Annotated in this window: 103 protein-coding genes, 4 pseudogenes and 1 riboswitch (1 of these 108 only partly in view); of the genes and pseudogenes, 69 read left to right on the top strand and 38 right to left on the bottom strand. The window is 47.4% G+C overall.

Translation table 11 applies throughout. From position 1 onward, the window contains the following. The 4 genes and pseudogenes from BN1044_RS16580 to BN1044_RS16565 form a co-directional block, all read left to right on the top strand. Positions 1-303 (top strand): annotated as a pseudogene (locus tag BN1044_RS16580) (S-type pyocin domain-containing protein); the annotation flags it as partial. Then, a complete protein-coding gene (locus BN1044_RS16575; protein WP_061554489.1) occupies positions 300-767 on the top strand; it encodes a DUF6392 family protein in 468 nt (155 codons plus the stop codon). The pseudogene BN1044_RS16580 and the gene BN1044_RS16575, both read left to right, overlap by 4 nt. Before the next feature lie 227 nt (positions 768-994). Further along, positions 995-1,461: pseudogene (locus BN1044_RS24220) on the top strand (DUF6392 family protein). 9 nt (positions 1,462-1,470) lie between these two features. Then, complete coding sequence (locus tag BN1044_RS16565) at positions 1,471-1,935, top strand: DUF6392 family protein (protein WP_072309617.1); 465 nt, start codon at positions 1,471-1,473, stop codon at positions 1,933-1,935. A 187-nt stretch (positions 1,936-2,122) separates the two neighbouring features. Here BN1044_RS16565 and BN1044_RS16560 read toward each other — a convergent pair whose 3' ends face one another. Further along, positions 2,123-2,413 carry a hypothetical protein gene (locus BN1044_RS16560; RefSeq protein ID WP_072309616.1) on the bottom strand — a complete coding sequence of 97 codons (291 nt, stop codon included), beginning with the start codon at positions 2,411-2,413 and terminating at the stop codon, positions 2,123-2,125. A gap of 273 nt (positions 2,414-2,686) precedes the next feature. Here BN1044_RS16560 and BN1044_RS16555 point away from each other — a divergent pair, with 273 nt between their 5' ends. From BN1044_RS16555 to BN1044_RS16540, 4 genes are all read left to right on the top strand, one after another. Beyond that, positions 2,687-3,679 carry an MBL fold metallo-hydrolase gene (locus BN1044_RS16555; protein WP_072309615.1) on the top strand — a complete coding sequence of 331 codons (993 nt, stop codon included), beginning with the start codon at positions 2,687-2,689 and terminating at the stop codon, positions 3,677-3,679. Between the two features lie 131 nt (positions 3,680-3,810). Next, the gene (gene rluB / locus BN1044_RS16550) at positions 3,811-4,764 is read left to right on the top strand and encodes a 23S rRNA pseudouridine(2605) synthase RluB (RefSeq protein ID WP_072309614.1); all 954 of its coding nucleotides are present in this window, start codon (positions 3,811-3,813) and stop codon (positions 4,762-4,764) included. A gap of 177 nt (positions 4,765-4,941) precedes the next feature. Then, positions 4,942-5,679, top strand: coding sequence for an adenosylcobinamide-GDP ribazoletransferase (gene cobS / locus BN1044_RS16545; RefSeq protein ID WP_072309613.1), 738 nt, complete (start codon positions 4,942-4,944; stop codon positions 5,677-5,679). A gap of 44 nt (positions 5,680-5,723) precedes the next feature. Continuing rightward, the gene (locus BN1044_RS16540; protein ID WP_072309612.1) at positions 5,724-6,326 is read left to right on the top strand and encodes an adenosylcobalamin/alpha-ribazole phosphatase; all 603 of its coding nucleotides are present in this window, start codon (positions 5,724-5,726) and stop codon (positions 6,324-6,326) included. Between the two features lie 43 nt (positions 6,327-6,369). Here BN1044_RS16540 and cobO read toward each other — a convergent pair whose 3' ends face one another. Together cobO and BN1044_RS16530 are read right to left on the bottom strand one after the other, a co-directional pair. After that, complete coding sequence (gene cobO, locus BN1044_RS16535; RefSeq protein ID WP_072309611.1) at positions 6,370-6,960, bottom strand: cob(I)yrinic acid a,c-diamide adenosyltransferase; 591 nt, start codon at positions 6,958-6,960, stop codon at positions 6,370-6,372. A 69-nt stretch (positions 6,961-7,029) separates the two neighbouring features. Next, positions 7,030-7,791, bottom strand: coding sequence for a YciK family oxidoreductase (locus BN1044_RS16530; RefSeq protein WP_072309610.1), 762 nt, complete (start codon positions 7,789-7,791; stop codon positions 7,030-7,032). Positions 7,792-8,081: 290 nt separating this feature from the next. Here BN1044_RS16530 and sohB point away from each other — a divergent pair, with 290 nt between their 5' ends. After that, complete coding sequence (sohB, locus tag BN1044_RS16525) at positions 8,082-9,128, top strand: protease SohB (RefSeq protein ID WP_072309609.1); 1,047 nt, start codon at positions 8,082-8,084, stop codon at positions 9,126-9,128. A gap of 90 nt (positions 9,129-9,218) precedes the next feature. Here the strand turns inward: sohB and BN1044_RS16520 are convergent, their stop codons facing one another. Next, positions 9,219-9,470, bottom strand: coding sequence for a YciN family protein (locus BN1044_RS16520; RefSeq protein ID WP_072309608.1), 252 nt, complete (start codon positions 9,468-9,470; stop codon positions 9,219-9,221). A 434-nt stretch (positions 9,471-9,904) separates the two neighbouring features. On the opposite strand from BN1044_RS16520, the gene topA reads away from it, so the two are divergent. Next, entirely contained in the window at positions 9,905-12,502 is a 2,598-nt protein-coding gene (topA, locus tag BN1044_RS16515) for a type I DNA topoisomerase (protein WP_025796836.1), read from the top strand. Positions 12,503-12,934: 432 nt separating this feature from the next. After that, positions 12,935-13,909: an HTH-type transcriptional regulator CysB gene (gene cysB, locus BN1044_RS16510; protein ID WP_072309607.1), complete on the top strand. Its 975-nt coding sequence runs from the start codon at positions 12,935-12,937 to the stop codon at positions 13,907-13,909. A gap of 69 nt (positions 13,910-13,978) precedes the next feature. Here the strand turns inward: cysB and pagP are convergent, their stop codons facing one another. Continuing rightward, on the bottom strand, positions 13,979-14,584 hold the full coding sequence (pagP, locus tag BN1044_RS16505; protein WP_081329607.1) for a lipid IV(A) palmitoyltransferase PagP: 606 nt from the start codon (positions 14,582-14,584) through the stop codon (positions 13,979-13,981). Positions 14,585-15,342: 758 nt separating this feature from the next. Between pagP and BN1044_RS16500 the strand changes: the two genes are divergently transcribed. Both BN1044_RS16500 and cspE (BN1044_RS16495) read left to right on the top strand, forming a co-directional pair. After that, entirely contained in the window at positions 15,343-15,459 is a 117-nt protein-coding gene (locus BN1044_RS16500; protein ID WP_071842629.1) for a DUF2627 domain-containing protein, read from the top strand. Positions 15,460-15,500: 41 nt separating this feature from the next. After that, positions 15,501-15,710 (top strand): transcription antiterminator/RNA stability regulator CspE, encoded by a 210-nt coding sequence (gene cspE, locus BN1044_RS16495; protein ID WP_004094893.1) that lies wholly within the window; start codon positions 15,501-15,503, stop codon positions 15,708-15,710. Between the two features lie 67 nt (positions 15,711-15,777). Here cspE (BN1044_RS16495) and BN1044_RS16490 read toward each other — a convergent pair whose 3' ends face one another. Next, entirely contained in the window at positions 15,778-16,485 is a 708-nt protein-coding gene (locus BN1044_RS16490) for a purine nucleoside phosphorylase YfiH/LACC1 family protein (RefSeq protein ID WP_072309606.1), read from the bottom strand. 174 nt (positions 16,486-16,659) lie between these two features. Here BN1044_RS16490 and rlmA point away from each other — a divergent pair, with 174 nt between their 5' ends. Beyond that, positions 16,660-17,472 (top strand): 23S rRNA (guanine(745)-N(1))-methyltransferase, encoded by an 813-nt coding sequence (rlmA, locus tag BN1044_RS16485; RefSeq protein WP_072309605.1) that lies wholly within the window; start codon positions 16,660-16,662, stop codon positions 17,470-17,472. A gap of 57 nt (positions 17,473-17,529) precedes the next feature. On the opposite strand, the gene mntP is transcribed toward rlmA, so the two are convergent. The 5 genes from mntP to manX form a co-directional block, all read right to left on the bottom strand. Next, positions 17,530-18,102, bottom strand: a complete 573-nt coding sequence (gene mntP, locus BN1044_RS16480; protein WP_040045155.1) for a manganese efflux pump MntP — start codon at positions 18,100-18,102, stop codon at positions 17,530-17,532. 7 nt (positions 18,103-18,109) lie between these two features. Continuing rightward, a riboswitch (yybP-ykoY riboswitch) is annotated at positions 18,110-18,326 on the bottom strand. A gap of 179 nt (positions 18,327-18,505) precedes the next feature. Next, positions 18,506-18,964, bottom strand: coding sequence for a DUF986 family protein (locus BN1044_RS16475; protein ID WP_040044853.1), 459 nt, complete (start codon positions 18,962-18,964; stop codon positions 18,506-18,508). Positions 18,965-19,027: 63 nt separating this feature from the next. Further along, positions 19,028-19,891 carry a PTS mannose transporter subunit IID gene (locus BN1044_RS16470; RefSeq protein WP_072309604.1) on the bottom strand — a complete coding sequence of 288 codons (864 nt, stop codon included), beginning with the start codon at positions 19,889-19,891 and terminating at the stop codon, positions 19,028-19,030. Between the two features lie 15 nt (positions 19,892-19,906). Further along, positions 19,907-20,704, bottom strand: coding sequence for a PTS mannose/fructose/sorbose transporter subunit IIC (locus tag BN1044_RS16465; RefSeq protein WP_072309603.1), 798 nt, complete (start codon positions 20,702-20,704; stop codon positions 19,907-19,909). Positions 20,705-20,763: 59 nt separating this feature from the next. Continuing rightward, positions 20,764-21,729, bottom strand: a complete 966-nt coding sequence (gene manX / locus BN1044_RS16460; RefSeq protein WP_072309602.1) for a PTS mannose transporter subunit IIAB — start codon at positions 21,727-21,729, stop codon at positions 20,764-20,766. A 692-nt stretch (positions 21,730-22,421) separates the two neighbouring features. Between manX and BN1044_RS16450 the strand changes: the two genes are divergently transcribed. Next, entirely contained in the window at positions 22,422-23,981 is a 1,560-nt protein-coding gene (locus tag BN1044_RS16450; RefSeq protein ID WP_072309600.1) for a TerC family protein, read from the top strand. Positions 23,982-24,052: 71 nt separating this feature from the next. Here BN1044_RS16450 and BN1044_RS16445 read toward each other — a convergent pair whose 3' ends face one another. From BN1044_RS16445 to celB, 6 genes are all read right to left on the bottom strand, one after another. After that, complete coding sequence (locus tag BN1044_RS16445) at positions 24,053-25,624, bottom strand: EAL domain-containing protein (RefSeq protein ID WP_072309599.1); 1,572 nt, start codon at positions 25,622-25,624, stop codon at positions 24,053-24,055. A gap of 310 nt (positions 25,625-25,934) precedes the next feature. After that, positions 25,935-26,246 (bottom strand): PTS lactose/cellobiose transporter subunit IIA, encoded by a 312-nt coding sequence (locus BN1044_RS16440; protein ID WP_072309598.1) that lies wholly within the window; start codon positions 26,244-26,246, stop codon positions 25,935-25,937. A gap of 2 nt (positions 26,247-26,248) precedes the next feature. Continuing rightward, positions 26,249-26,560: a PTS sugar transporter subunit IIB gene (locus BN1044_RS16435; RefSeq protein ID WP_040044857.1), complete on the bottom strand. Its 312-nt coding sequence runs from the start codon at positions 26,558-26,560 to the stop codon at positions 26,249-26,251. Between the two features lies 1 nt (position 26,561). Further along, positions 26,562-28,043: a M17 family metallopeptidase gene (locus tag BN1044_RS16430; RefSeq protein WP_072309597.1), complete on the bottom strand. Its 1,482-nt coding sequence runs from the start codon at positions 28,041-28,043 to the stop codon at positions 26,562-26,564. Next, a complete protein-coding gene (locus BN1044_RS16425; protein ID WP_072309596.1) occupies positions 28,036-29,001 on the bottom strand; it encodes a glycosylasparaginase in 966 nt (321 codons plus the stop codon). The genes BN1044_RS16430 and BN1044_RS16425 overlap by 8 nt, the downstream gene beginning before the upstream one ends. Before the next feature lie 35 nt (positions 29,002-29,036). Further along, complete coding sequence (gene celB / locus BN1044_RS16420; protein ID WP_040044860.1) at positions 29,037-30,317, bottom strand: PTS cellobiose transporter subunit IIC; 1,281 nt, start codon at positions 30,315-30,317, stop codon at positions 29,037-29,039. Between the two features lie 169 nt (positions 30,318-30,486). Between celB and BN1044_RS16415 the strand changes: the two genes are divergently transcribed. After that, a complete protein-coding gene (locus tag BN1044_RS16415; RefSeq protein WP_072309595.1) occupies positions 30,487-31,362 on the top strand; it encodes a hypothetical protein in 876 nt (291 codons plus the stop codon). Positions 31,363-31,482: 120 nt separating this feature from the next. Here the strand turns inward: BN1044_RS16415 and sdaA are convergent, their stop codons facing one another. From sdaA to pabB, 3 genes are all read right to left on the bottom strand, one after another. Next, positions 31,483-32,847: an L-serine ammonia-lyase gene (gene sdaA, locus BN1044_RS16410; protein WP_025796805.1), complete on the bottom strand. Its 1,365-nt coding sequence runs from the start codon at positions 32,845-32,847 to the stop codon at positions 31,483-31,485. A gap of 785 nt (positions 32,848-33,632) precedes the next feature. After that, complete coding sequence (locus BN1044_RS16405; RefSeq protein WP_072309594.1) at positions 33,633-34,205, bottom strand: CoA pyrophosphatase; 573 nt, start codon at positions 34,203-34,205, stop codon at positions 33,633-33,635. Continuing rightward, positions 34,202-35,596 carry an aminodeoxychorismate synthase component 1 gene (gene pabB / locus BN1044_RS16400; protein ID WP_072309593.1) on the bottom strand — a complete coding sequence of 465 codons (1,395 nt, stop codon included), beginning with the start codon at positions 35,594-35,596 and terminating at the stop codon, positions 34,202-34,204. Before pabB ends, BN1044_RS16405 begins: the two co-directional genes overlap by 4 nt. 188 nt (positions 35,597-35,784) lie before the next feature. Here pabB and BN1044_RS16395 point away from each other — a divergent pair, with 188 nt between their 5' ends. Beyond that, a complete protein-coding gene (locus tag BN1044_RS16395) occupies positions 35,785-35,997 on the top strand; it encodes a YoaH family protein (RefSeq protein WP_072309592.1) in 213 nt (70 codons plus the stop codon). Positions 35,998-36,040: 43 nt separating this feature from the next. Here BN1044_RS16395 and purT read toward each other — a convergent pair whose 3' ends face one another. Continuing rightward, positions 36,041-37,219 carry a formate-dependent phosphoribosylglycinamide formyltransferase gene (gene purT, locus BN1044_RS16390; RefSeq protein ID WP_072309591.1) on the bottom strand — a complete coding sequence of 393 codons (1,179 nt, stop codon included), beginning with the start codon at positions 37,217-37,219 and terminating at the stop codon, positions 36,041-36,043. A 431-nt stretch (positions 37,220-37,650) separates the two neighbouring features. Here purT and cfa point away from each other — a divergent pair, with 431 nt between their 5' ends. From cfa to BN1044_RS16345, 9 genes are all read left to right on the top strand, one after another. Beyond that, positions 37,651-38,802, top strand: a complete 1,152-nt coding sequence (cfa, locus tag BN1044_RS16385; RefSeq protein ID WP_072309590.1) for a cyclopropane fatty acyl phospholipid synthase — start codon at positions 37,651-37,653, stop codon at positions 38,800-38,802. Between the two features lie 563 nt (positions 38,803-39,365). Beyond that, a complete protein-coding gene (gene cspE / locus BN1044_RS16380; RefSeq protein ID WP_004094959.1) occupies positions 39,366-39,575 on the top strand; it encodes a transcription antiterminator/RNA stability regulator CspE in 210 nt (69 codons plus the stop codon). Positions 39,576-39,657: 82 nt separating this feature from the next. After that, positions 39,658-40,167: a GNAT family N-acetyltransferase gene (locus BN1044_RS16375; RefSeq protein WP_072309589.1), complete on the top strand. Its 510-nt coding sequence runs from the start codon at positions 39,658-39,660 to the stop codon at positions 40,165-40,167. A 98-nt stretch (positions 40,168-40,265) separates the two neighbouring features. After that, entirely contained in the window at positions 40,266-40,571 is a 306-nt protein-coding gene (locus tag BN1044_RS16370; RefSeq protein ID WP_072309588.1) for a YebG family protein, read from the top strand. A 39-nt stretch (positions 40,572-40,610) separates the two neighbouring features. Then, a complete protein-coding gene (gene yqfB / locus BN1044_RS16365; RefSeq protein WP_072309587.1) occupies positions 40,611-40,919 on the top strand; it encodes a N(4)-acetylcytidine aminohydrolase in 309 nt (102 codons plus the stop codon). A gap of 102 nt (positions 40,920-41,021) precedes the next feature. Beyond that, positions 41,022-41,381: a protein YebF gene (gene yebF / locus BN1044_RS16360; protein WP_072309586.1), complete on the top strand. Its 360-nt coding sequence runs from the start codon at positions 41,022-41,024 to the stop codon at positions 41,379-41,381. A gap of 627 nt (positions 41,382-42,008) precedes the next feature. Further along, positions 42,009-42,896: an EAL domain-containing protein gene (locus tag BN1044_RS16355; RefSeq protein WP_072309585.1), complete on the top strand. Its 888-nt coding sequence runs from the start codon at positions 42,009-42,011 to the stop codon at positions 42,894-42,896. Between the two features lie 90 nt (positions 42,897-42,986). Beyond that, a complete protein-coding gene (locus tag BN1044_RS16350; RefSeq protein WP_072309584.1) occupies positions 42,987-45,035 on the top strand; it encodes a S9 family peptidase in 2,049 nt (682 codons plus the stop codon). An 87-nt stretch (positions 45,036-45,122) separates the two neighbouring features. Further along, positions 45,123-45,926 (top strand): alpha/beta fold hydrolase, encoded by an 804-nt coding sequence (locus tag BN1044_RS16345; protein WP_072309583.1) that lies wholly within the window; start codon positions 45,123-45,125, stop codon positions 45,924-45,926. A gap of 99 nt (positions 45,927-46,025) precedes the next feature. Here BN1044_RS16345 and BN1044_RS16340 read toward each other — a convergent pair whose 3' ends face one another. Beyond that, positions 46,026-47,276 (bottom strand): NupC/NupG family nucleoside CNT transporter, encoded by a 1,251-nt coding sequence (locus BN1044_RS16340; protein ID WP_072309582.1) that lies wholly within the window; start codon positions 47,274-47,276, stop codon positions 46,026-46,028. Positions 47,277-47,533: 257 nt separating this feature from the next. Then, complete coding sequence (rihB, locus tag BN1044_RS16335; protein ID WP_072309581.1) at positions 47,534-48,466, bottom strand: ribosylpyrimidine nucleosidase; 933 nt, start codon at positions 48,464-48,466, stop codon at positions 47,534-47,536. Positions 48,467-48,602: 136 nt separating this feature from the next. Here rihB and yeiL point away from each other — a divergent pair, with 136 nt between their 5' ends. Beyond that, entirely contained in the window at positions 48,603-49,295 is a 693-nt protein-coding gene (gene yeiL / locus BN1044_RS16330; protein WP_072309580.1) for a transcriptional regulator YeiL, read from the top strand. Positions 49,296-49,375: 80 nt separating this feature from the next. On the opposite strand, the gene ompC is transcribed toward yeiL, so the two are convergent. After that, positions 49,376-50,491, bottom strand: coding sequence for a porin OmpC (ompC, locus tag BN1044_RS16325; RefSeq protein ID WP_072309579.1), 1,116 nt, complete (start codon positions 50,489-50,491; stop codon positions 49,376-49,378). A 1,509-nt stretch (positions 50,492-52,000) separates the two neighbouring features. Between ompC and copC the strand changes: the two genes are divergently transcribed. From copC to BN1044_RS16310, 3 genes are read left to right on the top strand one after another with little or no spacing between them, the layout of a single operon-like run. Further along, the gene (gene copC, locus BN1044_RS16320) at positions 52,001-52,378 is read left to right on the top strand and encodes a copper homeostasis periplasmic binding protein CopC (RefSeq protein WP_072309578.1); all 378 of its coding nucleotides are present in this window, start codon (positions 52,001-52,003) and stop codon (positions 52,376-52,378) included. A gap of 8 nt (positions 52,379-52,386) precedes the next feature. Further along, positions 52,387-53,265 carry a copper homeostasis membrane protein CopD gene (copD, locus tag BN1044_RS16315; RefSeq protein WP_072309577.1) on the top strand — a complete coding sequence of 293 codons (879 nt, stop codon included), beginning with the start codon at positions 52,387-52,389 and terminating at the stop codon, positions 53,263-53,265. 46 nt (positions 53,266-53,311) lie between these two features. After that, positions 53,312-53,665: a YebY family protein gene (locus BN1044_RS16310; protein WP_072309576.1), complete on the top strand. Its 354-nt coding sequence runs from the start codon at positions 53,312-53,314 to the stop codon at positions 53,663-53,665. A gap of 93 nt (positions 53,666-53,758) precedes the next feature. Here the strand turns inward: BN1044_RS16310 and BN1044_RS16305 are convergent, their stop codons facing one another. After that, positions 53,759-54,001 (bottom strand): DUF4060 family protein, encoded by a 243-nt coding sequence (locus BN1044_RS16305; protein WP_008813610.1) that lies wholly within the window; start codon positions 53,999-54,001, stop codon positions 53,759-53,761. 307 nt (positions 54,002-54,308) lie between these two features. Between BN1044_RS16305 and pfkB the strand changes: the two genes are divergently transcribed. Both pfkB and BN1044_RS16290 read left to right on the top strand, forming a co-directional pair. Beyond that, on the top strand, positions 54,309-55,265 hold the full coding sequence (gene pfkB, locus BN1044_RS16300) for a 6-phosphofructokinase II (RefSeq protein WP_072309575.1): 957 nt from the start codon (positions 54,309-54,311) through the stop codon (positions 55,263-55,265). A 1,040-nt stretch (positions 55,266-56,305) separates the two neighbouring features. Then, complete coding sequence (locus BN1044_RS16290; RefSeq protein ID WP_072309573.1) at positions 56,306-56,650, top strand: RNA helicase; 345 nt, start codon at positions 56,306-56,308, stop codon at positions 56,648-56,650. 268 nt (positions 56,651-56,918) lie between these two features. Here the strand turns inward: BN1044_RS16290 and BN1044_RS16280 are convergent, their stop codons facing one another. Further along, entirely contained in the window at positions 56,919-57,314 is a 396-nt protein-coding gene (locus BN1044_RS16280; RefSeq protein WP_072309571.1) for a YidB family protein, read from the bottom strand. 252 nt (positions 57,315-57,566) lie between these two features. Here BN1044_RS16280 and osmE point away from each other — a divergent pair, with 252 nt between their 5' ends. Both osmE and BN1044_RS16270 read left to right on the top strand, forming a co-directional pair. Then, complete coding sequence (gene osmE / locus BN1044_RS16275) at positions 57,567-57,905, top strand: osmotically-inducible lipoprotein OsmE (RefSeq protein WP_072309570.1); 339 nt, start codon at positions 57,567-57,569, stop codon at positions 57,903-57,905. Between the two features lie 266 nt (positions 57,906-58,171). Next, positions 58,172-59,368, top strand: coding sequence for an MFS transporter (locus BN1044_RS16270; RefSeq protein ID WP_072309569.1), 1,197 nt, complete (start codon positions 58,172-58,174; stop codon positions 59,366-59,368). A 139-nt stretch (positions 59,369-59,507) separates the two neighbouring features. On the opposite strand, the gene BN1044_RS16265 is transcribed toward BN1044_RS16270, so the two are convergent. Together BN1044_RS16265 and BN1044_RS16260 are read right to left on the bottom strand one after the other, a co-directional pair. Then, on the bottom strand, positions 59,508-60,491 hold the full coding sequence (locus BN1044_RS16265; protein ID WP_046449251.1) for a phage integrase: 984 nt from the start codon (positions 60,489-60,491) through the stop codon (positions 59,508-59,510). A gap of 99 nt (positions 60,492-60,590) precedes the next feature. After that, a complete protein-coding gene (locus tag BN1044_RS16260) occupies positions 60,591-60,893 on the bottom strand; it encodes a helix-turn-helix domain-containing protein (RefSeq protein ID WP_046449252.1) in 303 nt (100 codons plus the stop codon). A 120-nt stretch (positions 60,894-61,013) separates the two neighbouring features. On the opposite strand from BN1044_RS16260, the gene BN1044_RS16255 reads away from it, so the two are divergent. From BN1044_RS16255 to BN1044_RS16235, 5 genes are all read left to right on the top strand, one after another. Further along, the gene (locus BN1044_RS16255; protein ID WP_046449253.1) at positions 61,014-61,289 is read left to right on the top strand and encodes a Cox family DNA-binding protein; all 276 of its coding nucleotides are present in this window, start codon (positions 61,014-61,016) and stop codon (positions 61,287-61,289) included. 181 nt (positions 61,290-61,470) lie between these two features. Next, entirely contained in the window at positions 61,471-61,971 is a 501-nt protein-coding gene (locus tag BN1044_RS16250) for a hypothetical protein (RefSeq protein WP_025796747.1), read from the top strand. Between the two features lie 70 nt (positions 61,972-62,041). Then, positions 62,042-62,284 (top strand): DUF2732 family protein, encoded by a 243-nt coding sequence (locus BN1044_RS16245; RefSeq protein WP_230793562.1) that lies wholly within the window; start codon positions 62,042-62,044, stop codon positions 62,282-62,284. Next, positions 62,284-62,574 carry a DUF5405 family protein gene (locus BN1044_RS16240; protein ID WP_072309568.1) on the top strand — a complete coding sequence of 97 codons (291 nt, stop codon included), beginning with the start codon at positions 62,284-62,286 and terminating at the stop codon, positions 62,572-62,574. The genes BN1044_RS16245 and BN1044_RS16240 overlap by 1 nt, the downstream gene beginning before the upstream one ends. Before the next feature lie 11 nt (positions 62,575-62,585). Then, entirely contained in the window at positions 62,586-62,864 is a 279-nt protein-coding gene (locus tag BN1044_RS16235; protein WP_247650371.1) for a DUF5405 family protein, read from the top strand. Positions 62,865-63,067: 203 nt separating this feature from the next. Here BN1044_RS16235 and BN1044_RS16225 read toward each other — a convergent pair whose 3' ends face one another. Beyond that, positions 63,068-63,331 (bottom strand): hypothetical protein, encoded by a 264-nt coding sequence (locus BN1044_RS16225; protein ID WP_025802593.1) that lies wholly within the window; start codon positions 63,329-63,331, stop codon positions 63,068-63,070. A 39-nt stretch (positions 63,332-63,370) separates the two neighbouring features. On the opposite strand from BN1044_RS16225, the gene BN1044_RS16220 reads away from it, so the two are divergent. After that, positions 63,371-65,662 (top strand): replication endonuclease, encoded by a 2,292-nt coding sequence (locus BN1044_RS16220; protein WP_072309567.1) that lies wholly within the window; start codon positions 63,371-63,373, stop codon positions 65,660-65,662. A 209-nt stretch (positions 65,663-65,871) separates the two neighbouring features. Here BN1044_RS16220 and BN1044_RS16215 read toward each other — a convergent pair whose 3' ends face one another. The 3 genes from BN1044_RS16215 to BN1044_RS16205 all read right to left on the bottom strand — a co-directional run bounded on the left by BN1044_RS16215 (position 65,872) and on the right by BN1044_RS16205 (position 70,899). Next, a complete protein-coding gene (locus BN1044_RS16215) occupies positions 65,872-67,590 on the bottom strand; it encodes a DUF262 domain-containing protein (protein ID WP_072309566.1) in 1,719 nt (572 codons plus the stop codon). 514 nt (positions 67,591-68,104) lie between these two features. After that, complete coding sequence (locus BN1044_RS16210; RefSeq protein WP_072309565.1) at positions 68,105-69,127, bottom strand: phage portal protein; 1,023 nt, start codon at positions 69,125-69,127, stop codon at positions 68,105-68,107. Further along, on the bottom strand, positions 69,127-70,899 hold the full coding sequence (locus tag BN1044_RS16205; RefSeq protein ID WP_072309564.1) for a terminase ATPase subunit family protein: 1,773 nt from the start codon (positions 70,897-70,899) through the stop codon (positions 69,127-69,129). The genes BN1044_RS16210 and BN1044_RS16205 overlap by 1 nt, the downstream gene beginning before the upstream one ends. A 167-nt stretch (positions 70,900-71,066) precedes the next feature. On the opposite strand from BN1044_RS16205, the gene BN1044_RS16200 reads away from it, so the two are divergent. The 13 genes and pseudogenes from BN1044_RS16200 (at position 71,067) to BN1044_RS16145 (ending at position 78,910) form a co-directional block, all read left to right on the top strand. Next, positions 71,067-71,912 carry a GPO family capsid scaffolding protein gene (locus tag BN1044_RS16200; RefSeq protein ID WP_072309563.1) on the top strand — a complete coding sequence of 282 codons (846 nt, stop codon included), beginning with the start codon at positions 71,067-71,069 and terminating at the stop codon, positions 71,910-71,912. A 64-nt stretch (positions 71,913-71,976) separates the two neighbouring features. Then, a complete protein-coding gene (locus BN1044_RS16195) occupies positions 71,977-73,083 on the top strand; it encodes a phage major capsid protein, P2 family (RefSeq protein ID WP_072309562.1) in 1,107 nt (368 codons plus the stop codon). A gap of 2 nt (positions 73,084-73,085) precedes the next feature. Further along, positions 73,086-73,865, top strand: coding sequence for a phage terminase small subunit (gpM, locus tag BN1044_RS16190; protein ID WP_072309561.1), 780 nt, complete (start codon positions 73,086-73,088; stop codon positions 73,863-73,865). A gap of 93 nt (positions 73,866-73,958) precedes the next feature. Next, entirely contained in the window at positions 73,959-74,465 is a 507-nt protein-coding gene (locus tag BN1044_RS16185) for a head completion/stabilization protein (RefSeq protein ID WP_072309560.1), read from the top strand. Then, a complete protein-coding gene (locus BN1044_RS16180) occupies positions 74,465-74,668 on the top strand; it encodes a tail protein X (RefSeq protein WP_072309559.1) in 204 nt (67 codons plus the stop codon). The genes BN1044_RS16185 and BN1044_RS16180 overlap by 1 nt, the downstream gene beginning before the upstream one ends. A gap of 3 nt (positions 74,669-74,671) precedes the next feature. Next, entirely contained in the window at positions 74,672-74,968 is a 297-nt protein-coding gene (locus BN1044_RS16175) for a phage holin family protein (protein WP_072309558.1), read from the top strand. After that, positions 74,968-75,468 (top strand): glycoside hydrolase family 24 protein, encoded by a 501-nt coding sequence (locus BN1044_RS16170; protein ID WP_072309557.1) that lies wholly within the window; start codon positions 74,968-74,970, stop codon positions 75,466-75,468. Before BN1044_RS16175 ends, BN1044_RS16170 begins: the two co-directional genes overlap by 1 nt. Beyond that, positions 75,465-75,812, top strand: a pseudogene (gene lysB, locus BN1044_RS23940) (Rz-like lysis system protein LysB); the annotation flags it as partial. The gene BN1044_RS16170 and the pseudogene lysB, both read left to right, overlap by 4 nt. Then, positions 75,733-75,999 (top strand): Rz1-like lysis system protein LysC, encoded by a 267-nt coding sequence (lysC, locus tag BN1044_RS23720; RefSeq protein WP_217492953.1) that lies wholly within the window; start codon positions 75,733-75,735, stop codon positions 75,997-75,999. The pseudogene lysB and the gene lysC, both read left to right, overlap by 80 nt. Further along, on the top strand, positions 75,986-76,453 hold the full coding sequence (locus BN1044_RS16160) for a phage tail protein (protein ID WP_072309555.1): 468 nt from the start codon (positions 75,986-75,988) through the stop codon (positions 76,451-76,453). Before lysC ends, BN1044_RS16160 begins: the two co-directional genes overlap by 14 nt. Next, entirely contained in the window at positions 76,446-76,895 is a 450-nt protein-coding gene (locus BN1044_RS16155) for a phage virion morphogenesis protein (protein WP_072309554.1), read from the top strand. Before BN1044_RS16160 ends, BN1044_RS16155 begins: the two co-directional genes overlap by 8 nt. Before the next feature lie 213 nt (positions 76,896-77,108). Further along, positions 77,109-78,278, top strand: coding sequence for an AAA family ATPase (locus BN1044_RS16150; protein WP_072309553.1), 1,170 nt, complete (start codon positions 77,109-77,111; stop codon positions 78,276-78,278). Beyond that, a complete protein-coding gene (locus tag BN1044_RS16145; protein WP_072309552.1) occupies positions 78,275-78,910 on the top strand; it encodes an HNH endonuclease in 636 nt (211 codons plus the stop codon). The genes BN1044_RS16150 and BN1044_RS16145 overlap by 4 nt, the downstream gene beginning before the upstream one ends. A gap of 530 nt (positions 78,911-79,440) precedes the next feature. Here the strand turns inward: BN1044_RS16145 and BN1044_RS16140 are convergent. Both BN1044_RS16140 and BN1044_RS16135 read right to left on the bottom strand, forming a co-directional pair. Continuing rightward, complete coding sequence (locus BN1044_RS16140; protein ID WP_072309551.1) at positions 79,441-79,896, bottom strand: TIR domain-containing protein; 456 nt, start codon at positions 79,894-79,896, stop codon at positions 79,441-79,443. A 5-nt stretch (positions 79,897-79,901) separates the two neighbouring features. Further along, entirely contained in the window at positions 79,902-80,339 is a 438-nt protein-coding gene (locus BN1044_RS16135; RefSeq protein ID WP_072309550.1) for a hypothetical protein, read from the bottom strand. 285 nt (positions 80,340-80,624) lie between these two features. On the opposite strand from BN1044_RS16135, the gene BN1044_RS16130 reads away from it, so the two are divergent. The 16 genes and pseudogenes from BN1044_RS16130 (at position 80,625) to BN1044_RS16055 (ending at position 93,708) form a co-directional block, all read left to right on the top strand. Then, on the top strand, positions 80,625-81,263 hold the full coding sequence (locus tag BN1044_RS16130; RefSeq protein WP_072309549.1) for a phage baseplate assembly protein V: 639 nt from the start codon (positions 80,625-80,627) through the stop codon (positions 81,261-81,263). Then, positions 81,260-81,607, top strand: coding sequence for a GPW/gp25 family protein (locus BN1044_RS16125; protein ID WP_072309548.1), 348 nt, complete (start codon positions 81,260-81,262; stop codon positions 81,605-81,607). The genes BN1044_RS16130 and BN1044_RS16125 overlap by 4 nt, the downstream gene beginning before the upstream one ends. 3 nt (positions 81,608-81,610) lie before the next feature. Further along, a complete protein-coding gene (locus BN1044_RS16120; protein ID WP_072309547.1) occupies positions 81,611-82,519 on the top strand; it encodes a baseplate assembly protein in 909 nt (302 codons plus the stop codon). Next, positions 82,512-83,051, top strand: a complete 540-nt coding sequence (locus BN1044_RS16115) for a phage tail protein I (RefSeq protein ID WP_063587091.1) — start codon at positions 82,512-82,514, stop codon at positions 83,049-83,051. The genes BN1044_RS16120 and BN1044_RS16115 overlap by 8 nt, the downstream gene beginning before the upstream one ends. Before the next feature lie 4 nt (positions 83,052-83,055). Beyond that, positions 83,056-84,789: a tail fiber protein gene (locus BN1044_RS16110; protein ID WP_072309546.1), complete on the top strand. Its 1,734-nt coding sequence runs from the start codon at positions 83,056-83,058 to the stop codon at positions 84,787-84,789. Position 84,790: 1 nt separating this feature from the next. Next, positions 84,791-85,327, top strand: a complete 537-nt coding sequence (locus tag BN1044_RS16105) for a tail fiber assembly protein (RefSeq protein WP_072309545.1) — start codon at positions 84,791-84,793, stop codon at positions 85,325-85,327. Positions 85,328-85,463: 136 nt separating this feature from the next. Further along, positions 85,464-86,651 (top strand): phage tail sheath protein, encoded by a 1,188-nt coding sequence (locus tag BN1044_RS16100; protein ID WP_072309544.1) that lies wholly within the window; start codon positions 85,464-85,466, stop codon positions 86,649-86,651. Positions 86,652-86,664: 13 nt separating this feature from the next. Then, positions 86,665-87,183, top strand: a complete 519-nt coding sequence (locus BN1044_RS16095; RefSeq protein ID WP_072309543.1) for a phage major tail tube protein — start codon at positions 86,665-86,667, stop codon at positions 87,181-87,183. A 60-nt stretch (positions 87,184-87,243) separates the two neighbouring features. Further along, positions 87,244-87,552 (top strand): phage tail assembly protein, encoded by a 309-nt coding sequence (locus BN1044_RS16090; RefSeq protein ID WP_072309542.1) that lies wholly within the window; start codon positions 87,244-87,246, stop codon positions 87,550-87,552. Positions 87,553-87,584: 32 nt separating this feature from the next. Next, entirely contained in the window at positions 87,585-87,707 is a 123-nt protein-coding gene (locus BN1044_RS16085) for a GpE family phage tail protein (RefSeq protein WP_071842598.1), read from the top strand. Continuing rightward, entirely contained in the window at positions 87,697-90,141 is a 2,445-nt protein-coding gene (locus BN1044_RS16080; protein WP_072309541.1) for a phage tail tape measure protein, read from the top strand. The genes BN1044_RS16085 and BN1044_RS16080 overlap by 11 nt, the downstream gene beginning before the upstream one ends. Before the next feature lie 12 nt (positions 90,142-90,153). Next, positions 90,154-90,639, top strand: coding sequence for a phage tail protein (locus tag BN1044_RS16075; RefSeq protein ID WP_072309540.1), 486 nt, complete (start codon positions 90,154-90,156; stop codon positions 90,637-90,639). Continuing rightward, positions 90,636-91,799, top strand: a pseudogene (locus BN1044_RS16070) (phage late control D family protein); the annotation flags it as partial. The gene BN1044_RS16075 and the pseudogene BN1044_RS16070, both read left to right, overlap by 4 nt. 83 nt (positions 91,800-91,882) lie before the next feature. Continuing rightward, the gene (locus tag BN1044_RS16065) at positions 91,883-92,101 is read left to right on the top strand and encodes a DNA-binding transcriptional regulator (protein ID WP_072309539.1); all 219 of its coding nucleotides are present in this window, start codon (positions 91,883-91,885) and stop codon (positions 92,099-92,101) included. Positions 92,102-92,658: 557 nt separating this feature from the next. Further along, positions 92,659-93,096, top strand: coding sequence for a peptidoglycan-binding protein LysM (lysM, locus tag BN1044_RS16060; RefSeq protein WP_072309538.1), 438 nt, complete (start codon positions 92,659-92,661; stop codon positions 93,094-93,096). A 144-nt stretch (positions 93,097-93,240) separates the two neighbouring features. Then, positions 93,241-93,708, top strand: coding sequence for a hypothetical protein (locus tag BN1044_RS16055; RefSeq protein ID WP_072309537.1), 468 nt, complete (start codon positions 93,241-93,243; stop codon positions 93,706-93,708). Positions 93,709-93,781: 73 nt separating this feature from the next. Here the strand turns inward: BN1044_RS16055 and BN1044_RS16050 are convergent, their stop codons facing one another. From BN1044_RS16050 to yebS, 4 genes are all read right to left on the bottom strand, one after another. After that, on the bottom strand, positions 93,782-94,930 hold the full coding sequence (locus BN1044_RS16050) for a porin (protein ID WP_254663936.1): 1,149 nt from the start codon (positions 94,928-94,930) through the stop codon (positions 93,782-93,784). A 1,021-nt stretch (positions 94,931-95,951) separates the two neighbouring features. Further along, a complete protein-coding gene (locus BN1044_RS23410; protein ID WP_072309535.1) occupies positions 95,952-96,233 on the bottom strand; it encodes a hypothetical protein in 282 nt (93 codons plus the stop codon). Between the two features lie 868 nt (positions 96,234-97,101). Continuing rightward, positions 97,102-99,732: a PqiB family protein gene (locus BN1044_RS16040; protein ID WP_072309534.1), complete on the bottom strand. Its 2,631-nt coding sequence runs from the start codon at positions 99,730-99,732 to the stop codon at positions 97,102-97,104. Next, positions 99,701-100,739, bottom strand: partial view of a membrane integrity lipid transport subunit YebS gene (gene yebS / locus BN1044_RS16035; RefSeq protein ID WP_072309533.1) — the 3' portion only. 206 nt of this gene lie beyond the right edge of the window; only the last 1,039 of its 1,245 coding nucleotides appear in the window; its start codon lies beyond the right edge, outside the window — the gene reads right to left on this strand; its stop codon occupies positions 99,701-99,703. The genes BN1044_RS16040 and yebS overlap by 32 nt, the downstream gene beginning before the upstream one ends.

The following is a 100,739-nucleotide window of genomic DNA, read 5'->3' as shown; positions in this document are numbered from 1 at the left end:
GTACGTGCTCATTTCAAACGGTTATATCCTGATGCAGACAGTGAAGATTTAGATGCATATGCTCAAGACGTGGCCTCGATAGTCGTTCCAAAAGAGGTACATCGGAAGCTGAGCGAAACTTATGGAGGCCGAAATACCGATGCACAAATTGAAGTGGACTCACGAGATTTACGTGCGGCGGTGGATCGCAATCTGGAAGCGATAAGATCTGCATTGAAAGAGCATGGCGCAACCGATGCCAAAATAGAAGCGGCAAGGACAAAAATGCACAAACTGAATGACAGAATGGGGCTCTACAAATGACAGTGAACGTCGATGCGTTGATACATAGTTTGGGAAAATCATATAGTGATTTACTTGATGCTGAACTTATTCCCTATAAAACCCCCCCAACGGGATTTTCGGGGGATCCGGATATTAGTTTGGACATGGCGAAAGAGGGCGTTTATCTGTCATTCAGACGTGATGGGCGAATTCTTAAAGAAATCACGTTGAGAATTCAGAATGATAAGGCAACTCATTGGGAGTTTCCTAATGAGTTGCCTTTCGGTCTACGGAAAGTTATGCCTATGGCTTGGGTTCATTCAACTTATGGACAACCATTACGCAGTGTTGAGCCTAAAGTTGTTATGAGGCGTGAAGTTGGTCGGGCTGATTTGTATTCTGTGGAGGGATTCTCCCCACTACTGTATATGCAGATTCGTTACGATATGGCTGACTATGTGCAAAAAATCACGTTTTTCCCGCCATCGGAATTGCGTTGGTAGATTCATTAAAGTGCCCCAGCCGGTGTATAACACTGGGGCGCTTATAGTGCGGGTTGCACTGGGGGGCTGAGGTATTTATGACGATTATCGCGAGATTTACGGAGTGCCTCGGATAGGAATTTTGATGCCGTTAAGCCCGCCTTGAAAGATTACGGTGTCACCGAGACTAAAGTCGAAGAAACCAGAGCTAAAATGCATAAACTGAATAGTGAAATGGGGCTGTACAAATGATCGTAAATATAGAAGCGCTGACACATAGTTTAGGTCAGTCATATAACGACTTACTCAATACGGGGCTGATTACTTATAAGACACCTCCAACAGGATTTTCTGGTGCATCTAATATTAGTCTAGATATGTCTTTGGAAGGTATTTATCTATCGTTTAGACGCGAAGGAAGAGTTCTGCAAGATGTTATATTGAGTATTCAAAGGCCTGAAATTAGTCGTTGGGATTTTCCTAACGCTCTACATTTTGGGCTAGAAAAAAAATGAGTATAGAAAGGGTTCATTCTGTCTTTGGGGAGCCTATTCGCAGTGTCCCACCTAAAGTAATCATGAAGCGAGATATCGGACGTGCTGACTTGTATTCAGTAGATAGATTACATATCCCAGTTAGTATGCAAATCAGATATGACATGGGCGACATGGTAGAGTCAGTCTCATTTTTCCCTACTTCCGAATTACGCTGGTAATTACGTTAAATGACCGTGAATATAGAAGCGCTGATACGTAGCCTTGGGAGTAGTTATCAAGAAATATTTGATTCTGGGCTAATTCCTTATAAAACTAAGCCAACAGGTGCTTCTGGGGATCCTGTTATTTGCCTTGATATGGCGAAAGAAGGTGTTTTCTTGGCATTTGATAGAAATGGTCAAATACTAAAGGAAGTAACTATATATATTCAAAGGGATATTAAAGGATGGTCGTTCCCCAATATCTTGCCTTCGCCGTTACAGAAGAGCATGTCTAGGCAGTGGATGCACGATGTCTATGGCAAACCTGAACGTAGTATTGAGCCTAGAGTTGTTATGAGAAGAACATTTGGGTGGGTTGAGCTGTTTACAGTTGAAGGGTTTCATATTCCTGTAAGTATGCAGGTTAATTATGACTTAATGGAAATGGTGATGGAGGTGGCATTTTTACCAACATCAGAACTACGTTGGTAGATTCATTAAAGTGCCCTAGCCGGTATATAACACCAGAACCTTTTATAGTGCGGATTGTTCTGGGGAATTCTTAGATATTCATGGCACCTAAAAATAAAAAAAGCGGTAATGCATATGCAAAACCGCTAAATTTCATCTACTAGATATTTTTATAACTTCACGCTACATGAAGCAAATTCAATTCAATCTAGATCACCCTCGGCCCCTGCGTGGTGAAAGGGCGCTGGCGTGGGCGGAACAGTGAAACTATTGCGCCAATTAAGGCGACGCTCAGAACCACAAGGTTAAAGAGCACGAAGCCTGCCATCAGCATGGCGACCATCATTACCGCCGATACGATAAGCGTCATCTGGCGCATTTTACCGCTGAGCCCCATTTGGCGAGACTTCAGCGATAGATACATTTTCCAGTATTGCATCTGCCCCTGTAGAGCGCTGCGCATGCGTTGAGTGCGAGTGTATGACTGATTATTTTTCATATGTAATTAACTCCTGATGACTCGCTAACGGGCTAATTTTGTGATCCACCCGTCGTTTGTTTCTTGAAAACGAGACTAAAGAGAATTCTTTTAAAACCCCAGCACCTTTAGCCTACTTTACGTGACTGACAAAAGCTGACATCGAGAATAGTCTGTAGTTATTAAGTAATTCTTAACGTCAAACATCGGTGATAAATGTGTTTGTGGTAGCTAGAATGAAATATGGCAATTTTGGCCAATTTCAAGTGACGTTGTCACCTAAGTGGGCGTCGAGTGAAGAAAAATCCTTATTATGATCCTAATAAAACCCACCACACGCCAGAGGGTTTTACCAATCCTGAGCCTAATGAACATCGTCCTGGTGATTTAAAACGCTGGCAAAACGAACGCAAAAAGAACCGCTTACCGTTAAAGCCTAAGCGGGGGTATCGCGGGCTTGTTGAGCGCTGGTGGCAGCCGGTTGATCTTGCACAGTCACAGGATGGCGTGTGGTGGCTGGGTCACGCTGCGATGTTGGTGAAAATGGGGAGTAAAAACATCCTGATTGATCCCGTGCTTTCCCAGCGAGCTTCGCCACTGAACTTTTACGGGCCAGAGCGAAAAACACCGCCGCCTATCGACGTTGAACAACTGCCAGATATTGATGGGGTTTTGATTTCACATAATCATTACGACCATCTTGATAAACAGACTATTGATGCGCTGTTAAAACGTTTTCCTAAACTGATTTGCATGGTGCCGCTTGGGCTGAAACGATGGTTTATCCGCTGTGGTGCGATACATGTTCACGAACTGGATTGGTGGGAGCAGCGTGTGGTTGGCGATGTGCAGATCCATTTTGTGCCTGCACGACACTGGAGCATGAGAACCCCTTGGGATCGAAATCGTAGCCTGTGGGGCGGGTGGGTTCTCTCGCATTTAACCGATAGCTTTTATTTCTCTGGCGACAGTGGTTATGCGCCACGGCTTAAAGCGATTGGCGAACGATTAGGGCCATTTTCGTTGGCCGCGCTGCCGTTGGGTGCCTATGAGCCGCGCTGGTTTATGCATTCTCAGCATATGGATCCGGCTGATTCGGTACGCCTATTTCGTGAACTCGGCTGTCAGCGAGCTTTTGGCATGCATTGGGGCGTATTTGAGTTAGCCGACGAAGCTTTGGATGCTCCTCCAAGCTGTTTACGTGCAGAAATTCAGCGGCAAGGCATTGATGTGAATCGCTATACCGCCGAGAAAATTGGCGCTTTTATTCCTTTTCCTCGCGGATAAAAAAGTATAGCGCTCGGACATTTTCACGTTTTCGTGTATAATGCCGCGTTAAAATTCAATTAATTGTTTGAATTTCAGATACATCCACAATACCCCACGACGCCTGTGAAGGCGACATTAGAGGTTGCTCAATGAGCGAAAAGTTACAGAAAGTTCTTGCCAATGCTGGTCATGGTTCACGCCGTGAAATTGAAGCCATGATTAAAGAAGGCCGTGTCAGCGTTGATGGTAAATTAGCAACGCTTGGTGACCGTGTTGAGGTTACCCCGGCTATGAAAATTCGTGTTGATGGACGCGTTGTGTCTATCCGCGAATCAACCGAATCTGTTTGTCGCGTTTTGGCTTATTACAAGCCGGAAGGCGAACTATGTACCCGTCGCGATCCTGAAGGTCGTCCAACGGTGTTTGATCGCTTGCCAAAACTGCGTGGTTCTCGTTGGATCGCCGTAGGTCGTTTGGACATCAATACGTCTGGTTTACTGTTGTTCACCACCGATGGCGAACTGGCAAACCGTTTGATGCACCCAAGCCGTGAAGTTGAGCGCGAATATGCGGTACGTGTGTTCGGTCAGGTTGATGATGAAAAAATTCGTCAGTTAAGCCGTGGCGTACAACTGGAAGATGGTCCTGCATCATTTAAAACCATCAGTTTCCAAGGCGGTGAAGGGATTAACCAGTGGTACAACGTGACATTAACCGAAGGGCGTAACCGTGAGGTTCGTCGTTTATGGGAAGCCGTTGGCGTGCAGGTGAGCCGCTTGATCCGTGTTCGTTATGGCGATCTGCCTTTGCCAAAAGGCCTGCCACGCGGCGGCTGGGCAGAGCTCCCACTGAACGACATCAACTATCTGCGCGAACTGGTTGAGCTGAATGCGGAAACCGTTAGCAAGCTGCCGGTTGAGCGCGAACGTCGCCGTATGAAGGCGAATCAGATCCGCCGTGCGGTTAAACGTCATGGTCAAGGTGGCAGTGCGGCAGCGGCAGCGCCAAACCGCCGTTCTGGTTCAGCGAATAAAGGCACGTCTTCTACACGTGGCGCGACTGCGAATAAAGCAGCGACCAGCAAAGGAAACAAACGCGGTTAATCACAGCGCTTTGTTTTTAGTGTGCAAATATAAAGCCGCAGCGTTAATCCGCTGCGGTTTTCTTATATCTGCGATCTGGCGCTAGCGCCAGATGAGCGTCTGGTATTAATATAGAAGGCAATCAGAGAGTTAATTCTCATGCTCTTGCTTACCGACGACATGGACTGACCCGTACCAATGAAACTATTCCTCGCCACATTGCAGTTTATGACCCGCATTCCCGTGCCTGCCCGCTGGACAGATAATCTCGATATGAATGATTACGCTAAAGGCGTGGTCTATTTTCCGTTTGTTGGCCTGATCGTTGGCTTGCTGAGTGCGTTGGCGTTTGCCGTGATATTGCCGGTTTACGGTCCGTTGTTAGCGGCGGTTGCCGCCGTATTGGCCACCACGCTGGTCACGGGCGCGTTTCATTTAGACGGTTTGGCAGATACCTGTGACGGGATTTTTTCGGCTCGCCCACGTGAGCGTATTCTCGAGATCATGCGCGATAGTCGGATTGGTTCTAACGGTGCTCTGGCGCTGATTTTTGTGATTTTGGCTCGGGTGGCGATTATCTATCAGCTGACGCAGACCGGACATAACGTTTACACCTTGCTGGTAGCGGCTCCAGCGCTTAGCCGTGCATTGCTGCCAGTTCTGATGTACCAGCAAAAATATGCGCGTGAAAATGGCATGGGAAATCTATATATCGGAAAAATCGGCGGCCAGCATTACGTGATTGCGCTGATCATCGGTCTGCTCATGACGCTGGGCTTCGCTAGTTGGCATGGCGGACTGGCGGCGATTATCACTTATCTGTTCGCGCTGCTATACCGTGGTTTCATCAACAAACGTATTGGTGGGCAAACCGGTGACACCATCGGCGCGGGCAATGAGTTATTCGGCCTTATCTTCCTGTTTGCTGTGATATAAATCGAATACTTATCGCATAGGCAATCTGAACCCAAGGAACACTGATGGAGTTATATCTGGTACGCCACGGTCAGACTCAGGCCAATCTAGACGGTGTGTATTGTGGCAGCAGCGATCTGCCGCTAACGGCATTAGGCGAACAGCAGGCTGATGCGGTTGCGGCACAGCTCACCGAAATATCATTTGATGTGGTTTATACCAGCGGCTTACAACGCACTCACCAAACGGCTCAGAGAATACTCGGTGCAGATGCTGAATTTGTGCAACATACCGGGTTGGATGAGATGGCATTTGGTGAGTGGGAACTCCGTCATCACAAAGAATTGCAGCAACAGGATGCTGAACACTACGCCGCTTGGTGTGCCGATTGGCAACGAACCGTTCCTCCGGGTGGAGAGGGGTTTCGAGATTTCTCTGCAAGAGTGCGGTTGGCATTAGCCGATATTCAGCAAAAGCACGCCGGACAGCGAGTGTTGATCGTTGCGCATCAGGGCGTTATCTCAATCATCTGCACGCAGCTTCTCAAGCTGGAAGATCGCGCAATGTGGCATTTTCGCATCGAACAGGGAGCGCATAGTCGGATCGATTACCGCGATGGGTTTAGTGTTATTCACTGTTTGAACAACAGTGGGAAAGTGCTTGCCTGATTAAAACGCCGAGGCTTGCAATGGTGGCCTCGGCATTTAACTATCACCAATCGATACCTTTTTGCGCTTTAATACCTGCTTCAAACGCGTGTTTCACCGGGCGAACTTCGCTTACGGTATCCGCCAGCTCTTCCAGTTCACGATGACAGCCTCTGCCGGTAATAATCACGGATTGATGGGCCGGACGCTGTTTCAACGCGGCTAGCACCTCTTCAAGTTCGATATAGCCGTAACTCACCATATAGGTCAGCTCATCCATGACCACAAGATCTAAACTTTCATCGTTCAGCATGCGTTTGCCGTGCTCCCAAACCGCAAGTGCGGCGGCGGTATCCGTTTCTTTATTCTGTGTTTCCCACGTAAAACCGGTTGCCATTACCTGAAATTCGACGCCATGCGGCTCAAGCAGGTTTCGTTCGCCGTTTTCCCACGTGCCTTTGATGAATTGAATCACGCCCGCACGATGCCCATGACCAACAGCGCGCGCCACGGTACCAAACGCTGCCGTACTTTTACCTTTGCCATTGCCGGTGAAAATCATCACGATGCCGCGAGTTTCTTGCGCGGCGGCAATACGGGCATCGACTTTTTCTTTGATACGTTGTTGGCGCTGCTGGTGGCGTTCTTCAGACATGCTTACTCCTAACTTATTTATCTATTGTTATCCGACGGCATAAATAGCGACACCAAAATGATGTGACGTTTATTCCGCAGGGCCGGCTTTTCGCCCCGGTTGGGCATCGAAACTCAATCCTGTTTTTCGGCGGCTGTCGTCACCCATCAAATAAAGATAGAGCGGCATGATATCGGCAGGCGTTTTTAGCTTCTGCGGATCTTCATAAGGGAATGCCGATGCTCGCATTCCGGTGCGGGTTCCGCCTGGATTAATGCAGTTTACCCGCAAATTAGAGTTCTTATATTCGTCGGCCAATACCTGCATCATGCCTTCGGTGGCAAATTTGGAAATAGCATAAGAGCCCCATCCCGCGCGACCGGTTTTGCCCACGCTAGAACTGGTAAAAATCAGGGATGCTGCGGGCGCTTTCAGCAGTAAAGGCAGCAGCGCCTGCGATAACAATAGCGAGGCGTTAACGTTGACCTGCATCACATCACAATACTCTTGGTAGTCTTGCTCCGCTAAAGGGTTAATAGTGCCGAGCAAACCCGCGTTGTTTAATACGCCATCAAGATAAGGGTAGGCTGACGCTAACTCTGCGCCGAGTCGTTGATAGTCGGCTGGCTTTGCCGTTAACAGATCAAATTCGACGATCGCCGCAGGTGACAAACCAAGCTGGCGTATTTGTTCCTGCACGGTCTGAAGCTTACTCAGCGTTCTGCCGAGTAAAATCAGCTGCGCGCCGTGGCGAGCATAGGTGAGGGCCGCTTCACGGCCAATTCCGTCTCCCGCTCCGGTCACAAGAATAATGCGGTTTTGCAAAAGCTCAGGCTGTGGTTGATAGTGCATGCTGTATTTCCTCACGCCGCGTAGCATCAAGGCTTTTCGGCTGGATCGGCAAGTTATGACTAAATTGTTTATTTGCTGTAACTAATAGTCGCCGATCTTGACCTATTGCACGGCTAATGGTCAATGGTATTGTTCCTAGAGCGGACATTATGTGCTGAATTTACAGGGAGTTTACGAATAAGCCCCTTGAAAATGACGCGTCCGCCAGTATGTTACATACTGGCGGACGCGCTACAGTGGATTAGCGCTAATATAAGTAGTATCAGAAAATCTTAAACAAGGCGGTGAATGTGGAGTGGTTATCCTTGTATGGCCTATTTTTGGCGAAGGTGATGACCTTTGTGATCGCAATAGGGGCACTGATTGTGTTGTTTGTCAGCCTGCGACATAAAAAGGGAGCGAGCCGCGGAGAGTTACAGTTAACGGATTTAGGCGAACAGTATCGTGATATGCAGCGCAGTATGCAGGAAGCGCGCATGGATGATAGCGCCTTAAAAGCGTGGTATAAGCAGCAGAAAAAACAGGATAAAGAGAAAGCAAAGCAGCGTAAAACCGAGGTAAAACAGGGGATTGCGGCGAAAGAAAAACCGTGTCTGTATGTTCTCGACTTCAAAGGTAGTATGGATGCCCATGAAGTGAGTTCGCTTCGTGAGGAAATCAGCGCTGTGCTGGCTGCCGCTAAGCAGGGCGATGAAGTTCTGTTGCGCTTGGAAAGTCCGGGCGGCGTGGTGCATGGCTATGGTTTAGCCGCTTCACAGTTGCAGCGTTTACGTCAGGCAGGTGTGCGATTAACCGTTGCGGTAGACAAAGTCGCCGCCAGCGGTGGCTATATGATGGCCTGTGTCGCAGACCGAATCGTCGCAGCACCCTTTGCGATTATTGGCTCAATCGGCGTTGTCGCACAGATCCCTAACTTCAACCGCTGGCTGAAGAAGAACGATATCGACGTTGAGCTGCATACTGCCGGGGAGTTCAAACGTACTCTCACGCTGTTAGGCGAGAACACCGAGCAAGGCCGGGAGAAATTCCGCGAAGAGCTGAATGAAACCCATGAGCTGTTTAAAGAGTTTGTCAGCCAGCAGCGGCCGTCATTGGACATTGATTCCGTCGCAACCGGTGAACACTGGTATGGCATTCAAGCGAAAGATAAAGGCTTGGTCGACTCCGTTGGTACCAGCGACGATCTGTTGATTGCTGAAATGGAAAATCATGACGTGATCGGTGTGCGTTATACCCGCCGTAAACGCATGATGGATCGCTTTACCAATAGCGCGGCGAACAGCGCCGATCGCTTGATGTTACGTTGGTGGCAGCGTAGCCAGCGTTACGATATATAAAATAAGTTTGTTAATGTTGAGTAACATTAATGAAATTAAAATGCCCCTTTCAAGGGGCATTTTTTTAGCGATTAAATTCAGAATGATGAATTAATCTTCTAAATGATATTTTTCAGATAATACATGAGCTAGATGTTTAAACATATTAAACACGGCGGTGGTTTTGCGGGTTGGAATTCCATCTTCGTCGAGGAAAAACTCACCGCGGAATACTAATACGTCGCCTTTTTGCTCGACTTCGGTCGCTTCCATACCCTGCATATAATCGTCGTGTTCTTTAATGATTTGGTTGGCTTCCGCCAGCAGAGCTTCACGTTTGATTGGGGTTGTTTCACCGAACATTTTTCGTTCTCCAACAAATGGCGTTGTCTATTAATAACACTGCCTAATATAGTACTGCGTACGCTAGGGGTATCGCAAACTATCGCGGTATTTTGATCTAAGTTTTGGCCGATAATTGGTAAAAATCTCCATTCCGTGCTAATTAAGTTGCGTGATGTTCTCAATCCGGTAGAGTGATGGGTTTTCTGACCTTTGGCGGAACGAAAGATTGTCGTTTTGAATAAAAGTTCCGCATGTCATAAGGTTGCGAGTGCGTTGCTCCTGTTTTTGGTGTCGCATTTTGCAGTTGTGTTGAGCAGTTGAAAGCGATTTATAAAAAAATGGCTTGATCTCAGCGCGGTCTGCCGCAATATAAAAAAGAATTTTTCAATCGCTATGATAATGGCGAACAAAGGCTTCTGGAGACAGAAGGATTCATTCAGGTAAAGGTAATTATGGGTAAAGCTCTCGTAATAGTTGAGTCCCCGGCAAAAGCTAAAACGATAAATAAGTATCTGGGTAATGACTACGTGGTTAAGTCCAGCGTCGGTCATATCCGCGATTTGCCGACCAGTGGTTCAGCCAGTAAAAAGGGCGCAGCCTCCGCTGAAGATAAAGCGAAGCCTAAAGTCAAAAAGAATGAGCGTGAAGCGCTGGTTAATCGTATGGGCGTTGATCCTTATCACGGCTGGAAAGCGCAATATGAAATACTCCCAGGTAAAGAAAAGGTTGTTGCAGAGTTAAAAACATTAGCTGAAAAAGCTGACCACATTTATCTCGCAACCGACCTTGACCGCGAAGGGGAAGCCATCGCGTGGCATTTACGTGAGGTGATTGGCGGCGACGAAAGTCGTTATAGCCGCGTGGTGTTTAACGAAATCACTAAGAACGCTATCCAGCAGGCATTTAATAAACCCGGCGAATTAAATATCGACCGCGTTAACGCACAACAGGCGCGTCGTTTTATGGACCGCGTTGTGGGTTACATGGTTTCTCCGCTGCTGTGGAAGAAAATTGCCCGTGGTTTATCTGCCGGTCGTGTTCAGTCGGTTGCTGTGCGTTTGGTTGTCGATCGCGAACGCGAAATCAAAGCGTTTGTTCCTGAAGAATATTGGGAATTACGTGCCGATCTGAACGACAAGAATGCAGTTGCTCTGCAAATGCAGGTTACGCATCACAAAGACAAACCTTTCAAACCGGTTAATGGCGATCAAACTCAGACCGCCGTTAAGGCGCTAGAGAACGCGCATTACACGGTTTTAGATCGTGAAGATAAGCCGACCAGCAGCAAGCCTTCAGCGCCGTTTATTACTTCCACGTTGCAGCAGGCCGCAAGCACGCGTCTTGGCTTTGGCGTGAAGAAAACCATGATGATGGCCCAGCGTCTGTATGAAGCCGGTCATATTACCTATATGCGTACTGACTCCACTAACCTGAGTCAGGATGCGGTTAGCATGGTGCGTGAGTATATCGGTGAAAACTTCGGCGAGCAGTATATGCCGAAAGAACCAAATACCTACGCCAGCAAAGACAATTCACAGGAAGCGCATGAAGCGATTCGTCCTTCTGATGTGAACGTGTTGTCTGAACAGCTAAAAGACATGGAAGCAGACGCCCAGAAGCTGTATCAGCTGATCTGGCGCCAGTTTGTTTCTTGTCAGATGACGCCGGCTAAATACGACTCAACAACGATTTCCGTGAAAGCGGGCGATTATACGTTGAAAGCGAAAGGCCGTACTTTGCGCTTTGATGGTTGGACTAAAGTTCTGCCTCAGCTGCGTAAGGGCGATGAAGATCGCACATTGCCATTTGTGGAAATTGGTAGTGAATTGACGTTGCAGCAGCTTTTACCAAGCCAACACTTCACCAAGCCACCGGCTCGCTTTAGCGAAGCATCGTTGGTTAAAGAGTTGGAAAAACGGGGTATTGGTCGTCCTTCTACCTATGCGGCCATCATTTCAACCATTCAGGATCGTGGCTATGTGCGTGTGGACAACCGCCGTTTCTACGCTGAAAAAATGGGTGAGATTGTCACCGACCGCTTGGAAGAAAATTTCCGTGAGCTGATGAATTATGATTTCACCGCGCACATGGAAAACGGCCTTGATCAGGTTGCTAATGCCAAAGAAGACTGGAAAAACGTGCTTGATGGCTTCTTCCAAGACTTCAGCAAACAGCTTTCGGTCGCTGAAAAAGATCCAGAAGAAGGCGGTATGCGTCCGAACCAAATGGTTCTGACCAGTATCGCCTGCCCAACCTGTGAACGTCAGATGGGTATTCGTACCGCCAGCACCGGCGTTTTCCTTGGCTGTTCTGGCTACGCACTGCCGCCGAAAGAGCGTTGCAAGACCACGATCAATCTGGTGCCGGAAGCCGAAGTGCTTAACGTGCTGGAAGGCGATGATGCTGAAACCAACGCATTGCGTGCTAAACGCCGTTGTGCCAAGTGCGGCACGGCGATGGATAGCTACCTGATCGATAATCAGCGTAAGCTGCATGTGTGTGGTAACAACCCAGCGTGTGACGGTTACGAGATCGAAGAGGGTGAGTTCCGCATCAAGGGCTATGACGGCCCGATCGTTGAGTGCGAAAAATGTGGTTCTGAAATGCACCTGAAAATGGGGCGTTTCGGCAAATACATGGCATGTACCAATGAAGAGTGTAAGAACACTCGTAAGATCCTGCGTAACGGCGACGTAGCGCCACCGAAAGAAGATCCGGTTCCACTGCCTGAGCTGCCGTGCGAAAAGTCAGATGCTTACTTCGTGCTGCGCGATGGCGCTGCAGGCGTGTTCTTAGCGGCCAATACTTTCCCTAAATCGCGTGAAACACGCGCGCCGCTGGTGGAAGAATTAGCTCGTTTCAAAGATCGCTTGCCTGAGAAGTTGAGCTATCTGGCTGATGCGCCGCAGAAAGACCCTGAAGGTAACAAGACGATGGTGCGTTTCAGTCGTAAGACCAAACAGCAATATGTCTCTTCAGAAAAAGACGGCAAAGCGACAGGTTGGACCGCATTCTTCGTTGACGGAAAATGGGTCGAAACTAAGAAATAAACTAACGCTTTTTTGCTAAAAAGTGGTTAAAACCGGTCAGGATTTCTGACCGGTTTTTTCATGTAAAAATCAAAATCAGCAACGCGAGATAGGGTGCATGAAATTGCATAACTATTCATCGTTGTATCAAGGCAAGCGGCCGTGGCTTTTGATTCAAAGTCTAAATAAGTATGCTATCGAGACTTTTATTAATTCCATAAATAATTCGTTATGATCTTGTTACCAGAGCTATACAGATCGGCTCAAAATGATATAGTGGTTATATAAAAGCAATTTAAATGATTGTTGAGTTATTAACATTGCGGTCAATGTAGGGCAAAACGAGTTTTAATCGGCACAGAAAGCCCAAGGCTGGAGTGTAAGCCTATTGCCAAGGGGTGCTCCTATCCAGACTGCCATCGCGTCAAGTTTCAACCTAGGATGGTATTAGCTATGAAATTGCAGCAGCTTCGTTACATTGTGGAAGTGGTGAACCACAATTTAAATGTGTCATCGACCGCAGAAGGCCTGTACACCTCTCAGCCAGGCATTAGTAAGCAAGTACGAATGCTAGAGGATGAATTAGGTATCCAGATCTTTTCCCGCAGTGGAAAACATCTGACACAGGTAACGCCAGCAGGGCAGGAAATTATCCGCATTGCGCGTGAAGTTTTATCCAAGGTTGATGCCATCAAAGCTGTTGCAGGGGAACATACCTATCCAGACAAAGGCTCACTGTATGTGGCTACGACGCATACGCAGGCGCGTTATGCGCTGCCTCCCGTGATTAAAGGCTTTATCGAACGCTATCCACGCGTGTCTCTGCATATGCATCAAGGCTCTCCAACGCAGATTGCGGAAGCGGTTTCTAAAGGAAACGCGGATTTTGCTATCGCGACTGAAGCTCTGCATCTTTATGATGATTTGATTATGTTGCCTTGTTACCACTGGAATCGCGCCGTGGTGGTGAAACCCGACCATCCGCTGGCAGGGAAAACCTCGATCACCATTGAAGAGCTGGCCGAATATCCCATTGTTACCTATACCTTTGGTTTCACGGGGCGTTCAGAGCTGGATACGGCCTTCAATCGTGCGGGTTTGACACCCAAGATTGTCTTTACTGCCACAGACGCCGACGTGATCAAAACCTACGTGCGTTTGGGCTTAGGGGTGGGGGTTATCGCGAATATGGCGGTCGATCCTGCTCAGGATCCTGATTTGGTTACGGTGGATACCAGCGATATCTTTACCTTTAGCACTACAAAAATCGGCTTCCGCCGCAGTACGTTCCTGCGTAGCTATATGTATGATTTCATCCAACGTTTTGCACCGCATTTGACGCGAGATGTTGTTGATACCGCTGTTGCATTGCGTTCAAATGAAGAAATTGAGGCAATGTTTAAAGATATAAAACTGCCGATCAAATAAGAATATTCTTTAACAAAAAAGGAGCCAGCGGCTCCTTTTTTATTGGCTTAATTTTTCAAAGGATATTAATTAAAATTTCCAACGCATCCATGTAAATAAGACATTTCCGTTATTGTAGGTTCCTGGAATATACGTTGTTTGAATAGATAAACGATTGTACTCAATCGATACTAAAGGCAACACTAGCGGAATAGGAATGTAGGAGTAATCATCACGAGCGGTGATACTGGCCGTATACCCTGCACCAAAACGCCAACCATCGCGGTCTCCAGGGATCCACATCCATTCAAAACCATAGCCGATAATAGGCTCAATTTTATTGTGAGAGTCTTTAAACGCCATCGCATACAGTGAGTGCCAATTATCGTTTTCATCGTAACGATAGACGCCAAACCCCGCGCCCCAAGGGCGTTCGTTGTACTTGTCGGTTTTCTCTTTGTCATACATGGCGCGGTTGTGCCAAGTATTTAGCGGCACATACAGCTCGTAATTATCGGCATGCCACGTTTGTTTGACCTGATCGGTAAACGAGCCCCAAAAGCTGCTATCTTGCTGCGTCTTTGAGTGTGTATCAGGTGATTCGCTGGTTGTTATTGGTGTTTGCGCAAAAACAACGACGGGCGCCAATAGCGATAGACAACCAATAGACAGGCGACCTGTTTTCACTAGTTTCATTATTATTCTCGGTAATATTTTGTTATTAATTTTGGAAGTCTTTTAGTAGAGAGGCGCGATCGAAGAATTATATCGAAGCAAATATTTTATTGTTAGGAATAAATTATATCATAGGATTGCGGGTAAAGTTGAATGAAGTATAAACAACAGGAAAAATACGGATTTTCCTGAATCAAAAGTAGAGCAATAATGGATACCAATCATTTAGCAAATTCTTCTTGGTAACCTAATGGTATTGTGATTTTTCTGCTACAGAAAGCGGTGGTACTACATAGTGTTAGCCAGAGAGATGGCTCATTTTATGGTTTAGGGGAGGGATGTCAGGGACGCTTCGCCGGTTGTAAGCCATATTAGGGTTACATAGCGTCATTGCATGCGGTAAGAATGTAACAAATATTTAGCAAACTCCCTGCTGTTACTGCAATAAATCTCCGTAGAACCGTATTATGCATCACACATTCCTTTTTTATACTCATTATTAGTTAATTTCATCGTCGGAATAGGTGACTCTCCGTTCAGAATAGAGTAAAAAGATAGCGACGGAGGAGATGGAGAACGGCATAAATCGGTGCTTAAATAAGCAGTTTCATGCAGCAGATAATTCTGTGAGTGGCAACAGTTTTTGGCACAGATTAGCTTAGTTTTCCGCCGACCGTTTTATTTCTGTGCGACGTGTCGTTCACTGGATAAAAATGGCTTGCCATTGAATACGTAGTGTGTGATAACGCATCTGGGTAAAACGAGGTACAGTTCTGTATATGTGTGGCATTTTCAGTAAAGAAGTTCTGAGTAAAAACCATAGCGTTGACTACCACTTCTCTGCCGATTCTTATCTTAGTGCCTCAAGCAGTAACGACTCTAGTTTGTCTATCTAACGCCCTAGGGCGGTTTAAACAATCCAAAGGAAATACTCAAGATGGCTAAGATCAAAGGTCAAGTAAAGTGGTTCAACGAAGCTAAAGGTTTCGGTTTCATCACCCCGGCTGACGGCAGCAAAGATGTGTTCGTACACTTCTCTGCAATCCAGGGTAACGGTTTCAAAACTCTGGCTGAAGGTCAGCACGTTGAGTTTGAAATCCAAGATGGCCAGAAAGGCCCATCTGCAGTTAACGTAACTGCAATCTAAGACAGCGTCAGCTGTTAAAAACCCGCTTTATGCGGGTTTTTTTATGCCTGAATTTTGAGATTGGAGGCTAGGGGAGAATGATTAAGCCGGAGTACTGATTGCGGCCTTTGATTCCTGGATGCTCAGGTTCTCGTTCGCGCCGATGCGCATTGCGCCGAAAACTGGTATAGCGGAAATAGTGAGTTGCTTCAGGTTGATGTTCTTGGGTACAAATAGTGCACTCAGATAGGTTATCGACATGAGCGAATCCAAGCCCATGAAGTTTAGCTTGCGCAATAGCTACGAGATCTAAATGTCGGAAGCAGGGAGAGATCAGCGCAGGGTCATAGGGTAACGCTTGATGAAAGCGTTCGACCAAAGGTTCATCCACTTCATAACAGCATGCCCCTGCGCTAGGGCCGATAGCGGCCATCCACTGTGAAATATCATCCTCTTGTGAAATACGCTTCGCAACCTGCTCTAAAACGCCGTCTATGAGTCCACGCCAGCCCGCATGTGCCACCGCTATAGCTTGGCCGTCTTGGCGGCTGAAAATCACAGGCAGGCAGTCAGCGGTGAGAATAGTCAGCAGTATGTTTGGTTTACTCGTATAAAGAGCGTCACATTCGCCGCACTCTTGGTTGGGCGTGGTTACATCGACTACGCGGATCCCATGTACCTGCTTTTTCTCAGGCATCGTCTCCCGATAGGGGCTTAAAACTGTCGGCATTAACGCTGTCTTGTGACCGAATCCATAACGAATATTTGGGATATTGCGCCAACCGGGGATTGCCATACGCTGTCCTATTCGACGTTTATCAAACTGAGAGCTTCAGCTTAGGGATTATTGGCGCTTTAGAAAAGGGGGCCGTAAGGCATTTTGCTGTTAGTTTGAGGTACTTCGTCAGTTGCATCGCTGGCTGGCGTTATTTAGACTGTTGTGCTTTAACGTCAGTATGCGGGAAATCTAATGCCTTATCAGTGTCCTCTTTGTCAGCAACCGCTGGAAAAAAACGATCATCAGTGGCGTTGCGTCAATAATCACCAGTTTGATTGTGCAAAAGAGGGATACGTAAATCTGATGCCTGTTCAGCACAAACACTCCAAGCAGCCGGGGGATAGTACTGAAATGATGCAGGCGCGGCGTGCATTTTTGGATCAAAACTACTATCAGCCGCTGCGTGAAGCCGTTTGCCATGCGATTCAGACGCATATAGCGCCTCAAACCCGTCGTATTCTCGATATTGGCTGCGGCGAGGGATATTACACCTCTGAAGTGGCAAAACAGTTTAGCGAGCGGGATATTGCGGTTTTTGGCTTAGATATTGCCAAGGTTGCCATTCGCTATGCGGCTAAACGTTACCCGACGGTGTCTTTCTGTGTTGCTTCAAGTCATCGTCTGCCTTACGCCGATGCCTCGATGGATGCTGTTATTCGCATCTATGCACCTTGCAAGGCGGAAGAGCTGGCTCGTGTTGTTGCTCAACAGGGTATTCTTGTGACAGTGTCACCGGCTCCGCGCCATCTCTACCAACTGAAGGCGCAAGTTTATGACTCTGTACAGCTGCATGCGGAGAAGACTGAAACGTTTGAGGGTTTCACGCTTATTGATGAGCAACAGCTGGCCTACACCCTGATGCTGCCAGGAGAGCAGGCCGCTAATTTGTTGCAAATGACGCCTTTCGCGTGGCGAGCGACGCCTGATGTAGCAGAAACATTGAAAAGTAGCGCTGAATTTGAGTGCGAAACAGATTTTGCTATTCGTGTGTATCGCCGTGATTGAGCGTTCGAGTGACATAAAAATGCCCGCATTACGCGGGCATTTTTATACTGTCAGTTCTTAGAAGAAAGGACCGATATGCTCATATAAAATCGAGAACCCAATACCGATAAGTACCACGCCTCCCAAAATCTCTGCGCGCTTGCCTAACAGCGGGCCAATAAATCGACCAATCATCATGCCCAACGTCGCCATAATCATCGTGGCTAAACCAATCGCCATCGCGGTGTGGAGGATATTGACCTGTAGGAAGGCTAACCCGACGCCGATGGCCATTGCATCTAAGCTGGTTGCAATTGCCGTGGTGACGAGCAGCCAGAATCCGTGACGGCGCACTGGTTCAGCATTTTCATCATGGTTGCCTTTCCAGCCCTCATAAACCATACGGCTCCCGAGTACGAAGAGCAGGGCAAAGGCGACCCAGTGATCCCATTCCATAATGAACTTGCTGGCCAGTAGACCAATTCCCCAACCAATGAGCGGGGTAATCGCTTCTACGGCACCAAAAATAAGACCAGTACGGAATGCTTCACGGAAACGAGGTTTGTGCAGCGCGGCACCTTTACCAATTGACGCAGCGAAAGCGTCCATAGACATGCCGAAAGCGAGGATAACTGTTGCGGATAAATTCATGAAAAATACTCGGCCGGGTGTTCCATATACACGCAGCCCACCCCCAACCATACGACGGAGCTACGTGTCTATGGTCTCGCCTGTCCACGCTTGAATGCTGATGATCAGCAAGCGGGCTGCTCGCACCACGTTCCATGCTAGGAACGAGTATGTTGACACGAGCGCGCTCAAAAACTGAATATTAATCAGCTAGAACGCCGGCTACTCCCCAAATTGACGGAGGCGATCATACTCTATTTCTTTAGATAATAACAACGGCATATTTTGCAGGGGAAATCAATGTTAATGATAATTATTATTAACTGGGGTGTGTCGGACAAGTAATAACGTTTTAGGAGGGTAAAGATCCAGTACAAATAGCAGGAGTAATGTACTGAATCTCATTAACAGCAGGGCGTATTGGTTATTTCTGCTCAACGAAAAACTTCAAGATTAAGTCTAAATCGTCCATTTTAGCGACTTGAATCAGTAACCTGCGTTTCTCTAAATCAATAACCAGATAGCCATCTTCTGACATATTCATATTTTTGATTCGGCTGTATAAAATAAAAACATTACCGTAATAAAAACCAGTTTCTTTAAATAATATTTTTGGCCAGCGAATATAAAAAACATAGATAGCGATAATTGCCAGAGTAAAGAGTAACCAGGTTGTGAAATGAGAACCATTATTAGTTATATTTTGGTACGCAAGAATGGCTAACAATCCAACAAATATTCCACTGTCGGCTTTATTACGACGTTTTAAATTAACCTGTAAGCGTGTTTTTCCATTGCGCCTTGGCATGATGATTTCATCATAGACGGCGTAAAGAATAAACAGCAGGATAAAAGCCAGCAGTGCGATATCAGTTAAAGACATGAATACTCCAAACACAAAATAAAAAAGCCGGATAGGGCGAACCCTATCCGGCTATTCATACGATTACAGACCGAGCAGACCGATCCAGTAGCCGAAGATACCAATGAAGAAGAAGCCGATAATGATCCACAGTGCGTTGACTTTCTTACGCAGCAGCCACATACAGCCGAAGGTCAGCAGCAGTGGGATCAGGCCAGGCATCAACTGGTCCAGAATGGTCTGAACCGTTGTTACCGTGGTGTGACCGGTTTGGTCAGTGATACGGGATACCACAAGTGGAATGTTGACATGTGTCCACTTGTTAACCAAGGCCCCCATAACAAACAGACCTAGGATCGATGCCCCCTCCGTCAGTTTCTGTAGGAAGCCACCGCCCATATCGCTAACGATATCAACACCTTTCTTATAACCGTAAGCTACGCCATAGTAACGAACCAGCAGGCGAACCAGGTTGAACAGAACGAAGAACAGGATAGGGCCCAACAGGCTACCGGTCATCGCAATACCTGCACCTAACGCTGCAAATACAGGACGTACGGTACCCCAGAAGATTGGGTCACCCACACCGGCTAACGGTCCCATCAGACCCACTTTGATACCGTTAATGGCACCATCGTCGATCGGAGCACCGTTCGCACGCTGTTCTTCCATCGCTGCTGTAACACCCAAAATAGGGGCCGCAACGTATGGGTGTGTGTTGAAGAATTCTAAATGACGCTTGATTGCCTGCCTGCGTTCATCTGTGTTCTCTGGATACAGGCGACGGATAACCGGCACCATGGAGAAACAGAAACCCAATGCTTGCATACGTTCAAAGTTCCATGAACCTTGAAACAGGTTAGAGCGCAGGAATACGCTGCGCAGGTCGCCTGCGGTGAGTTTCGTTTCAGTTTTTGGAGTTGCAACTGATGATGTTGTATCAACCATTTCTCTCACCCTTTCCTAGTCTAATTCGTTATCAAGGCCGTTATCGCCGGCGGCAACTTGTACAACCTGAGATTTGTTGTATTTAGGGCTGAGTTGGATATATAGAATAGCCATCATCAGACCCAGAACACCCAACGCAACCAAGTTGAAGTTAGTGAACGCAGCGGTAACGAAACCTAAATAGAAGAAAGGCATCAGGTAGCCAGCACGCATCATGTTGATAACCATCGCATAACCAACTACGACGATCATACCACCCGCGATAGCCAGACCAGAGGTCACGACTTCAGGGATTGCATTCAGCATGGTGTGAACAGCATCAGTACCTACAGAAATTGCAACAACAACCGCAGGGATTGCGATACGCATTGCTTGCAGGATTAATGCAGAGCAGTGCAGAACGCTAATCGCACGCAGGTCGCCACGCTCGGCCGCGCCGTCAGCCGCGTGCTGGAAGCCCACGGTGATAGTACGAACGATGATGGTCAGAACCTGACCCGCTGCTGCCAATGGAATGGCCAGTGCGATACCAGCACCAACGCTTTGCCCACCGGCGATAACCAGAATGGTGGAAATAATGGAGGCCAGTGCCGCATCAGGTGCAACAGCCGCACCGATGTTCATCCAACCCAAAGCGATCATTTCCAGAGTACCACCGATAATGATACCGGTTTTCATGTCACCCAGAACGATACCGATCAGGGTACAAGCCACCAGCGGACGGTGAAACTGGAATTCATCAAGGATGGAACCCATCCCTGCAATACACGCAACAATAAATATCAGTACAATCTGAAGAGTTGTAATCTCCATTGCACTTCTCCTCTAACCAAAGAGCTGAGTTTAAAAACACGATCCGGCAAGTGCGCGATTCAGCGTTTGTTCATTTTATTGATTAATTCCATCATCTTCAGACGACTATCGCTGGAGACCTTACGGACTTCCAATTCAATGCCGCGTGCATCCAGTTTTTTGAATGCTTCGATGTCTTTCTCGTCTACGGATACTGCGTTGGTGATCTGAGTTTTGCCCTGACGGAACGCCATACCACCGATGTTTACAGTGGTGATGTTCACCCCGTTTTCGACTAAACGAACCACGTCGGTTGGGTTAGTGAAAAGCAGCATGACGCGGTCACGACCGTAAGCTGGGTTGTTATAAACACGGATCATTTTTTCGACGTCAACCACGTGAGCGGTAACGCCTGGAGGAGCAACCTGTTTAAGCAGGGTGGAGCGAACGTGGTCAGCAGCAACTTCATCACTCACAACGATGATGCGGCTCACGTTAGTTTCTTTTGTCCAGCGAGTAGCAACCTGACCATGAATCAAGCGGTCATCGATACGTGCTAAACCGATCTTCATGTGGTCTTCTGGGCTCATCGGAGCCTGAGGTGCTTTTGGCGCAGCCGGTTTTGGCTGTGGTTTGGCAACTTCAGGTTCTTTTGCGCGCAGTGCTCGGACGCCTTCACGGCCTGTTTCCAGCGCTAATGCAACCAACTCGTCAAAGCTAGGGTCATCGTCGCGCGCCATGAACGTTTCTACCAGCATTGGAACGTTGACGCCGGTAATCACTTCATAGTGCTCTTTGTCCGTGACAATACGGCTTGCCGCATTGAAAGGACTTCCACCCCAAGTATCAACCAAGAAGATGACGCCCTTATTGGTATCTAAGTGGGTCAATCTCTCGTTGTACTTTTCAATTAACGTTTCAGCATTTTCACCGGGAACGAAATCAATGTAGGCAACGTTGCTTTGTTCGCCTAGCAGCATTTCTGCGGTTTTGAGCAATTGCTCAGCCGCTGCCCCGTGAGTGCCGATGATAATAGCAATACTCACTCGCTACCTCCTCTCTACTTGCTAGCATGCTTTTACGGTGTGAAATAACTCACTTTCTCAGCATGGAATTAAGTCAAAAAACCGTTTGTAGATACGTCCTTGTGGAGTAACTGCTCGCCAAATAATTCTTGGATCTCACTGATGAATGCTAAGTATCTTAAGTATCAATCAGTTAGCTTCATGAATCGATTCAGGCGAAAAATCCCAAATCTTCTTCAGCGAGATTTATTTTAGTCAGTAAAAAAATAATTTATGTGACGACCATCTGCTATTAGCACATGTAAATTATAAGAAATATTTAGATGCTGGATTTATGCGCAATATGAGTAACAGACTATTGACAAAAAATGACAAAATGTGTGCGCTGATGCCCTTTTGGATAGCTTTATTTCTTGCTAGCATAAAGTTACTTATCATTGTCAGGAGTATTGGGTTAAACCCACCGTATGGACCGTCCCCGACGCCCTTTAATTTCTTCGCTATTCTCTACACTATTCTTTATGCCCGGTGATGTTTTGTTCCGTGGCTTGTCTTTGCTGAATGCATGCTTTCTTAATGCTTTGCGTTATATCGCAGGTCGTTGGAAATCCAATCTTAGTTTTAGCCGATATTCGAACGGGCTGAAACGTCGTGCACAGCAAGATCCTGTTGCCGTTCAACAATTCTCTTTTCACATTAACGCGGAATAAAACATGGAATTTTTACTCGATCCGTCAATTTGGGTGGGTTTACTCACGCTGGTGGTTCTCGAAATTGTTCTGGGCATAGACAATTTAGTCTTCATTGCGATCTTGGCAGACAAGCTACCGCCGAAGCAGCGAGATAAGGCGCGTATTATTGGCCTTTCTCTAGCGCTGCTGATGCGACTGGGGCTGTTGTCCGTTATCTCATGGATGGTGACGCTAACGCGTCCGTTATTTAGCGTAGGCGATTTTAGCTTCTCAGGGCGAGATTTAATCTTGCTCGTCGGGGGGCTGTTCCTCCTGTTTAAAGCCACCATGGAGTTACATGAACGGCTGGAAGGACATACCCATGAGGTGAACAACCGAGGATATGCCAGTTTCTGGTCGGTGGTGGTGCAGATTGTCATTCTTGACGCCGTGTTTTCGCTTGATGCCGTGATCACGGCAGTCGGCATGGTAGATAGCTTGCCGGTGATGATGAGTGCGGTTGTCATTGCGATGGTGATTATGCTGCTGGCCTCTAAGCCGCTGACCAACTTTGTTAACGAACATCCAACCGTCGTGGTGCTGTGTTTAAGCTTCCTGCTGATGATTGGTTTGAGTTTGTTGGCAGAAGGTTTCGGCCTGCATATTCCAAAAGGTTATCTGTATGCCGCGATTGGCTTCTCAATTCTTATCGAGATGTTTAACCAGATTGCGCGTCGTAACCATATAAAACACGAGCGCCGCCTGCCTATGCGTCAGCGTACTGCTGAGGCCATCATCAGTATGATGGGCGGTAAGAAAGATAAACAGAATGGTCACCGTAGCGAAGAGGTGGTAGCGGCCAAAGAGGAAGAGACCTTTGCTGCTGAAGAACGCTATATGATCAGCGGCGTTTTGACGCTGGCATCGCGATCTTTACGTACCATCATGACGCCGCGTAATGAGATTACCTGGGTGGATTGCCAACGCACGCCGCAGGAAATTCGCCGCCAACTGCTGGAAACGCCCCATAGTCTGTTCCCTGTTTGCGACGGTGAATTAGACCAGTTGATTGGCATTGTCCGAGCCAAAGATTTGCTGGTGGCTTTGGATGAAGGGATCTCTGTGGCTGACTATGCCGCGAAAAGCGCGCCAATCGTGGTGCTAGAAAGTTTAGATGTGATTAACGTGCTAGATGTATTACGTCAGGCAAAAGGGCGTTTGGTCATCGTGAGCGACGAGTTTGGCATGGTTCAAGGCTTGGTGACGCCGCTGGACGTATTAGAAGCAATTGCAGGCGAATTCCCTGATGAAGATGAAACGCTGGATGTCATCAAACAGGAAAATGGCTGGTTAGTCAAAGGCGGTACTGACCTGCATACCTTGGAGCAAATGCTAGGCTGGGATGGCTTGGTCAGCGAGTCTTCTTCTGATTGCGCATCAGTGGCCGGTTTGCTGTTGGCTCATTTTGATCAGATGCCGCAGGCCGGTGAAAAATTAGAGCTGCACGGTCTACGTTTCCAAGTCATGGAAGTTAAAGATTATCGCATTGAGCTGATCCACATTGAGCGTATTGAAACGCATGATGAGCATGAGGACGAATAACAAACGTTAATAGCCGCAGTTAATAACAACGGCTAATATTTCCCTCCCTATGGGGAGGGAAATTTAATGGCTCAATCACCACTTTTTTTGGGTTTGGCATATTGCTGAGCTAGCCAATGCGGAAACTCTGCAATAGGCATCGGACGTGCAAAGTAAAACCCCTGCATCGCACAAACGCCTAATTGGCGCAGATAATCAGCCTGCTGGCGAGTCTCAACCCCTTCAACGATGAGCTTCAATTTGAGCTCTTTACCCAACGCAACAATACTGCCGAGCACTTTGGCATTGATGGCATCTGTACCGATGGTTGCACAGAACGTCTTATCAATTTTTAGCACGTCAGGATGCAGATTTTGCAAGTAACTCAGTGAGCTATGCCCGGTGCCGAAATCATCCAGTGCTAAAGATGCCCCCATCGCGCGCAGTTCAGCGAGCTGTGCATAATCTGCTGTCTGCAATTCAGTGCGCTCAGTGAGTTCTAGCATGAGCTTGGTCTCAGGATTAAATTGATACCACAGATTATGCAGATCGCGTGCAAGTTGCCCTTGGGCAAAATGCTCGGCGGCAATATTAATACTGATATAAAAATCAGGCGATTGTGGGAACAGGTGCCGATTTTGTTCTAGCGTATACAGAAGGTGGCGCGTAAGCGATTGGACCAAACCATGCTGCTCGGCCAGAGGAATAAAAATATCCGGAGAGATCCAACCTTGGCGCTCATCATGCCAACGTAGCAGGATCTCAACGCCGTCACATTCTCCGCTCTGGCTTTGAATAATCGGCTGGCAAAATAGCTGGAATTGCTTGCGCTGGATCGCCGAAGAGATGTGATAGGCCAAATTCATCCTATTAGCCGAAACCATAAAGACGATAATGCCAGCCAGTAAAAAGACCAGCAGCGAGAGCGGAATATGCTGAGGAAGAGAGCGTAGCGCGAGCTGCCAATCAGGATCGGAAAAGACGCCCACGGAATAAGCATATTGGCTAGAATTAAGCGCGACGCTGGGTTTATCCGTAATATCTCGCGTTTGCCGAATCATCTCTTGCCCATAAATCAACGTTTGTCCTTCAACGTTGAGGGCCATGTAGTTCACATAGGGCTTTTGCGGCTCGAGAATAAAGCTCGACAGCATGGCGATATGAAAGACGTGGATCATACCGCTGTGAGGATCCGTACGAGTCGGTACCCAGAAGAGCAGCGTAGGGCTCCCGCGTTTAACCAATAATGCCGCTTTCAACATCAGGTTATGCCCGGGTTTGGCAAAGGTAGGAAACATCACATCAAGCTGATAATCGCGATGGCCGAACAGACTAGAGCAAAAAATAACGTCGTTTTTTACCAACAAAATCGCTCGTACGGTCTGCAACTGCACTGACATATTCAGCAAACGTGGCTGAGCCTGAGGACAACTGCTGTTAACCAGTTCGTTGTGGGTGGTTGAAATTTCATTGGCTGAGTTAAGCAGGCGGTCGATTTGTTGAACGGCAGAAAGCGCGGCTTTATGCTGTGCGGTGCGTACGGTATCTAGCTCTTGGCTGTAGCGTCCGCCCATCGAAATAGCAAAAGCAAACAATCCTGCTCCAGCAGCGAGCAGTAAACGGTACAAGCGATACTTTTTAACAGCCACCTTTGAGAAGCGCATCAAGCATCCTTTGACAGGAAAATCCTAGCCAACATACATTCAATGAATTGTTCACTCTTTGCGTAAGTGTAGCTATTGAAAAGAAAATGTGGACGGATAGTAGCGTAAATATCAACGAGAGATCGATATTGTAAGGATAATAAAACCGCCACGTGATTAAAAAGCGGCTAAATTAGGATTTATCTATACAGAACTTATTGTTTTCTATACAGACTTAGAGAGAAATCTGATAGGGAAATACGTCAGCGGTTGCCATTTATTTTGCTGATATGTGTCAAGCCCCCTTACTTTCTGTAAGGGGGAAGCCAACTTAGTGAACGAATTGTTGGTGCAGAGCGATAATTTCGCGGCCTAATTCCATTAGCATAATGGCATTCATCAGATGATCCTGTGCGTGAACCATGACTAAATGTACTGGGATTTTTCCTGTTCCCTCATCCATTTCGATCAGTTTGGTTTGCACATGATGAGCTGAAGATAACGCTTCTTGCGCCTGCTGCATGTAAGTTTCGGCCTGAGCAAAATCTTTTTCTTCACGTGCGCAGCGGATAGCTTGGAAGACTAAGCTACGTGCATAGCCTGAGTTGGCAATGAGCTCCATCACTTCATTTTCAAGATCCATGCTTAAGCCTCTTCAATCAACGCTAATGCCTGATCGAGCACCTTATCGCCTTTCATGGTGCCGTAGGCCATCATATCGATACAGGCGATTTTCTTGCCGTGTTCCTGAGCGATTTTTTCGCATTCAGGCAGCTTGTAGCGGATCTGCGGCCCTAATAAGGCAACGTCAAAATCGGCAGCACAGGTTTTATAATCACGTACTGATTTTGCACAAATTTCAGCGTCGATGCCGCGTGCTTTGGCAGACTCCAGCATTTTCTTAACCATCAAACTAGTCGACATACCAAGATCACAAACCAACAGAATTTTTTTCATGTTATTTCTCCAAATCTTCTATCAAATGCTGCATTAAAAGAGGGATAGGGCGTCCAGAGGCGACGCTACGGCCACTTTCGCGCCACAGCGCGGTTCCACTAATGTCGAGATGTGCCCAAGGGATCTCTGCTGGGCAGAAGCGGCTTAGAAAATAAGCCGCCGACGTGCTGATGGCGGCGTTGTTGGCCGGGGTGTTACAAACATCGGCAATGGCGCTTTCAACCTGTGGCGCAAAGCGTAGGTCGAGTGGCAACGACCACACTTCATCGCGAGTGTGCAGTCCGGCTTGCGTGAGGTTGTGACTGAGTTCGGGATCTTGGCTCCATAATCCGCTGAGGTCATAGCCCAAAGCTTTGACGACGGCACCGGTTAGCGTTGCCATATCGATGATGTACTGCGGATGCTGATCGTCTAAGGTGAGTTTGCTGGCATAGGTAATGGCGTCGGCTAAAACCAGTCGTCCTTCTGCGTCGGTGTTGTTAATTTCAACGTTAAGGCCCGCATAGCTTGTGACAACGTCACCTGGCCGCATGGCTTCTGGGCCGATCATATTTTCAGCTAGCGCCAACACGCCAATCAAGCGTACTGGAAGCGCCATTTCGGCGGCTGCGAGTAGTAAGCCAAAGACGTTGGCGGCACTGCACATGTCATATTTCATGGTATACATGCCTTCGCCGCCTTTGAGCCATAGCCCTCCGGTATCGAAGGTAATTCCCTTGCCCACGTAGGCGCTGAATGGCCCATCGGCGCGGCCTTCATAGCGTAGAACCATTAAGCGTGGCGGGTTGGCTGCGCCTTTACCCACGGCATGCAACAGGCCTAAGCCTTGGCGCTCAATCTGTGTTTCTTCCAAAATCTCACAGCGCAATGTTCGATACGGCGCGATGATTTTCTCAATTTCCGTTACCACAAATTCAGGTGTGCATTTATCGCTGGGAACGTCTGCGATACGGCGAGCGGCGATCATGCCAATGGCGGATGCTTCAGCCTGACGGCGTATTTTCTCCACCGCGACTTGATCTTGTGGCTGACAGCAAAGGGAGATGTGTTTAATCCGAACCGTAGGCTCTGCATGCGTTTTGAGCCCTAAATCGCTCAGTTGATAATCCAGATTAAACAAGAAGATCAGCAATGAAGAGAGCATGGCGCGGTGCCTGCTTTCGCTTGTGTCCCACAGACTGCAATCAACAACCAGTTCAGGGCATGTCGTTTTGCGTAATAGGGGGCGCAGTGCGGCGTGGAGCTTATAGGTTGTCGAATCTAACCAGTGATCCTTTGGTAATAAGGTCACTCGACCAAAGGGGGCGCAGCCGTAGGCACAGTCGGCAACGGAGTTTACTGCGTCTTTTTGTAGAGCCGATAATAGCGCCGCATTGATATCGACTTGTGTTAACAGCGCGCTGTCAGCAAAGGAAATAAGATGGCTATTTTCACTCGATAATACGTCATGTGATGTAGCGCTGATTACCTGAGACTTAATCATATTGAGGTTCTCCGATAGGTGCGCGGATCCGCGCCGCATAGTCATTCATCCAAGCTTCATCGGCAGGGACATAGTGGGTGCGGTCGGATTGACGCTCGGCGAGGTAAACGGTAGGAGGAAGATCGCGGGTGGCGACAACAAATGAAAATGTTTTGATATTGGTAGAGACACCAAATTCACCCAGTTTATTCATGCAAACCACTGACAAATCCCCCACGCGGCCAAAGCGCGCCATGAGTTTGTCTTCAAGCTCAAATATCACCGAGTCGGCGGCATTCTGTGGTGTCATTCCGCCTTCCATACGTCGTACGATCTCGTAGCTGGTGCAGCCTTTCATCAAATCTTCGCCAACGCCGGTGGCGGTTGCCGCACCGATTTGGCTATCACAATAGAATCCAGAGCCGATGATAGGGGAATCACCCAGCCTGCCGCGACGTTTCATGAATAAACCGCTGGTGGACGTTGCCACGCTCATCGAACCGCGGGTATCTAGGCCAATCATGCCGACGGTGTCATGGCCATCGTAGGGGCTTAGTCCCCGATCGATGGTTTCGCGACAGCGCTTGCGGTAGTGTTGCATCGCTCGCTCAGTTAGCATGATTTTTTCGGTGAATCCCTGACTCAGCGCCCACTCACGGGCGCCAACGCCCACCAGCACACTGTTGAATCGCTCTCGACTCAGGGCATGAGCTACGCGAATCGGATTAGCGATATCGACCAAGTTACCCACGGCGCCGAACGCTAAGGTATCGCCATCCATAAAGGCGGCGTCTAATTCAACTTCACCGTTTTCGCTTGGCAAACCGCCATAGCCGACGGATTTATAAAATGGAAAATCCTCAACGTCGGCAACGGCATTGACCACGGCTTTGGCTGACTTTTCCCCATTCGCCAGCAGGGTGCTGGCGTGTGTGATGCCTTCTAGCGCCATGCGCCATGTCGCGATCATTCCCCACATGTAAAGCTCCTAATTCTTTGTATAACAGACACAATCTATTGTTTTTCAGCAACGCAATATTGTTTATCCAGAATGCGCAGGAAGGGCAGATACAGCATGGCTCCAATCAGCAGGTTGACGATTTGCATCAAGCTACCGCTGATATGACCGGTGACGATAAACCCGCTGATGACCGGTGGTAGAGTCCATGGAATAAATACGCCGGTGGTGACGGCAACCATGCCGATTTTCATGGCGATGTATTGAACGGTCACTAGAACCAATGGAACTAAGTTAAACGGGATCAGCATGATCGGATTCATGATGATAGGCAGGCCAAACAGGATAGGTTCGTTGATATTAAATACCGATGCGCCAGCGCCTAGGCGGGCAACCTCACGCATACTTTTGCTACGGGCAAAAAAGAGCATGGCGATGACCAGCGAGAGCGTAGCCCCCGCGCCCCCCATCCAGACCATGTCGAAAAATTGCTCGGTAATAATGTGCGGCGGTGTAACACCTGCCTGAATGGCCGCAATGTTGTCGGTTTGATTTTCCATCCATAGTGGACGAATAATTCCGTTCACCATTGAACCGGAGTTAATCCCAACCGACCATAGAATGGTGATCGATAACACCGTGAGCAGCGCGCCAACATAGGAGGTGCCAAAATGGCGCACCGGTGTGGCAACCACTTGATAGATGAACTGATGAATGGTTTCGTAATGCGTATGTTCGAAAACGATGCGAATGGCTAACACCAGTACGATCACAACCAGCGCTGGTATTAATGCAGCGAAGGACTCCTGTACCGCCGGTGGCACACCTTCCGGCATTTTGATAACCAGTTTTTTACGCTTTAAAAAGCAAAACAGCTCGGTCCATAGCAGCGAGCCGATCATGGCGACAAACAGTCCTTTACTGCCAATCCACTCGGTGGGAACTACCGTAATATTGCCGAGCGCCTCTACCTTAATAAAAGGCGTCAGGATCAGAAAAGAAACCAGCGCCAAAATGCCGCAAGACACCCGGTCTTCTTCATAGTGTTCCGCTAGCCGATAGGCGACTAAAAAACTGATGAACAGCGACATGGTAGAGAAGACGGCGTTAAACGGGATTTCAACGATATTGCTCCACGTTGCGCCAAACATGCCGGTCATAAACTGCTGATAACTTTGGCTGGGAAATGACGAAATAATCAGTAAAACGGAGCCAACAATGATAAATGGCATGAATGAAACGTAGGCGCCACGTATCGCACACAGATGCCGCTGCTGCGCCGCTTTGGCCGCCAGCGGCATCAGTTTCGCCTCAAGAAATCCTAAAACGTTGCTCATAGAGAACTCCGTAAATTGCTTTTTAATGATGAAGTAACAGGATCTTAATGCGGCGATTATGTGTGAATGAGGTGATGATAAAGTTGCGTTAGTTCACAATGTGACGGTTACAACAAACAAGTCTCACATGATTGGATATCATTAATTCGATCGTTCGAGGAGATCTGAAATGGAAATTAAGCTACACGCTAACGCAACAACAACGCCCAGAGTTCGACGGTATATCCAGCAGTCTGACAAGAGCGATCGGGTGCTAGCGCAAGAGCTTGGCATTTCGGTGGCGACGGTGCGCCGCTGGCGACAGCGGCAAGATGTTGTCGATCAACATACGGCACCGAAAAATGTTCACAAAGTGCTGAGACCAGAGCAAAGCATGCTGATCAACTGGCTGAGACAAAAGCTGATGATCCCACTGGATGAGCTGGTCACTCTGGTTAATTTAGGGATGCAGCAAAGTGTTTCACGCGCGGGTTTAGACCGCTATATGCGACGTGCAGAATTGGCGCATATGAACGTGTTGGAGGCACGCGAGCTGCGCGGCAAGAAGGCCGTAAAGGCTGGAATTAAGCTAGGGAAGCTACGTTTATTTTATCAGCGCGTGAGTTTGCTGCCTCAAGACGGTGGTGAACATCATATTCTGTGGGCGCAAGAAGAGGTGAGCGGCTGGATGGCAGCACGCGCTTATGCAGGAGCTTCTCCTACGCTGGTGGTACATTGGCTGGAAGCGATGATGAAAATAACGCCTGCCGCTATACAATCTGTTGAGACTGAAAATAAGAAACTGTTCGGGAATGAATTGTCACCCGATCATCCATTACAGCAGTGGAGCGTAGAACATGGGCTACCATTGACGCTAAGAGCAGAGGATATCGCTGATATTACGTTACGACTGGAGTGTTTCTTGAGCGAGTTGATTCCTGCCATCGGGAATACTGACCTTGATGTTTTTCTGCAACAGGTGTGTGAACAGTACAATCAACGCTGGCCACAGAAAAAACTTGGTGGTTTGACGCCGGAGGCGTTTTGGCGAGAGTTTGCACAGTAATTGGCATGGAGAATGAAAAAGCCCCAAGCCGTTATCAGTTTGACTGATAGCACGCTTAGGGCTTTAGGCTTATCGACGCAATCTAAATGGCATTACCTATTGCGCGAGTTTAGCTACGGCTTAATCACACTGAACTTTAATAGCCAAGCCGCCACGCGAAGTTTCACGATATTTCGCGTTCATATCTTTACCGGTTTCGTACATAGTCTCGATGACTTTATCCAACGAAACACGCGGTTCTGAGGTGCGCTGCAGCGCCATACGTGAAGAGTTGATGGCTTTCACCGAGGCAATGGCATTACGCTCAATGCAAGGTACTTGTACCTGACCCGCAACGGGGTCGCAGGTTAAGCCCAGATTGTGCTCCATGCCAATTTCTGCCGCGATACAAACTTGCTCAGGGCTGCCGCCCATCAGTTCAGTCAGACCCGCTGCGGCCATCGAACAGGCTACACCCACTTCACCCTGACAACCCACTTCAGCACCGGAGATTGACGCATTCATTTTGTACAGTGCGCCAACTGCGCCGGAAGCCAAGAAGTAGCGCACGAAAACGTCGGGTGTAACGGGTTCGATAAAGTGGTCATAGTAGGCCAGTACCGCAGGAACGATGCCACAGGCACCGTTGGTTGGCGCAGTAACGACACGGCCACCGGCGGCGTTTTCTTCGTTAACCGCTAAGGCAAACATGTTCACCCAGTCGATCACCGTCATCGGATCTTTATCGTATTTGTCGGTGGTGACGAGCATACGGCGTAATGCCGATGCACGGCGCGGTACACGCAGTGGCCCAGGCAGAAGGCCTTCAGTATTTAGACCACGGTCGATACAGGCCTGCATGGTTGCCCACACGTCGCCAAAATAGGCATAAACTTCATCTTTGGTATGCAGAGCGAGTTCGTTTTGCATAACGAGGCCGCTAATAGACAGCCCGGTCTCTTTGCAATGATCCAGCAGCTCCTGCGCGGAGTGGAACGGGTAAGGCACCGTCACGCCGCCCGCGCTATCTTTACCAAAGTGCTCTTCGTCAACGATGAAGCCGCCGCCGATAGAATAATAAGTTTTGCTATACAGCAATTTTTCGCCGGCAAATGCATGGATTTGCATGCCGTTTTCATGCAGCGATAGGTTATCGCTACGGAAGTTCATCCCGCCTTCGCGTGGGAAATCAACCTCATGCTGGCCATGAGCCAACAGCAGGCGCTGACGTTGCTCTACGTCGCGAATAAAACCCGGAATTGCATCGATATCCACGGTATCAGGCATGTTGCCTGCGAGTCCCATGATGATAGCAATATCAGTATGATGGCCTTTACCTGTAAGGGAGAGTGAGCCATAAACATCGACGGAAATGCGCGTGACAGAAGGTAGCAACCCTTTATCAATCAGATCGTCGACAAACTGTTTGCCGGCTTTCATCGGGCCCACGGTATGTGAACTGGAAGGGCCGATACCGATCTTAAACATGTCGAAAACGCTAATCACGTTGGGACTCCTTAGTAGACATTGCTTTCAGAAACATATAATCGTGCTTCGTGAAATACTGTCTTTATATAAAAGTTATTATACCGTTCATACTTCAAGCTGCTTACGCGTTGGCTGCACCCGCTCACCCCAGTTACTTACTAGAGTAAGCTCCGGGGGGACTCACAGGTTTGCCGCCTTCAAGCCGCTTGAATTATTTAGGGTATAGACTGCGGAAAACGGATTTGCCACCGTTAGTCCGTGGTGTTTTTTCTGGTGCTGTTTGCTCTAACGTTCAATGCGCTTGCTGCCGTGGAAGCAGATTCACATTATAAAAATTAATGTAATAATTCGCATATTGCTCACGTCATGACTAAAGCGCGCCAACAATAGCCGAACTTAACGAGTGACGCACGTGCAATCCCTCAATTTATCTATAACAAACGCAAAAAAAAACGATTAACCCTACATCGGATGAGGTCTGTGAGCGGATTTATGCGACAAATAACCGTCACTTGATCGGCTTTCCCCTACGCTTGAAAAGGTAGTCTGACGAAAACATCTGCCACTGCAAACATACAAATTCATAGTGACTTATCTATGATATTGCGACATATGCCAGATAAATCAAGTAATGAGCTACGAATTTACCCGTATTTACCAAGGTTTATAGGGTTCACTTTAGCGGATAACAAAAAAAAGAGAGTGATAGGGATCGAGGAATCTCTAATCCATGGAGATAAGGGAATAAACCAACTCTATTGTTGAGATATGGGATTAGTTTTTTTGATGCAAATTCAAGGTGTCTAAATATGGATCTGTTGAGCCAGTCGGCGAATAATCGCGGCCGTCATACCCCAAACAAAAAAATGCTCATACCAAGACAGATAGACCCGATGGCTATGCCCACTACGGTGGATATCTAGTGGATGATAGCGGGAGAGGGCGAGCGCTTCCCGCAGTGGCATTTCAAAGACGGCAGAAACTTCATCTTCGCTGGCGATAGGAGTGATATTGGGAGGCAGGAGTCCGACAACGGGAGTTACCCGAAAACCGGTAATGCTATCTACCGCCGGTAGCTGTCCGAGAATGTGAACGCACTCAGGAGATAACGCGATTTCCTCCTGAGCCTCGCGTAACGCCGTAGCAATTAAAGAGCTATCGGTCGCATCGGCGGCTCCTCCCGGAAAGGCAACCTGCCCAGCATGTTTGCGCAGATGGCTCGAGCGCTGAGTGAGTAATAGCGTCGGCTGTGGGCGATTAACGATAGGGATTAGCACGGCGGCTTGGCGCAGATTGTGCCCTTCGCTAGTTTGGATCGGCGCTTGAAGCTGAAAGCGAACTACAAACTCGGTGAGTTCAGGAGAGAGCTTCATCATGCTGGCACCTCAACGTCACCAAGGATCGGCAATATTTTTCCCACTTTATCGAAGGTTTCCTGATATTCCGCCTCGACCTGACTGTCAGCGACAATGCCACCGCCGGCCCAGCAGTGTATTTTGCCATTCTCAGCTAGCAGCGTACGTATGGTGATACTGGTATCCATATTCCCGCAGCAGCTAATATAGCCAATGCTGCCGCAGTAGACATTACGTCGCTGAGGCTCTAATTCTTCAATTATCTGCATGGCACGAATTTTGGGCGCTCCGGTAATTGAACCACCGGGGAAACACGCGCGCAGCAAATCGGTTGCCGTGAGATTGTTTGGCAGCGTGGCGGTGATGGTGCTAACCAAATGATGCACCGCGGGGAAGGGCTCGACGACAAAGAGTTCGGGGACGCGCACGCTGCCCGGTTGGGCAACTCGGCCAACATCATTGCGCATGAGATCGACAATCATCAGATTTTCAGCCTGATCCTTACGGGAATTGGCCAGCTTCAGCGCCTGTAATTTGTCGGCAGCAGGGTCGGCTAAGCGCGGCAGCGTGCCCTTGATGGGACGCGTTGAGATATGTTTTTGTTCAAGCTGTAAAAAACGCTCAGGGGATACGCTCAAAATCGCGCTTTTTGGTAAGCGCACAAACGCTGAAAAAGGCGCTTTGTTTTGCTCATTTAAACGTAAAAAAGCCTGCCATTCATCGCCTTTATAGCCAGCGCTAAAGCGTTGGGTCAAATTAATCTGATAGCAGTCGCCCGCATGCAGATAGTCGTGAATGCGGGCAAATCGCTGGCTATATTCTTCCTGAGTTAAATTGGCTTGCCAAGAGGAGGTTAACTGGAAGGGAGAAGGCTGCGGTGTTTCTACCTGCGCAGTCAACCATGCGAGGCGTGCTTGGGCATCGCCATGAACGATTAAGGTTAAGCGTTTTAACCTGTGGTCGGCGATTAATGCCCAATCATAAATTCCTACTGCCATATCAGGCGTTGATAAGTCGGCATTAGCTTGTTCAGGCAAGGTTTCAAAACGTCGCCCAAGGTCGTAGCCCCATAGGCCAACGGCACCGCCGCAAAACGGGGTATCGGCTTGTTCCGACATCGCTGGCAGCAAACGCGATAATTCTGCTTGAACTAAGCGCAGAGGGTCTTGCTCGCTATAACGAATATTGCCGTTTTCGGCAATAGCGGTTTGATGGTCACGTGTGGTTAAGGTAAGCACAGGTTCGGCGACTAAAATATCAAACCGATTATGGGGATGATTAGCGCCGCCTGAATACAACAGCATTGCCCAAGGCTGCTGGGCGAGCGGAGCGAAATAATGCAGCATGGCATCCGGAGTGTAGTCTAAATCAATACGTGACAATGCAGCAGGTGACGAGGTTATGGCAGTCATGGACGAGAGATCACTTTTATAGGTATGCAGATATTTTGGTTCAACGTCGATGTCGATATGACAATGGTAAGACTATCATAAATTACAGGCAATATTAGCGGATAAATGCCCCTGCATTATCTAGGTTTGTGGGCTGTTTGCGGCTATACTCTTGCCCCCGTATTACCATTCAGCAGCAGGAGTTATTGATGAACAGCGGAATGCCAGCGTTATCACATACAGAACAGCAAGAGGCTGCCGATCGCATTCACAAATTGATGGAGCAGGGTATGAGCAGCGGCGAAGCCATTGCTCTGGTCGCGGCGGAAATTCGCGCCAACCATACCGGCGCACATATCCAAGTCTCATTTGATGACGAAGATGAAAATGAAAACGAAAGCCAAAACCAAAACGAAGAATAGTCAGTAATAAAGCGGCGCGGAGAGATTTCCGCGCCGTGGTGTCCTATCCTTTCACTACCACACCGCCGCTGACTTGCTTGGCCAGCGCAATCGCTTTATCAACCGTCTCTTCATATGCTAACGCCACGCCTAAACGGCGGGTGCCATCGATTTCTGGTTTGCCAAATAATCTTATCTGCGTTTGCGATTGTAATGCTTGTTTCACGTTCTCGAAAACAACGTCGTTGCTGTGCAAACGTGGCAGGATCACCGCAGAGGCGCTTGGGCCAAATTGGCGAATATTACCGATAGGTAAACCAAGAAATGCGCGAACGTGCAGTGCAAACTCTGACAGGTCCTGAGAAATCAGCGTCACCATACCTGTATCGTGCGGGCGTGGTGATACTTCGCTGAAGATGACATCGTCGCCACAAACAAATAACTCAACGCCAAATAGCCCATAGCCACCCAGAGCCAGAACGACTTTACCGGCGATCTCCTGAGCTTTAGCTAGCGCGATGTCGCTCATCGCCTGAGGTTGCCATGATTCACGGTAGTCGCCGTCTTGCTGACGATGACCAATTGGCGCACAAAAATGTAATCCATCACAGGCATTAATGGTGAGTAAGGTGATCTCAAAATCAAATTTCACCAGACCTTCAACAATCACTTTCCCTTGACCCGAGCGGCCACCTAACTGCGCATATTGCCACGCGCTAGCCATTTCATCGACATGGCGAATCAAACTTTGGCCTTTGCCGGATGAGCTCATGACGGGTTTGATAATGCATGGCAGACCAATTTCTTGCGTAGCAGCGTTGAACTCCGTCTCTGTTTCGGCAAAACAATAAGGAGAGGTGGGCAATTTTAGTGTTTCAGCGGCCAGACGACGAATGCCTTCGCGGTTCATGGTGAGCTGCGTCGCTCGCGCACAAGGAACGACTTTTTGCCCGTCATTTTCCAACGCAACCAGCATTGATGTGGCGATAGCTTCAATTTCTGGCACGATAAAGTCAGGGCGTTCACGCTCGACCAGCTCTTTTAGGGCCTCAGCGTCTAACATGTTTAACACATAGCTACGATGGGCAACCTGCATGGCCGGCGCATCGGCATAGCGATCGACGGCGATAACCTCAATGCCTAAACGTTGGCATTCGATAGCCACTTCTTTACCTAATTCACCGGACCCTAAAAGCATGACGCGAGTGGCATGTGGGCGGAGTGCAGTTCCAATCGACAACATAATCATCATCCTATGAGCTGGCCAAAAATCGGTTGCAGTATATACGAAAACGTTTGCGTGTCAGTAATTCGATTTAATTCGCGTCATGAAAATAAGGCTGGGCTGCCAATTTTATCCAAGCATAAAACACATGACAGCCCGCCAAGCTGACTTGGATAACATGTGTTGCTAATTATTTATTCAGGAGATTAATTATATTTAGATATGAGTTGCGATTGGATGTAGGTAACAGACAAAAAAATACGTCGGTAAGTGTCACCGGCTTTTAGCAGGTTGATTAAGTAAATTTTCATTTGTATGATAAATGTATTGTATGATAAATCTAGCTATCGGCAGGGGTGAATCTTTGCTAGGTACTGAATTTTGAATAATTAAAACAGCAATAGCCGTGCGGCTGGAGGGTTAGCGCGGTATAGGGGAGAAAGTGAACCATGAGTTCGACGTGTGTTGTTGAGACTGAATTAAAAGAAGACCATTGGTACCGAATTGCAAAGGAAATGTTAAGCCAGGCCGGCATTACAATAAACGGAACTCGGCCGCAGGATATTCGCGTCAAAAACCCAGAGTTCTTCCATCGTGTGCTGCAAGAGGGGTCGTTGGGTCTTGGTGAGAGCTATATGGACGGTTGGTGGGAGTGTGATCGTTTAGATATCTTTTTCCAAGATATTTTGGCCGCTGAACTTGATGCGCATTTGCCGAAACATTTCAGCGATATCGTGCGCATTGCGTCGGCTCGCATTTTCAATTATCAAACCCGGAAACGCGCATGGATCGTGGGGAAAGAGCACTACGATCTGGGTAACGACCTGTTTAGCCGAATGCTCGATCCGTATATGCAATATTCCTGCGCTTATTGGAAAGATGCAGAAACGTTGGAGCAGGCCCAGCAGGCAAAATTGCGGATGATCTGTGAAAAGCTGCAGTTGAAACCGGGAATGACCTTGCTAGACATTGGTTGTGGTTGGGGAGGATTGTCACAGTTTGCGGCGCAAGAGTACGGCGTGTCTGTAAAGGGGGTGACGATTTCCGCTGAGCAGCAAAAGATGGCGCAAGAGCGCTGCGCAGGCTTAGATGTTGAGATTTTGCTACAAGACTATCGTGACATAAACGAAAGATTTGACCGCATTGTTTCCGTTGGAATGTTTGAGCACGTAGGCCCGAAAAACTATCGAACCTATTTCGAAGTCGTGGCACGCAATCTAAAAGCTGATGGGCTTTTTTTGCTCCATACCATTGGTTCTAATCAAACTGACCTGAACGTTGACCCGTGGATCAATAAGTACATCTTCCCAAATGGTTGCTTGCCATCCGTTGCGCACATTGCCTCAAAAAGTGAGGATTTGTTCGTGCTGGAAGATTGGCATAATTTTGGTGTTGATTATGACCGTACATTGATGGCTTGGTTTGAGTCCTTCCAGAAAAGCTGGCCGGAGATTAAAGACAACTATAGCGATCGCTTCTATCGCATGTTCACTTATTATTTAAATGCATGTGCAGGGGCATTTCGGGCAAGAAACATCCAACTTTGGCAGGTACTTCTGAGCCCTAAAGGCGTGGAAGGTGGAATTCGCGTTCCCCGCTGATAATGAAGGGGTCCGCAGTTTCGATTGCGGATCCTGTGTTCGCTATATATTGATGTAATAAAAAGATGACGGCGCGGTGCTGTTTATTTCAGGCTGTTATCCCATGTCTTATTCGTGTGTTTTATCGACAGCAAAGTTATATTTGTGATGTATGTCGCTATTTTATTTGTGAATGTTTTTGCGTATTAATAAAAAATAATGTAGGCAATGCGTATTTTTTACTGCGTTGATTAATAACAGTTTATTTTTTAGTTGCCGATTATTGTATTGGCTAATATTTGTCAATATATAGAAATATAACAGGCTGTACGTACAGTATTTATAAACAGGTATATCGGCCACGAAATATTTGCGCTGAGCATGAAACTATGCGTTAATACTGACGCCTGAAATGCTGATGTAATCATATCGCTTTTGTTCATTAAATGATTCGGCTTATATTTTTGCTCATTCTTAAATGGGCGTTTAATTAACCGAGCGTTAGGATACGATTCGTCTGAGTTATGTTAGTAAGCAGGTCTACCATGCCTAACGGCAAGTAATTTTAAGTAAAGGAAAGTTAAATGAGCAAGAAAACTGGTCACGTTAAATGGTTCAACGAAAGCAAAGGATTTGGCTTCATCACTCCAGCTGATGGCTCCAAAGATGTATTCGTCCATTTCTCTGCCATCAAGAGTGACGGCTTCAAAACTCTGGCTGAAGGCCAGCAGGTAGAATTCGCCATTCAGGACAGCCCACGTGGCCCGTCTGCGGCTGATGTTATTGCGCTGTAATTAAGCTGATACTATCATGCTGACAAAACCCGCCGAGTGCGGGTTTTTTGCATTTTAGCCTCAGAATGGATAGAACTCAGCAATGACTAATGAAAATATAACTTTCCAGCACGCAGAACAGCACCATCTTGCAATGTTAGCCGAAGTGGAACGCCTCGCAGCCGCGCAGTTTCCCGCTGACCGACTCCCAGAATCTTTTCGCAATGCTACGCTATCCGCTGAGCGCTTATTACAGGCACAAGCGTCGCAAAACCTTTGGGTAGCCATCCGCAATGAGAAACCTATTGGCTTTGCCATGCTTGAGGTCACCGGTGACTTTGCTCATTTAGCCGAAGTGAATGTACTACCCGCATTTAGCCAACGTGGAATTGGACATTTTTTGGTTGATCACGCCTTGGTTGCCGCTCGCCAACGTGGCTTCTGTGGGGTAGGGCTGACAACGTTTCTGGATTTAGCTTGGAATGCGCCTTTCTATCAGAAAGTCGGTTTTACGCTGGTGGGGGATGAGCAATTTCCTTTGTTAGAACGCGCGTTGCGGGAAGAACGTAATGCAGGGCTGATTCAACGTGTGGCGATGTTCTACTATTTCTAGCCATTTATGTCTCAACATCGCTTTTAATCGTTGTCAATTTTGCAGAAAGAGATAAAAATAAATATACTGATATTATATACAGTATCGTGGAGTGGTTTATGAGCGTTGAAATTCAGTACGTGGTTGTTCGTGATGGAGTAACAAAAATGACCTTTGCCAGTAAAAAAGAAGCAGATGCTTACGATAAGATGCTGGATCTGGCTGACAATTTGAGTGAGTGGCTGGCGGATTCTCCTATAGATTTAGAAGACAGCGCTTTGGAGACGCTCAGCTTTTACCTCGCAGAACATAAAGATCAGCTTTCGTTGCTATTGCGTGGCAACTCGCTTGAGTCGCTAAAAGCAGGTGATGAAGAAAAAAATGAGCCTAAAAAGGTAAAAGTCGCGGTTGATAACGCCGCCTAGTGTTTTAGTTCACATATTATTTACTTTTCTGGATCTAGAATGAAACGTGAGATAACATTTTACCGTCGTTTTGAAGCTGACATTTTGTCAGGTAAGAAAACCATCACTATCCGTGATAGCAGCGAGTCTCACTTTGAGAAAGGAGAGTTACTCAGCGTGAGCCGCTACGAAGACGGGGTCTATTTCTGCACTATCGAAGTTGAGAGTGTTACCCCCGTGTTGATGAGTGAACTGACGGAGCTTCATGCGGCGCAAGAGAATATGACACTGGACGAGCTGAAGCAGGTTATCAGCGAGATTTATCCAGGGCTTAATGAACTGTATGTGATTAGTTTCCGCATGCGTTAGCGCGCTTTGCCGTGTTCAGGCACACAGAGCGCGCGTTCATATCATGGAATAGCCACTGGCAGCAGGGACGATCTCTGCGCCAAAGCTAAATGAGGATTGAAAATGAACAAAATTACGTTAGGTGTGGCTGGATTGGCGTTGGCGTTTTCAGCTGGTGTTGCTCAAGCTCAACAGAGTGAGCAGCGCGTGGTGAAAATTGCTAACTGTGAGCAAACGACGGCAGCTCAGCTGTCTACGATGGTGAAGAACGACTTCTTACAAAATCGCATTCCGCGTTGGGCTGATGATAAAACATTGTTGGGCACCAGTACGCCAGTGGTGTGGGTGAGCCAGGATCAGATTACCCAAAAGGGGAAAGACTGGGTGCTTCAGCTAACCGTACGCGGTAACAAAGTCGACAAAAACTATACTGTTAACGTTGATTGCAAAGCCGGTAAACTCGAATACTCTCACCCAGAATAAAGTTAGTTCCTATATCATCTAAAACCTCTTTATTAAAGTTAAAGAGGTTTTAAATTTCTTTTTAGGAAAAACCACAAAGTCCATATGTATTAATCTTAGGTATAAATCTTATTTCTATTAAATTCTTTCCATTATTGCGCTGGTGTCACGACTTTAAAATTAGAAGCAGAAAGAAAAATTTTTGACTATAAAATTTAAATTAAAAAACATCTTGAACTGGGAATTTGGCTTAGTTCGATATCATGGTCTGAAAATTTTGTTTATTAGGATAAAAGTGCTAACTTGTGTGTTTCTCACTTGAGAGAATATAATGTAAAATAGTTTTACTATAAAGCTTATCTTTTTGAAATTTAAGGTTTATTGAGATATCTTCTCGCTTTGTTTAGTGTAATTTATCTTACGACGTCATGGATGTGATTGCCATTGTGCATGTAAGTATGTGTTATTTTACTGCTAATGTGACGCTGGGCGGCTTTAAGTCGCTATTTTAATGTACAAACCCGCTGGTAGATTGGAGGAAATATTCACTATTTCTTCAGATTTGTAATTTAAGTGTTTTGAGATTAGCGAATTCTAATCTGAATGCAGTTAAATCAAGCATCATTTTATTAATAATTAGATAACAAAATGAATAATAAGCATTATAATGTTCTGGGTGTTTTAGACCAGAATGTTTCTCCTTTGGAATTAGAGATGGCTTTGCAAACAGCGTTGCAATCGGCCTTCACTGAGCATGAGTTTTATTTAGACTATCAAGCACAATGCAATATTAATGGCACTTTATTAGGTGCTGAAGCATTAGTCCGTTGGCGTCATCCTCAGCAGGGGACGCTTTTGCCCTATGATTTTTTGGATTCCTTAGAGCGCTTTGGTTTGATGCACGCATTGAATCTTTGGATTGTTGATAATGTCTGTCAACTGCTGCAACGTGTGCATCGTGAAATATCCCCAGATTTAATATTGTCATTCAATTTGCCGCTCGCTCAACTTTACACAACGGAATTTACCGAGCAGATGGGTAATGTTTTACGGCGCTATGGTATTCCAGCAAATAGATTAGTTATTGAGTTGCTAGGTGATAATGATTTGTTTAGCGATCGGCTAATCATGACGGAATTACATAAACTGCGGGCACTTGGCTGCGGTTTGTCGGTGGATCATTTTGGAGACAATTATCAATTACTTTCCTTGCTCGCCGATTTGCCGTTAACGCAGATAAAAATCCCCGGCGAACTGATCCATGCCATGCAAAACCCTGATGCCTGTCAGTTGGTAGAGCATCTCATTTTGATCGCCAATGCGTTGAACATGAACGTGGTGGCAGAGCATGTTGAAACAGAAGAGCAGTTTAAAGCATTGGAGGCATTAGGCTGTCCTGCACTGCAAGGCTACTATCTTTTTAGTCCGATGAATGAAAAAAACTTTTTTATTGTGTGTAAACAGCTTACCGAGATCCGTAGGTCGTATAATAATGTAGAGAGGGATGAGTTATCTCCTATCGACTACAAGCGTTAAATTTGCCCCTTGCGTGAGCAATCACTGGGCGTAAGTTGGTCAGCGCTATTAAGTTACGATGCATCAGATTACAGGCGGTAAGCGTAGACAATGAATAAAGCCCCGATTGCAGCAAAACACCCGCATGTCATGGAAATGCATGGCGATACACGAACCGACAATTACTACTGGCTGCGTGATGATGAACGCAGCAATGATGCGGTTTTGAGCTATCTTGAAGCTGAGAATGCCTATACTCAGGCCAGCATGCGTGGTGAAGAGGAACTCCGAAAGCAACTGTTTAATGAAATGGTTGAGCGTATTCCTCAAGAAGATGAATCTGTGCCTTATCAACGCAACGGCTACCGATATCAGTCGCGATATAAACCTGAACAGGAATATGCACTGTATGTCAGACAAAAGGCTGATGCAGCAGATAGTCGCGACTGGGAATTACTCGTTGATAGCAATGAGCGCGCGCAGGGCCATGATTTCTACGCTTTGGGCGGCATTGAGGTCAGTCCTGATAATCAATTGATGGCTATCGCTGAAGATTTTCTCTCTCGGCGCCAGTATGACATTCGCATTAAACGCCTAAACGATCACAGCTGGTATGACGAGGTTCTGGAGAATACGGCGGGGCACTTTGAATGGACTAATGATTCCACCACGCTTTATTACGTGCGCAAACACCCACAGACACTGCTGCCGTATCAGGTTTATCGCCATCGTTTAGGAACATCGGTTGATGAAGACCAATTGATCTATGAAGAATCTGACGATACTTTCTACGTCGGTTTAGAGAAAACGATCTCCAACAAATATATTCTGATTCATATTTCGAGCACCACAACCTCTGAAATTTTGATGTTGGATGCGGATGATACCAGCGCGAACCCTGAGATGTTTTTAGGGCGTCGCCGCGATCACGAATATAGCCTAGATCACTATCGCGATACCTTTTATATCCGCTCCAATAAAGATGGAAAAAATTTCGGTCTTTATCAATCAACATCGAGTCAGGAACAGACCTGGCAGGCCATCATAGCCGCATGCGACGATGTTATGCTGGAAGGCTTTAGCCTATTTAAAGATTGGTTGGTGGTTGAAGAGCGCGAGCAGGGATTAACGCATCTGCGCCAGATCAAATGGCAAACCGGTGAAGAGAAGCATATCCGCTTCGATGACCCTACCTATATGACGTGGCTGTCGTTTAACCCTGAGCCTGATACCGCACTGTTACGCTATGGCTATTCTTCCATGACCACGCCAAGCTCTGTATTCCAGATCAATATGGATACCGACGAGCGCACGTTGCTTAAGCAGCAAGAAGTAAAAAACTTTGATGCAGGCGCTTATCGCAGCGAACGGCTGTGGGTAACCGCTCGCGACGGTGTGAAAGTACCGGTTTCCATCGTATATCGACAGGATCTCTTCCGTGCTGGGCGCAATCCCGTATTGGTCTATGGATATGGCTCCTATGGAAGTAGCATGGATCCCGCTTTTAGTGTCAGTCGCTTAAGCTTGCTCGACCGTGGTTTCGTATTTGCTCTTGCCCATATTCGCGGCGGTGCGGATCTGGGGCAACAGTGGTATGAAGATGGCAAACTGCTGCACAAACAAAATACCTTTAGTGATTTTATTAGCGTTACCCAATATCTCGTTGATGAGAAATATGCCAATGCCAAACAGGTTTACGCCATGGGAGGCAGCGCAGGGGGATTGCTGATGGGAGCGATTGTGAATCAGGCTCCTCATTTGTACCACGGTATCGTAGCTCAGGTTCCATTTGTGGATGTTGTGACGACGATGCTTGATGAGTCTATTCCACTGACCACGGGCGAATATGACGAATGGGGCAATCCAAATGATGCTGAGTATTACCATTACATCAAGCAGTATAGCCCTTATGATCAGGTGAAAGCGCAGGATTACCCCCATATGCTGGTGACCACTGGGTTACATGACTCGCAGGTGCAATATTGGGAACCTGCGAAATGGGTGGCAAAACTGCGCGAGCTGAAAACAGATGACAATCAACTTCTACTCTATACCGATATGGATGCTGGGCATGGTGGCAAATCAGGGCGCTTTAAAGCCTATGAAGATATTGCGTTAGAATATGCCTTTATTCTGGCCTTAGCCGGTATTCATCAGTAAATTTTAAAGCCTATGTATGCGAGCGTAATATCGCTTACCTCATAGGCTTTTTTCTTTGAATTTTTTCCTCTATTCGCAAGGATCCCTATGCCTTTTATCCAAATAAACGACCGTCAAATGCACTATATCGATCGCGGTGAAGGCTTTACTCTGCTTCTTGGCCATAGCTATATGTTTGACTCCAGCATGTGGGCGCCACAAATCGAAGCGTTGAGCCAGCACTTCCGTGTCATTGCGCCTGATTTATGGGGACATGGCAAGTCAGATCCTCTGCCGGAGTCTCGACGTGCGCTGAAAGATTTAGCCTGCGATCACTTAGCGCTCATGGATGCGCTGGATATCAATGAATTTGCTGTCGTCGGGCTGTCTGTGGGGGGAATGTGGGGCGTAGAGCTAGCGGCGATGGTTCCAGAACGCGTGCGAGCGTTGGTGTTAATGGACACCTTTGTTGGGTTGGAACCTGAAGTGACATTCAAGAAATATGATGCGATGTTAAATGCGATTGATGCAGCTGGCAAAGTGCCTGCTGTACTCGTTGAACAAATCGCGCCAATGTTTTTCCGCCGCGAACCGCTGCCCCATTTGGTGGAAGCATTAGCTGAACATTTAAGTCATATGCCAGAATCTGTTTTACGCCAAAGTATTGTACCCCTTGGCCGCATGATCTTTGGGCGCGGCGATAACTGTCCATTGTTGGAAGAGCTTAAGATGCCTGCGTTGGTGATCACCGGTGAACAAGATGCGCCAAGACCGCCATTAGAAGGTTATCTCATGGCTGAAATGCTCAACTGTAAGCAATTGGTTGTGCCTCAGGCGGGTCATATTTGCACGCTTGAGCAGCCTGAGTGGGTCAATGAAGCCTTGCTGAATTTTCTCATGTCGATTAAATGACAGGGCCGTGGAACAGGTCAGCAAACGCTGCTGATTTGATATAGCTGCACACTACAAAATGAATTAATAACGCGCCAGCTAAGCCTGGCGCGTTATTGTTTAGGCAAAACCGATAAAGAAACCTGCAATGGTGGCACTCATGAAATTTGAAAGAGTGGCAGCGGCCAGTGCACGAAGTCCCAACTGAGCAATTTCAGATGCGCGCTGTGGTGCAATCGCAGAAAATGCGCCTACAACGACGCCGATAGAGCCGAAGTTTGCAAAACCGCATAGTGCAAACGAGACAATGGCGATGGTTTTGGTATCCAGCGCACTGCCTGCTTGCAGATAGGGCGAAAAGCTGAGGTAGGCAACAAACTCGTTGATGGCCAATTTTTGCCCGATCAGACTCCCTGCAAGCGTGGCATCTCCCCAGTCGACGCCCATTAGCCACGCCAGCGGCGCTAAAATATAACCAAAGATACCTTCAAGCGTGGCGTGGCCGAAGCCAAACCAACCACCAACTCCACCAATAATGCCGTTGATGAGAGCAATGATCGCGACAAACGCCATAACGACCGTTGCTACGCCTGCGGCAATTTTCATTCCGGCAATTGCTCCGGCTGCAATTGCCTCAATAAAGCTTTTGGGTGGAGTTTCAGTAAACGAAAGATTATCAAAGGTTATTAGAGAAGCTTCGGTGGCGGGGCTCAGAATACGTGCAAACAAAATACCACCAGGGATCGCCATCAGAGAAGCAGCCAGTAGGTAATCAATCGGTACGCCTAATCCGGCATAGCCAATCATCGTCGATCCAGCGATAGAGGCCATCCCGCTGCAAATGACGGTAAACAGCTCATTGCGATTCAAACGGTCAATAAACGGTTTTACAATCGCGGGCGTTTCGTTTTGGCCAAGGAAAATAGTGGTTACCGCGACAAAAGACTCTATTTTACTAATGTTAAGTACTTTCTGGAAAATTCCGCCTAAGATACGGATTAAAATCCCCATCACACCTATATAATAAAGCAAGCTGACTAACGCAGTGATAAAAATAATGGCAGGTAAGACACGAAAGGCAAAAATAAATCCAGAACCATCAAACAGTTTATCCATTTTCGGCCCGACTAATGAACCAAAAATAAATGCGCTACCAGCATCGCTATAAATCATGACGTTATGTATGCCGAGAGCAGCCTGTTCTGCCAACCATTTTCCTGGTGGGAAATAGAGCATGGCGCCGCCGATGATAATTTGTAATATTAGCGCTGCACCAACGGTACGAATGCTTATTTTCTTTTTATTCACTGATAGCAAAAATGCAATTGCCAACAGTACCACCATACCTAGAATGCTTCTCATTGTATCCATTATGAATACCTTTTATAAACGTTTTATGGTATGACTGATATTAATAGGCAACAAGATGTTGCCTATTAATATTCGATAGACAAGGTGTATATATACTGCGTACCCCAAAAAGTGTAAGCCACATTGAGAGTGCTAAATAATTCACCTCGATGAACTCACCCAAGCCAGTCGTTGTGGTGTGCGAAGGCAGCCAAATAAAATTTAGTTTAGGGTATTGTAGATATAGTCTTTGTCACAAAATGGTTTATCAGTATGAATTAAATATACATCCGCACGCATTCTTCAACTACGTTCCAGAACCATTTGGTATCAATGGTCATCCCCACTTTGGTGTTAGCCCGTTTTCCGGTTACGCCGAGTTCATCGCATACAGTACGCCCGTAGCATGGACCGTCGTTCACATCGATTTCTACATACATATCCTGCATTTTGAAAGCATTAGGATTGATGAGATAGCCAATGCAGGTTGCATCGTGCACGGGGCCGCCAGCTAAGCCATAATTTTCATATTGTGTTTTAAGCGTAAAGTTCATGATGTCGCTGAACAATTCACCGGCGGGGCCACCTACTTTTTCCATTCGGGTAATGACATCCGCAGTGCAGATAGTCTGGTTGGTTAAATCTAACCCCATCATTACCAGCGGAACTCCAGAGGTAAATACCACGCGGGCAGCTTCGGGGTCGGCATAAATATTAAACTCAGCCGAAGGTGTAAAGTTTCCCGTGCCGTAGGCGCCACCCATTAATATAATTTCGCGAATTTTCGGTAAAATAGCTGGCTGCATACGCATAGCAACGGCAATATTTGTTAATGGTCCAACGGGGACGAGCGTAATGTCTCCATCACTGTCCATCAATGTGTCAATAATATATTGAATGGCATGCTTGCTTTCGGCTTTGCGAGTTAGTGGTGCAAACACAGGGCCGTCTAATCCGCTCTCGCCATGGATATTGTCAGCCACTATTTGTTCACGCATTATAGGCTGTGGCATACCAGCATGAATAGGTACATGAATACCTAGTTTCTGACACACGTTTAATCCATTAATGAGGGTTTTATTTAGCGTTTGGTTTCCTGCAACAATGGTTATCCCAAGTAAATCAATGGCAGGATGTTTTGCCGCAAGCATAATAGCAATAGCATCATCATGGCCTGGGTCGCAATCGAGTATGATTTTTCTTTTTTCCATTGTTATATCCTCTTTTATATTAAGAAATAATTTATTATTAGTTTAATAATTTCAGACATGTTTCTTCGCAGCGTTTGAAGCATAACAATAGAAAACGTATATTAAATATGAGAAATCTCATATCGGGGAGAGGGCGATGAAGGAAGTCTTGGATGCGAGTCTGCGGCAGCAACTGTTGGAAGCTACGGGCTATAGCCAAAATTTTTCTATTGATGTTGTGAGTGATACAAAGCTGTTCCACGTGCCCGCGGGGGATTTCATTGTCAAAGAGGGTCACTCTCCCACCTATCTGTTTTACCTTGCTCAGGGGAGGGCCAAGCTGTATTCAACGCAGGCTAATGGCCGCATATCCTTGATTGATTTCTTTGCAGCGCCTTGTTTTATTGGCGAAATTGAGCTGGTAGATATCGATCACGAGCCACGTGCTGTACAGGCTATCGAGGCCTGCTGGTGCCTAGCGCTATCGGTAAAAAAGTATCGTTCACCGCTGTTAAATGACGCGACTTTTTTGCGCAATCTTTGCGTTGCACTCAGTAAAAAAAATTACCGCAACATTATCTCGCTGACGCAAAACCAATCGTTCCCTCTGATTAATCGCTTGGCCGCTTTTATTTTATTAACTCAGCATTGTGACATGTATCGCGAAAAACATACTTCTGTGGCCGAGTATATGGGCGTTTCGTATCGTCACTTACTGTATGTGATCGCTCAATTCACGCAGGATGGGGTGTTGGTCAAGCAGAAGGCGGGATACATCATTACGAATAAAAGTGCGCTGACAGCGCTAGCGCTTGAGATGGCACCTGACAACTCACTGGCAGAGCTATAATGGGTATTGGCGCAACCTAAAAAGGGGCCCTAAGGCCCCTTTATGCATTCACATAGGATCTAGATCCGTTAATTAACGAATTAGAACTGGTAAACAACACCCAGTGCAACGATGTCATCCGTGTTGATGCCAGCGTTGTTAGTGAAGCGGTTGTCATCCAACAGGTTGATTTTGTAATCAACGTAGGTAGACATGTTTTTGTTGAAGTAGTAAGTCGCGCCGACATCAACGTATTTAACCAGATCCTGGTCGCCGTAACCGTTGCCGATGTCTTTACCTTTTGACTGCAGGTAAGCAACGGATGGACGCAGACCGAAGTCGAACTGGTACTGTGCTACGATTTCAATGTTCTGAGATTTGTTAGCAAAGCCGTAAACTGCATCTGGGCCGCTTGCAGAGAAATCACCGAAACGGTTAGCGTTATAAGCCTGAGTATACATAGCGGCTAAATAAACGTTGTTAGCGTCATATTTCAGACCACCGGTGTAGATATCTGCTTTATCGCCGTGACCATAATACTGTGCACGGTTCTGTTCGTTGGTACGGTCAGATGAAGAGTACGCTGCTGCTGCGCTAATGCCCCAGCCCAGATCGTAGGACAGAGACATACCGTAGCCGTCACCGTTCTGACCTTGAGCTGAACGACCATTGTTGGATTCTTCTGGGCTATCGTTTTTGCCCTGATACTGCAGAGCAAAGTTCAGGCCGTCAACCATACCGAAGAAGTCGGTGTTACGGTAGGTCAGCATGCCGTTACCACGTTGGAACAGGAAGTTATCCGCACCGTAGGTATCGCCACCGAACTCTGGCAGCACGTCAGTCCAAGAACCAACATCATAGATCACACCGTAGTTACGGCCATAATCCAAAGAACCGAACTCAGCAAATTTCAAACCAGCGAAGCCAACACGGGTAAAGTTGTTGTTATCTTGGCTTTCTGCATGGTTCAGGTTTGCTTGATATTCCCACTGGCCATAGCCGGTCAGCTGGTCGTTAATCTGAGTTTCACCTTTGAAGCCGAAACGAACGTAAGACTGATCGCCGTCTGAACCGTTGTCGTCTGAGAAGTAGTGCAGGCCATCTAATTTACCGAACAGATCCAGCTTGTTGCCGTCTTTGTTGTAGATTTCTGCAGCGTTTGCTGCGCCTGCAACTAAAAGTGCAGGGATGATTACTGCCAGCAGATTACGTTTCACTATGATATTCCTTCTTAGTTTTTTGACCGGCCAAGGTCAGTTATATGTGCCACTGCTTATTTATGTTTTTTTACACTCGCTGTGTGAACTTAAGTGCGTTCCATCAGTCAAAGTTCACGCTACAAGCATAGCTTAATAATATGTTTAATGCGCTATAAATAAAAAGTGCCTATGCGACGTTTATTTATTTTTTATGGTAATTAAATGTATTGAAATGTAAATGAAGCAAAGATAAATATACAAAGCTCAAGTGAGGCTCCCCATTTTCTTTCGAAAAAAGATACCCTTAAGTGATAATTCACAGTTCGAATATTCTCGTTTGATTTATAAGAAATGCCTCACCACACAAAATGCAAATTACAATGAAAAATATGATGTATAATTAAATCTCATCATTGTTACTGCATTTTTTTACTGTGTCTTAAGATTCTTTTTACACCGAGCCTTTATTTAAGGTTCGGTTTTTTTATCCATTTATTAAAATAAGTCGTTATTTATCAATGAGTTATTATGAGCTCTCGCGAGTTTGATGTTCATTTTTGATATTATGGAAAATATTTGCCGATGGACTATAATAAGAAATTACTTGTCAAATGATGCCGTTGTTAAATTGAGTTTTAGCTATTCGTGCTATTGCTTCTGGTATCTCTCACTTGTTATTCAGTTATATCCCTTCCTTTACACGTGCTATCCCTTTGTTTGGTCATTCAGGCTTGAGACAATAAACCGCACATATAATCAAGAATTAACAAATTTTGAGCTTCGGGGTAATTAAATGTGAAGTGGTATAACGGCTGCATTGAGTGGAAATAATCGAGCAGAGAATTATGGCTAGTATGCCTATATCAAAGGCGATTATTGGCTGTTAAACGATCTATTCAAGGGGGCTGAAGAAAGAAATAATGAAGGGGATAGAGAGAGGAATACTACAGCGATATTATTCTCGAACTGCTGACATTCCCAACTCGTACTTTCTGCGCCGATGGCCTCATTTTGGCAATAAAAAAACCCGCCGTAGCGGGTTTAAGATACGAAATACGTTTACTGATTAATCACCATCTGGATGTGCGCGTTTTGCTCTCTTTTCCGCGCGTTTCTCTGCAGGGCTCTTCAACGGTTTTTTCTTCGCATTCTTTTTGCTATCCATTCCCTTACTCATTTTGGCCTCTCTTAACCGTAGTTAGGTTGGTATGCCCGTTAACTAAAGCTCTCTACGGCCAAACTTGCAAGCTACATTTTGTATAGATAGTTCAACATAATGATTTTTATGAATTTATTAATCAGTGATGACAGATAGGAAAAGTATGTCAGTAAGTCGTTTATCGCATAGTTGAAAAACGTGAACATCTGGTTGCGATTTTGTTGCTGGCTGCATGGAAATGCGCGAGAGGAAAATGTAAGATATAAATCAATATGCTAGCGTATTTGATGACTTTATATGGGGGCGTAAACCTTATTGTGAGCGTCATCAATGCGTGAACCTGCGACTCACAAAAGGAATGCGATTCTATGAAAATGCTTAAAACGGCTCAATTTCACCTATCTGGTATCGGTGCCGCGCTGCTGCTGGCCGTTTCTCCACAGGTATTTGCTCATGCGCATCTTACCGATCAAACTCCTGCTGCTAAAAGCCAAGTGAGTGCACCATCTGAGCTGACGTTCGTTTTTAGCGAAGGTATTGAAGCGGGGTTTAGCAAAGTCACGGTAGTTGGTCCTGAAAACCAGCCGATCGCTACAGGCAAGTTATCGGTAGCGGGTAATGACAAAACCCATGTTTCCGTTCCCTTTACCCAGCCCTTAAATAAAGGTGAATATGCGGTGAGCTGGAACGTTGTTTCTGTCGATGGACATAAAACCAAGGGCCAGTACACCTTCTCTGTTAAATAGGGCTAATTATGAGTATCACGGCTCTCTATGTTTTGTGCCGTTGGGTTCATTTTGCCACTGCGTTACAAATTTTTGGCTTAGCTCTTTTTGTCGGGTGGATTGCTCCACCCGTGCTTCGGCATAACCTAGAAAAACAAACCAGAGCGCTATTGGGTACGAGTTTAGTGCTTTGTGCTTTTAGCTCTTGGCTTATGGTGACGTTACAAGCAGGACAAATGGGTGATGGCTGGCAAGACGTCATTAGCCCAGAAACTTGGCTTGCCGTTATGCAAACGACATTTGGCGAGGCGTGGCTGCTACAACTGATATTTTCCTCTCTACTGCTGATAGCGCCTTTATTCACACCAAATATTCGCCGCTTTTTACTCACCTTATTTGCCGCACTATTGCTGATCACCTTAGCTCGTACAGGCCATGCATCGGCGGAGCAGGGCATTAGCGGTATAGCACACCGGCTTAATAATGGTATTCATCTGCTGAGTGCGGGTTTTTGGTTTGGCGGTTTGCTGCCGTTCTGGCTCTGCGTACGGCAACTATCAGGTGCCGCTAAAGCTTTTGCCATGCAGGCGGTGATACGCTATTCGCGTTGGGGACACCTTGCGGTAGCGCTGGTCATCGTTACCGGCATAGGCAACGTGGCGTGGATTTTAGGCGGCTGGCCGCGGGTGCTCGACTCTGTCTATCAGCGTGGGTTGTGGCTGAAGATCTTGCTGGTGGCCGTGATGATCGGTATTGCACTTTATAACCGCTACCGCGTGGTGAGGAGCATGGGCCAAAACCGACAACGGGCATTAACGTTACTGGCGGGCAACGCCGTCGTTGAATGGTTATTGGCGCTGTTGGTTCTGCTTACGGTGAGTTTTTTCGCAACTCAGCCACCTATTTAGAATAAGATAGCAATAGTTTTTGATTGGACGACAGTGGAACTTCATGATGAAAAAAAGTGTGTTACTGACAGGATTATTGACGCTGGCGGGCGTTTTTTTATCTGCGCAAGCATTCGCGGCGCGTACCGTAGAGACGGTGAGTAAAGCGCAATTCGGTAGCCAGTGGGCCTTTGTAAAAGAAGAAGTGCAGCTGCAGTGCACAAAAAATCAGGCATTGTTTGTCATTAATGCCAGCACGCTGGCACAGTACCCTTTAGATGAGAAGGCAAACAGCTTGGTGAAAGCCAAAAAAATGGCCGCATTACCGTTAGAGACAATATTGCTAGACGATCCGAATCATCCTGGGCAAAAGATGAGCGTAGCGCCCTTTATCGAGCACGCGCGTCAGCTGTGTCAGTAGTTTTATAAGCAACATCAAGAGGCGGCGAAAAGCCGCTTCTTTGTTATATGGTGGGGATAAGGTGGCACTTGCCAGAGTACCACCGGAGGTGATTTATGCAGCGGCTGGCATACCGCATAGTTTGGTTAAACTTCGAGCGCCAACCATAACGGTGGCAACATAGGATTGACGGCGGGTCACAACTTCCACCGCGATGAGTTTATCTCGATATTTAATATGATAAGTAGAAGGCCATCCTTGACGGGCAAGGCCATAGGCTTTGGCATGCTGATCTATCGCTGCATGCGCGACAACGAGGTGAGAGAAGTTTGTATCGCCTTTAATGATTCGCTTCATAGAGGCTCCGTAATACATAAATCCGTCAAAATATTTGTCTGTCAGCACTGAGCTGACCTCTTTGTTATAGCACCAATATCAATAACATTGCAGTATGACTTTTTTGTGACACGATCAAGATCGGCTTATCTTATTTCAATTGCCTATAAAATAATCATATCGGTCATGGGCCGTTCATTGGTCGCTGATGAACAGCATATAGAATGATCGTTTAGCACGGCTGGAAAGATCCTTTAATGAATTAACACAAAGAATAAACAGGGCGAAGTGCTAGGCTGGGGAAGTACTTATATAACGAGGAGATGTTATGACACCGATATATACGCTGACGCTAGCTCCTTCACTTGATAGTTCTACGACAACGGCCAAACTCTATCCTGATGGCAAATTACGTTGCTCAGAGCCGGTTTATGAACCGGGCGGCGGCGGTATAAACGTGGCTCGCGCCATAGCCCATCTTGGTGGAGAAGCAAATGCCATCTTTCCCGCAGGCGGTCCAACGGGGCAGCACTTAGCCGAATTGCTTGAGCAAGAAAAAGTGGCCATTCAAACGGTGACCACGCAGGCCTGGACTCGACAAAATATGCATGTGCACACCGAAATTACCGGAGAGCAGTATCGCTTTGTCATGCCTGGTGCAAAATTGACGTCACAGGAGTTTGATCGTTTACGTGAGTGCGCTATGGGTATTCCTGAGGGAGCTATTCTTGTCATCAGCGGCAGTCTGCCCGAAGGGGTGACCACGGAAGAACTTCAGATACTGTTGCGTCTGGCACAAAAGAAAAATATCCAATGCGTGCTCGATAGCTCTGGTCATGCGTTGATGGCAGGTTTAGAAGTGGGCAATTTATTGCTAGTGAAACCGAATCAAAAAGAACTGTCTGAGCTTAGTGGTAAAGATTTGCTGGCAGAGCCTAGCGCCGTGCTTGAGGCTGCACAGTCTATTGTTGCGACTGGAAAATCAAAATACGTCGTGGTTTCGTTAGGGGCTCAGGGGGCGCTAGCCGTCGGGCAACATCACTGGGTTCAGGTTGTGCCACCGCCGGTAAAAATGAAAAGTACCGTTGGAGCGGGCGACAGCATGGTAGGTGCGATGGTGCTTAAATTGTCGCAGCAGGCGGATTTACTGGATATTGTTAGGTATGGCGTTGCCGCGGGGAGTGCTGCAACCCTAAACAAAGGAACTCGCCTTTGCCAGCAGAATGACGTGAATGCACTTTATGACTATCTCTGCCAGCAACAAACGCCGCTAAACGATTTATAAATATCGCCTCGAATCACTACCCATCCTAGCGATGGGTAGAACCGTTAGTCCATCACCGTTTTATACAAAATCAGTAATGCACCGATTACACCTTCGAAAGTTGATCTCATTACAAAGCCGGACATGAACAAGAACAACCCACAACCAACTATCATCCAAAAATAAAATTGCTTAATCATGACTTCTACATCCTTTCTTTCAGCCATGATCCTAACATATTCATATTATGAATGTTTGATAAGTGAGAACTCACTTTCCTAATAACTGTCATCGGTGGGCTAATTTTTAATCTCAGCACTCCGCTACGTGCGGCTGCTCGATGTTGCGATTGATGATCTAAATGCTGCTATTTGTTTGTTTTATTTAGATAATTAAACGCTTACGTATAATTTATAAAAAATATTTTTATTTTATTGCAACTATTTTACGGAAATTGACATTTCAAACTATTAAAATAGTGCCCTGTGGAATATTCAGCTGATGTAAATCAAGTTTATCTTTCTCTTTAATTTGTATTCTTAAGGTGAATAATAAATGGAGGTTACATATGCTTAGGAATAGAGCATGGGTAAGCGGGATAGCATTGTTGCTTGCCCTGCATGCGCCAGCACACGCCACGAACAAGGGCACAATTCGTTTCGTAGGTTCGATTGTTGAATCAACTTGCGACATTACACCAAGCGGTAAGGGCTTCCATTCATCATGCTACAGAGATGGTGATTATCTGGAACGAGCGCACAGTGTGTTAAAAAGCGGTGATAAGGTTAGTTTGCCCACTAATGTGGCTGATGTTCATTTGAAACCCATCGATGGTCACCCCAATCTGGGACATTTAGTGATTAACTATCACTAAGAGCTCCTTTGCTGAGTGTTTCCATGGTTTTGCTTTTGCATGGAAACACTCAAGCCCTTCCTTTAAGACTTTTCTCCTTGAGGCGTTTTATCAAAGCCGGGATAGTGCGTCATATCGATAACACTAACGGCAACACGCGAGTTATTCATGCAGTGTATGATCTCTGCAAACAGAGGGGAATTAACCAATGAGAACCATATTAACTGCCGCGATATTATTCGCGTTGGCTGGATGTAGTAGCCCTGAATCAATTACAGCGAATAAACATCAGGTCATGGATTTAAAAATAAGCCGTTCTGCCGGTATCTATTCTCAGTGTCTAAATAAAAAATGGTCTGATATTAACCCTGCTACACGTTATTATAACAATAATAACACGCATACTATTGCTAGCTATTTAGATGGGCAAGGGGAAATGGCATCGGCAAAAATCCAAACGATAAGCGATAATCAGGCCGATGTAGAAATCTTTCTAACATCGCGTGGCAACAGCCAGCAAGCCTTACTAGAAGCCGCTAAAGCCTGCGTTTGACGTTCATTGATAAGTGGTGTCACCCCAGAATATAGCGTTCAGCCACGTTATAGATAACCAAAAGAATAAATATAATGAGAGTTAATATCAGCACTTTAATTGTCGTTAACTTTCTTTTTGGCCATAATATGAAAGCTACAAGACCTGCTATTACCAAAGTCACTGGATAAAAATAGAATAGGCTGAACCATATAATAACGATGTAGTCGTGAAGCATTATTTTCTTCTCGATTACCTTGCCGCATAAGCGGCAAGGTAATGTTATTCTTTAGCTAAAGAATTTACCTTTCAACATATCTAATCCTGCGCTGACCAATGAGTTTCCTTGCGGAATTTCACCGTTAGGTGAAAGGCCATCAATCAGTTTAGGTAAATAGGTGGCCAGAAGCTGCGATGCGCTATCGGTGTTAATGCCAAGAGAGCTTGCAAGCGCGGCGATGGACTCAATACTAAACACATTCTCGACTTGTTGGCCGGAAATAGGTTGGTTACTGCCGCTGCTAATCCATGACTCAACAATACTTCCCAGTCCTTGGCTGTGAAATTTTTCAACCAACGCGCCTATACCCCCTTGCTGTTCTACCCAAGCTAAGATGGCTTTAACGTGATTGGCATTGTCACCTTGGCCGCCTAAAACGCCGCCTAGGCTATCTAATAATCCCATGATGTGACTCCAAATTCGGTAAATAATAAGGAAACTTAATACTTCGTTGGCACAGTATACCGTGCATGGCCTTGAAGCCAATGGCTAAAGTATGGCTAAGAATCGATGATTCGGATGATATTTAACCGATGAAATAACTTTCAGATCAATCTTAAAAAACTGGTTAATTTGAGCAAAAAAAGGTGATGGATTTGAATAATGGTCATTCTTCTCCTAGGCTTATAGAACACAATAGCTACAAGGAAAGAGAAAATGAAATATACGAAATCAGTTGTTATGGGGATTGCCGCACTGACGACAGCTTTTGCATTATCTGCCTGTAGTACTTACGATCGTGCGGCAAGTTATGTCACCGAACCCGTGGTTAAAGACGTTAAAGTTGGCATGACCAAACAACAGGTTGTTGATATTGCCGGACAACCAGCAACCAGCATTACTATGGTTAATGCTCGTGGAACCTGTAGTACTTACCTGATAAGTGGAACAGATAAAAAGCCACAAAACTATTTTGTTAGCTTCGATGATACCGGTAAGGTCCTCAATAAGGGCTACCAGTCTTGCTCTGAATATGACACTAATCCTCAAAAATAAATCTGGATGATGTTAATAAATTCGCGTTTTCTGGCGGCCTTTTAGGGCCGCTTTTATTTGTCCTATTGGCTGGCCATTTTTTGTGCGCCGCGTCACGGTTTTATTGACATGAATTTTAATTATCACTAAGCTCCAACCCAACACCGGTAGCTAATATCTGTGCGTAAGCGTTCACGTCATCCAACGCATTTAATCCTGTTTGCTATTTATGCAGGGGAGAAGGCGTTTCTTTTTGGCTTTCTCCTTGCTTTTGGAGTTAGCACTGTATGTCTCAATCTCATTTTATTAGTACCCCCAAAGCAAATCATGCGTTGTTGCCTTTGACGTCAGCCGTTTTTCTTACTTATCTCACGGTCGGATTACCTTTACCTGTTATTCCCTTATATGTGCACAACCAATTAGGCATGAGTAATACCATGGTTGGTATTGCTGTGGGAATGCAGTTTCTTGCAACGGTGCTCACTCGAGGCTATGCGGGACGGTTAGCCGATCAGCAGGGAGCAAAACGATCGACGCTTCAGGGTATGCTGGCCTGCTCGCTCGCAGGCGTTGCTTATCTGTTGGCGGCGCTGCTGCCGGCTGACGCTATGACCAAATTTATCATTCTTTTGGCCGGGCGTTTGGTATTAGGTTTTGGCGAAAGCCAGCTGCTGACTGGAAATTTAACCTGGGGTTTAGGTCTGTTAGGACCATCACGCTCAGGTAAAGTGATGTCATGGACGGGCATGGCTATTTACGGTGCCCTTGCGGCAGGTGCGCCACTTGGCTTGTTACTGAATCAATATTGGGGATTTGCCGCATTAGGCGTTTCTACTCTGATATTACCGCTTGTGGCTATTTTGATTAATTTCAAGGTTAAGCCGGTTGCTCCTCATGCTGGTCAACGCATTCCAATGTGGCGGATGCTGGGTAAAATTTGGCAACCCGGTGTGGCTCTGGCACTTCAAGGTGTTGGCTTTGCCGTTATTGGCACGTTTATTTCGCTATTATTTAGTTCCCACGGTTGGTCGCATGCGGGATTGGCACTCACCAGCTTCGGACTTTCTTTCGTGTTAATGCGAGTACTGTTTGGCCAGTTGCCAGATCGGATGGGGGGAATGAAAGTTGCTATTGCATCGTTGGTGGTTGAAACCGTAGGGCTAATCCTGATTTATGTAGCAAGCACCTCCGTTGTGGCCCTCATCGGGGCTGCCTTAACGGGAGCTGGGTGTTCGTTAATGTTCCCCGCGTTAGGTGTTGAAGTCGTAAAAAGAGTGCCAGCTCATGTGCGTGGTACGGCGATGGGAGGATATGCTGCATTTCAGGATGTTTCCTACGCTATCGCAGGGCCACTAACGGGCATTTTGGCAACTACGTTAGGCTATTCATCGGTATTTGCCGTTGGAGCAGCATGCTCGGCGTTGGGTATTATCGTTATCCTGCTCTTCCTACGACCAGCTGCGTCGCAGACCATTGAGTCTTAGGTGAAAAAATCAAGGCCTCGAATGAGGCCTTGAACTAGGCCGGAAATAGTAGGGTAGATAATAGAAACAACAGGTTACATTGCTCTATAGTCGACTAAACACCCCTATACACACCTTGAGTGTGGACGCGATGTGGACATTAAACATCTGCTTTCCCCTGTAATGGATTATATGAAATTGCATCCTGTAAAAAGTCGGGGGCAAAGTGAGCATAGTTCATAGTTTGTTCGATTTTAGAGTGACCCAAAATCTTTTGCAGAGTAATTATATTTCCACCATTCATCATAAAATGTGTGGCAAATGTATGCCTCAATGCGTGGGTTGACTGTCCATTTGGTAAGTCTGGCTTGGCGTTATTTACTGCGCTTCGAAAGCCGCAATAAGAAGCCTTTGGGAATAATAAGCCGCTTTTTTGTTGCAAAATTTCTGCCGCAACCTCTGAGGAAATAGGAACGCTACGTCGCTTCCCATTTTTGGTCTGTACGAACGTCACCACATTATGCACGACATGTTCTCGTTTCAACTTCGTTGCCTCCCCCCATCTAGCGCCAGTGCTAAGACAAAGAATGGCAATTTTACGGTTGTCACCAGTTAATATCGAAAGCAAGGTGGCAATCTCATCACTATTGAGGTAACTCATTTCTGTGTTTTCCTCTTTGAGCTTTCCAGCCCCTCTAACTGGGTGTTCGCCAGCATAGAGGTCTGACTCGATAAGATCGGTGAACATGCCGCTAATCGCCGTCATTTCCCGATTGATGGTAGATGCTTTTACTCCCTCAGCTAACCGCTCAGACCTATAGGCTGTTATGCGCGCTCTATCTATCTGAAATGTTGCGGGATTACCCATCATTCTTGCGATTCTCTCTAATTTCATTAGCGCAGATGTACCATGGTCACGGTGCTTGCCATGGTATCGCCACCAAATATCAATCAAGTCAGACAGTGGGCGTTTATCTGCTGGCTTTGATAACCACTCTTTAGTGTGGTGATTGGCATTCGTATAACGCTCAAAGGCTAATGCCTCATGTCTTTTGTCAAACTTCCGACGGATACGCTTTCCGTTGCGCCCATTCGGTCTAATGTCCACTTCATAGCGACCATCTTCGAGTTTCTTAATTGACATAAGAAATCCCTCCAATAGGTCTTATAACTAACTCTTTATATGTATATGCATAACAGGTTGTTACAGGGCATCTACTACACAGATACGCACCGTAAATAGTTAGCCAATCTTTTGGTCTGAGTGCTGCGAGGTTGTTTCGTCTTGCCCATAGTGTGCGAGTGCCGGAGCAATTTGTCCGGATTCAGGTGCGATATCACCAGTCATAAACCACATCATGTATTTTTTAAATTTAGGGTGATTAAAAATTTTCATCCCGACTTCAAGAGTCATTTTCATACGCTCCAACTCATACCCAGTGAGACTTCCATAAGGAATATCAACGAGTTCGCTCATCTCTTTGCGATTAAGTCTTTCTGACTCACGCATCAACTTAAGTTTTTCACCTTGTGTGTTTGTTGACATAAAAGTGCGTATCCACTAAATTGTTTATCGTATTAGCAAAACCCAACAAAAGAACAGACGTTTATAGATGCCTATAGTCGCCTACAGTCCATTTATCGGAACCGACAAAGAGATTATCAGATGAGCAAACAGGTAGTAAGTCTTTCGGACGCTTTGCCGTGCCCTGAGTTTGCGAAAATCATTGGGAAAACCCCCTCAGCGGTCACAAAAATGATCGACAAAGGCAAACTGCCATACGTTGAAATGAAGGATCCGCAGTCATCCACAGGACGCGCCGAGAAGTGGGTTTACATCCCCGCTTGGAATGCTGGCTTGAAATTGGCCTATGAAAGCCGCCCTAAAGAGATTAGAGAAGGGTGGTTGCAATGGTTAGGGCTTGGTGAGCCATCAAAATAACTTCCAAAGGAGGGGATCATGAAGCAACCAATCTCAATAGCTCCATTGCTCTGGAACCATCAGACAGCTCGCTCACTGGATACACACATTACCCACGGCAAAGGCCGCAAGGGGATCATTATCCGGGGTAGAAGTTTAGGCAAGACCAAAAGCATCAACCGCTTTATTCCATGGGGGCACCATGACCGTTGTAACTCTTGATTCAGTAAAAGAATTGCCAGCTGGCTTGCGCGATATAATCAGCAAACATCTAGCGGCTCCACGCTGGAGCGAAACTTGTGGCTTTTACAACCGTATGACTGAGCGCGAACGGGCGACAATCTGTTTTCATGCGTTTTTAAAACAGCATTATGCAGTGGTTAAGCTAGAGGAGATGAATGACGCCGATCGCGAGCGCGTGGTCTGTGTCATTGCAGAACTAAGCCGCGCATTTGCTGAATATCGTAAACATGGTATTAGCAAATCTGGCTTTATCCGTCGCCTAACAGTCAGTCAGCGCAGAACGCTTTTCCGTCATGCTGGCCTTACTGATATCGAGTTTAGCCAACCATATTGGTATATGGATAATGAAACATGCTTATGGCGTGAAAAGTTATTCCGTGCCTTACGTGAATTATTTAGCTTATTTAGATATGCCCCAACAGTATTAACAGCGGTAAGACCCGAGCAATATCTCCACTAATTAAATAACGTAATTATTTAATAGGCGTTTTATTACGTCGGGCTTCTATTATCTGAGGTTAATTATGCATATGTATAAAACAGTCGGCCAAGAGATGCACCGAAAAGCCGAAGCGGAAGTTCAAGAACTTCTATTAAATAATGCTCGTAATGAGGGAAAGGCTGCCGCCGCTGTAATGTTCTCCGTTCGACTCGATGAGATTCTGGTTCATGTTCAGAAAGAGGGGCTATCGAAAGCCGAGCTTGTCGAGCTTATGACGCAGGAGTCTATCAAGCTGCATAACGAAGGTTTAAGCCATCGAGGTTTTTACTAATGGCTAAAACATTTAATTGGGTATTTATTAATAATTGGTTTGCTATTGCTAAGTGTGACGATAGTTCATTTATCCTTGCCGATATTAGAATGGATAAAGAGACTAAGGTAAATAATTACCCTGTCCGCGCTGTGTATTCAAATAAATTAACTTTAATTGCAGATATTACAAACCTGTGCGTTAAGCGTGGTGTTTATTTGAAAACAATTACAACACCTTCCGAGCTTATGCGCGAAAGCCATCACTTTAATGAACTAAGCCAACAAGCGCTATTTCAGCTCGATAATTAATGAGGTTAATCATGATTCATATTTCTATTGGCAAGGAGTTTGTTATTACCTCTGACTCTCTGCAATTCATTCTCAATCAAAAAAAGATAGCGCAAAAAGGCTCTAAAGCAGGTGAGGAGTGGCTTGACCCTATCGGCTATTTTCCAAGCCTAAACCAGCTTGTCACCGAGCTGGTTAATCGCCATGTTCGCAACTCGACCGTGGCTAGCATAGCAGGGCTAGGGGCTGAGATTGGCAGTATCGGAAAGCTTTGTCAGGAAGCATTCACTGTAGGTGGTGGCAAAAAATGATCAGTAAAGGTTTTATATTCTCTAACCACCTCGGAAAGATCATTGTGCTAGAGAGAAATATCGCTCAATTCTATCCATCCATTACAGATAGTGGAGTGTTTCACATTAGGCTTCATAGTGGAAAGTATTACCGTGCTAAAGATATTGAGATTGTCAAAATAGATATAAGCGACCTACATAATGAGGCCGCAGAAATTATCCAATCAGAGCTTCATGTCTGATGATGCTTCGACCAATGCTTTATTTAAAAGCTGGTTAAGCATTGTACGGAATGCATGTTGCTCGTCACTTTGGGGAGGACATTTACTTAACTCCCCCTGAGTGACGCGCCTAAATGTACCAAATTCTTGCAGCGATGAAACACCAAGCTCGCTCATTAAGCCGAGTATTAGAGCTTTGTGAACTTTGAGCTCAAGTTCCAGCTCACTGAATTTTTGTTGTAATTCGTAAAATTCTTCCGTGTCCATATTTTTTACCCAGAATGATAAATGGAATGAAATATTACCATGAATTCTTATAGAGGCCGTATCGCCCCAACGCCACCGCCAGCTTTTAACTCTGAACCTCGTGCGCCTTTTGTGGGCGCGTATAGCTGGAATGCACCACGCGAGGCTATTGGTAAAGAGAGACCTCTTACCCGTGAAGAATACCTTCAGGGGCAAGACGCCTTACGCAAAATTGACTCACTGCCGTATTTCCTCAGCAAGATTTTCATTGAGCGCCATAACTACCTGTTAAACACACAAGGGATACTGGCCGCGCACCGCTTTCTATACAAAATTTATTTGCCGCGTATCCACCCGAGACTCGAGTTTGTTAACACTAAATTCGATATGGACGTCAAAGCCTCACTGCGATTTTTGAGTGAGCTAGAGATTTATCGCGGCTTGCCTGATATGCACGATAAAGAGTTAAAGCGGCTAGCCGGTCGCATAGCGGCTCAGTTGTATTCTGCTTATGAGGAACTGAGCGACGCATTTCTCGAATGTCATGATCAAGAGGCGCTTTTTACCGATGAGGCTCAAGTCGATCTCTATGCTCATGTAGCTGGCGTAGCACGCGCTTTTAATATTACACCGATGCACTGGCACCGTTTTCGCAAGAAAAAGCTAGATATGCATGGCGCATTCCGCAGCATCTTGCGCCTCATCAATGATGAATGGTGGATACGTAAGCTCAAAGCGCAGCGCACCCAGTGGCGTGAGGCACTGCTTATCGCCGCCGGTGAAGTCAATTTCAAACGCTCATCTTATGCCAGTAAGCAAGCGATCAGTGATGTTCGCGCCCGTCGTGCGGCTAATATGGAATACCTCAAAGGGTGCGACCTTGAGAACGTCGAAACCGGCGAACGAATCGACCTGATAGATAAAGTCATGGCGAGTATCTCTAACCCTGAGATTCGCCGCATGGAGCTGATGAGCACTATTTACGGTATCGGAAAATATGCCGCTGAAAAAAATCACATCGGTATGTTTGTCACTATCACCACGCCCTCGAAATATCACCCGACCCGCACGGTAAAAAACAAGCGTGACAAACAATGCCAACTTAACCACAAGTGGGATGGAGAAGCCTTTTCCCCGAAAGATGGCCAGCGTTATCTAGTCAGAATCTGGAGCAAGATGCGCACCGCATTCAAAGACCGCGATCTAAACGTCTATGGGATTCGTGTGGTTGAGCCTCACCACGACGGGACACCTCACTGGCATATGGTGCTGTTTTGCGACCGCAAACAACGCGCGGCTATTGTTGAGATTATGCAACGTTACGCGTTAAAAGAAGACGGTGACGAACGCGGAGCTCGTAAGCAGCGCTTTGAGTGTAAGCACCTGAACAAAGGCGGCGCGGTAGCCTACATCGCTAAATACGTTTCTAAAAATATCGATGGTTATGCGCTTGACGGCGAAATAGACCATGACACCGGCAAGCCCTTATCTCAGACCGCCGCCGCCGTTACAGCATGGGCGTCTATCTGGCGTATTCCACAATTTCACCCGATTGGTATTCCTACAATGGGCGCATACCGTGAGTGTCGCCGCCAAAGCCTACGCGGTATCAGTATCGCCGATAGTTTTGATGAAAGCGTCGAGGCTGTTCGAGCAGCTGCCGACGGTGGTGACTTTGCGGCCTATATCGAGGCGCAGGGCGGTGCAAATGTAGCAAGAGATTTACAGACCGTTCGTGTCGCTCGCGAGATAGCCGACGAGCTCAACGAATACGACGAAGAAGTCCCGAAGGTTGTCGGCATCTTTGCGCCGCATCTTGGTGAAAGCCACATCCACAAAACTCGCGAGACTCAATGGCGCATCGTTAGCAAGGCCGTTGACGTTGACCTTGATCCTTTGACTTTAAAAAGCGCCTCTGGCGCGCCTCGGAGTCCTGTCAATAACTGTGGGGAAGGGCACCATAGTGTTGATATAAAACCACCGGTTACACCGTCTGAGTACGCCGCAGCGGTGATGAAACTAATAGAAAGCGGGGATGTGAGTTGGGATGAGCCTGACGTCGCCAAGGTGATGAGGGACACTGCAAAGGCACAGTCGCCAAGAGTTAGTCGGCTTCAATGTAGTACAGATCCATATAAACCGCGAGATTTAGCGCCATCTGCACGGTTTACCCGCAGTGAACGGGATAGAATGTGGCAAATTAGCCGCGATTTAGTAAAAGGAGGAATTGTAGCGCAGCGCTGGGAACTTGAGGCGTTGGTGCAGGGGGCTACCATAAGCTTTGACGACAAAATAGTTTCATATCCGCAGCTCGATGAATGGCAGGGATTTGGTGACATCTCGAGTATATAAGGCATAAGGTTATAAAATCACATAGACCTGAAAAGCACTAGCTAAAATAAATTCGATTGAACAAAGGCTGATTTTTTGAATACATTTTCAATGTTGAGGTTAAATTGTTGTTTTTAAAAATTAACAAAGCACGATATCTATTGATAAGTAAAATCGCACTCTAAGTAATTGAAATCTATTCTTGAGTGCGATAATTACGCCCTACATAGCTAGCTAAGTTTTACGGCATTATATAACTGCTTGGCAATTGACTCGGTTCTTTTACTTATCTCACCCTCACCCCATGCAGAGCTATAAATGAATGTTTGGGTAAGTGGATAATTGCTGTCATTAAGTAATTGATATTTCTTATCAATGGATGAGTTTTTTAGAATGTTGTTATTTGTTTTTTCGTCAACGAGAAGTAAATTCCCGACACAACCCACAGTGTCTTCAGATACTCCTGCTTTAACCTCTGATTCCGGAATGTAATGCTCAATTGTTAATAGTTTGTGATCTATATTTAAGCAAGATATTGCATTTCCTAGTTGCTTAGATAATATATATTTAATTATGTTTTTATTTCTTGTTTTGGTGGAAAGGTAATTTAGTTCTGAAAAATTCACAAAATATTCGTCATAACTTGGAAGTTTTGATGAAAGCGCTTTGAAGAGTGAATTAAGAACAGATTGTCTTTGATCGTGGTTTACTGCGTTTGTAAGCTGTATTGCATGTTCAGAATAGGTTGTTGCAATTGAACCTGAAGAGCGTTGAGATGTTATTGCATTAAAAACAAAGTGGAAGTACTCTATTTTTTCTAATGATGATTTTAGCATCTTCAAGCTTATATCACCCTGTTTCCATGCTCTTGTAAGCGCAAGCGTCATCGAAGATTGTTGCTTAACTTTGAATAAATTAAGACACTCAAATATATCTTTTATCTTTACTTCTTGCTTATCCCAATTATGCTGTTCTGGTGAAATGGTCATTTTATAATAGTCAGAGACTTTAGTGATTGTACTCAATAGGTTTAAAGCTTTGTCATTATCTATACCTAAATAAGTTTTCATTTCTGAAAATAACTTCTTTTCTGTAGTGTAATTATGTGCAGATAGCCAATAGTGAAGTAGATAGTTATCAAGCACCATATCACCTGACTCACAATCAAAATTTGAAACTAATCTATTCCATGATTCTTTGGCTGAGTCAAAGCGAGCATTGTTTGATCTTAACTTCTTCAGAAAGAGGTTTTTAACGAGATCTGATGTTTTCAGATCTCGTCCTCTAGCATTTAATGTTTCAAAAATCAAATAAGCATCATCTTCATTGTCAAGTTGAATAAATACTAACTTCAATGATAAAACTTTATCTCTTATATTTTTCAACTTTTGAATGGGGTTACTTTCATCATCGTTAAATAATTCCAATTGATCTTTGTGAAGGTTGCTTATTTCTGGTATTAATTTTAATAGTTTCCCTTCAATTAGCTCATAAGCATTTTTTAAGTTTCTTTCTTCAACGCCGATATCCTTTGATATGTCATTTTTTTTATAAGATTGAATTACACCTTGTAAGAATGGAAATGATGTTTCCGAGTTTAAAATAAACTCTTCTTCATTGTCGACATTTGCTTTTTCGATATATTTATGTATGCCTTTTGCTAAGTTGTCTTGCTCTAGTTTGATAAAAGCATCTCTTATTACCGATAGAATTATAGTTATTGTAGTTAATCGTTGTTGTCCATCTACAATACCAAAATAAGGCTTGTTAGCTTGATATACTACCATTGAACCAATGAAATAATTTTCATCATTATTTTTAGAAACATCCTCCCAAAAATTCTCTACTTCTTCCTTCTCCCAAGAGTAAGGCCGCTGAAAACGTGGGATCTGAAAGTATCCAGAGGAAAAGATGTCCTGAATTTCTTTATCATTAGCTTCAATCTTCATTTATTCTCCTTGGAGCCTATTTGAAACCCTATAGCTATTATTCAAATAAATTACAAAAAATTTGAGTCAATTTACTATAGAGAGTTGGGTAACATCAATAGTGATATGGCCATGATATAATTCAGGATGATTACAACAAATTTGTTAGTATTAGCGTGCTATTTAATAATTAATCAACTTCTGTACGTTGCGATGCATGTGTGTGCATTAGGGTGCATGCAACGTTAAATATTATTTTTGTCCCTTAGCGCCAGCGCTGGCGCGGCTCGGGCGGGCTAATGCAAGTGCATTAAAAGCGACTCATGAAGCGGGCAGGCGTGGCGGGGATAGCATTGCGCGCTGAGGGTGTTAATGTCGTTATCTCTGATTGTCTGAGGGCGTCGTGGTGCTGTTCGGGGTATCTGTTTGGATGTTGATGCGTCTTTCTGCGTCCTCGCGGTGCTGGCGCTCCTGTGGGCGCTGGTGAGGGATACAAAAAAGCCGCGCGGCGGCGGCTGTTGTGGTTGTCTGTTCGTTACTTGTTTTTCGGTAGCTCGTAAGGCTTAAAGCGAACCACTTCCTGACCGAGAAAGTCATTCACCTCTTTGATGCGCTCCTGTAAGGGCGTTAGCTCGTTGCGCACAAAAACCTGAGCCGCTTTGACGACGTCACCAAAGCCGCCGGTGTTATTGGGCACGACGCCCATCATCTGGGGTGGCACGCGGTGAGCGCTGAGCAAGTCATCGCGGGTCGCGTTCTTGATGTTAAAGAAATCATCCTTGGTCGCTACCTCGCTAAGCGGCACAATCTTGATCCCATCGGGTTTACCGTTCGGCGCGTAGAAAAACAGGTTTTTAAAATTACCCAGCCCTTTCGAGCTGCGCATCGCCTCACGCAGTGCCTCAACGTCGGTGTTACTCTGCGCGGCGTCGGTCACGTACATGATGTATCCGGCATGTGCGCCGTTCTGGTAATACTTGCGGCGGAACAGGGTCGCGGATTCATTCAGCCATGCTGAGTTGAGCGAGCTCATATATTCCGGTAAGCCGTACAGCTCCTGATTAATATCTGGCTCAATCAAATGGAACACCGAACGCGGCGCGAAACGGTGCGGCTCTTTGAATGACTGCACGAACCAATAAACATCCTCCTCAACGCCTCGGCGGGTATATTTTGCCGGAGAGCACTCCAGTCGCATGACCTCCCCAAGCTGATTAAAACGCTTCTCTAAAAAGGCATTCCCAAAGACCAGATAGTCGAGCACGTAGCGGCTAAATTCCTGCTGGCTCAGTAATGGGTGGGGGATAAAGGTGCTGGCAAGAATGTTGCGCTTCACGTAAATCGGCGAGCTGTGGTGAACGGCGGCGCGGAGGCTTTTCGCCAGACCCGCAAAGCTGACCGGCGGCTCGATCCATTTGCCGTTATTGATGCATTCGGCGTAGTCGAGAATGTCGCGACGGTCTAACACCGCCGAGGGCTCACCGAAGGTAAACGCCTGTACTGAGGCGTCAGACTGCGCGGTCATTTTTTTGGCGCGTTGGCCTTTACGTTTGCTCATTAGTTAAATTCCAAAATTGAAGGGGTGACGTTACCGTTACCGGCGGTGAGCGGTTCGTTAATCATGGCGTGCATGGCCGCCCATGCGATATCGGCGTGGCTGACTTCCTCGCTACGGCTGGCGACGTAGGTCATCCCGCGTCCGCTGGCCGTCATGGTTTTACGTATGGCCATAAACGAGAGCGTGATATCGGTGTAGGCGATGTCGTACTCCAATCGCCCGGTGGTGATGAGGTCTTTTGCTTTTAGCACCATGTTGGTTTTCACCTCGGCGCTATAGCGAATTTCTCGCACCGCAGGGAAGAAGTTGCGCACCAGCTGGTAAACGCCTTGCCCGATGCCGGTGGCGTCAATGCCGATATATTCCACGACGTATTTTTCAGTCAGTGCCTTGATGGATTCGGCCTGTGTGGCGAAGTCCATGCCTTTCCACTGGTAGCGCTCCAGAATGCGGAACTTACCGCCCGGAACGGCGGGAGGTGCCATCACCACGCAGCCCGCGCTGTCGCCGGTGCTCGACGGGTCATAACCAATCCACACCGGACGATAGCCAAACGGTCGAGGGTGTTGGTCAATCTGGATAAAGTCTTCCCACTCCAGCCTCGAGTCGACCATACAGGCTTGCAGCTCCTCGAACGGGAACACGGACGCCTTATCATCGACAAACTCACACATAAACAGGTTGCGGAAATCCTCGGCGCTGTTTTCCCGTTTTAACGTATCGAGATCGAAAAGGTCGCAGCCACCGGCGAGGGCGTCCTCGATGGTGACAATCTGCCGCCATTGTCCGTCGGCGCACAGCGCGCCTTTAGCCAGTGCGCCGTGGCTGATATCAATATCGACACGGTCGTCGGCGCTGCTGCGCCCTTTGTTGAATAACTCCCCTGACCAGAACGGATACGCGCCATGTGCCAGCGTGGACGGCGTCGAGAAATAGGTGGTACGCAGGTGTTTTTGCGAGGCCATACCTGACGCCACTTTTCGCAGTTTCTGGAAATTGGGGATCCAGAAAATCTCATCGACCAATAGGTCGCCGTTATGGCTCTGCGCTGTGTTGGAGTTGGTGCCAAGAAAAATCAGCTTTGCGCCGTTATTGCCGAGCACAATCGGATCGCCGGTGAGTTCCACATCCACCATGCGCGCAAACTGGATGATGTATTCACGGAATACATAAGCCTGAGTCTTACTGGCCGAGAGAAAAATCTGGTTGTGGCCGGTATCGAGTGCACGCAATAGCGACTCACGCGAAAAGTAAAACGTAGCGCCAATCTGGCGTGATTTGAGAATGTCGCGAATACGGTATTTAAGCCCGGCCTCATGCCAGCCGAGCTGGTAGCCGAAAGACTGCTCGAAAAAAATCGACTTGAGTTTCTCGATAGCCTCCTCGCTGAAATAGTTCTTTTTCGGTGCTTTGCGTTCGCCCTTATTGCGGTTGCGAACGTTCGGATTTAAGTCGGCCTCATTGCCGGTTTGGCTATAGCGATTCACCCGTGCAAGGCGCTCAATCTGGCGACCTAACAGGTCAATCTCTTTGTAGTCACCGCCGTCCTTTTTAGGTTTGGCAATCAGTTGAATTAAGCGGGATTCGATGCTGGTTTCCACGCGGGAAATCGGGTGGATATCGTCCCACTTATCGCGGCGTTTCCAACTGTTGACGGTCGGGATTTTCTGACTAAGCGTTTCGGCGATCTGACGTGGTGAAAAACCTTGCCAGTAGAGCAAGGCCGCCTGTCGCCTCGGGTCATGAAGGAGTGATGTGTCCGTGGTAATCATCGATATTGCCTCTCGCATAGATAACGAGGGCAAGGCTACGCAAGGCAGACAGGGCGTGCCTTACAGGGCTGTTGTGTAGGCGATTGTCAGACGGGGATTGATGGCGGTGTCGGAGCAGGGTAGGGAAACTAGCCCCGAACCTAAACATCACTCAGGACACCTGAACAATGGCAAAGAAAGTATCTAACTGGTTTCGCATCGGCGTCGAGGGTGACACCTGCGATGGCCGCAATATCGAGGCGGCTGACATTCAGCAAATGGCCGACAGCTTTGACTCCCGCGTGCGTGGCTGTCGTATCAATCTCGAACACATCAAAGGCGTGCTGCCAACTGGGGATTTTAAGCGCCTTGGTGACGTGGTCGAGCTTAAGGCTGAAACCATTGATGATGACTCCATCCTGAACGGCAAACTGGCACTCTATGCCAAGATGGCACCGCTCGAGGATTTGGTCTCCATGGTCAAAGCCGGGCAAAAGATTTACACCTCCATGGAAATTCGCCCGAACTTTGCCAATACGGGCAAAGCCTATCTGGTCGGCCTTGCGGTCACCGATGACCCCGCCAGTCTCGGGACTGAGATGCTGGAATTCAGCGCCAAAGCCAAAGTGAATCCGTTCGCCGGTAAAAAAGAACAACCTGACGATCTGTTTTCTGTCGCGACACTGGTCACGCTGGAATTTCAGGACGTCCCCGAAAAGCTTCTCACCACGCTGACCGACAAAGTCACCCGAATTTTTAGCCGCAAGCAAGTCAACGATGACGCGCGTTTTAACGATGTGCATGAGGCAGTCTCGGTCGTTTCTGAGCAGGTGCAAAGCTATCAGGACGGCATCGAGCAGCGTTTAACCGAGCTTGCCAATGACCTTAAAACCGCGCAGGAAACCGCAGACAACAGCGTACAAGCGTTATCCGCGCTGAAGGGTCAGCTCGGCAAGACTGAACACTTTAGTCAGTCACGTCGCCCCGCGGCCAATGGCGGCAACGGCGAAGAAATCCACCTCACCAACTGTTAACCGTTTGAGTGTGAACCGGTGCGGCTTGCTGCGCCGTCTGCCCCTTATTTGATTGAGAGAAACTATGCGCCCGAATACCCGCTTTAAATTTAATGCGTTCCTGACCCAAGTCGCCAAGCTGAATAATGTCGATGTTGCCGATATAGATAAAAAATTCAGCGTTGAGCCGTCGGTTACGCAGACCCTTATCACCACCGTGCAAGAGACCTCGGATTTTCTGACCCGCATCAACATGGTGCCGGTGGATGAGCAAGAGGGCGAGAAAATCGGCCTCGGCGTCACCGGCTCTATCGCCAGCACCGCCGACACTGACAACGGCGGAGAGCGTGAAACCGCCGATTTTGCCGCGCTAACGTCGCGTAAATACAAATGTGAGCAGGTCAATTTTGACTTTCACATCCGCTACAACACCCTCGACCTGTGGGCGCGTTATCAGGACTTCCAGATCCGTTTACGTGATGCGATCGCCAAGCGTCAGGCGCTGGATTACATCATGGCCGGTTTTAACGGCATCGCTCGCGCACCTAAGTCTGACCGCAGTAAAAATCCGATGTTGCAGGACTTGACCGTCGGCTGGTTGCAGAAGTTACGCAATGAAGCCGCGCAGCGCGTTATGGACAGCGTCACCGCCGAAGATGGCACCGTGTCTGACGTCATTCGCGTAGGTAAAAACGGCGATTATGCCAACCTTGACGCCGTGGTGATGGATGCGACCAACAGCATGATCGACCCATGGCACCAAGAAGACCCTGACCTTGTGGTTATCTGTGGTCGTCAGCTGTTAGCGGACAAGTATTTCCCGCTGGTAAACCAAGAGCAGCCGAACACCGAAGCCATGGCCGCCGACGTGATTGTCAGCCAGAAACGCATCGGTAACTTACCGGCGGTACGTGTGCCGTATTTCCCCGCCGATGCCATGATGGTGACGCGCCTCGATAACCTGTCTATTTACATTATGGACAGCGCGCACCGCCGCCATATCGAGGAGAACGCCAAGCGTGACCGTATCGAAAACTATGAGTCGCTGAAAGTCGATTTCGTAGTAGAGGATTACGGCTGCGCGTGCCTGATTGAAAATATCAAGGTTGGCACCTTTAAAGCGCCAGCAGCGCCGGAACAGGCATCCGCGCCAGTTGATGATAAACCGACCGCCGATAACGCTGAGGAATAATCATGGCGAGCCCTGCACAACGTCACATGATGCGGGTATCGGCACAAGAGGCGGCGCAGCGCGAAAATAGCGCGTTGCGCCACGCCAGCGGGTACGAGCTGGTGCTCATGCGTTTAGCCGGTGATATGCGCACGTTAAAAGGCGTGCACTCCGTGGAGCGTAAAGCCGAGATTAAGCGCGGCATGTTGCCGGAGTACGCGCCATGGGTCGCGGGCGTTTTGGCCGAAGGCCGAGGTGCTCAAGATGCGGTTTTAATGATCGTCATGGTGTGGAAACTCGACGCCAATGATATTGCCGGAGCGCTGGAAATTGCCCGCTACGCCCTAAAATATGGCCTCGCTATGCCGTCACATCTCAACCGACCCACCGGTTATTTTTTGGCTGAGGATGTGGCTATCGCCGCCGACCGTTTACATACCGCCGGTGAGCCTGTGGCCGTGTCGTTATTACTCGACACCATGGCGCTGACCGAAAGCGCCGATATGCCGGATAAGGTGCGCGCCAAACTGCATAAAATCACCGGGCTGGTACTGCGTGATGAGGGCGCGGCGCTCCAAGCGCTAGAGCACCTAAAACGCGCCATGCAGCTCGACCGATTGGCCGGTGTGAAAAAGGATATCGAGCGACTGGAGCGAGCCATTAAGGCCGCCAGTGAGCCCGAACCGGCTCCCGCGCCAAAACCGAAAGAACGTGCCAAACCCAAAACAGCCAAGCGTGCGAAAACACCGGCTAAATCAGCCACTCGCACGCGCAAACCGACGAGCGCCACCGCTCGCCGCTAACAGAACGCGCCCCGCGCCGGGCGGCACGCAGAGAAAACAGACTTGCTCTGATTGACTTCTGCGTCCACCGCCCACCCATTACAAGGATTTGTCATGACGACAATCATCATTCCTGCCTCGGATGAGAACACCGACGCATCAGGGATAGTCATTCCTGCGCCTGAACCGCGTGAGCCGGTGATTAAAAACACCTACTTTTGGCCGGATATCGACCCGGTACGCATTCGTGAGCTCATGCGCCTTGAGTATGTGGTTACGCCTGAGCGGCTGCGTGAAGCGATTCGCATGGGGATTGCTGAAACCAATGCCGAACTACACCGCTTTCGGGAGCGCAACATCGCCGCCGGATATAAACGCTTAATCGATGTGCCAGCCGAGAAAATCGATGGCGAAAGCGAAAAGTGTTTTCACTACCTGCGCGCCGTGTCGGCCTTTGCCAGTGCCAGCGTCTACGAGCGTTATCGCGGCTATGACGCCAGTGCCAAAGGTGACCGGAAAGCCGACACCGTCGAGAGCACGGCGGACACGCTGTGGCGCGATGCACGCTGGGCGGTGAGTCGCTTAGAAGGTCGGCCTAAATCCATCATTGGACAAATCTAATGCGCTTTATCGCCTCACAGGGGGACACCCTCGACGCCCTGTGCTATCGCCATTACGGGCGCACCGAGGGCGTGGTCGAGGCGGTGCTCGCGGTCAATCCGGGGCTTGCAGAATTGGGTGCGGTGCTACCGCATGGCACCGCTGTCGAGTTGCCGGTCGCTGAGTCCTCGACCACGGCGGAGACTCTCAACCTATGGGATTAATTCATGATCGAATCCGATAAGACCGTAGTGACGCTGTTCCTTACCGGCGCGCTGATTGTCGTGGGTAAGGTGCTCGCCGGTGGGGAGCCCATCACGCCTCGGCTTTTCATTGGCCGCATGTTACTCGGCGGCTTTGTTTCCATGGTATCAGGCGTTGTACTGGTGCAGTTTCCCGAGATTAATCCAGTAGCTATCTATGGTATCGCCGCCATGCTGGGGATCGCCGGTTATCAGGTGGTGGAAATCTTTATTCAGCGCCGCCTAGGCAAAGAAAACAAAACCGATAAAGGGGATAAATAATGGCCGTGATTAAAGTTCATCCCAACGTTGCCGCGTTTCTCGATATGTTGGCATTCTCTGAGGGAACGGCGACCCATCCACTCACCCGAAATCAGGGATATGACGTGGTGGTGACGGGTATCGATGGCAAGCCGGAGATTTTCACCGACTACAGCGATCACCCATTTGCGCACGGTCGTCCCGCAAAAACCTTCAACCGACGCGGTGAGCGCTCGACAGCCTCAGGGCGTTATCAGCAGCTTTATCGCTACTGGCCACACTATAAAACGTTGCTCTCACTGCCTGACTTTAGCCCGTCGTCACAAGACCGCCTCGCGGTGCAATTGCTGACCGAGCAGCGAAGCCTTGCGGATATCGAGCGCGGCGATATCGAGCTCGCGATCGACAAGTGCCGCAATATTTGGGCGTCATTGGCGGGTGCCGGTTACGGCCAGCGAGAGCACCGGCTCGACAAATTGGTCGAGGTCTATCACGCCACTGGGGGAACGCTTGCCCAATGAAAATGCTGATTATCTTGCTGATAGTGGCCGTGGTCGGCCTGTGGTGGTTAAAGCGTGAAAATCGCGAGCTTGGGCAAGCGCTCAGCGACGCCAGGGAAACCATCACCACGCAAAAAAATGGCCTTGCCACCTTAAACAATCAGCTCAACGTGGTGCGCGATAACGCTAACCGCAGTGAACGCGCTCAGGTTGCGTTGCGTCAGCAGCTCGACCGCGCGCAGCAGGTTGCCACCGGCAAAGACCAGAAAATAACGAGGTTACTCAATGAAAATAAAGCGCTGCGTGATTGGTATCAGTCTGCTTTGCCTGATGACATTGCAAGGTTGCACACCCGTCCCGCCTTTGACACCCCCGACGCTTATCTACGTTGGCTGTCCGAAGATGACGAGCTGCCCGATACCGGAAAGCCTGCCGAAAACTAACGGCGATTTGAGTGAAGACAACCGCCAACTAGAGCGCGCACTGGTGAGCTGTGCGCTACAGGTGGAAACCGTGAAACAGTGCCAGGAGTCACATAATGTTAAAGCCTAAAAGCCTACGCGAAGCGCTTGAGAAAGCCGCGCCAGTGCTGCGTAAAAATCCCGATATGCTGCGCCTGTTTGTAGATAACGGGACGATTGCGACCACGCTGGCCGCGACGCTATCGCATGAGAATCTGTACACGCTCAATGTGATTGTGACCGATTATTCTGGCGATCTGGATTTGCTTATCGTGCCGATTAACGCATGGTTACGCGAAAATCAGCCGGATATCATGACCACCGACGAGGGTAAGCGGAACGGCTTCACCTATTTTGCTGACCTGAACAATCACGACAGCATCGATATAAGTTTTAGTCTGCGGCTTTCTGAGCGCGTTATTGTGAAACAGGTCGATAAGGCGCTTCACGTGAAGCATCTAGCCGAGCCACCTATCCCGCAGCCGGTTGAGCGCCCGACCGAGCTTTACGTCAATGATGAGTTGGTGAGTGCGTGGGATGAATGAGTTCAAACAGTTTGAGAAACGGCTCGCGGGGCTGATTGGCAACCTAACGCCGGTGCAGCGCCGCAAAATTGCGATCGAGGTGGCGAAGCGCTTGCGCACCAGTCAGCAACAGCACATTAAGCAACAGAAAGCGCCCGACGGTACGCCCTATGCCAACCGAAAGCCGCAACCAGCCAGCGGTAAACGAGGCCGCGTAAAGCGCCAGATGTTCGCCAAGCTGCGCACCAATCGTTTTATGAAAGCCCAAGGATCAAGCGATGCCGCCGTGGTGGAGTTTATCGGGCGGGTTCAGCGCATGGTGCGGATACACCAAGAGGGTTTAAGCGACAAGCCGAACCGCTTTAGCCGTGAGGTGAAATATGATGCGCGCCCGCTGTTGGGGTTTAGTGCAGGGGATAAGCACATCGTTGAGGAGGTGGTGACTGCATTTATCATCAAGTGAGTTGATTGGTTATGTACTATTTGAAGAAATCTCTTCTCTAGTCTAGCGTGGTTATCCATTAATAATTAGTGAAAGTAAATTAATACATCCAATATGTTATGCAGGAGTCGATGCTGTAATCTGGAACGTTTGAGCTACTATATTTTCCATGTTGCAATTAGTAGGCTTGGAATATAATATTGCATTTTGCATTCCATTTTATAAGGTGATGATGTGCTTGATGTTAACCATCTTTTTTATTCGTCAAAAGAGTATTTTATATTGGTCGGGAAGAATGGGAGTGGGAAAAGTAGGTTGCTTCATGAGTTAGCGGAAAATCTGCATGACTCAGGTTGTAATGTCATTGCAGTGTCTAATACGTTATTTGATAAATTTAAAGTTCATGTGGGAAGTTTAAATTATGATTATATTGGAAGTAGGTTGGGGCGGGATTTTCCTGCGAAGGCAATAAAAAGAACTCTTTCAACGAAGAATGAAGGTAAAATAAGTCGGGTTTTTTCAGTTTTAAAACATATTCTCTATGAAGAAAAGATCGGTATTAAAGTTAAATTTAGAGGGAAGTTCAAAGATGCAATTAGATACTCACTAGATAAAAATGGACGGACGTATCCAGTTTATTTTGATAGTAGTACGCAAAACATTCCTGATGAGTTGATGATGGCAGTTGATAAAGCCATGAATAAATTAACTAATGGACTTAGTGTCTTGGAGTGGCTTGAAAATAATGGTAATGTCTTCTATGAAGGTAATTTTGATTCTTATCTAACTTTGTTAAGATTTGAGGGTGTTTTAAAAAAAGCAAATATAATAAGTGGCATTGATATATTCCTAAGTAAGAATGGCGTTTCATTTCCATTAAGTCAAGCAAGTTCTGGTGAATTATCATTTATAGCTTTGTTGGTTCATGTTGCTTTTTGCGCAAATGATAGCTCTTATATATTTATAGATGAGCCAGAAAATAGTCTCCATCCTAGATGGCAAAATGAATACTTCGATCTATTAAGAGGCGCGATTGGCTACAACAAGTGTCGAGTCGTTGTTGCAACCCACTCACCACTAATAATTTCCTCGATTTCAGAGAGTACATTTGTTGAAATTTATAAACGTAAATCATCTGGTTTTGAAAGGGTAAGTTCTTATGATGATAATGCTGAAGAATTATATATTGATTATTTTGATACGCTAACCCCAAAAAATAGAGCTCTCTCCAATAGGTGTGTGGATATTATTGATGCATTTACTGATGGAAGGATTGATTATGCAGATGCGAGGACGCGTTTATCTGTTTTTAAACTAATGGCAAAAGATGCTGCCCAACAAGATTTTATTTCTGGTGTCGAGGCTCTACTAGAGACCGTTTCTAACAAAAAAAAGGCTAAATGATGGATGGGGATTTTTTTGATCAGGATGAGATGCTCTTGATGAAAGATGCCATAAAAAATGGACATAAATTCTGGGATGATAAATCAATTTTTGATATTAAGCGAAAAATTAAAAATAGTTTGCGTGTAAAGCAAGCAGAGTGTTGTTGTTATTGCTCGAGGAATACTGACGGTGAGTTTAATATGGTGCTTGATATTGAGCATGTTATACCAAAGTCAAAAATTGTATCAGAGATGTTTGAGATGAGAAATTTGGCAGTCTCTTGCAAAAGATGCAATATGAGAATAAAAGGAGAGGATATATCATTCATTAATGATGATTTTGATGTTTTTAAGAATAATAAGGATTATTACCATTCAGAATGTTATAGTTTTATTCATCCTAATCTTGATGACTGGGATGATAACCTTTTGTATGTTGTACAACAAGTAAATAAAAAAAAGATAATTTATTATCAGGTCGTGCGAGACAGTCTTAAGGGAGAGTATACAAAGAATTATTTCAAGTTAGATGAAATACAAGTAAATACATTTGATGAAGCTCAAGGTGCAACAATAAGAAAAGAACCCAAAAGTTTTGAGGTTGCAGAGGATTACTCAAAGCTTGTAGCTCAAATGCTAGGCTCAAACTAACTTTAAGTATCTAATAATATGAGCCTATTAAAATATGAGATCTTTACTCTAACACTTAGTGAACTATCTCGTCGGCTTGCGACCATCCCTAAAGCTACCATTAAGTAGGTGTCACGATCTGTTGTCTGATACCCTGTCCTACGTATACAAATTGCCGCTAATCCTCCCTAGCGGCATCCTTTTCCCATGAGCATACAATCCCAACTATCCGAAATCTCGCGCCTACTGCACAACTTTATCCGCACCGGTGTCGTGACCGAAGCCGATACCGATGAAGCCCTGTGCCGCTGCCATACCAACTAGCTTCTATGCTGCCCGAAAAGCCCAATCGATCCGAGGCAAGGTCGCATTAAACGCACCATATTTACCAAGCTGTGCCCCAACCGCTATATGAAAGCCAAAGACACGCAGGATTCGGCGCCGGTGGAGTTTGTGAGGCAGCAGCAAAGGATAGTACGGGTGCATTAGCGGGGGGAAGCAATAAGCTAAACCGCTTTAGCTGTGAGGTGAAATCCGATGCGTGGCCTCTGTTAGGGTTTAGCGTAGAGGATAGGCATGTTGTTGAGGGGGAGGGATGCGAATTCCTTGCTGAGTGACTGCCCTGACTTTGATGTTAGCCATTCAGATTTGATATCCATGGTCTTTGATAGCAAACGAAACTCAGAAACTAATCCAGACCTCAAATTGCTCAAAGTTTCTTTCCTATCAGGTGTTGCTTGAATTATAAGCATTGGAATATGACGTTTCCCAGCTTCAGCCAACTCCCATTGAACCCATTCTGATTTACCTATTGAGGTTGATGAAATTAAAATTAACAACTTAGCTTGGGACAACATTAGTTCAACATGTCGCTGTTTATCATTCGTATCGTTGTGCAATAAATCTATGTAACAATGACCATAATGTGAAACAATGTCAAACACGCTTTCTAATAGCTCTCGATCAATATACTGATCTCTTGTTGTATAGCTGACGAAGATATTCATTCTAATTACCTACAAAAATAGATATACGCCAATCCACTAAAACCACTAATCGCTAAAGCGTAGTACAGCGACATTGAGTAATTGAATAAAGCTCCTAACAAACTTACTGATAAACTCTCCGGTTCATAATTTTCAATAGCGTTTCTATCTGCAATTGCATCCAGCTTTTCGTTCATGATAATTCGATTTCTTCTTTGAAAGTAGTATGCTGAAGAATCCGCAATCCAAAAGCCACAGCATACAAGAAGAGGAATAAAAAAGTAGGAATTATTAAGTTGATTGCCACTAATCTTAACCAGTACTGCAAGAACAGCACCTATCAGACCAACACATATCTTCTTAAACTCAAAACAACTCTTACTTATTTGTAGGGTTGATTCATGAAGTTGATTCACTATCGCCCAATCTATCTCATCTTGACATGTTTTTTTATATTCTTTCATAATTTTCACACAGACTAAATTAACAATAATATTGTTCTATTTCAGCAATTATCTTAGCATTATTGATATCAAAGTATGAAAATCGTATCTATAACGCCCAAATAATAAACATTGTTTACTGACTCAATATTATTGCCATTTTGATAGAAATCAAACAAAAATATTTGTAACTGAGGCTGGCACCCAAGATGCTAGTAGCACCAGCTCATAGTAACACCTGTTGTCTGCTCCCCCACCATACCCTCTAACATTGCAACGTTCCCTCCCTAGCGGCATCCTTTCCCCATGAGCACACAATCCCAACTATCCGAAATCTCGCGCCTACTGCGCAATCTTATTCGCACCGGTGTCGTGTCCGAAGTCGATACCGATGGAGCCCTGTGTCGCGTCCAAACCGGCGAAATACAAACCGGTTGGATTAACTGGCTGGCGCGTCGCGCTGGCCGTTCGCGTGACTGGTGGGCTCCGTCGGTGGGGGAGCAGGTGTTATTGCTGGCCGTTGGCGGTGAGCTCGATACCGCCTTTGTCCTGACTGGCATTTACTGCGATGACTTTCCCGCCCCGTCAGCGTCTGCCGATGGTTGGCGCGTCGAGTTTCCTGACGGCGCTGTTATTGAGTACGAGCCCGATACCGGCAAACTCACCGTGAGCGGCATTAAAAGCGCGGATGTGAGTGCATCAGCGTCGGTGGTGGTGACTTGCCCGTCCGTCACTGTGACCGCCAGCGAAAAAATTACCCTCGATACCCCCGAAGTGGTTTGCACCAACAAGCTGACCACCGGCTCTATTGAGGTGAAAAAAGGCGGCACGATGAGCGGCACCATAGAACACACCGGCGAATTCACCTCGAACGGCGTGCAAGTTGACGACCATGGTCACGGCGGCGTTGAGCGTGGTGGCTCTTGGACGGAGGGTACGAAATGACGGCTCGCTATATTGGTATGAGCCGAGACGACGGCCAACAGCTCGATGACCTCGCGCATATTCGCCAAAGCGTGCGCGATATTCTTATCACGCCGGTCGGCACGCGGGTCATGCGTCGTGAGTATGGTTCGCTCCTGTCAGCGCTGATTGACCAACCGCAGAACGCCGCGCTCAACCTGCAAATTATGGCCGCCTGTTACATGGCGATTTTAAAGTGGGAGCCCCGCGTTAGGCTCACGGCCATCACGTTCGATAACCGGTTTAACGGTGAGATGGTGGTTGATATCACCGGCACCCTGACCGACACCGGCGGCACCTTCTCCCTTAACGTACCTGTGAGTTAATCCATGGCAACCATTGACTTGAGCCAGCTCCCCGCGCCCGATGTGGTTGAGGTGCTGGACTACGAAAGTATTTTAGCCGAGCGCAAGGCGACGCTGTTGTCGCTGTGTGACGAGAGCCAGCTCGAGGCGGTGGCGCGTACATTACAGCTCGAATCGGAACCGCTCACCAAGTTGCTCGAAGAAAGCGCTTATCGCGAGGTGATGTGGCGTCAACGCGTCAACGAAGCCGCCCGCGCGAATATGCTGGCTTATGCCACCGGCGGCGATCTGGATAACCTCGGCGCGAACTATAACGTTGAGCGTCTGGTTATTACTCCCGCCGATACCACCGCCATTCCCCCTCTGGCCGCCGTGCTGGAGTCCGACAACGATTTTCGGGTGCGTATTCAGCAAGCTTTTGAGGGATTGAGCGTAGCCGGTTCAGTGGGCGCGTATCAATTCCATGGCCGCAGTGCTGACGGTCGGGTGGCTGACGTGTCGGTCATTAGCCCAACACCGGCGTGCGTGACGGTCTCGGTGCTTTCGCGTGAGGGAGACGGCACGGCGAGCGATGAATTGATCCAGATAGTGAACCTTGCACTCAATGCCGAAGACGTGCGCCCCGTCGCTGACCGTGTGACGGTGCAAAGTGCTGAGATTGTGCCGTATCAGATTGAAGCTGAGCTCTATCTCTATCCGGGTCCCGAAGTCGAGCCGGTACGCGAGGCCGCCGAGGCCAAGCTGAAAACCTACATCACCGCTCAGCACCGCCTAGGGCGTGACATTCGTAAATCGGCCATCTATGCCGCGCTCCATGTGGAGGGTGTGCAACGTGTTGAGCTCGCGCAGCCGGTGGCCGATATCGTGCTCGATGAGACTCAGGCGTCCTATTGCTCTGATTATGCGATCACCATTGGGGGCGCGGATGAGTGATAACCGCCTGTTACCGGTGGGCTCCTCGCCGCTGGAGGTGGCCGCCGCGATTGCCTGTGCTGAAATAGAGCGAACCCCGATACCGCTGCGCCAGCTCTGGAACCCGAAAACCTGCCCAGTCAACCTGTTGCCCTATCTGGCGTGGGCGTTCTCGGTTGACCGCTGGGACGCTACATGGCCGGAAGAAACCAAGCGTGACGTGATTGCGGCGGCGTATTACATCCACAGTCGTAAAGGCACCATTAGCGCCGTACGCCGCGTGGTTGAGCCGCTGGGCTACGTGATTAACGTCAATGAATGGTGGGAGACCAATGACCCGCCCGGCACCTTTCGGCTCGATATTGGCGTACTGGAAAGCGGCATCACCGAGGAAATGTATTTCGAGATGGAGCGACTTATCGCGGATGCAAAGCCCGCCAGCCGCCACCTCATCGGACTCAATATTATTCAAGATATCGCCGGTTATGCCTACACCGGCGTCGCCCTGTATGACGGCGACATTATTACCGTTTACCCTGACCTAGAGAGCTAACCCGATGGCACAAAAATATAAGGCGGTACTGACCAAAATCGGCGCGGCCAAGATTGCCGCCGCGACCGCTGGCGGGACAAAAATCAACCTCACCCAAATGGCCGTCGGTGACGGTGGCGGCACGCTGCCCACGCCAGACCCGGCACAAACCAAGCTGATTGCCGAGAAGCACCGCGCCGCGCTCAATAAAGTGATCGTCGACCCGAAGCATAAAAATTATCTGGTGGCCGAGCTGGTTATCCCGCCGGAGATTGGCGGCTTTTGGATGCGCGAGCTCGGTCTCTATGACGAAGTCGGCGCGCTGATTGCGGTCAGTAACATGGCCGAGAGTTACAAACCGCTGTTATCCGAGGGCTCAGGCCGTGCGCAGACCCTGCGCATGGTGGTGATTGTCAGCGATATGGATACGGTGAATTTGCTGATTGATAGCTCGACCGTGCTTGCGACACAGGAATACGTTGACGATAAATTGCTGGAGCATGAGCAATCGCGCCGCCATCCTGACGCCACGCTCAAAGAGAAAGGTTTTACCCAACTGAGCAGCGCCACCAATAGCGAAAGCGAGGCGTTAGCGGCTACCCCTAAAGCCGTCAAAGCGGCCTATGATTTGGCAAACGGCAAGTACACCGCGCAGGATGCGAGCACGGCTAAAAAAGGGATTGTTCAGCTTAGCAGTGCCACCAATAGCCCCAGTGAGACATTAGCCGCTACGCCGAAAGCGGTTAAAACCGCGTATGACTTGGCAAGCGGCAAATACACCGCGCAGGATGCGAGCACGATACAAAAAGGGATTGTTCAGCTCAACAGCGCCACTAATAGCGAGAGTGAAACGCAAGCGGCGACGCCAAAGGCTATTAAAAAAGCTAACGATAATGCCAATGGGCGGCTAGGTAAATCGAGTAACTTGGACGATCTTGCAGATAAAAACACCGCCAGAAAAAATATTTCCGCAATAGGTTTTTCAAATGAGCGATTTCGTGATGGTGCGGATTTTAATGATGCGCCGCAAAACTCAACCTCATTTGTTTATCCGAGTGCGAAAAACAGTCCGGGATTTTCAGGCTCTGTTTTGGACTTTTCAGGGTTGGGAGGCGGATATAACGTTGAAGTCAGTGCGACATACCTTACCGGTGGAAATCGTATTTCATTTAGAACTCGCAATGGTGATGCGGGTACATGGAATCAGTGGTTCGAAATTTATCATACTGGAAAAAAACCTACCGCACTCGATGTAGGCGCATTGCCGATTGTTGGCGGGATTTTGAATGGTAATTTAACAGTTAAAAACCAGATCCAAGTGGGTAGCGTTGGTAACGGCTTTCTGACTATTGGGGACAGCGATTCAGGCTTGCGTAGTTCTGTCGATGGTCAGGTGGATTTATACGCCAATGGCCGAATGTTCGGCTATTGGAACACGACAATCCTGTCATTCACTGGGCAGATTATCCCAACAAATTACGCGAACTTTGATACTAGGTACTACACAAAAGCACAGAGCGACGCAGGATATGCGCCTATGCTCCGTTCCTATTCCAAAGCCGAGTCAGATGCTCGCTATGTGCGTGACATTCGCATGGGAGCTAACCAAAGTGGAATTATATGGGGGGGTGAAGGTGGTACGCTGCCTGCGGGATATGTACTGACTGGGGGTAACTTCGATGATGACCGAGAATACCCTGTATATGCCCCTGTTCAAAAATATATAAATGGTCAGTGGTATAACGTAGGGAGGGCATAACATGATGCATTTAAAGAATATTAAAGCAGGCAACCCTAAAACAGTTGAGCAATATCAACTTACCCGTGACTTTGATGTGAAGTGGTTATGGTCAGAGGATGGCAAAAACTGGTACGAAGAACAAAAAAACTTCCAACCTGATACATTAAAAATTGCATATGACCATACTGAGATTATTTGCTGTATTGAAAAAGATGTTTCATTAATTAATCCAGAAGGTATGAGTGTAATTGAGCTACTCGATATTACAGCAAATCGGAGAGCTGATGTCTCCGGTAACTGGATGTATCAGGATGGACAAGTCATCAAGCGGATATACACGCATGAAGAAATAGTCACTCAAGCAGAGGTAGATAAAGCCGGCTTGCTTGCCGAAGCTACCACGGCTATTGCCCCATTGCAGGACGCTGTTGATATTGGTGTTGCTACAGAAGCAGAGGCCGCGCTACTTATCGCGTGGAAAAAATACCGAGTTTCGCTAAACCGCCTTGATACCAGCAAAGCCCAAGATATTGAATGGCCGCCTCTCCCCGCCTGATTTACCCCGTTTATCTCGCCCTCGTTTGAGGGTTTTTTTTGCCTGTTGTTTCACCGCCCGAACGTCGGCCATTGCTCGCTGTTCCCGTCCACGCACAACACAATAGCCTTGCTACTTTCTCACGGAGTCAAACACGATGCCCGATTTTAAACATGGCGTGCAGGTGCTCGAAATTAACGACGGCACCCGCGTCATTTCCACCGTTTCAACCGCCATTATTGGCATGGTCTGCACCGCCTCGGATGCAGATGAAAAAATGTTCCCGCTCAATGTGCCGGTGCTGATTACCGACGTGGTGGCCGCTGCCGGTAAAGCCGGAACGAAAGGCACCTTAGCCGCCGCGCTGGCGGCCATCGGCGACCAGTGTAAACCCGTTACCGTCGTAGTGCGCGTGGCCGAGGGCGTAGGCGATGACGAAGAAGCGATCCAAGCGGCGACCATTTCCAACATCATCGGTGGTGCGGATGAGAACGGCCAATATATCGGCTTGAAAGCGTTGCTTACCGCGAAAGCCGTCACCGGCGTCAAACCGCGCATTTTAGGCGTGCCGGGTCTCGATACTAAAGAGGTGGCCGTCGCGTTGGCGTCAATCTGCCAGCAGCTGCGCGCCTTTGGCTATATTAGCGCGTGGGGCTGCAAAACCCTGTCGGATGCGATTAAGTACCGCGACAATTTCAGCCAGCGCGAGCTGATGCTGATTTGGCCGGACTTTTTGGCATGGGATATCACCGCCAACGCCAGTAATACGGCATGGGCAACCGCGCGCGCATTAGGTCTACGCGCCAAGATTGACCAAGAGACCGGCTGGCATAAAACCCTGTCCAACGTCGGCGTGAACGGCGTCACCGGTATCAGTGCCTCGGTATTTTGGGATTTACAGGCACCGGGCACCGATGCTGACTTACTCAACGAAGCCGGTGTTACTACGCTGGTGCGCTCCGATGGTTTCCGCTTTTGGGGCAACCGCTGTTGTTCTGACGACCCGCTGTTTATGTTCGAGAACTACACCCGCACCGCGCAGGTATTGGCCGATACCATGGCCGAGGCGCATCAATGGGCGGTAGATAAACCAATGACCGCCACGCTTATTCGCGACATTGTCGAGGGTATCAAGGCCAAATTCCGCGAGCTGAAAACTAACGGTTACATCATCGATGCGGATTGCTGGTATGACGAAAGCGCCAACGATAAAGAGAGCCTGAAAGCGGGCAAACTCTACATCGATTACGACTATACGCCGGTGCCACCGCTGGAAAACCTCACCTTACGCCAACGCATCACCGATAAATATCTGGTGAGCTTGGGCTCAACCGCCAACAGCTAAGGATTAACCCGCTATGGCTTTACCGCGCAAATTGAAATACCTCAACCTGTTTAACGACGGCTTGAGTTATATGGGTGTCGTCAGCTCGGTGACGTTGCCCAAACTGACCCGCAAGCTGGAGAACTACCGCGGCGGCGGGATGAACGGCTCGGCGGCGGTGGATTTGGGGCTCGATGACGACGCGCTGTCCGTGGAATGGACTATCGGTGGTTTCCCCGATGATGACCTCTGGAGTCAGTACGCCGTGCCGGGTGCCTCTGATGTGCCGCTGCGCTTTTCGGGCTCTTACCAGCGTGACGACACCGGCGATATTAGCGGTGTAGAAATCGTATTGCGTGGCCGCCATAAAGAAATCGACGGCGGTGACAACAAGCAAGGCGAGAACACCGAGACCAAAATCTCGACCCAATGCACCTACTACAAGTTGATTGTGGACGGCAAAGAGCTCATCGAGATTGACGTCGTCAACATGATTGAGAAGGTCAACGGCGTTGACCGCTTAGCGCAGCACCGTAAAAACATCGGTCTGTAATCTGATGGCCGGTCAGGTGCAACATTGGCCGGTTAATCCCCTTTTTTAAAGAGAACGATTATGAGAGATAAAAACATCACTGAGCACGTCACCCCTGAAAATGACAATCTGGTGACGCTGGAAAACCCGATTAAGCGTGGCGATCTGCTTATCGAGCAAGTGACCCTCACCAAACCTAATGCGGGAACCCTGCGCGGCGTGAGTCTAGCGGCGGTGGCAAATTCTGACGTGGACGCGCTGATTAAGGTGCTGCCGCGTATGACCTACCCGCCATTATTAGAGAGCGACGTGGTCAAGTTAGAACTGCCCGACATGATTGCGCTCGCCGGTAAGGTGATCGGTTTTTTGTCGCCGAATTCGGCTCAATAGACTTTCCCGCCGAATTATCGGTCGATGACCTGATGGCGGATATCGCAGTGATATTTCACTGGCCGCCCTCAGAACTTAACCCCATGAGCCTGACCGAGCTCGCCCTCTGGCGCGACAAAGCGCTACAACGAAGCGGAAACACTGATGAGCAATAATCTAAAATTGCAGGTGCTTCTCAACGCCGTCGACCGAGCCAGCCGCCCGTTTAAAGCGATCCAGACAGAGAGCAAATCTCTGTCTGGCAGTATTCGCGACACGCAGAAAACCCTCAAAGAACTGAACGCCCAAGCGGGACGCGTTGAAGGTTTTCGCAAAACGAGCGGCCAGCTCGCCGTGACCGGCCAAGCGTTAAAGAAAGCCAAGCAAGAAGCCGCCGAGCTGGCTATCCAATTTAAAGCCACTGAAAAGCCAACACGCGCACAGGCGCAGGTGATGGAGTCAGCCAAGCGCGCCGCCTCTGAGCTACAACTAAAATATAATGGCCTACGCCAATCCGTACAGCGCCAGCGCCAAGAACTACAGCAAGCGGGTATCAATACGCGCACGTTATCCAACGATGAGCGGCGCCTGAAAGCCTCAGTCAATGAAGCAACCGCCAGCCTCAACCGCCAGCGTGAAGCCCTCGCACGTAACAGCCAGCAACAAGCCAAGCTAAGCCGGATTAATCAGCGCTATCAGAGCGGTAAAGCGCTCGCCGGTAATCTTGCCGGAGCCGGTGCCGCTGGTGTGGGTATGGCGACGGCGGGCATTGTGGCCGGTGCTGCCGTATTAAAGCCCGGTTATGACTTTGCACAGAAAAACTCGGAGTTACAGGCCGTACTCGGTCTAGATAAATCGAGCGCGGATATGTTGGCGCTACGGGGACAGGCGCGCCAGCTCGGCGACACTACTGCCGCCTCAGCCGATGACGCTGCCGCCGCGCAAATCATTATCGCTAAGTCAGGCGCAGATAAAGACGGCATTCTCGCCGCCACGCCGACCACGCTCAATATGTCACTGGCGAACCGTCGCAGCATGGAAGAAAACGCCACGCTATTGATGGGGGTAAAATCTGCCTTTGGGCTGACCAACGACAAGGTAGCGCACATCGGAGATGTTATCTCCGCCACCATGAACAAAAGTGCCGCCGACTTTGAGGGGCTCAGCGACACGCTGACCTACGCCGCGCCGGTGGCCAAAAACGCCGGTATCAGCGTCGAGGAAACTGCCGCCATGGCGGGTGCGCTGGCTGACGCTAAAATCACCGGCTCGATGGCGGGGACGGGAAGCCGTGCTGTTATCACGCGCTTACAAGCGCCGACCGGTAAAGCCTATGACGCGCTCGGCGAGCTCGGCGTCAAAACCGCCGACCGCAAGGGCAACATGCGTCCGCTGTTCTCCATCCTCAAAGAGATGCAAAAAGGCTTTGATAAAAATAACCTCGGCACCTCGCAGCGCGCCGAGTATATGAAAACCATTTTCGGCGAAGAAGCCAGCTCGTCGGCGGCGGTGCTAATGGCCGCCGCCTCATCGGGTAAGCTCGATAACCTGACCAAAATGCTGCAAACCTCGGACGGCAAAACCGAGGAACTGGTCAAGGTGATGCAGGACAACCTCGGCGGGGATTTTAAAGAATTCCAATCAGCCTATGAGGCCGTGGGGATCGACCTGTTTGACCAACAGGAGGGCGCGCTACGCTCTCTTACCCAAACCGCGACGAAATACGTGCTTAAGCTCGACCAATGGATACAGAAAAACAAAGGTCTGTCCCAAACCCTTTTGAAAATTGCCGGTGGTGCGGTCGCTATCATTGGCGTTCTTGGCGCGATAGGTCTGGTGGCGTGGCCGGTGGTGATGGGGATTAATGCGATCATCGCCGGAGCCAGTTTGCTCGGTACCGTCTTTGCCGCCGTCGGTAGCGGTATTTTGACGGTGCTCGGTGCGCTGACGTGGCCGATTGTCGGTATTGCAGCGGCTATTGTCGCCGGTGCTCTGCTTATCCGTAAATATTGGGAGCCTATCAGCGCCTTTTTTAGCGGTGTAGTGGAAGGGCTAAAGGCTGCGTTTGCGCCGGTGTCTGAGATGTTTGCGCCATTAATGCCGGTGTTTGATTTATTAGGGCAAAAACTCCAAGCCGCTTGGAAGTGGTTCGGGGATTTGATTGCACCGGTGAAGTCAACGAAAGAAAGCCTCGATAGCTGCAAAAATGCCGGTGTTGAATTTGGTCAGGCGCTGGCGAGTGTGCTGACGGCACCGCTCAATCTATTTAACGCGATAGGCAGTAAGGTCGATTGGCTGTTAGAAAAAATGGGCTTAATGAAAAAAGAGTCTGCCGATATCGATGCCAATGCTAGCAAGGTTAATCAGTACGCCACCGGCGCGAACGGTCGAGGCTATTCGCCCTCGGGCGGGATACTCACCGGCGGCTATGCCCCGGTAAAAGCGGGCGGCTCAAACTACACCGACCAAAGCACCAACAATTACGCGATCACCGTGCCAACACATCCGGGTCAAAACCGCGAGGATGCCAAAAACATGATCCGCGAAGCGCTCGAAGAACGTGACCGCCAACGCCGCGCCGCTGGCCGTTCGCGCATGACCACCGATTAAGGAGCCCTTACTATGATGTTAACGCTCGGGCTGTTTGTGTTTCAGCTCCAGACATTGCCTTATCAATCGTTACAGCAAAGCCTCGATTATCGCTGGCCGTCAAATAATCGCATTGGTCAACGTGGTGCCTATCAATTTCTCGGTATTGGCGAAGATAAAATTACGTTATCCGGCGTGTTATTGCCTGAAATCACCGGCGGCGCATTATCGATGCTGGCTTTGAAAACCATGGCCGAGCTGGGCAAGGCGTGGCCGCTGATTGGCGGCGATGGGGCAATCTATGGCATGTACGTTGTCGCCAGCATGACGAAGACACAAAGCGTCTTTTTTGCTGACGGCAGTGCTCGCCGAATTGAATTTAGCATGACCCTAACCCGTGTCGATGAATCGCTCGGGGCGATGTTTGGCGACCTGCAACAACAGGCCAACGACTTAGCCGGTCAGGCGGGAGAGATGGCACAGAAAGCGCAGGATATGGCCGGAGGGTTATTTTCATGATGACCAGTATGCCTATCGCCGCCGGTGCTGATATTACGCCCGCGTTTATGCTCACCCTCGGCGGGGATGATATTACCGACAACCTCAGCAATCGCCTGTTGTCACTGACGATGACCGATAATCGCGGCTTTGAGGCTGACCAGCTTGATATCGAGCTCGATGACGGCGACGGGCAACTCGCTATGCCCGCTCGCGGCGCGGTGCTGTCACTGTTTCTCGGCTGGAAAGGTTCGGCGCTAATTGGTAAAGGTCAGTTTACCGTTGATGAAATCGAGCATCGAGGCGCGCCGGACACGCTGACTATTCGCGCCCGTAGCGCTGATTTTCGCGGGTCACTTAATTCCCGCCGTGAGGTGTCTTACCACGACACCACCCTCGGCGCAGTAGTGAAACAAATAGCCGAGCGCAACCAGCTCGATGCGGTGCTGGCGAAAGGCTTTGCTGAAATTGCGATCCCTCACATCGACCAGTCTCAGGAGAGCGATATTAAATTTCTCACCCGTCTGGCCGAGCGCAACGGTGCTGAGGTGTCAGTCAAAGCGGGCAAACTGTTATTTCTCAAGGCGGGGAACGGTGTGACGGCCAGCGGCAAACCTATCCCGATGATGACTATTGAACGCAGCGACGGCGACCGGCACCAATTTGCGATTGCCGACCGGAACGCCTACACCGGCGTGACAGCAAGCTGGTTGCATACAAAAGACCCTAAGCCGAAAAAGCAAAAGGTGAAGCTACAACGTAAAGCTAAGCCGAAGCACCTGCGTGCCTTGCAACACCCCAAAGCCAAACCGCCCAAGGCGAACCCTAAAGCGGCCAAACCACAAGAAGAAAAACAGGGTGAGTATCTGGCCGGTGAGTCCGATAACGTGCTGTCGATAACGACAATCTACTCGACTAAAGCACAGGCAATGCGAGCCGCACAATCCAAGTGGGACAAACTGCAACGCGGCGTGGCGGAGTTCTCTATCAATCTCGCCATGGGGCGCGCTGATTTATATCCAGAAACGCCGGTGACAGTGAAAGGGTTTAAGGCCGTCATAGACCAACAGGCGTGGACGATCACTAAAGTGACCCACACCCTCACAGAAAGCGGCTACACGACGGCGCTAGAGCTTGAGGTTAAGCTGTCTAACGTTGAGTATGAGGAAGAAAAACAAGATGAATATATGTTCATAATAAATTGTTTTAAAAGGATAAAACACCTAAAATTACCGTATCAAATCTAGCCATTGAGGTGATTAAAATGTTTCATTGTCCACTTTGTAAAAATGCCGCTCATGCCCGTTCTAGTCGCTATATAACCGACACCACAAAAGAGCGTTATCACCAGTGTCAGAACATAAATTGCGGTCATACGTTTAAGACAATGGAAACATTCGAAAGCTCGATCATGCTGCCGGGAACGGTTATCCCGGCGATGCCACACCCGGAGCGAAATGGACAACAAACCCTCTGGATGTAAAACAGAAAAGCCCCGAATATCGGGGCTTTTTTTCGAAGTGTGGTCGATGTGTGGACATCGGTTGAAATAAATCCTTTTATTTCAGTGTGTTGATATAAAAAATCAAGGCCTCGAATGAGGCCTTGATTCTAGAGATAAATTGAGTTTGGAATAGAGCCACCAGTAGGTGTTATCCCGTCCCGCCATTTGGGTGGGTTTCCGCCGGGTAAGCCATCGAGGTGGCCGACATTGTGCTTGAAGCAACAACCAACACTAATGAAATCAACTTCTTCATTTGACTCCTTCATGACCTGCGGTTTTAGTACCATAACGCGATGCATCAACTTGAAGCGTGATCGGGTTCACCCTCTGAGCAAATGGTTTGAGACGATGAAGTAATCCGTTGTTATTGCGGGTAATTATTCTCTTTACAATTTTGGCACGCAGAAATGACAAATCGAGCGGTCGCTGGAAACCGATAATCTTAGATATTCTGCTAAGCTTAATAGGATTAATTTTATTAACGATATCAATTGAGCTTGCCAATTTTGGTTGAGCATAGGCTATTGGAGGTCTAAATGGGTTTGCTAAGTTTCGTTAAAGACGCGGGAGAAAAACTTTGGGATGCCGTGAGTGGGAATCATGATGATAAACTCAAAGAGCATATCAATAAGCTTGGTTTACCAGGAGCAGATAAGGTTGACGTAAAAGTCGCGGATGATGGCACGGCAACGGTTTCAGGTGAGGGCGTAAGTCAGGAGCTGAAAGAGAAGATCTTGGTTGCTATTGGTAACGTTGCTGGTATCAGCAAAGTAGACGATCAGCTAGCGGCTGCGCAGTCTGGCATTGAGAGCCATTTCTATACGGTTAAAGCGGGTGATACTTTAAGCGCGATTGCTAAAGCGCAGTATGGCAACGCCAATGACTACATGCGCATTTTTGAAGCTAATAAACCTATGCTGTCGCATCCAGATAAAATTTATCCAGGGCAGATGCTCATTATTCCACAAAAATAATTGGGCCATTGCGTTTATAAGCCGCGTATGCGGCTTTTTTTTGCGCCACATGTTATCCATGAAATGCCATTTTGCCCCTCGTCGATATCCGTTATGTCGCTGTCTTGCTATTATCGAGCAACAAAAAATAACGAGGCCTATCGGATGAAAAAAATTCTTACCCTATGTTTGAGTTCGCTATTATTGGCAGGGTGTGCGAGCAGTGAGGGGCAATCGCCGTTTAAGAGCTATTTCTCCTGTGATATCCCTGCGGCGAGTCACTATCCTACAATCGAGTCTACGTCAGATTTACTCGTGAATATGCGCAAACTGGGCGTTGATGCAGAACGTAAAAATGTTGTGGCGGCTCAGTGGGCACAGCAAGCCACAGATGCTAATGAGAAGACGAAAATAGAGTCCTGCAGCAGTGAAATACGTCAAGCATCAATAGAGATTATCCAGCCTCAGGTAAGCCGAGTTCAAAGCGTGACGACAGGTCCCAATCAGTTAAATGCACTCAATGACGTCAATGCAAAATGGCTGGCGTATATGAATTCAATTACGCTAAAAGGGACTGATGCCTCTCTAGCGAAAGCGTTCAATAACGCAGCAGATAATCTTGATAAGATGTGAGATGAGGTTAGGATTTTTTTTAAAAAAGCACCTAAATGACATTTAGGTGCTTAAGAGGCAAGTTTGATTTAACTTAGAAATCGTAACGCAGACGAACCAAATTTAGGTCACTTTTATTGTCTGTTGTATTTGTAAATACATGTTCGACGTCGATCTGGAAACCATAATCGAACTTGGTAGAAATACCGAGAGTCTGATGGTTGCTCTGATAATCACGACCAGTATTAAATTTCAGGCGGTCACCAGCATAATAAGGTGTAATGTTTTTCACCAAATATTGGCTGACAGGGAAAGTATAACCTGCATAATATTCAACACCGTAGCCATTTCCAGCAAAGTAATCATGACGATTTTTTACGCCGGTCATTAAGAAATTACGATACCATCCGGCAGATGCTGCCAGAGTCCAATTGTCAGGTTTCCAGCTTAACCCCGTCCCCAATAATTGTTGGCCATTGTCGTTCTTGCCACTATCCGCACCGTTATTTTGTTTGATGCTTTGTTGGATATAGCTGTACGCAGAACCCCACGTTAATTCATCCGTGATGTGGTAATCCACACCTAATGCGCCGCCACCTTTACGTTGATAACGCAGCGGGTTGCCGTTATTTACGCCGGCAGGGTGGGAGTCGTCATGTAAAACACCACCAACATACAGATCAACGGGCCCAAAGGTATTTTTATATTGGACTAGATTGTAGCTGCGGTATGAGCCGTCGTAGTTGCCGTTATAACCGTTACCTGGAGCCTGAGCCTGCATATCGAAGTCCCAGATATCCGTTTTAGCGCCAACAACGGTGTAGTAGATACTATTTTGCTTGCCGTAGGTTAGAGTACCCCAAGTTGCGCTTTTCAGACCTCCGAACAGCATGCGTCGATCGGTGTTTGCTGCGCCATCTGCATAATGATTATCCCAGTTGAATAGCGCTGGAATATTCACACCCAATTCGTAGTAACCAATCAGGCTAACATCGTCGAACAGATAATAATCGGCAGAGAAACGAAAACGCGTTCCGCCGTCATAACCGTTGCGCTTATAAGAGCCTCTGTCACTGTTGCCCATTTCATCTATGAACTGTGGACGAATACTACCGCCAACCTGAAACTTCAAGCGGCTGAGTGGATCGCCAGCCTGCGGATCTTGCTCTAACAGAGTAATTTCTGCCAGCGAGGAGAAAGAAGCACAACCCAATGCCACTGCTAATACAATTTTTTTCGCCACATGATGTTTAATCATTTTTTATCCCTGACGTATAACGAATTTTTAATTTACATTCGTAATTGTTTTATAGGTAAAATAATAGAAATACATAAATATGATATATGTAACAGCCATTAAACTCGATATGCATTCAACTATATAGCGCAATAAATTGCAACAATAGTAACGTATTTAAACTAGATAATTAGAACTCGAATTTACTATTTAGCTGAAATTTAATACAAGTTAAAAACTGTTGCATTAAATTTGCTCAATCCTAATACAACGCGAACAATAATCCAACTAAATTGGTTGCTATCAGTGAATGAACATTGGGAGGAATTTATAAATAATAACGCACCTGAATTAACATGTATTAGTAGTGCCGTTTGGTTATAATTACGTAGCGTCATTTATCTCTATATACCACGGGTAACTATAATAGTCATAAACGTGATCTGTTCACGCAAGTTCAAAAATTCCAACAGGCGTTGAAGAGTGGCGATGTGTCAGAGGTGAAGTCTTTTTTGCATTTCCTCTCTTATGGGAAATTCTATTTTTTAGTTATGAAAAAATCGGCTCAAAGATACACTCATTATGTTCAATTGGTTTTATATGGATGTTTTTTGATGAAAATTATTTTCAATGAGATGATTTAACTTAACGACTTTATATTCATGAAAGAACAGATTAACTGGCAATGCTAATTAATACTTAGCTATTACTCTAGGTGGGTGAATAATAGGAACTAAAATAGTTAGGCCCATGATTGCAATTTATCGAGGAGCATATCTGCACAGGACTGTCCCTAGTATAATTAAGAACAATGTCTGTTTCTGGTATATAGCAGGGCCTGTGACCGAGTACGCGTCAGTCACTAGTTCAAGGACCAGAACTGATCGAATCTGAGAGCATTATTGCTGCTGTTTTTTTCGCCGTAGGGAAAGTTTTTCACAGGAAAATTTAGTTCTTAATTTTGTGATTTTATGCGTGATAACAATTATGTTGATGTGGCTCTGCTAGAGCCACTGTGTCTACTTACTTAACCATGAGGGCCTATTGATAATACTGTAATTCTCTTCGCTGTATTATCAACAGTAAAATGCACCCGATGTTGTTGTGATAATCTTATCGAGAAATTATATGGACCACGCTCAGGTAATCTCTCATATCTAAGATCGCCAACTCTAGCCGCAGCATCATTTGGTGGCAGGTTCATATATCTAATCAGTCGCCTCCATTCATAATATTTTCTCATTCCTGATGGTTCAACTATTCTCAAATTTGATGCTTGTGGTGCGCTATCATTAAAATCCCAACTCATAACAGTTCCTTATTTTTAATGGTCTTAAAATATAACTCTTAATTGTTATCAAATTTATTTAAGTTTGTTGTTTTTATTAATGATTTATTAACTATGATATTAATTATAAATAATTAACTTCTTAACATTTAATATGTTGATGAATTGATAGCTTTTATATGAACGAAGGATTTTAAAACACAGTTATTCTTTCTCAATGCAACGTTTTATTTTGAAAATGTCACTTCATGCAGTACAAGGTTATCCTAAGAAGGATCTTGAAAAGACTAGAGTCAAAAGGGGGCGTCCGTTCGTATATCGAGATATCTGATCTGAATGGACTAATGTTTCTCCCGATGCACCGCAATCAACAACACATTCATCACTGACTCAGTGCTCATACGTCGTCTCATGCTCCGTCTCCAACCGATATCCCTGTGTGAGAAGTGATCAAGATCAACGGCTAGATAGGCGGTTTTATATCAGGACTATTTTTGATCGATTAAAAAGAGACCTGATACGATTCCTGTATCAGGTCTAGGGTAATGGCTCTTGGGAGAGAGCCGTGCGCTAAAAGTTGGCATTAATGCAGGCTTGGATTGCCTTGCTATTTAAGAGTAGTCGACGGTTTTTTTTTTGCCAGTTTTTAGCCAATTATGCTGTTGAAGATAACTAAAGCAAATGTTAAGTCTTTCTTTTGATGGGAGATGAGCTTGCACGAGAGATTATGCCATTAGTAAAGCGTTGCTCTATTTTATCTTTAACGCATAACGTTAAGCGTGGCATTTTTGGGGTTGGAGAATGAAGTGGAAGGGCGATGCTTTTCTCAGAAGTCGTACCCATTATAAACTAAAAAAACACCGCCAGTCGGCGGTGTTTTTGTTCAGGGCTAGCGAAGAGGGATTGCAGTGCCCCAGCTTTGCCATTTATCCGGCGCATTATCATTAAGCAGGTAGTGCGTATTCGGTTGAGCCTGTGGCGCGAGCGGCGTAGTTGGTGGCGTGGCAAAGGCGATGCCGCCGCGAATAAATTGCTGGAACGTACCAGTTTTAACCATACCGCCCGTTAATCCAAACTCGACGTTGTAGCCTGATGCCAGCCAGAATACTGAGTTTTCACGCACCAGTTTTTGGTATTTCTTGCTGATGCGCAGCGCTACGTGCACGCGGTCAGACATCGAGCCCAGATAGAGGCCCGTCACGGTACCCACTTCGATACCTCGGAAAAGAACCGGAGTACCAATTTGCAGCGATCCCGTCTCTGGCGCATCGACAATCACGCTCAGTCCATCGAGGTAGCGTGAATCAGCGATAGAGGCTTGTTGCAGCTCAAAGGTTCGCATGGTGCGTCCATGACCTGGTTCTAAGTTGATGTAGGGCTGTAGCAGGGTTTCTAAATTACTGACGCCGGTAGCTGAAATCTCCGGTGTAACGATGGAGAAGCGCGTTCCTTGGCGTGCAAAGGAGTCCACATATTCGGGATAAAGCACCGCTTTCGCTAACACTTCGTTGCGTTCGTTGGAGAGTTTTAGCGATTCAACCTGTCCAATATCGATGCCGAGATAGCGAATTGGCATTCCGGCTGAGAGTTTTGAAGCATCGTAGGTGCGCAGGGTGATCTGGCTCCCAATCGCTCTGGCCGCCGTTTCTGAAGAATAAAGCTCAAGCTTCTGCCCCTTGGTAACGCTAACGCCCTCTATATTGTCGAAGCTAACCGCGCCTTTGATTGCACGATCTAGCGGAGATGCTTGAATCGTCAATCCGCTGCCGTTGAGTTGTACTTTAGCTCCGCCTTCCGCCCAGAAAATAGTTTGCGGCGTAAGCAGCTTTCGGTAGGCCGGTTGAATATAAACATCGATTTCAAATTCATTGGATTTAGGACGAACATCAACAATTTCCCCAACTTGGAATTTACGATACAGCACAACGGAACCCGCTTGAATGTCAGGTAAGGTTTCTGCGCGCAAAGTCAGGGTTGATGGCGGAAGATTACCGGTAATGCCTTGCTCAGCATGTTCACTGTTTTGGTAGAGCGGGTATTTATCCTTGGGTTCACCTTTGCTGCCCGGGATGACGCGAATACCGCCATCTAGCCATTCTTGTGCGCTTGCACCAAGCAATTGAACACCGTCAACACCAAACTTAACGTCAAGACGGCTGTTGACCACAAACTTGCTGTCGGCATGAATCCGGCTGCGATACTGCGGCTCGATAGCGACGTCGAAGACAACCGAGTTATCTTTCAGAACCCGATGAAGGACTTGGCCAATTTTAATCCCGTTCATGCTGATAGGCTGGCCAACGTCCACGCCATAGCTTTGTGATGCGCTGAGCGATAGCTTAAGGATATTAGGCTGCTGTAACAGTGACTCTGCGCTAGGCAGTACGGCGAAATGGTTTTGTGGTTCACCTTCGCCAGGGAGCAGTTCAAATACGTTACCCGTGAGCAGCTGGCTCAGTTTGGCATTATCCAAGCTGAGGCGAGGGCTGGTCATTTTGATGCGGGTTCCACTGCGCATCAGATCGACGATGCTAGGATCAATCGTTAATTCACCGCTGACTTTGCTGTCTTTCTCCAACGTCATTTTGGTGAGCGTGCCGACCTGCAACCCTTGGTAAATAAGAGGCGTTCTGTCCGCTGTGAGGCCATCGCCATTGGGTAAATCTAAACCGATGACGACGCCGCGCTGGCTGTGAGCCAAATCGGGATAGAGCGTGTAGTTGTGATTGGCTACGGCCTGCTTGCCTCCGTGGGGTGAGTCAAAGGCAATGGCCCCATTCACTAACGCGGCCATGCTTTCCATCTGCACCGAAATGCCGTCTAAGGCAAAATCACCTTTGAAACCAGAGACATTCCAGAAACGACTGTTGTCTTTCACCAAATTAGCAAAGCGCTTATCGATAAGTACATCGATGCTAACGCCTTGCTGGTTTTCAGCAATGGTAAAATCGTAGACTTTACCCACCGGAATTTTGCGGTAATAGACTAATGAGCCGGTGCTTAGAGAACCTAAGTCAGGAGCAAACAGGTGGATGAGCAATTCACCGGTATTAAGGCGGAATTTGGGCTGAGTATCCAATGCGACGAAATGTTGGCTCGGCTTACCCGTACCCGGCATCATCCCAATGTAGTTACCGCCGACTAGCGCGTCTAACCCTGAGATCCCGGCCAGAGAGGCTTTGGGCGTGACGAGCCAAAACTGAGTGCCATCACGCAGGGCGTCTTTCATATCGCTTTTAATGCTTACGCTGACTTCAATTTTATTGAGGTCATTGCTGAGCGCTATTTTTTGCACCGTGCCGACTTCAACGCCTTGATAACGTACCGGCGTTCGGCCAGCCACCAAGCCTGCCGCCGACTGGAAATCGATAATGACGGTATCGCCGCGCTCTTGCATTGTGGAATAGATTAACCAGCCTGCAATCAGAAGGGCGATAAAAGGTAATAACCAAAACGGTGAGATACGGCGTTTACGTCGTAGCGTTGCGTTAGTCGGTATATTCGGCGTTTCCTGTTGCATGAGCATCCCAAATCAGTCGGCTGTCTAACCATTCTACGGCAAGGATGGTTAGGAATACGGCGGCACCAAAATAGAAGGCCGCCGGTCCCATAGTAAAAGAAAGTAGCTGGTCGCGATTAACCAACGACATCATTAACGCGATAACAAAAAGATCGAGCATCGACCAGCGGCCAATCCACGTCACTAAGCGTAGTAGACGCATGCGTGTTTTTAGGCTGTGCTGGGTTTTAAATTGGATGCTGATCAATAAGAACAGCATCACAATCACCTTAGTGAAAGGAACTAAAATACTGGCAATAAATACGATTGCTGCAATAGGAATATTGCCCGAGGTTGCTAACGAAACTACGCCAGAAAAAATGGTGTCTTCCATCCGCACGCCGTTCACGTACAAAATTGAGATGGGCAGCATATTGGCGGGGAAAAGCATCACGATGGCAGCAATCAGCGCGGCCCATGTTTTTTGTAGGCTGTAGGGCTGACGAGCATGCAACGTGGTATGGCAACGCGGGCAGCGGCCTCGTTCATCAGGTAGCCCAGTATAGTGGCAGGCACAGCAGAGTTTCATTTCATACGGTGACGTTTTGGGCTGGGTTCGTGGATAAAACCGCTCCCACAGTTGATTCAGATTAAGATGAATCAATGTGACCAGTGTGAGTAACGTCATCATCACGTAGGCAAAAAAAGCGTTTCCTACGTTGATATCCGCATATTCCTGAACCTTTATACAGGCTACGCCCATGCCGATAAGATAGATATCGAGCATGATCCACTCTTTTAATCTGTCCAGCATCAATAACACTGGGCGCAGATTCATGCCTAGTTTATGGCCGAACCGTAGATAAAGAATGGAGAGCGGCAGCGTCAGCGGGGCGCCTACGGTACAAAATGCCACCATGCTGGCCGTGACCGGGTCCCCTTGGATCGCCATTTGCCAAATACCTTCAATCAAGCTGGCATAAATCGTCGTTCCTAGCAGGCGGATTTGAATCAGCGGCTCGTTTAAG

Origin of the sequence: Hafnia alvei (assembly GCF_900095695.1) — a bacterium.
In the GTDB taxonomy this organism is placed as follows: Bacteria; Pseudomonadota; Gammaproteobacteria; order Enterobacterales; family Enterobacteriaceae; genus Hafnia; species Hafnia alvei_B.
Note: the sequence above shows the minus strand (reverse complement) of the source record. Positions and strands in the feature narration are given on the sequence as shown.

Bases quoted from the DNA above. Each gene is read 5' to 3' on its own strand.
- BN1044_RS16575 (WP_061554489.1), top strand. From the start codon at position 300: ATGACAGTGAACGTCGATGCGTTGATACATAGTTTGGGAAAATCATAT.
- BN1044_RS16565 (WP_072309617.1), top strand. From the start codon at position 1,471: ATGACCGTGAATATAGAAGCGCTGATACGTAGCCTTGGGAGTAGTTAT.
- BN1044_RS16560 (WP_072309616.1), bottom strand. From the start codon at position 2,413: ATGAAAAATAATCAGTCATACACTCGCACTCAACGCATGCGCAGCGCT.
- rluB (WP_072309614.1), top strand. From the start codon at position 3,811: ATGAGCGAAAAGTTACAGAAAGTTCTTGCCAATGCTGGTCATGGTTCA.
- cobS (WP_072309613.1), top strand. From the start codon at position 4,942: ATGAAACTATTCCTCGCCACATTGCAGTTTATGACCCGCATTCCCGTG.
- BN1044_RS16540 (WP_072309612.1), top strand. From the start codon at position 5,724: ATGGAGTTATATCTGGTACGCCACGGTCAGACTCAGGCCAATCTAGAC.
- cobO (WP_072309611.1), bottom strand. From the start codon at position 6,960: ATGTCTGAAGAACGCCACCAGCAGCGCCAACAACGTATCAAAGAAAAA.
- BN1044_RS16530 (WP_072309610.1), bottom strand. From the start codon at position 7,791: ATGCACTATCAACCACAGCCTGAGCTTTTGCAAAACCGCATTATTCTT.
- BN1044_RS16520 (WP_072309608.1), bottom strand. From the start codon at position 9,470: ATGTTCGGTGAAACAACCCCAATCAAACGTGAAGCTCTGCTGGCGGAA.
- topA (WP_025796836.1), top strand. From the start codon at position 9,905: ATGGGTAAAGCTCTCGTAATAGTTGAGTCCCCGGCAAAAGCTAAAACG.
- cysB (WP_072309607.1), top strand. From the start codon at position 12,935: ATGAAATTGCAGCAGCTTCGTTACATTGTGGAAGTGGTGAACCACAAT.
- pagP (WP_081329607.1), bottom strand. From the start codon at position 14,584: ATGAAACTAGTGAAAACAGGTCGCCTGTCTATTGGTTGTCTATCGCTA.
- BN1044_RS16500 (WP_071842629.1), top strand. From the start codon at position 15,343: ATGTGTGGCATTTTCAGTAAAGAAGTTCTGAGTAAAAACCATAGCGTT.
- cspE (WP_004094893.1), top strand. From the start codon at position 15,501: ATGGCTAAGATCAAAGGTCAAGTAAAGTGGTTCAACGAAGCTAAAGGT.
- BN1044_RS16490 (WP_072309606.1), bottom strand. From the start codon at position 16,485: ATGGCAATCCCCGGTTGGCGCAATATCCCAAATATTCGTTATGGATTC.
- rlmA (WP_072309605.1), top strand. From the start codon at position 16,660: ATGCCTTATCAGTGTCCTCTTTGTCAGCAACCGCTGGAAAAAAACGAT.
- mntP (WP_040045155.1), bottom strand. From the start codon at position 18,102: ATGAATTTATCCGCAACAGTTATCCTCGCTTTCGGCATGTCTATGGAC.
- BN1044_RS16475 (WP_040044853.1), bottom strand. From the start codon at position 18,964: ATGTCTTTAACTGATATCGCACTGCTGGCTTTTATCCTGCTGTTTATT.
- BN1044_RS16470 (WP_072309604.1), bottom strand. From the start codon at position 19,891: ATGGTTGATACAACATCATCAGTTGCAACTCCAAAAACTGAAACGAAA.
- BN1044_RS16465 (WP_072309603.1), bottom strand. From the start codon at position 20,704: ATGGAGATTACAACTCTTCAGATTGTACTGATATTTATTGTTGCGTGT.
- BN1044_RS16450 (WP_072309600.1), top strand. From the start codon at position 22,422: ATGGAATTTTTACTCGATCCGTCAATTTGGGTGGGTTTACTCACGCTG.
- BN1044_RS16445 (WP_072309599.1), bottom strand. From the start codon at position 25,624: ATGCGCTTCTCAAAGGTGGCTGTTAAAAAGTATCGCTTGTACCGTTTA.
- BN1044_RS16440 (WP_072309598.1), bottom strand. From the start codon at position 26,246: ATGGATCTTGAAAATGAAGTGATGGAGCTCATTGCCAACTCAGGCTAT.
- BN1044_RS16435 (WP_040044857.1), bottom strand. From the start codon at position 26,560: ATGAAAAAAATTCTGTTGGTTTGTGATCTTGGTATGTCGACTAGTTTG.
- BN1044_RS16430 (WP_072309597.1), bottom strand. From the start codon at position 28,043: ATGATTAAGTCTCAGGTAATCAGCGCTACATCACATGACGTATTATCG.
- BN1044_RS16425 (WP_072309596.1), bottom strand. From the start codon at position 29,001: ATGTGGGGAATGATCGCGACATGGCGCATGGCGCTAGAAGGCATCACA.
- celB (WP_040044860.1), bottom strand. From the start codon at position 30,317: ATGAGCAACGTTTTAGGATTTCTTGAGGCGAAACTGATGCCGCTGGCG.
- BN1044_RS16415 (WP_072309595.1), top strand. From the start codon at position 30,487: ATGGAAATTAAGCTACACGCTAACGCAACAACAACGCCCAGAGTTCGA.
- BN1044_RS16405 (WP_072309594.1), bottom strand. From the start codon at position 34,205: ATGATGAAGCTCTCTCCTGAACTCACCGAGTTTGTAGTTCGCTTTCAG.
- pabB (WP_072309593.1), bottom strand. From the start codon at position 35,596: ATGACTGCCATAACCTCGTCACCTGCTGCATTGTCACGTATTGATTTA.
- BN1044_RS16395 (WP_072309592.1), top strand. From the start codon at position 35,785: ATGAACAGCGGAATGCCAGCGTTATCACATACAGAACAGCAAGAGGCT.
- purT (WP_072309591.1), bottom strand. From the start codon at position 37,219: ATGTTGTCGATTGGAACTGCACTCCGCCCACATGCCACTCGCGTCATG.
- cfa (WP_072309590.1), top strand. From the start codon at position 37,651: ATGAGTTCGACGTGTGTTGTTGAGACTGAATTAAAAGAAGACCATTGG.
- cspE (WP_004094959.1), top strand. From the start codon at position 39,366: ATGAGCAAGAAAACTGGTCACGTTAAATGGTTCAACGAAAGCAAAGGA.
- BN1044_RS16375 (WP_072309589.1), top strand. From the start codon at position 39,658: ATGACTAATGAAAATATAACTTTCCAGCACGCAGAACAGCACCATCTT.
- BN1044_RS16370 (WP_072309588.1), top strand. From the start codon at position 40,266: ATGAGCGTTGAAATTCAGTACGTGGTTGTTCGTGATGGAGTAACAAAA.
- yqfB (WP_072309587.1), top strand. From the start codon at position 40,611: ATGAAACGTGAGATAACATTTTACCGTCGTTTTGAAGCTGACATTTTG.
- yebF (WP_072309586.1), top strand. From the start codon at position 41,022: ATGAACAAAATTACGTTAGGTGTGGCTGGATTGGCGTTGGCGTTTTCA.
- BN1044_RS16355 (WP_072309585.1), top strand. From the start codon at position 42,009: ATGAATAATAAGCATTATAATGTTCTGGGTGTTTTAGACCAGAATGTT.
- BN1044_RS16350 (WP_072309584.1), top strand. From the start codon at position 42,987: ATGAATAAAGCCCCGATTGCAGCAAAACACCCGCATGTCATGGAAATG.
- BN1044_RS16345 (WP_072309583.1), top strand. From the start codon at position 45,123: ATGCCTTTTATCCAAATAAACGACCGTCAAATGCACTATATCGATCGC.
- BN1044_RS16340 (WP_072309582.1), bottom strand. From the start codon at position 47,276: ATGGATACAATGAGAAGCATTCTAGGTATGGTGGTACTGTTGGCAATT.
- rihB (WP_072309581.1), bottom strand. From the start codon at position 48,466: ATGGAAAAAAGAAAAATCATACTCGATTGCGACCCAGGCCATGATGAT.
- yeiL (WP_072309580.1), top strand. From the start codon at position 48,603: ATGAAGGAAGTCTTGGATGCGAGTCTGCGGCAGCAACTGTTGGAAGCT.
- copC (WP_072309578.1), top strand. From the start codon at position 52,001: ATGAAAATGCTTAAAACGGCTCAATTTCACCTATCTGGTATCGGTGCC.
- copD (WP_072309577.1), top strand. From the start codon at position 52,387: ATGAGTATCACGGCTCTCTATGTTTTGTGCCGTTGGGTTCATTTTGCC.
- BN1044_RS16310 (WP_072309576.1), top strand. From the start codon at position 53,312: ATGAAAAAAAGTGTGTTACTGACAGGATTATTGACGCTGGCGGGCGTT.
- BN1044_RS16305 (WP_008813610.1), bottom strand. From the start codon at position 54,001: ATGAAGCGAATCATTAAAGGCGATACAAACTTCTCTCACCTCGTTGTC.
- pfkB (WP_072309575.1), top strand. From the start codon at position 54,309: ATGACACCGATATATACGCTGACGCTAGCTCCTTCACTTGATAGTTCT.
- BN1044_RS16290 (WP_072309573.1), top strand. From the start codon at position 56,306: ATGAGAACCATATTAACTGCCGCGATATTATTCGCGTTGGCTGGATGT.
- BN1044_RS16280 (WP_072309571.1), bottom strand. From the start codon at position 57,314: ATGGGATTATTAGATAGCCTAGGCGGCGTTTTAGGCGGCCAAGGTGAC.
- osmE (WP_072309570.1), top strand. From the start codon at position 57,567: ATGAAATATACGAAATCAGTTGTTATGGGGATTGCCGCACTGACGACA.
- BN1044_RS16270 (WP_072309569.1), top strand. From the start codon at position 58,172: ATGTCTCAATCTCATTTTATTAGTACCCCCAAAGCAAATCATGCGTTG.
- BN1044_RS16265 (WP_046449251.1), bottom strand. From the start codon at position 60,491: ATGTCAATTAAGAAACTCGAAGATGGTCGCTATGAAGTGGACATTAGA.
- BN1044_RS16260 (WP_046449252.1), bottom strand. From the start codon at position 60,893: ATGTCAACAAACACACAAGGTGAAAAACTTAAGTTGATGCGTGAGTCA.
- BN1044_RS16255 (WP_046449253.1), top strand. From the start codon at position 61,014: ATGAGCAAACAGGTAGTAAGTCTTTCGGACGCTTTGCCGTGCCCTGAG.
- BN1044_RS16250 (WP_025796747.1), top strand. From the start codon at position 61,471: ATGACCGTTGTAACTCTTGATTCAGTAAAAGAATTGCCAGCTGGCTTG.
- BN1044_RS16245 (WP_230793562.1), top strand. From the start codon at position 62,042: ATGTATAAAACAGTCGGCCAAGAGATGCACCGAAAAGCCGAAGCGGAA.
- BN1044_RS16240 (WP_072309568.1), top strand. From the start codon at position 62,284: ATGGCTAAAACATTTAATTGGGTATTTATTAATAATTGGTTTGCTATT.
- BN1044_RS16235 (WP_247650371.1), top strand. From the start codon at position 62,586: ATGATTCATATTTCTATTGGCAAGGAGTTTGTTATTACCTCTGACTCT.
- BN1044_RS16225 (WP_025802593.1), bottom strand. From the start codon at position 63,331: ATGGACACGGAAGAATTTTACGAATTACAACAAAAATTCAGTGAGCTG.
- BN1044_RS16220 (WP_072309567.1), top strand. From the start codon at position 63,371: ATGAATTCTTATAGAGGCCGTATCGCCCCAACGCCACCGCCAGCTTTT.
- BN1044_RS16215 (WP_072309566.1), bottom strand. From the start codon at position 67,590: ATGAAGATTGAAGCTAATGATAAAGAAATTCAGGACATCTTTTCCTCT.
- BN1044_RS16210 (WP_072309565.1), bottom strand. From the start codon at position 69,127: ATGAGCAAACGTAAAGGCCAACGCGCCAAAAAAATGACCGCGCAGTCT.
- BN1044_RS16205 (WP_072309564.1), bottom strand. From the start codon at position 70,899: ATGATTACCACGGACACATCACTCCTTCATGACCCGAGGCGACAGGCG.
- BN1044_RS16200 (WP_072309563.1), top strand. From the start codon at position 71,067: ATGGCAAAGAAAGTATCTAACTGGTTTCGCATCGGCGTCGAGGGTGAC.
- BN1044_RS16195 (WP_072309562.1), top strand. From the start codon at position 71,977: ATGCGCCCGAATACCCGCTTTAAATTTAATGCGTTCCTGACCCAAGTC.
- gpM (WP_072309561.1), top strand. From the start codon at position 73,086: ATGGCGAGCCCTGCACAACGTCACATGATGCGGGTATCGGCACAAGAG.
- BN1044_RS16185 (WP_072309560.1), top strand. From the start codon at position 73,959: ATGACGACAATCATCATTCCTGCCTCGGATGAGAACACCGACGCATCA.
- BN1044_RS16180 (WP_072309559.1), top strand. From the start codon at position 74,465: ATGCGCTTTATCGCCTCACAGGGGGACACCCTCGACGCCCTGTGCTAT.
- BN1044_RS16175 (WP_072309558.1), top strand. From the start codon at position 74,672: ATGATCGAATCCGATAAGACCGTAGTGACGCTGTTCCTTACCGGCGCG.
- BN1044_RS16170 (WP_072309557.1), top strand. From the start codon at position 74,968: ATGGCCGTGATTAAAGTTCATCCCAACGTTGCCGCGTTTCTCGATATG.
- lysC (WP_217492953.1), top strand. From the start codon at position 75,733: ATGAAAATAAAGCGCTGCGTGATTGGTATCAGTCTGCTTTGCCTGATG.
- BN1044_RS16160 (WP_072309555.1), top strand. From the start codon at position 75,986: ATGTTAAAGCCTAAAAGCCTACGCGAAGCGCTTGAGAAAGCCGCGCCA.
- BN1044_RS16155 (WP_072309554.1), top strand. From the start codon at position 76,446: ATGAATGAGTTCAAACAGTTTGAGAAACGGCTCGCGGGGCTGATTGGC.
- BN1044_RS16145 (WP_072309552.1), top strand. From the start codon at position 78,275: ATGATGGATGGGGATTTTTTTGATCAGGATGAGATGCTCTTGATGAAA.
- BN1044_RS16140 (WP_072309551.1), bottom strand. From the start codon at position 79,896: ATGAATATCTTCGTCAGCTATACAACAAGAGATCAGTATATTGATCGA.
- BN1044_RS16135 (WP_072309550.1), bottom strand. From the start codon at position 80,339: ATGAAAGAATATAAAAAAACATGTCAAGATGAGATAGATTGGGCGATA.
- BN1044_RS16130 (WP_072309549.1), top strand. From the start codon at position 80,625: ATGAGCACACAATCCCAACTATCCGAAATCTCGCGCCTACTGCGCAAT.
- BN1044_RS16125 (WP_072309548.1), top strand. From the start codon at position 81,260: ATGACGGCTCGCTATATTGGTATGAGCCGAGACGACGGCCAACAGCTC.
- BN1044_RS16120 (WP_072309547.1), top strand. From the start codon at position 81,611: ATGGCAACCATTGACTTGAGCCAGCTCCCCGCGCCCGATGTGGTTGAG.
- BN1044_RS16115 (WP_063587091.1), top strand. From the start codon at position 82,512: ATGAGTGATAACCGCCTGTTACCGGTGGGCTCCTCGCCGCTGGAGGTG.
- BN1044_RS16110 (WP_072309546.1), top strand. From the start codon at position 83,056: ATGGCACAAAAATATAAGGCGGTACTGACCAAAATCGGCGCGGCCAAG.
- BN1044_RS16105 (WP_072309545.1), top strand. From the start codon at position 84,791: ATGATGCATTTAAAGAATATTAAAGCAGGCAACCCTAAAACAGTTGAG.
- BN1044_RS16100 (WP_072309544.1), top strand. From the start codon at position 85,464: ATGCCCGATTTTAAACATGGCGTGCAGGTGCTCGAAATTAACGACGGC.
- BN1044_RS16095 (WP_072309543.1), top strand. From the start codon at position 86,665: ATGGCTTTACCGCGCAAATTGAAATACCTCAACCTGTTTAACGACGGC.
- BN1044_RS16090 (WP_072309542.1), top strand. From the start codon at position 87,244: ATGAGAGATAAAAACATCACTGAGCACGTCACCCCTGAAAATGACAAT.
- BN1044_RS16085 (WP_071842598.1), top strand. From the start codon at position 87,585: ATGGCGGATATCGCAGTGATATTTCACTGGCCGCCCTCAGAACTTAAC.
- BN1044_RS16080 (WP_072309541.1), top strand. From the start codon at position 87,697: ATGAGCAATAATCTAAAATTGCAGGTGCTTCTCAACGCCGTCGACCGA.
- BN1044_RS16075 (WP_072309540.1), top strand. From the start codon at position 90,154: ATGATGTTAACGCTCGGGCTGTTTGTGTTTCAGCTCCAGACATTGCCT.
- BN1044_RS16065 (WP_072309539.1), top strand. From the start codon at position 91,883: ATGTTTCATTGTCCACTTTGTAAAAATGCCGCTCATGCCCGTTCTAGT.
- lysM (WP_072309538.1), top strand. From the start codon at position 92,659: ATGGGTTTGCTAAGTTTCGTTAAAGACGCGGGAGAAAAACTTTGGGAT.
- BN1044_RS16055 (WP_072309537.1), top strand. From the start codon at position 93,241: ATGAAAAAAATTCTTACCCTATGTTTGAGTTCGCTATTATTGGCAGGG.
- BN1044_RS23410 (WP_072309535.1), bottom strand. From the start codon at position 96,233: ATGAGTTGGGATTTTAATGATAGCGCACCACAAGCATCAAATTTGAGA.
- BN1044_RS16040 (WP_072309534.1), bottom strand. From the start codon at position 99,732: ATGCAACAGGAAACGCCGAATATACCGACTAACGCAACGCTACGACGT.